The sequence below is a fragment of the Pseudomonas sp. H3_D04 genome, from assembly GCF_054669175.1.
Genome location: NZ_CP162801.1, coordinates 5,955,358 through 6,069,465, shown reverse-complemented (window position 1 = coordinate 6,069,465; position 114,108 = coordinate 5,955,358). Strand labels below are relative to the sequence as shown.

Here is a 114,108-nt window from a genome sequence, read left to right as displayed (position 1 = left end):
TGCGACATGCGCAAAGGCAAGCTCGACGAGCAGAAGGATCGCCTGCACAAACTCAGCCGTTACTACGCCAGCAGCCTGGTGGAATCGGCAACCTTGTATGGCCAGCCGCTGCTGGAAGCGCAGGTGCCGGTGATGGAAGAAATCATCACCCGCAACAAGCAGCTGCAAGAACTCAAACCCTATTTGCGCACCCACTGGGCCAATCAGAAGACCTTCCTGCAAAAGCAGAAGATCGACACCGATGCCTGGCTGACCAGTTGCAAAACCGTCACTCAATAACTTACTCAACAACAACAGCCAACACCGTCACCAAGGAGTTTCACCATGTCGCGCAGCCTCTGGACTCGCTTCAAGCTACAGATCGCTTTTGTCATCACTGGCAGCCTGTTGCTGACAGGTTGTGCCAACACCGGCAGCTCGATGCTCGGTGGCAGCGAGGGGGCCGACCCGCGTCTGACCCAAGGCAATGACGCAGAGTTTTTCAGCAAATCCGGTTACCAGGCCTGTGCGGTCGGCGCCGGTGTCGGCATCCTCGGTTGCGCACTGTCCAATAGCAGCAACAAGGCGGTCTGCGCCATCGCCGCCGGTATTACCGCGTGTGGCGTGGCCATGGGCGCGAACTATTACCTGGATCAACGTCGCAGCGAATACTCCGACACCACCACCCGCCTGGCGAAGATGAACAGCGACGTCGAGCAAGACACCCAGAACGTGATCGCCCGTACCGCGACCGCTCAGCAAGTCATCAATGATGACCAGGCGCAAATCGCCCAGATCAAAAAGGACATCGCCAACAAGAAAGTCGACAAGGCCAAGGCCCAAGTGCAAATCGCCGAGATCGATTCGAACATCGCGCGCCTGCGTAAAGACCTCGGCAACATGCGCACCAAGGTCACCGAGTACACCAAAGTGGCGGATGCCGAGCGTGCACAAGGCGCCGGTGCCGAGATCAAGCAGGTGGACATGAACATTTTGAAAATGAACCAGAAAGTCGCCGCCCTGCAAAAGGAAGTCGACGGTCTGTACAACCAGCGTTCCGCGATCACCCTGGGCTAAGCACATGACTCTACGACAGCTGGCGGTCCTCACCGCCGTCCTGGCCCTGAGCGGTTGCGCGACGAAGCCGGGCGAATGCGATGCGACCAATCGCGACAGCAGCATGCTGACCAAGATGAACTGCGACTACTCTGGTGGTTATAGCGACCAGGTCAAACAGAAGGAACTGGCCCTGACCGCGTCCCGCCAGGAAAACGCGATGTTCCGCCAGGTGTACGAGAACATTCAGGCCCAGCAGCTCAGCACCAAGACCGACCTGGCCAGCCAGCAGAAGTCCCAGGCGGCGCTGAACCAGTCGCTGGGCCAGTTGCTGACCTCGCTCAAGGCCCGGCATGGCAACCAAAGCCAGGTGCAGAAGCAGATTGCCGGGCTCGAGCAGCAGCTCAAGGCCTCCCAGGCAGCGCCCGTGACCAAGACCTCACCCGCGACGCTGGCTGCCAAGCAGGAACAACTGAAGGCCTTGCAGAAGAAAGTGAATCAGCTGCAATTCAGCCTCGGTTACGAAGAGTAACTTTTCACCCCGCAGGCCTGCCGATGGCGGCCTGCACCCTTTTCAGGAATCGTCGTCATGCAGCGGGTCATCAGGGATGCGCAAGCCACACCAGAGGGGATGAGTGCGCTGCAAGCCAAAGTCGCCCTCATCCAGAAACACTTTCCGCCGACCGTCGCCAGCCTCTTCGCCATCCCGCGAATGGGCAGCGGTGACGTGCTGGAATGGTGGACTGAACTGGGTGGCCAACCCACGCCCTATGCCGACCTCAACGAGGACGCGCAACGACGTTTGCTGGAAACCTATGAAGTGCGTCAGACGTCCCTTGGACAGTTGGCGGACGAACTGCAAAAACGCGGCCAGCCCACCGTAGCGGATGACCTGCGCAGCCTGCTCGGCACGCCCGAGCTGGATAAACTCTACAGCCTCAACGGCGAGCCGCTGGTGGTGCGCTGGAACCAGCGCCCGCCCAAACCGATCGTGCCGCCGGTTGTTCCAGTGGTGCCGGTAGTGCCGCCGTCGCGTCGCGGCTGGTGGATCGCGGCGGCCTTGCTGGCGCTGCTGTTGCTGCTTCTGGCGCTGTGGCTTTGGTGGTTCTTGCACCGTGAACCCGTTGTCGTGGCTCCACCTGTAGCGCCAGTGGTGACGCCGGTCGAGAAACCGGTTGAGAAACCGGTTGAGCCTGTTCCCGAGCCTGTCGTGGAACCCGAGCCGGTTCCAGAACCGGAACCCGTGCCAGAACCTGTGCCGGTGCCGGTGCCGGAACCCAAGCCCGTCCCGCCACCAAAACCGGTCGTGGCCGCCCCGCCACCGGCCCCGACGCTGGACAACTTCGCCTGCCGCAAAAAAGCGCCCAACGCAGAGATCCCGCAATTTGTGGTGGTGCTCGACACTTCGGGTTCGATGGATTTGAACATCAAGTCTGTGAAAGCCGACGAGGACTGGTTCTTCGGCAACGAGCTCAACAAGTACCTGGATGTGAACCGCACCACGCAGATCTTCGCCAAACCGAGCCGCATGGACGTCGCCAAGGACTCGCTGGCCGGCATGATCAACGGGCTGGACCCGAAGATCGACACGCGCCTGATCACCTTCGCCGGCTGCGAAAGAACGCCGGACCAGGGCGTGTTCAAGTTTGGCGACCGTCAGCGGCTGATCAACGGGATTCGAGGCCTGGTGCCCAACGACGGCACACCACTGGCCGACAGCCTGGCCCACGCGGCAAGCACCGTCGACGGGCGCAATAACGACGCCGTGATCGTGATGTTCGTCGACGGTGAGGACGGTTGCCAGAAAGACGTGTGCGCCGTGTCCCGCCAAATCGCCAGGGATCAACCGCGGCTGCGGGTCAACGTAGTGAAAATCGGTGCCGGCGGCCCGTCACGTTGCATCGCTGAAAACACCGGCGGCCGGGTTTACAGCAGCACCAATGCGGCGGAGCTGGGCAAGCAGTTGAAACTGGCGAGCAAGGAAGTGTCGAGCAATGCCAAGTGTGATTGATCGTCTGATCTGAACATTGAGGTGAGCCCTTCGCGGGCAAGCCTCGCTCCCACAGGTGATATGTCGTTCACAAAAGAGTGGAACGCCACATGCCCCTGTAGGAGCGAGGCTTGCCCGCGAAGACTATTTCAGCGACGACTCAACGAAACCGGTCAACCTCTTGGCGCAAGTCCGCCGCCAGCTTCTCCAGCTCTTTGGCGGTCACGGCCAGGTTCGACACCACTTCGCGCTGCTCGCTGTTTGCCAGCGCAATGCTTTGCAGGTTGCTGCTGAGCAAGGTCGCGGTGCTGCTCTGCTCCTGAGTCGCGGTGGTGATCGCCGCAAATTGCTGGCCCGCCGAGCGGCTTTGCTCATCGATCCGCGCCAGGGCCGAGGCCACGTTGGCGTTGCGTGACAAACCTTCCTGCATCAGCACATTGCCTTGTTCCATGGTGCTGATCGCATTGCCGGTTTCCTGCTGGATGCTTTGAATCATCCCGGAAATTTCGTCAGTGGCCTGACGTGTACGCGAAGCCAGGTTACGCACCTCGTCGGCCACCACCGCAAAACCACGACCTTGCTCACCGGCGCGGGCCGCTTCGATGGCCGCGTTCAGCGCCAGCAGGTTGGTTTGATCGGCGATCGAGGTAATCACTCCGACGATGCCGCCGATTTCCTGGGAGCGCTGCCCCAAGGTATTGATCACGATGGCGGTGCTGTTCAACGCGCCAGCGATTTGCTCCAGCGACGAGGACGCCTCGTCCATCGAGGTACGACCGATCTGGGTTTGCTGTGCGTTTTCCTGCGCCAGACGCTGGGTGCTGCCCATGTTGTCGGCAATGTTCAGCGAGGTTGCGCTGAACTCTTCCACGGCACCGGCCATGCTGGTGATTTCGCCCGACTGCTGCTCCATCCCTTCATAGGCACCGCCGGACAGACCGGACAACGCCTGGGCACGGCTGTTGACCTCGACCGAGGCCTTGCGAATGTGCTCGACCATGGTCGACAAGGCTTGGCTCATCTGGTTGAAGGCACGGGCCAGCTGACCGATTTCGTCGTTGCTCGACACGCTCAGGCGCACGCTCAAATCACCGGCGCCCAAGGCTTCTGCCTGACGCACCAGATCACCCAGCGGCGCGAGTTTGCTGCGCAGCAGCCAGACCGCCGAGCCGACGGCGATCAACGTCGCCAGCAGACTGCCGATCGCCAGTTGAATGCCGACGCTCCAGGTCACGGCGCTGATTTCGGCTTTCGGCATGCTTGCCACCACCGACCATGGGCCGCCTTCAAACGGCACGGCCACGCTGTAGAAGTCTTCGGACTTGTCGCTCCAGAAATCACCCTTGCCCGGGGTTTTCGCCAGATCGACGATGGCCGGGACTGCTTGATCCAGCGCTTGCACACCCGCAATCGGCACCAACCACTTCTTCTGCTCATCGAGCAGCGCCAGCGAGCCGGTCTGGCCGATGCGGAAGCGTTTGAGGTTCTCAAACTGTGCGTTCTGCGCGTCGGTGTAATCGAATCCTACGAACAGCACGGCAATCACCTTACCGCTGCTGTCGCGTACAGGCGTGTACTGCGTCATGTAGGAACGGTCGAACAGCAAGGCGCGGCCGACATAACTCTGCCCCGCCATCAAGCGTGCATAGGCCGGGTGAGCGTGGTCCAGCAGGGTGCCGATGGCCCGGTTGCCGTCCTGCTTGGTCAAGGACGTGCTGACGCGGATGAAATCTTCACCGCTGCGCACAAACACCGTCGCAACGCCCGCGGTCATCTGCTTGAACTCGTCGACTTCCTTGAAGTTGTTGTTCAACACTTCGCTGCCCAGGTGCAGGCCCGGGGTCTGCGTACCCGCCACGGCCACCGGTTCGTCCGGGTGCACGCTCAGGCCGGCGCTGAAGCGCTTCTCGAACAGACCGGCCAGACGCTGAGTGCTTTCACGCAACGTGCCGTGAAAGGTACTCAACTGATCGGCCAGCAACCGGGCTTCACTGGCCAGGTGCTCTTCGCGGGTGGCGAGGTTGGCGGAGTCCAGCGAACGCAGGGCGAACACGGTACTGCCAGTGATGACGATCGCCAGTATCACGGCAAGCGCAAGACCAAGCTGTGAGGCGATCCGAGCACGAGGTTGAGACATGACAGCTCCTGGCCAAGTGACCGGATCATCCTGATCACGATGCACACTCAGCAAAATTCTAATTAGAGGAATTACAGGGGACCTGCACGAAGGTCCCACCTGCAGATTTTCGGCGGCAAACCTGAATACTTGAGTAAATAGCCGGGATATGGCTCAAGGCCTCTATTGCTGGGGCTTCATCGATTCAGCTCAAGCGCTCGACATCCGGTAAATCCATGGCCCGGACCTCGCCTTGCAGAAAGTCGCTGAGGCGGCGCAAACGTTCACCTCCCGGGCGGGTTTTCGGCCAGACGAGGTAGTAATGCTCACCGCTGGCGACAGCCGTCGGCCACGGCAAACTCAGACGACCCTGCGCGACATCTTCCGCCACCATCAGCAAATCCCCCATGGACACGCCATAGCCTCGGGCCGCCGCGATCATGCCCAACTCCAGCGTGTCGAAAACTTGCCCGCCCTTGAGCGAGACCTGATCTGACAGCCCCATGCGCTCCAGCCAACTGCGCCAGTCGCGACGATCTGGCGTTGGGTGCAGCAACTCTGCGCTGGCCAGGCGTGCGACGTCCCACGGCTGGTCCTTCAGCAGGTTCGGCGCGCCGACCGGGATCAGTTCTTCCGGGAACAGCAACGTCGCCTCCCAGTCCGGAGGGAAACGCCCGTTACTGAGGATGACGGCGCAGTCGAAGGGTTCGTGGTTGAAGTCCACGGTGTCGATGTCCATCCAGGCACTGGTCAATTGCACTTCGTTGCCCGGTTGCAGGTGCCGGAAGCGACTCAGGCGCGCCAGCAGCCAACGCATGGTCAACGTCGACGGGGCTTTCATGCGCAAGATGTCGTCTTCGGCGCGCAAGGTATTGCAGGCGCGTTCGAGCGCGGTGAAACCTTCACGGATGCCAGGCAGGATCAACCGCGCCGACTCGGTCAGTTGCAGGTTGCGCCCGCTGCGGTGAAACAGCCGGCAGGCGAAATGATCTTCGAGGGTACGAATGTGTCGACTGACCGCACTTTGGGTGATCGACAATTCTTCAGCGGCGCGGGTAAACGAGCTATGCCGCGCCGCCGCTTCGAATGCGCGCAGGGCATACAAGGGAGGAAGACGACGGGACATTGGGAAAGCTCCTATAGCACGGTTGCGCCACGTTAGCAGAAACTTGCCAGCATGAGTCTGACTCATGCCACCCATCCTTTTTATCCCTTTGTGAAAACCCCGCAGAGCGCCGAGAATCGGCTCTCTCCTGTTTACTCCGATAACCGAGGCGTGATGACCATGCAGCATCCAGCACGTACCGAACTCCGGGCCATCCTGCGGCTGGCGGGGCCGTTGATTGCCTCGCAGTTGGCGCACATGCTGATGGTCCTCACCGACACCTTGATGATGGCGCGCCTGAGTCCCGAAGCGCTGGCCGGTGGCGGCCTGGGCGCGGCAACGTATTCGTTCGTGTCGATCTTCTGCATCGGCGTGATCGCAGCGGTCGGCACCCTGGTAGCGATCCGTCAGGGCGCAGGCGATATCGTCGGTGCCGCGCGCCTGACCCAGGCCGGCTTGTGGCTGGCGTGGTTGATGGCGCTGGTGGCCGGCCTGCTGCTGTGGAATCTTAAACCGGTGCTGCTGCTGTTTGGCCAGACCGAAACCAACGTCCAGGCTGCCGGGCAGTTCCTGCTGATCCTGCCGTTCGCCCTGCCCGGCTACCTGAGCTTCATGGCCCTGCGCGGTTTCACCAGCGCCATCGGCCGGGCGACCCCGGTGATGGTCATCAGCCTCGGCGGCACCGTGGCCAACTTCCTGCTCAACTACGCGTTGATCACCGGGATGTTCGGCTTGCCGAAAATGGGCCTGGTGGGCATCGGGCTGGTCACGGCGATCGTCGCCAACCTGATGGCCGTGGCGCTGGCGCTGCACATCCGTCGGCATCCGGCTTACGACGCGTATCCGCTGCGCCAGGGTCTGTCGCGGCCTAACCGCCAGTACCTGAAAGAGCTGTGGCGTCTCGGCCTGCCCATCGGCGGCACCTACGCGGTGGAAGTCGGGTTGTTTGCATTCGCTGCGCTGTGCATGGGCACCATGGGCAGTACGCAACTGGCGGCGCACCAGATCGCCCTGCAGATTGTTTCGGTGGCGTTCATGATTCCGGCGGGGCTTTCTTACGCGATCACCATGCGCATCGGCCAGCACTACGGTGCCGGGCAGTTGCTGGACGCGCGACTGGCCGGCCGGGTGGGGATCGCCTTTGGCGCGGCGGCGATGCTGGGTTTTGCCATGGTTTTCTGGTTCCTGCCGAATCAGTTGATCGGCTTGTTCCTGGACCACAACGACCCGGCCTTTCGAGACGTCTTCAACCTGGCTGTGAGCCTGCTGGCGGTGGCGGCATGGTTCGAGCTGTTCGACGGCACCCAAACCATCGCCATGGGCTGCATCCGCGGGCTCAAGGATGCCAAGACCACGTTCCTGGTCGGACTGGGTTGCTATTGGCTGATCGGTGCGCCGGCGGCGTGGTGGATGGCGTTCAACTTGAACTGGGGGCCGACAGGCGTCTGGTGGGGATTGGCGCTGGGCCTGGCGTGCGCGGCGGTGAGCCTGACGCTGGCGTTTGAGTGGAAGATGAAAGGGATGATTCGGCGCGAGCCGTCAGTACAGCGTTTCGAAGTCCCTCAGACAGACTGAGATCCCCTGTAGGAGCGAGGCTTGCCCGCGAAGGCGTCACATCAGTCGACATCTTTGTTAACTGACACGACGCCTTCGCGGGCAAGCCTCGCTCCTACAGGTTCGGGGTTAGCTCACGATTTCGAGGGCAGGCTGCTGGCTGCTGCCAAACGTCAGATACTCAACCAACTCCGCCAACGGCAGCGGCTTGCTGATCAGATACCCCTGCACCTGATCGCAACCAAACCCGCGCAACAACTCCAGCTGCTCCGCCGTCTCCACGCCTTCGGCCACCACTTCAAGGTTGAGGTTGTGCGCCAGGTTGATCATCGCGTGGACCAGTTTGCGATTCTCTTCCCGCTCTTCCATGCCGCCGACAAAGCTCTTGTCGACCTTGAGCAAGGCAATCGGCAGGCTGTTGAGGTGCACGAAGGACGAGAACCCGGTGCCGAAATCATCCAGCGAGAAGCGCACGCCCAGGCGCCCGAGGGCGTCCATGGTCTGTTTCACCAGGTCGCTGCGGCGCATGACCGCAGTTTCGGTCAGTTCGAATTCCAGCCATTGCGCCTCGACGCCGCGCTCGGCGATCAGCCGGCTCAGGGTCGACAACAACTGGCTGTCCTGAAACTGCCGGAACGACAGGTTGATTGCCATGTGCAGCGCCGGCAAACCACGCTCGCGCAATGCCTGCATGTCCCGCAGGGCCCGGGAAATCACCCAGTAACCGAGCGGTACGATCAAACCGCTTTGCTCGGCCAGCGGCACGAACTCGCTGGGCGCCAGCAAACCGCGCTCGGCATGCCGCCAGCGCACCAGGGCTTCGAGGCCGACGATCTGGCCGTCCTCAAGGTTCAGGCGCGGCTGGTAATGCAACTCCAGTTCGTCACGGCGCAACGCCCTACGCAGCTCGCTTTCGAGGTCGGCCATGCTGCGGGCATTGCGGTTGATGCGTTCGTTGAAGATATGAAAGGTACAGCCCTGAGTGCTCTTGGCTTGCTGCATGGCGATGTGCGCGTGCCACATCAGCGGGTCGGCGCCGGCCTGGGCCCGGGCGTGGGCGATGCCCAGGCTGGAACCGATCAACAGGCTTTCGCCGTCGACCCAGTAAGGTTCGGCCAGGGCTTCGGTGATGCGCTCGGCCATCCATTCGGCGCGCTGAGGCGCGCGGCGGGTGTCGATCAGCAAGGCGAATTCATCGCTGCCCAGGCGCGCCAGTTGATCGCCGGCCTCAAGCTGGCTTTTCAGCCGCGCAACCACTTGCAGGATCAACCGGTCGCCGGCCTGGTGGCCGAGGGCATCGTTGGCGTGACGGAAGTTGTCGAGATCAAGGTGACCGAGGGCCAGGCCACGGCCGTCGTTTTCCGCCAGACGCGCGGCCAGCAAGGTCTGGAAGCCCTGACGGTTGGCGATGCCAGTCAGCGGGTCTTGCTCGGCCAGGCGTTGCAGGGTGTTTTCCAGCAAGCCACGTTCGCGCACATGCCGCAGGCACCGGCGCAGCATGCCGGCATCGAGATGGTCGCGCACCAGCCAGTCGCTCACACCATCGGGCGACGTCAGGGGCTCGTGCTCGAGCAGCAACACTGTCGGCAAGCTGCATCGGCCTGGCAGAGGCTGAAGTGCTGGAATGGTCAACAACACCGCGTTGCGGTTGTCATCGAACAGACTGCTGACCGACTCCCAGCTCGGCGCGCTGATAAGCACGGCCGAGCTCCCCATCGGAGCCAGACACTCGCGCAACAACGCTGCCCACACCGGCTCTTCGGCCAGTAGCAGCAAACGCAAGGGTTCGACAGGCGTAGACAAGCTAGCTCCCTAGACTCTGCAAAGATGTAGGCGACGGGCATTATGCCGCGCCTGTAACCAATGACCAAATGACATCAGTTATCAAACGTGAGTTTGTGTCTGGAATACGAACATTAGCCGCTAATTCACCGCGCATCCTGCTTGAAAGTATCAAAACCGGCAAATAGAGATAGCGTGGTGCGTCACAAGTCGGAGAGAGCAGCACAATTCGCTGAGCCTGTTAAAATGCCGGCCCATTTCACTAACGACTCCCTGATTTCGTATGTCCCGACTCAATCCCCGGCAGCAAGAAGCCGTGAGCTACGTCGGCGGCCCTCTTTTGGTGCTCGCCGGCGCCGGCTCCGGCAAGACCAGCGTGATCACCCGCAAAATTGCGCATCTGATCCAGAACTGCGGCATCCGCGCCCAGTACATCGTCGCCATGACCTTCACCAACAAGGCCGCGCGCGAGATGAAGGAACGGGTCGGCACCCTGCTCAAGGGCGGCGAAGGCCGTGGCCTGACGGTGTGCACCTTCCACAACCTGGGCTTGAACATCATCCGCAAGGAACATGTTCGCCTGGGCTACAAGCCGGGCTTCTCGATCTTTGACGAAACCGACGTCAAAGCCTTGATGACCGACATCATGCAGAAGGAATACTCGGGCGACGACGGCGTCGACGAGATCAAGAACATGATCGGCTCGTGGAAAAACGACCTGATCCTGCCGCCCGAAGCCCTGGAAAACGCGCGCAATCCCAAGGAACAGACCGCCGCCATCGTCTACACCCACTATCAGCGCACGCTCAAGGCGTTCAACGCGGTGGACTTCGACGACTTGATCCTGCTGCCGGTGAAGCTGTTCCAGGAACACGCCGACATCCTCGAAAAATGGCAGAACAAAGTCCGCTACCTGCTGGTGGACGAATACCAGGACACCAACGCCAGCCAGTATTTGCTGGTGAAACTGCTGATCGGCACGCGCAACCAGTTCACCGTGGTCGGCGACGATGACCAGTCGATCTACGCCTGGCGCGGTGCCCGCCCGGAAAACCTGATGCTGCTCAAGGACGATTACCCGTCCCTGAAAGTCGTCATGCTCGAGCAAAACTACCGCTCCACCAGCCGCATCCTGCGCTGCGCCAACGTGCTGATCTCGAACAACCCGCACGAATTCGAAAAGCAGCTGTGGAGCGAGATGGGCCACGGCGACGAAATCCGCGTGATCCGCTGCCGCAACGAAGACGCCGAAGCCGAGCGCGTGGCCGTGGAACTGCTGACCCTGCACCTGCGCACGGACCGGCCTTACAGCGATTTCGCGATCCTGTATCGCGGTAACTACCAGGCCAAGCTGATCGAACTGAAGCTGCAGCACCACCAGATTCCGTATCGTTTGTCCGGCGGCAACAGCTTCTTCGGTCGCCAGGAAGTGAAAGACCTGATGGCCTACTTCCGCCTGATCGTGAACCCGGACGACGACAACGCCTTCCTGCGGGTGATCAACGTCCCGCGCCGGGAGATCGGTTCGACCACGCTGGAGAAGCTGGGCAACTACGCCACCGAGCGCAAAATCTCGATGTATGCCGCCACCGACGAAATCGGCCTGGGCGAGCACCTGGATGCGCGTTTCACCGATCGTCTGTCACGCTTTAAGCGCTTCATGGACAAGGTCCGCGAGCAATGCGCCGGCGAAGACCCGATCTCGGCGCTGCGCAGCATGGTCATGGACATCGACTACGAGAACTGGCTGCGCACTAACAGCTCCAGCGACAAGGCCGCCGATTACCGCATGGGTAACGTCTGGTTCCTGATCGAGGCGTTGAAAAACACCTTGGAGAAAGACGAAGAAGGCGAGATGACCGTCGAAGACGCCATCGGCAAACTCGTCCTGCGCGACATGCTGGAACGTCAGCAGGAAGAGGAAGACGGCGCTGAAGGTGTGCAGATGATGACCTTGCACGCTTCCAAGGGCCTGGAATTCCCTTACGTGTTCATCATGGGCATGGAAGAGGAAATCCTCCCGCACCGCTCCAGCATCGAAGCCGACACCATCGAAGAAGAACGCCGCCTGGCCTACGTTGGCATTACCCGCGCGCGTCAGACCCTGGCCTTCACCTTCGCCGCCAAGCGCAAGCAATACGGCGAGATCATCGACTGCGCGCCGAGCCGCTTCCTGGATGAGCTGCCGCCGGACGACCTGGCGTGGGAAGGCAACGACGACACACCTGTTGAAGTCAAAGCCGTTCGCGGCAATACCGCATTGGCGGATATACGGGCAATGTTAAAGCGCTAGAATTGAGCACTTTTTAACCGAACACTTTTTAACCAGGCATTTTTGACAAGCTAGGCGCACATGGCGCCAGTAGAGGAACGCTTCATGGAAGCACTGCACCAGAAAATCCGCGAACAAGGCATCGTGCTTTCCGATCAGGTCTTGAAGGTCGACGCCTTTTTGAACCACCAGATCGACCCGGCCCTGATGAAGCTGATCGGCGATGAATTCGCTGCGCTGTTCAAGGACTCGGGCATCACCAAGATCGTCACGATCGAAGCTTCGGGCATCGCCCCGGCGATCATGACCGGCCTGAACCTCGGCGTGCCGGTGATTTTTGCCCGCAAGCATCAGTCACTGACCCTGACTGAAAACCTTCTGTCGGCGACCGTTTACTCGTTCACCAAGCAGACCGAAAGCACCGTGGCCATCTCCCCGCGCCACCTGACCAGCAGCGACCGCGTGCTGATCATCGATGACTTCCTGGCCAACGGTAAGGCGTCCCAGGCGCTGATCTCGATCATCAAACAGGCCGGCGCCACCGTCGCCGGCTTGGGGATCGTGATCGAGAAGTCGTTCCAGGGTGGGCGTGCGGAACTGGATGCCCAAGGTTATCGCGTTGAGTCGCTGGCTCGGGTGCAGTCGCTGAAAGATGGCGTGGTTACCTTCATCGAATAAAGCCACACCGCATATCCCTTGTGGGAGCGAGCCTGCTCGCAAAAGCGCTGGATCAGTCAACGATGATGTCGACTGATACTCAGCATTCGCGAGCAGGCTAGCTCCCACAGTGGTTTTGGAGTGGCTGTTATGGCGCGGTGGCCTTGAGGCCGGTGAGCAGTAGCCGCTGAAACAGGTCCTCTTTCAGCCCTTCCGGGTTGGTCAGCTGCATCCGCTCCAGATGCTCGGGAAACGCCGCAGGCTCCGGCGCGTCCAGCGCAGCCTTGCCCAACTCCAGAATCTCCGAGAGCTTGAACTTGCTCTTCAACCAGTTCAGCGACCGCAACAAATCCCTCTCCACCGCAGTGAAATCACACCCCAGCGGATATTCCGGAAACAAATTCGGATGCAACGCCTGAATCGCCTGTAAACGCTCCGGGCTGTTGTCGGCAAAACGCGGATCGATGCGGAAATTCTTCGGCAATTTGCCAACGTTCTGCGCCTGCTCGATCAACCCCGGCTGGAAGCGAGAGTCGCTGATATTCAGCAATGCCTCGATCACCGCCGCATCGGTCTTGCCGCGCAGATCGGCGATGCCGTACTCGGTGACCACGATGTCCCGTAGATGCCGTGGGATCGTGCAGTGGCCGTATTCCCAGACGATGTTCGAACTGACCTCACCGCCCGCCTCGCGCCAGCTGCGCAACAGCAGCACCGACCGCGCGCCCTCCAGCGCATGGCCCTGAGCAACAAAGTTGTATTGCCCGCCAACGCCGCTCAGCACTCGCCCGCTTTCGAGCTGATCGGCCACGCCCGCGCCGAGCAGGGTCATGGTGAACACGGTGTTGATGAAGCGCGCGTCCAGGCGCTGCAAGCGTTTGAGTTCTTCCTGACCGTAGAGCTCGTTGATGTAGCTGATGCGGGTCATGTTGAATTCGAGTCGCTTGCTTTGCGGAAGCTCGCGCAGGCGCTCGTAAAAACTGCGCGGCCCGAGGAAGAACCCGCCATGCACCGAGATGCCATCGGTTTGCGCGGCTTCGTCGAGAGTGCCGGCATTGGCTTGTTGCTGGGTCGGCACGTCCGGGTAGACCTTGCGCCGTACGATTCCGGCATCGGCCAGTACCAGCAAGCCGTTGACGAACATTTCGCTGCAACCGTAAAGGCCCTTCGCGAACGGATCGATGCCGCCTTCGCGGTCGATCAACTGCGCCCACTGGCTGAGATTGATATCCGCCAGCAACGCCTTGTAACCGGCATTGTCGGCCTGACGCGCCAGCAACGCTGCGGTCAGGGCATCGCCCATGGCACCGATGCCGATCTGCAAGGTGCCGCCATCGCGCACCAGCGTACTGGCGTGCAAGCCGATGAAGTGATCCTGGAAACCCACGGGCATGTTCGGCGTGGAGAACAGTGTGGTGTTGTCCTTCTCGTCGATCAGCAGGTCGAAGGTGTCGATACCTATTTCGGCGTCACCGGGCATGTAGGGCAAATCGTTGTGCACCTGGCCCACCAGCAGGATCGTCTCTCCCGCCGCCCGGCGTTTGGCGATCATCGGAAACAGGTCGAGGGTGATGTCAGGGTTGCAGCTCAGGCTCAGACGATCCGGGTGTTCGGCGTGGCTGGCCACCAGTTGCGCCACGAGGTTCAAACCGGCGGCGTTGATGTCCCGCGCGGCGTGGCTGTAGTTGCTGCTGACGTAGTCCTGCTGGGCCGATTCGCTATGCAGCAGGCTGCCGGGCTGCATAAAGAATTGATGGACGTGAATGTTGGCCGGCAGGCTGTCTTTGTGAAGTCCGGCGAGAAAATCCAGCTCCGGATAATCGCCAAACACTCGCTCGATGAAGGGTTCGAGGAAGCGCTTTTGCAAACCGTCGCCCAAGGCCGGGCGGCCCAGGCACAGGGCAGTGTAGATCGTCAGCTGCCGGTCGGGCAGTTGCGCGACGCGCTGGAACAACGCGTTGACGAAGTGGTTGGGTTTGCCCAGGCCCAGGGGCAGGCCCATGTGGATATGCGCTGGCAACCGCGCCAATACGTCATCGACCGCCTGCTCGATAGAACACAGCTGCACCATCTGATCCTCCCTTACATTCCGTGAATTGGGGTTGGACCGAGCTTGCCGGGCCTTTACTGCAAAGAATAGTCCCCAAGGAAAATCGCAGGCACAAAAAAGCCGCTCGTAAGCGGCTTTTTCGCTGAAGATGCTGGCGTGTTACAGGCCGGACATTTCTTTGATGGCGCCCTTCAGCTCGTCGTCGGAGCAGTCGGCGCAGGTGCCTTTAGGCGGCATCGCATTGATACCGGTAATGGCTTTGGCCAGGATGCCGTCTAGGCCGCCCTGGTGATCGGCGCGCTCTTTCCAGGCAGCCTTGTCGCCGATTTTCGGCGCACCCAGCAGGCCGGTTCCGTGGCAAGCATTGCAATGTTTTGCAATCACATCTTTAGGCGTCTTGGCACCGCCACCGCCAGTAGCAGCAGCAACTTCCATCCCCTTGCACTCTTGACCCTGGACGCAAACCTGGCCGACTGGCTCAAGGCGTTTAGCAATATCGTCGTTGGTCGCTGCTTGTGCGCTGACTGCCCATAGGGCCAATACGGTTGCTGGTACGGCCAGCATTTTCATAATTAGATTCACGCGTTCACCCTCAATGGTGGCTAGTCACGCCTACGGCCACGGTTCGCAGGCGGGCGCAAGTATAACGGTAACCCCGTCACACTGAAACAACCCCAAAGTCGAAGGGGTCTTGTTGCGCAATGGAAAAACGGTTTGGGTGCCTCCGCCATGCTGGCAGGACGCCTCTTCTCTTAGAAATTCGCGGGCGTGGCTGCGCTGATTAGTCGCGCCGGCGCATCGAACGGATTACGGAAACGGTGTGGCTTGGTACTTTCAAAGTAGTAGCTATCCCCCGCTTCGAGCACAAAAGTTTCGAGGCCTACCACCAGTTCCAGTCGGCCTTCCACCAAAATGCCGGTTTCCTCGCCCTCATGGGTGAGCATCTCGTCACCGGTGTCGGCGCCAGGCGGGTAGATTTCATTGAGGAAGGCGATAGCCCGGCTCGGATGCGCCCGACCGACCAGTTTCATGGTCACTGCACCATCGGAAATATCGATCAGCTCGTTGGCCTTGTAGACGATCTGCGTCGGTTTTTCCTGCAGGATTTCTTCGGAAAAGAACTCGACCATGGACATGGGAATCCCGCCCAGTACCTTCCTCAGCGAACTGATCGAGGGGCTGACGCTGTTCTTCTCGATCATGGAAATCGTGCTGTTGGTGACGCCCGCGCGCTTGGCGAGCTCACGCTGGGAAAGACCTTTGAGCTTACGGATGGATTGCAGTCGTTCACCGACGTCCAAGCTTGCGCCTCCAAGATTCAGGTTGTAGAAATATTGAGCGTTATCATGGCGACAGCGTTCAGTATTTACAACACTTTGGCCTGAATCCTGTTCAGCGAAGCGACTTCCGGTACGGACTGCTGACCGCTAACCCTCGGAATAGAGCTTTGGCACCCGGCGCAGGTTGCAGAAGATCTGATAGGGAATCGTGTCAGCGGCGGCGGCCACGTCGCTGGCGAGGATGTTTTTACCCCACAACTCAACGGCCGAACCCAGGCCGGCCTGCGGTACATCGGTCAGATCGATGCAGAGCATGTCCATCGACACCCGGCCAATCAACTGGCTGCGCTGCCCGGCGACCAATACTGGCGTGCCGGTCGGTGCCTGACGCGGGTAACCATCGGCATAACCCATGGCCACCACCCCGACGCGCATGGGCTTGGGGGTGATGAATTTGGCGCCATAACCGATCGGCTCGCCGGCCGGCAGTTCACGCACGCAGATCACTTTCGATTCCAGGGTCATCACCGGCTGCAAACGGGAGGCCACGGCGTTGGCTTCTTCAAACGGCGTGGCGCCGTAGAGCATGATGCCCGGGCGAACCCAATCGCTCGGAATCTGCGGCCAACCGAGTACCGCCGGCGAGTTGCGCAAGCTGATCTCGGCCGACAAACCTTTACGTGCCGCTTCAAACACAGCGACCTGCTCGGCGCTGGCCTGCTGGTGCAGCTCATCGGCGCGGGCGAAGTGGCTCATCAAGACAATCTTCGCCACCTTGCCGCTGGCCAGCAGCCGTTGATACGCCGCGTGATAATCCTTTGGATGCAAGCCAACCCGGTGCATACCGGAATCGAGCTTGAGCCAGACCGTGATGGGCTTGCTCAACGCGGCGTTCTCGATGGCTTCGAGCTGCCACAACGAATGCACCACGCACCAGAAATCATGCTCGACGATCAGCGACAGCTCATCGGCTTCGAAAAAACCTTCCAGCAACAACACCGGCGCCCGAATGCCAGCCGCGCGCAGCTCCAACGCTTCTTCGATACAAGCCACGGCAAATCCGTCCGCCTCGGCTTCCAGCGCCTGGGCGCAACGCACCGCGCCATGGCCGTAGGCATCCGCCTTGATCACGGCGAGGGCCTTGGCCCCCGTGGTTTCACGGGCGATCCGGTAGTTGTGACGCAGGGCTTGAAGGTCGATCAGGGCACGGGCTGGACGCATGGCGGCAGACTTCTAGGCGGTCATGGGAATAAAAACCGGCGCTGGCTGACGGCGTGAACCGCCAACAGCACCGGAAGAGGGATCTTTCTAACGTCCTGACAGGCTTACGGCAGAGCGGCGACCACCGACAGCTCGATCAGGATTTGCGGTTCACACAGCTTCGACTCAACGGTCGCACGGGCCGGGGCGACGCCTTTTGGCAGCCACTTGTCCCACACCGCGTTCATGCCTTCGAAATGCGCGTCGATATCTTTCAGGTAAATCGTGACCGAGAGCAAACGGCTCTTGTCGGTGCCTGCCAGATCGAGCAAACGCTCGATATTGGCGAGGGTTTCACGGGTCTGCTGTTCAATCCCGGCACTCATGTCGTCGCCGACCTGCCCTGCCAGATAGACGGTGCCGCTGTGGACAACGATCTGGCTCATGCGCTCATTGGTGAGCTGGCGCTGGATTGACATGTTTTGCGGACTCCTGAAGTTTTGTGCCGTAACGGGAAATATCGAGGCCTTCGGCGCTGATCTGCGGCGTTTTTTTCGCCATCAGGTCAGCCAGCAAACGGCCGGAGCCGCACGCCATGGTCCAGCCGAGCGTGCCGTGACCGGTGTTCAGGAACAGGTTGCTGAACGGGGTGGCACCAACGATGGGCGTGCCGTCCGGGGTGGTCGGACGCAGACCGGTCCAGAAGCTCGCCTGGGCCAGATCGCCGCCCTGAGGATAAAGGTCGTTGACGATCATCTCCAGGGTTTCGCGCCGACGCGGGTTCAGCGACAGGTCAAAACCGGCTATTTCAGCCATGCCGCCGACACGGATGCGGTTGTCGAAACGGGTGATCGCGACCTTGTAGGTCTCGTCGAGAATGGTCGAGGTCGGAGCCATCGCCGGGTTGGTGATCGGCACGGTCAGGGAGTAACCCTTGAGCGGATACACAGGGGCCTTGATGCCCAGTGGCTTGAGCAGTTGCGGCGAGTAGCTGCCGAGTGCCAGCACGTAGCGATCCGCAGTTTCCAGCTTGCCGTCGATCCATACGCCGTTGATGCGATCACCGGCGAAGTCGAGCTTCTGAATGTCCTGGCCGAAACGGAATTCCACGCCCAATTTGACGGCCATTTCGGCCAGGCGAGTGGTGAACATCTGGCAGTCGCCAGTCTGGTCGTTCGGCAGGCGCAAGGCACCGGCGAGGATATCAGTGACGCTGGCCAGGGCCGGCTCAACGCGGGCAATGCCAGCGCGGTCGAGCAGTTCGAACGGCACGCCGGACTCTTTCAGAACAGCGATGTCTTTCGCTGCGCCGTCCAGTTGAGCCTGGGTGCGGAACAGTTGGGTCGTCCCGAGGCTGCGGCCTTCGTAGGCAATGCCGGTTTCAGCGCGCAGTTCGTCGAGGCAGTCACGGCTGTACTCGGACAGACGCACCATGCGTTCCTTGTTCACCGCATAACGGCTGGCGGTGCAGTTGCGCAGCATCTGCGCCATCCACAGGTATTGGTCGATGTCGGCGGTGGCCTTGATCGCCAGCGGTGCGTGGCGCTGCAACAGCCACTTGATGGCCTTGAGCGGCACGCCCGGCGCGGCCCACGGCGAGGCATAACCCGGCGATACCTGCCCGGCGTTGGCGAAACTGGTCTCCATGGCAGCGGCCGGCTGACGGTCCACCACCACCACTTCGAACCCGGCACGCGCCAGATAATAAGCACTGGTGGTACCGATGACGCCGCTACCCAAGACCATAACGCGCATTTTCATATCCCTCATCGCGGCTTGCCGCTGACGTTCGTAGTTGTAGAGCATTGATGTGCGCAGTGTAAAAAAGATTAGGCAGTGCTTTTCACTATATAACTGCCTATATTTGGCGAGAATTCTCGGCAAAAACCCTTTTCACGGAGGCGCATCCCCTATGCGTACCAACACTCAGACCAAACGTGAGCTGGACAAGATCGACCGCAACATCCTGCGGATCCTGCAAGCGGACGGACGCATCTCCTTCACCGAGCTTGGGGAAAAGGTCGGGCTCTCGACCACACCGTGTACCGAGCGGGTCCGGCGCCTGGAGCGCGAAGGGATCATCATGGGCTACAACGCCCGGCTCAATCCGCAGCACCTCAAGGGTAGTCTTCTGGTGTTCGTCGAGATCAGCCTCGACTACAAATCCGGCGACACTTTCGAAGAGTTCCGACGTGCGGTGCTGAAACTGCCCCATGTGCTGGAATGCCATTTGGTGTCGGGGGATTTCGACTACCTGGTGAAGGCGCGGATTTCCGAGATGGCTTCCTACCGCAAGCTGCTGGGCGACATCCTGCTCAAGCTGCCGCATGTGCGCGAATCCAAGAGCTATATCGTGATGGAAGAGGTGAAAGAGAGTTTGTGCCTGCCGATTCCGGATTGAGACTTTGTGGTGTCTGTTCAGACCCCATCGCTAGCAGGCTCGCTCCCACCATCTTCAGCGTGCACACAGTCTGTGCATGACGCAGATCCAGTGTGGGAGCTAGCCTGCTAGCGATACAGGCGACTCGGTCTTCCCTCAGACGAGGACCTGCCGGGTCGACGCCATGTACTCATGAATCTGCTTCTCCACCCGCGGATGAATCAGCTCCACTGGCCCCCGCCCATTCGGGCACGGCAAGGTCTTGGTGGTCCCAAACAACCGGCAGATCAGCGGCCGCTCGTCATACACCGTGCAGCCATTGGGGCCCAGGTGCACGCAGTTGAGCTCATCCATCGCCGCATCCTGCTCGGCCCGGGTCTTGCGCGGCAGGCGGGACATTTCTTCCGGCGAGGTGGTCACCGGTCCACAGCAGTCATGGCAGCCGGGCACGCACTCGAACGAGGGGATCTGCTGGCGAAGCGTGCGGATTTTCTGGCTGTTGCAGCTCATCGAAGCGGTGACCCAAAGCGGAATAGACCGGGATTCTGACGCAAAAGCCGCGATCCAGACAGCACGAACCGACCAATGTTGCCCGCGCCGGAACGTCCGGCTTATGCTCCGTCAAATTTTATAGACACACGAATCAGGGACGCTCACATGAATGCCCGTGCCCAGCACACTGCCTCTTACTACGCCGCCAGCAGCCTGCCGCAGCCCGATCATCCGGTGCTGCAAGGCGATCTGGTGGCGGACGTGTGCGTGGTCGGCGGCGGGTTTTCCGGGCTGAACACGGCGCTTGAGCTGGCCGAACGCGGCCTCAGCGTGATCTTGCTGGAAGCGCACAAGATCGGCTGGGGTGCCAGCGGACGCAATGGCGGGCAATTGATTCGCGGCGTCGGTCATGGCCTCGATCAGTTCACCGACGTGATCGGTGCGCAAGGCGTGCGCCAGATGAAACTCATGGGCCTGGAAGCGGTGGAAATCGTCCGCCAGCGTGTCGAGCGTTTCCAGATTCCGTGCGACCTGACCTGGGGTTACTGCGACCTGGCGAACAAACCCCGCGACCTCGAGGGTTTCGCCGAAGATGCCGAAGAGCTGCGCAGCCTCGGCTACCGCTATGAAACCCGGCTGCTGCAAGCCAATGAAATGCACTCGGTGGTGGGTTCGGACCGCTACGTCGGCGGCTTGATCGACATGGGTTCGGGCCATCTTCACCCGCTTAACCTGGCACTGGGCGAAGCGGCCGCCGCGCAGCAGCTGGGCGCAAAGCTGTTCGAACACTCGGCGGTGACCCGCATCGATTACGGCCCCGAAGTAAAGGTCCATACCGCCCAAGGCTCGGTTCGCGCCAAGACGCTGGTGCTGGGCTGCAACGCCTACCTCAACCAACTCAACCCGCATCTTAGCGGTAAGGTGCTGCCCGCGGGCAGCTACATCATTGCCACCGAGCCGTTGAGTGAAGAGCTGGCGCACTCGCTCCTGCCGCAGAACATGGCGGTCTGCGATCAACGGGTGGCGCTGGATTACTACCGGCTTTCGGCGGATCGACGCCTGCTGTTTGGCGGTGCCTGCCATTATTCGGGCCGCGACCCGAAGGACATTGGCGCGTACATGCGGCCGAAGATGCTGGAAGTCTTCCCGCAACTGGGCGGGGTGAAGATCGACTATCAATGGGGCGGGATGATCGGCATCGGCGCCAACCGACTGCCGCAGATTGGCCAGCTCAAGGATCAGCCGAATGTGTATTACGCCCAGGCGTATTCCGGACATGGGGTGAATGCCACGCACCTGGCGGGCAAGTTGTTGGCCGAGGCGATCAGTGGGCAGCAAGGGGGCGGGTTTGATCTGTTCGCTCGCGTCCCGCATATCACCTTCCCCGGCGGGAAGCATTTACGCTCGCCGCTGTTGGCGCTGGGGATGTTGTGGCATCGGCTTAAAGAGTTGGTCTGAGGAAGTTGTAGCGCTCTGGCGGGCGCCTTCGCGGGCAAGCCTCGCTCCTACAGAGTTAGTGTCGATCTTCCGACCGACGCATAACCTGTAGGAGCGAGGCTTGCCCGCGAAGAGGCCCTCCAGAACACCGCAAAACTCAGATCCGCCAGAAAGGCTTAAGCCCCTCCTCCCGCGCCTGCTCCCGACTCAACCCCACATCCCTGAGTTGCTCGGGCGTGAGCGTCAGCAACGCCTTGCGCGTGTGCAGACGATGCCAGAACAGTCCCCAGCGACTCAGGCCGGACGGCGCATTGCGCATGACTGCCTCGCGCGCACCGTTTTTCTGCCCTGCCGCCAGTTCCTGACTGTGTAACGTCAGCCGCACATCGCTCAAGCCGTTCATTTTGATTGCTCCTGTTTACTTGGGTAGCCAGAGCTTTCATGATGCGCGGACGGCAAAAAGCATTACAGATTCAACGAGACTGTATTAACCCCATACAGATTCTTCGATTCAGCGTCTGAATCCGATAATTTAGCCCCATCTGTACTGGTTAACCGAATTACCCGCATCGAGACTGCGCCATGACCCTTTACGTCAACCTCGCCGAATTGCTCGGTACCCGTATCGAACAGGGCTTCTATCGCCCCGGTGACCGGCTGCCGTCGGTGCGGGCGTTGAGTGTCGAGCACGGGGTCAGCCTGAGCACTGTGCAGCAGGCCTATCGCGTGCTGGAAGACAGCGGGCTGGCGACCCCCAAACCCAAGTCCGGCTACTTCGTACCGGTGGGCCGCGAATTGCCGGAGCTGCCGGCCATCGGCCGTCCGGCCCAGCGTCCGGTGGATATTTCGCAGTGGGATCAGGTGCTGGAATTGATCCGCGCCGTCCCGCGCAAGGACGTCGTGCAACTGGGCCGCGGCATGCCGGACATCACCACGCCGACCATGAAACCGTTGCTGCGCAACCTGGCGCGCATCAGCCGTCGCCAGGACATGCCCGGTCTGTATTACGACAACATCTACGGCACCCTCGAACTGCGCGAACAGATTGCTCGCCTGATGCTCGATTCCGGGTGCCAATTGACCGCCCACGACCTGGTGGTGACCACCGGCTGCCATGAAGCACTGTCCACCAGCATTCGTGCGATTTGCGAGCCGGGGGACATTGTGGCGGTGGACTCGCCCAGCTTTCACGGCGCCATGCAGACCCTCAAGGGCCTGGGCATGAAAGCCCTGGAAATCCCCACCGACCCGATCACCGGGATCAGCCTCGATGCGCTCGAACTGGCGTTGGAGCAATGGCCGATCAAGGCCATACAGTTGACGCCCAACTGCAACAACCCGCTGGGCTACATCATGCCGGAATCGCGCAAACGCGCCTTGTTGACGCTCGCACAGCGTTTCGACGTAGCGATTATCGAAGACGATGTGTATGGCGAACTTTCCTACAGCTACCCGCGTCCACGCACGATCAAATCCTTCGACGAAGACGGCCGCGTGTTGCTGTGCAGTTCCTTTTCCAAAACCCTGGCACCCGGGCTGCGCATTGGCTGGGTCGCGCCCGGACGCTATCTGGAACGGGTGCTGCACATGAAATACATCAGCACCGGCTCTACCGCGCCGCAACCGCAGATTGCGATTGCCGAATTTCTCAAGGCCGGGCATTTCGAACCGCATTTGCGGCGGATGCGCACGCAATACCAACGCAGTCGCGACCTGATGATCGACTGGGTCACGCGCTATTTCCCCGCCGGCACCCGCGCCAGTCGCCCGCAAGGCAGCTTCATGTTGTGGGTTGAGCTGCCGGACGGCTTTGACACCCTGAAACTGAATCGCGCCCTGCATGATCAAGGCGTACAGATTGCCGTCGGCAGCATCTTTTCCGCCTCGGGCAAGTACCGCAACTGCCTGCGGATGAACTACGCTGCCAAGCCAACACCGCTGATCGAAGAAGCCGTGCGCAAGGTCGGCGCCGCAGCGATCAAACTGCTGGCAGAAACGGACCACATCACCGACTGACCTTTCTCAGGAATCCAGCGTCCATATACCGACCTTTGCCGCCAATCGGAACGTTCCTACGTGAGAGTCAGACAGCCCCTACTTGCTCTTCTGCTACTCGCCTCGTTTCTGGGCGGTTGCGCCAGCTTCGACGTTCAACGCGAACCGAGCCAGGCTTTACCCGCCAGCGATTCGGCGTTCGGCCGCTCGATCCAGGCCCAGGCCGCGCCCCACGAGGGCAGGTCCGGCTTTCGCTTGCTGTCCAACAGCAGCGAAGCCTTCATGGCCCGTGCCGAGCTGATCCGCAATGCCCAAAGCAGCCTCGACTTGCAGTACTACATCGTGCATGACGGCATCAGCACGCGGATGCTGGCGGACGAATTACTCAAGGCTGCGGATCGCGGCGTGCGGGTGAGAATCCTGCTCGATGACACCACCAGCGACGGCCTGGACTGGATCATCGCGACCCTCGCTGCGCACCCGCAGATCCAGATCCGCCTGTTCAACCCGCTGCACCTGGGCCGCGCCACGGGCGTGACACGCACCATGGGCCGCTTGTTCAACCTGTCGCTGCAACATCGGCGCATGCACAACAAGTTGTGGCTGGCGGACAACAGTGCGGCCATCGTCGGCGGCCGTAACCTGGGAGACGAATACTTCGATGCCGAGCCCAACCTGAATTTCACCGACATCGACATGCTCGGCGTCGGGCCGGTGGCGGAACAGCTTGGCCACAGCTTCGACCAGTACTGGAACAGCGCGCTGAGCAAACCGATCGACGAGTTCCTGTCGAGCAGACCGACGCAAAAGGACCTGCAAAATACCCGCACGCGCCTGGAAGAATCCCTGGAAGAGACCCGCAAGCAGAATCATGCGCTCTATCAGCAGTTGATGACTTACACCACAAAGCCACGCATGGACATCTGGCGCCGGGAGCTGATCTGGGCCTGGAACCAGGCGCTGTGGGATGCACCGAGCAAGGTCTTGTCGGACGGCGAGCCTGACCCCCATTTGTTGCTGACCACGCAACTGGCGCCGGAGCTTACGGGCGTCAGCAAAGAACTGATCATGATCTCGGCTTACTTCGTACCGGGGCAGCCGGGGTTGGTCTACCTCACCGGCCGGGCCGACGCCGGGGTGTCGGTGAGTTTGTTGACCAACTCGCTTGAAGCCACGGACGTGCCGGCCGTGCACGGCGGTTACGCGCCTTATCGCCGGGCGCTGCTGGAACATGGCGTGAAGCTGTACGAACTGCGCCGCCAGCCCGGCGAAGGCGGCGGCAGCGGGCCGCATATTTTCTACAGCAAGTCCTTCCGGGGTTCCGATTCCAGCCTGCACAGCAAGGCGATGATCTTCGACCAGCAGAAATCCTTCATCGGCTCATTCAACTTCGATCCACGCTCGGTGCTGTGGAACACCGAAGTCGGCGTGCTGGTGGACAGCCCCGAACTCGCCGCGCATGTGCGTAGAGCGGCCATGGAGGGTATGGCGCCGCCCTTGAGCTATCAGGTGAAACTGGAGAATGACCGGATCGTCTGGGTGACGGAGGATGACGGCAAAATGCACACGCTGACCAAGGAGCCGGGGAGTCTATGGCGCCGCTTCAATTCCTGGTTCAGCACGGCGGTCGGCCTTGAGCGGATGTTGTAGCGTTGCTTCCATCAATCAAATGTGGCGAGGGAGCTTGCTCCCGCTGGGTCGCGAAGCGGCCCTAAACCAGAAGCCCCCGTTCATTCAGACTGAACGAGGGCTCCGATCGGCGACTGCTGCGCAGTCGAGCGGGAGCAAGCTCCCTCGCCACACGCTTGTGCAGGGTTTCAGGCCGGTTCGGCAACTCCACCGAACGCGCCTTGGCGTGACAGTAAGATCACCAACCCGAACGCCCCCGCGGCCATGAACAGCGGCAACGCATGCCCGCTGATCCACTGGCTGCCGGCACCGGCCGCCAAAGGCCCGATCAGGCAACCGATGCCCCACAGCTGCGCAATGTGCGCGTTGGCTCGCACCAGTGCATCGTCGCGATAGCGTTCGCCGATCAGGATCAGCGACAAGGTGAACAATCCCCCGGCACTGGCGCCAAACAGCACCCACAACGGCCAGATCAACAACGTATCGATGAGCAACGGGATCGCCAGACTCGAAAGTAGCAACACCACCGCGCAACCGGTGAACAAAGTGCGGCGTGACAAGCGATCCGCCAGCGCGCCGATCGGCAATTGCAGCAGGGCATCACCCACCACCACGGTGCTGACCATCGCCAAGGCGATTTCCGTGGTGAAACCCTGACGCAGGCAATACACCGGCAACAAGGTCAGGATCATCGCTTCAAACGCCGCGAACAGCGACACCGCCCAGGCAATCGCCGGCAAGCCACGGCAGAAGCCCCACAAGTCGCCAAACGTCACGCTGGCAGCCTCACTGGACGGTGCGCCGCTGCGGCCCAGCAACAGGAGCGGCGCCGCTATGAGCAAGCCGACGCCGACCCAGAAGCCGTAATCGTGTTCGGTGCCCAGAACGCCCAGCAGCAACGGCCCGGCCAGCTGACTCAGCGCGTAGCTGCTGCCGTACAGCGCCACCAATCGTCCGCGCCATTGTTCGATCACCAGTTGGTTGATCCAGCTTTCGCCAAGGATGAAGACCAGGGTCAGGATCACCCCGATCATCAGGCGCATCACCAGCCAGACCGGATAGCTCGGCAACAGCGCCAGCAAGCCGATGGACACTGCCCCGGCCCACAGGCACAGACGCATCAGATTGGCCGTGCCCAGACGCGAGGCCAGATGGCTGGAAATCTTCGCCCCCAGCAGCACGCCAATGGCCGGCATCGCCGCCATCACACCGATGGCGAACGAGCCGTAGCCCCAGCTTTCCAGGCGAAACGACACCAGCGGCATGCTGACCCCCAGGGCCAGGCCAACACTCAAGACAGACGCCAACACGGCGAAATAAGTCGCCCAACGCATGTTCCACGCTCCTGTGGATATTTTTGGCACCGCACAAAACAATGTGGGAGCGAGCCTGCTCGCGATAACGGAACAACATTCAACACTGGATGTTGACTGTCACACCGCCATCGCGAGCAGGCTCGCCCCCACAGGGGATCTTCGTTGCGTGGTGCTTACAACTTGATCCAGGTCGCCTTCAGCTCGGTGTATTTGTCGAACGCGTGCAGCGACTTGTCGCGGCCATTGCCCGATTGCTTGAAGCCGCCAAACGGTGCGGTCATGTCGCCGCCGTCGTATTGGTTGACCCACACGCTACCGGCACGCAGCGCACGAGCGGTCAGGTGCGCCTTGGAAATGTCCTTGGTCCACACCGCAGCAGCCAGGCCGTAAGGCGTGTCGTTGGCAATCGCGATGGCTTCCTCGGCGGTGTCGAACGCGATCACCGACAACACCGGGCCAAAGATTTCTTCCTGAGCGATTTTCATCGCATTGTTTACGCCGTCGAAAATCGTCGGTTCAACGTAAGTGCCACCGCTTTCCTGAAGCGTGCGCTTGCCGCCAGCCACCAGTTTGGCGCCGTCGGCGTGGCCGGATTCGATGTAGGACAGCACGGTATTCATCTGCTGGGTGTCCACCAGCGCGCCGACGTTGGTCGCCGGGTCCAGTGGGTTGCCCGGCTTCCAGGTTTTCAGTGCTTCGATCACCAGCGGCAGGAAGGTGTCCTTGATCGAGCGTTCGACCAGCAGACGCGAACCAGCAGTGCAGACTTCGCCCTGGTTGAAGGCAATGGCACCGGCCGCCGCTTCAGCTGCGGCTTGCAGGTCCGGGGCATCGGCAAACACGATGTTCGGGCTCTTGCCGCCCGCTTCGAGCCAGACGCGCTTCATGTTCGATTCGCCGGAGTAGATCAGCAATTGCTTGGCGATCTTGGTCGAACCGGTGAACACCAGCGTATCGACATCGTTGTGCAGGGCCAAGGCCTTGCCGACGGTGTGACCGTAACCCGGCAAAACGTTAAGCACGCCTTTCGGAATGCCGGCTTCGACGGCCAGCGCAGCAATGCGAATGGCGGTCAGCGGGGATTTTTCCGATGGCTTGAGGATCACCGAGTTACCGGTGGACAGCGCCGGCCCGAGTTTCCAGCAGGCCATCATCAACGGGAAGTTCCACGGCACGATGGCGCCAACCACGCCGACCGGTTCGCGAGTCACCAGACCCAGCTGATCGTGCGGGGTGGCGGCGACTTCGTCGTAGATCTTGTCGATGGCTTCACCGCTCCAGCTCAGGGCTTGCGCCGCGCCGGGAACGTCGATGTACAGGGAATCGCTGATCGGCTTGCCCATGTCCAGGGTTTCAAGCAGCGCCAGCTCTTCGGCGTGCTGTTTGAGCAGGCCGGCGAAACGGATCATGGTGGCTTTGCGCTTGGTCGGTGCCAGGCGCGACCAGACGCCGGAATTGAAGGTGGCGCGGGCGTTTTCAACGGCGCGCTGGGCGTCGGCGGCGTCACAGCTGGCAATCTTGCCCAGCAGACGGCCATCGACCGGGCTGATGCACTCGAAGGTCTCGCTGGAGACGGCATCGGTGTATTCGCCATTGATGTAGGCACGGCCTTCGATCTTCAGATCGCGAGCCCGTTGTTCCCAATCGGCACGAGTCAGGGTGGTCATACGAGTGTCCTCCTCTTGTTGAATACGAGCGCCCAACGATCGTCGCGGACGCTGTCAGGAATTCTGCCCAGCCAGCCTGATTTTTCGGCCCAAGGCAACCGCCACCCTAAACCAGCGACAGGTGAAGTTTCAATATATTTGACATAAGGCCGGCAAACGGCCTTGCGATGTTCATTTTAATAAACATAGACTTTGGGCTTTCCAACCAACCGCGCCGCAATCACGGGGGATAACAACAATGAGCATCCAGGACATCGTCGACTTCAGCCAGGCCACCACCCAACCCGATCGCTATCGGCCGGACCCGGCAAAAGTCCTCAAGGGCGACCCCGAGCAAGCGGTCTACAACCACTACAACAGCCCTTGCGGCCAGTTGAATGCGGGCGTGTGGGAAGGCGCTGTTGGCCAGTGGCATGTGAACTTCACCGAGCATGAGTACTGCGAAATCATTCAGGGCGTTTCAGTGCTGCGTGACAACGACGGCAACAGCAAGACCGTGCGTGCGGGTGATCGCTTCGTGATCCCGGCCGGGTTCAGGGGCACCTGGGAAGTGCTGGAGCCGTGCCGCAAGATTTATGTGGCGTTTGAACAGAAGGCCTGAGGATTTGTATTAGCCGGGCCGGCCTCTTCGCAGGCAAGCCTCGCTCCTACATCGGACGCGACTCACCGCAGGCGAAGGGGCACTAACAGGCAACCCATAACCTGCAGGCAACAAAAAAGGCCCGTATCTCGCGATACGGGCCTTTTTTGTAAGAGGGAAAAATCAATTACTTGATTTTGCCTTCTTTGTACATCACGTGCTTGCGAACGCGCGGATCGAACATGCGCTTTTCGAGCTTGTCCGGAGTAGTACGCTTGTTCTTGTCGGTAGTGTAGAAGTGACCAGTACCGGCGCTAGAAATCATTCGAATCAATTCACGCATGATTAGCTCCCTTAGATCTTGCCAGCTTTGCGGATTTCGGCCAGCACGACAGTGATGCCACGCTTGTCGATAATACGCATGCCTTTGGCAGATACGCGCAGACGCACGAAACGTTTCTCTTCTTCAACCCAGAAGCGGTGATGCTGCAGGTTCGGCAGGAAACGACGACGGGTTTTGTTGTTTGCGTGGGAAATGTTATTCCCAGTCACCGGACCCTTACCGGTAACTTGACATACTCTCGACATGCCTCAGCCCTCTAAAACCACATGCCCAACCCGGCATGGGTTGGCCGCTTAATCTCTCAGTCATTTGGCGCCAGGCGCCGCGTTTCTTTAGAGGTCTTACCGGCTACACCTACAGTGAAGGAACCGGGCCCCTAGAAAAGAGCGCTGCTTTATACCAGAAAGACTGGAGAGCAACAACATTCCGTGTGCGCGGACTTTATAAATTCCCCATTTTTCGGGCGCCGAGCGCCTTGGATAAAGGCTGTGGCCGATTAAGACCGCTCGTCGCAGAGAATCGGTCAACCGACCGATTTCGGGTTTTCCTCGGCCCGCATCACCGAAAACAAGCGCACATACTCTCCTTAAAATGAAAAAGGAGATAGTCATTTGCAAAAGAGCCCACTAGGGTAAGCCTTTTCCAGACTGCACTTGCAGATGGGCCTTCGATCTGTAAAGGAATCCGACCATGCGCCTCGCTGCCCTACCGCTGTTGTTCGCCCCGCTCCTGCTGAGCCCGCTGGCCCATGCCGCCGCCCTGAGCGTCTGCACCGAGGCGAGTCCGGAAGGGTTCGACGTGGTGCAATACAACTCGCTGACCACCACCAACGCGTCCGCCGATGTGCTGATGAACCGTCTGGTGGACTTCGACACCGCCAGCGGTAAAGTGGTCGCCAGCCTCGCGGACAGCTGGGAAGTCAGCCCCGACGGCCTGACCTACGTGTTCAAGTTGCACCCACAGGTGAAATTCCACCGCACCGAGTACTTCAGCCCGACACGCGAGCTGACCGCCGAAGACGTCAAATTCAGCTTCGACCGCATGCTCGACCCGGCGCACCCTTGGCACAAGGTCGCCCAGAGCGGCTTCCCGCACGCCCAATCGATGCAGTTGCCGGCGCTGATCAAGAAGATCGATGCACTGGACCCGCTGACCGTACGCTTCACCCTCGATCACCCGGACTCAACCTTCCTCGCTACCCTGAGTATGGGCTTCGCCTCGATCTATTCCGCGGAATACGCCGACAAACTGCTGAAGGCCGGCACGCCCGAGAAGCTCAACAGCCAGCCGATCGGCAGCGGCCCATTCGTGTTCACCCGCTTCCAAAAAGATGCCTCGATTCGCTACAAGGCCAACCCGGACTACTTCCGTGGCAAGCCTTCGGTGGACCCGCTGATCTTCGCCATCACCCCGGACGCCAATGTGCGTTTGCAGAAATTGCGTCGCAACGAGTGCCAGATCGCCCTGTCGCCCAAGCCTCTGGACGTACAGGCCGCGCTGAAAGAACCGACACTGAAAGTGGAAAAGACTGACGCCTTCATGACTGCGTTCGTCGGCATCAACAGCCAACATCCGCCGCTGGACAAACCTGAAGTGCGCCAGGCGATCAACCTCGCCTTCGACAAGGCCAACTATGTCAAAGCCGTGTTCGAAGACACTGCCGAGCCTGCCAACGGCCCGTACCCGCCGAACACCTGGAGCTACGCCAAAGGCCTGCCCGGTTATCCGCATGACGTCGAGAAGGCCAAGACATTGATGGCCAAGGCCGGACTCAAGGACGGCTTCCAGACCACCATCTGGACCCGACCTTCCGGCAGTCTGCTGAACCCGAACCCGAGCCTGAGCGCTCAAATGCTGCAATCGGACCTTGCGGAAATCGGCATCCAGGCCGAAATACGGGTGATCGAATGGGGCGAGCTGATTCGCCGCGCCAAAGCCGGCGAGCACGACCTGCTGTTCATGGGTTGGGCTGGCGACAACGGTGACCCGGACAACTTCCTCACGCCGCAGTTTTCCTGCGCCGCGGTCAAATCCGGCACTAACTTCGCCCGCTACTGCAACCAGGACCTGGACAAGCTGATCAGCGCCGGCAAGACCACCGGCGAGCAAGGTGTGCGTACCAAGCTTTACGAACAGGCCCAGGCGCAGATCCAGCAGCAGGCGCTTTGGCTGCCGTTGGCCCACCCGACGGCGTTCGCGTTGACGCGCAAGAACGTCGAGGGTTACTCAGTCAGCCCGTTTGGTCGCCAGGATTACTCCAAGGTCAACCTCAAGTAACGCTTGGAAACGCTGCGCGAATGCTTCTCTGTGGCGAGGGAGCTTGCTCCCGCCGGGCTGCGCAGCGGCCCTGAAGATCCTGTGAGCGCTGCGCACTCAAGCGGGAGCAAGCTCCCTCGCCACAGAAGCCCGTCCCCAAGCCCTACATCCACCCATACTCGGCCATTGAAAGCGGCTCGCCGTCACCAATGATGAAATGGTCAAGCACTCGCACATCAATCAATTCCAGCGCCTCTTGCAAGCGTTTGGTCAGCGTGCGGTCGGCCTGGCTGGGATCGGAATTGCCCGACGGATGGTTGTGGCAAAGGATCAATGCGGCGGCGTTATGAGCCAATGCGCGCTTGACCACCTGTCGCGGGTACACGCTGGTGTTGTCGATGGAGCCGCGAAACAGCACCTCAAACGCCAGCACCCGGTGTTTTGAATCCAGGAACAGGCTACCGAAGACCTCATGCGGCTCGTGGCGCAGCATCGACTTGAGGTAGTCGCGCACCGCCAGGGGGCTTTCCATCACTGAATCACGTCGTAACCGCTCTGCCAGATGCCGGCGGGCCATTTCCAGCACCGCCTGCAACTGCGCAAACTTTGCCGGCCCAAGGCCGAGCTCACCACTGAAGGTCCGAAGGTCGGCTTCGAGCAAAGTGCGCAGGCTGCCAAATTGCTGCAACAGGTGTCGCGCCAAATCCACCGCGCTTTTGCCGGACACACCGGTCCGTAAAAAAATCGCCAGCAGCTCTGCGTCCGAGAGACTCGCCGATCCCTGCTCCAGTAACTTCTCCCGCGGCCGCTCCGCCGCCGGCCAATCACGAATACTCATAGCACCTTCCCTGTCTGTGGGCGCCGCTGTTCCATAGCGGTCGCTGTGATATCGTAGCCCATCTTTTTTGCTGGCGATTTCATCCCTGGGGAGGGGGTCTCGCCATGCTGTCATCAACGAAATAAAAGGCAGACCTATGCAGCGGCTGTATCGGAAACGCATCGTTCTGGGCGTCGGCGGCGGTATTGCTGCCTACAAGAGCGCCGACCTGGTTCGCCGCCTGATCGACCAGGGTGCCGAAGTGCGCGTGGTCATGACCCGTGGCGGCAGCGAGTTCATCACTCCGCTGACCATGCAGGCCTTGTCCGGGCACCCGGTTCATCTCGACTTGCTGGACCCCGCAGCAGAAGCTGCCATGGGCCACATCGAGCTGGCCAAGTGGGCCGATATGGTGCTGATCGCCCCTGCTACGGCGGACCTGATTGCCCGTCTGGCCCAAGGCATTGCCGACGATCTGCTGACCACGCTGGTGCTGGCCACCGATGCGGTGGTCGCCATCGCCCCGGCGATGAACCAGGCCATGTGGCGCGACCCGGCAACCCAGGCCAACCTGCAAACCCTCGAAAGCCGCGACATCAAAGCCTTCGGGCCGGCCTCCGGTAGCCAGGCGTGCGGCGACGTCGGCCTGGGCCGCATGCTCGAAGCCGTCGAGCTCGCCCAGTGCGCGGCGGACTGCTTCAAGCGCCAGGCATTGACCGGCAAACACGTGCTGATCACCGCCGGCCCGACTCAGGAAAACATCGATCCGGTGCGCTACATCACCAACCACAGCTCCGGAAAAATGGGCTTTGCCCTGGCCGAAGCCGCGGTGGAAGCCGGCGCCCGCGTCACGCTGATCACCGGCCCGGTGCACCTGCCGACTCCGGATCGTGTCACCCGCATCGACGTGGTCAGCGCTCGCGACATGCTCGCCGCCTGCGAAGCCGCGATCCCTTGCGACCTGTTTATCGCCTCGGCAGCGGTCGCGGACTACCGCCCTGAAGTCGTCGCCCCACAGAAACTCAAGAAAGACCCTACGAACGGCGACGGCTTGTTGCTACAGATGGTGCGCAACCCGGACATCCTGGCCACCATCGCCACCCGCCCCGACCGTCCGTTCAGTGTCGGCTTCGCTGCCGAAACCGAACACCTGCTCGATTACGCTGCCCGCAAGTTGAAAGACAAGAACCTCGATCTGATCGTCGCCAACGACGTCGCCAACCCGAGCATTGGCTTCAACAGCGAAGAAAACGCCTGCAGCGTGATCGATCGTGAACTGCACGCCACACTTTTCGCCCAGACCAGCAAGAGCAAAATTGCTCGCCAGCTGATCACTTTTATCGCCGAACGTCTGAACCAGGTTTAATTTACATGCACGCTTTGCAAGCCAAGATCCTCGACCCCCGCATCGGTACCGAATTCCCGCTGCCGCAGTACGCCACGCCTGGCTCCGCCGGCCTCGACCTGCGCGCCATGCTGGAAAAAGACACCGTCATCAAGCCGGGCGAAACCCTGCTGATCCCGACCGGCCTGTCCGTCTACATTGGCGATCCGGGTTTGGCCGCGCTGATTCTGCCGCGCTCCGGCCTGGGCCATAAACATGGCATCGTGCTGGGCAATCTGGTCGGTTTGATCGACTCCGATTACCAGGGCCCGCTGATGGTTTCGTGCTGGAACCGTGGCCAGACCGACTTCAACATGGTGGTCGGTGAACGCCTGGCTCAATTGGTTCTGGTGCCGGTGGTTCAAGCGCACTTCGAGATGGTCGAAGAGTTTGTTGAAACCGAGCGTGGTGCCGGTGGTTTCGGGCATTCCGGCAGCCATTGATCCGATAAAGCATCCTGTGGCGAGGGAGCTTGCTCCCGCTGGGCTGCGAAGCGGCCCCAAGATTTTGTGAGTGCCGCGCACCCAAGCGCAAGCAAGCCTCCTCGCCACAATTCGCACAACGTTCATCTGGAAGGTTTACCGCCCAAAATCAAGGCATTGACCGATCATTACCCCGCAAACGCAGGTGGCATGGCCTTTTCGCACCACGAACTCTCAGTGGAAAACGCCGTCATACCCTTCAGTTTGAGCCCGCCGACGAGATTTTCGCGGACAGGTCCAGTCACTTTCGAGATGGAGCATTCCCACAGATGAGCACCCCAGCCACAGTCGCACCCAAGTTCCCGGACAGCATCTTCCGCGCCTACGACATTCGCGGCACGGTCCCGGAATTCCTGAACGCTGAGACCGCTTACTGGCTCGGCCGCGCCATCGGTGCCCAGAGCCTGGCCCAGGACGAACCGAACGTTTCCGTTGGCCGCGACGGCCGCCTGTCCGGCCCGGAACTGGTCGAACAATTGATCAAAGGCCTGGCCGACAGCGGTTGCCACGTCAGCGACGTGGGCCTGGTGCCAACCCCGGCGCTGTACTACGCCGCCAACGTACTGGCCGGCAAATCCGGCGTCATGCTCACCGGCAGCCACAACCCGTCGAACTACAACGGCTTCAAAATCGTCATCGCGGGTGACACCCTGGCCAACGAACAGATCCAGGCCCTGCACGACCGCCTCAAGACCAACAACTTGAGCAGCGGCAAGGGCAGCGTCACCCAGGTCGAGATCCTCGACCGCTACAACACCGAAATCGTCCAGGACATCAAACTGGCTCGTCGCCTGAAAGTCGTGGTCGACTGCGGCAACGGCGCGGCCGGCGTGATCGCTCCGCAATTGATCGAGGCGTTGAACTGCGAAGTCATCCCGCTGTTCTGCGAGGTCGACGGTAACTTCCCGAACCACCATCCGGACCCGGGCAAGCCTGAAAACCTCGTTGACCTGATCGCCAAGGTCAAGGAAACCAACGCCGATATCGGCCTGGCTTTCGACGGCGATGGCGACCGCGTCGGTGTGGTGACCAACACCGGCAGTATCGTTTACCCGGACCGCCTGCTGATGCTGTTCGCCCGCGACGTACTGGCGCGCAACGCGGACGCGGAGATCATCTTCGACGTCAAATGCACCCGCCGCCTGACACCGCTGATCAAGGAATACGGTGGCCGTCCGCTCATGTGGAAGACCGGTCACTCGTTGATCAAAAAGAAAATGAAACAAACCGGCGCCCTGTTGGCCGGCGAGATGAGCGGGCATATCTTCTTCAAGGAGCGCTGGTTCGGTTTTGACGACGGCATTTACAGCGCCGCGCGTCTGCTGGAGATCCTCAGCAAGGAAAAATCCACCGCGGAAGAGCTGTTTGCGACCTTCCCGAACGATATTTCTACGCCGGAAATCAATATCCATGTGACCGAAGAGAGCAAATTCAGCATCATTGATGCATTGCACGACGCGAAGTGGGGCGAAGGCGCCGACCTGACCACCATTGACGGCGTGCGAGTCGACTACGCCAAAGGCTGGGGCCTGGTGCGCGCGTCCAACACCACACCGGTGCTGGTGCTGCGCTTCGAGGCCGATGACGAGGCTGAATTGCAGCGCATCAAGGACGTGTTCAAAGTCCAGCTGAAGCGTGTAGCACCTGATCTCCAATTACCGTTTTGATCTTCTGAAGCACCCGGAGCCCTGAATGACCCTCGAACGCGAAGCCGCCGCCAACACCGCCAAGGTCCTGTCCGAAGCGTTGCCTTACATTCGCCGCTATGTCGGCAAGACGCTTGTGATCAAATACGGCGGCAACGCGATGGAAAGCGAGGAGCTGAAAACCGGCTTCGCCCGCGACATCGTGCTGATGAAAGCCGTCGGTATCAACCCGGTGGTGGTTCACGGCGGCGGCCCGCAAATCGGCGACCTGCTCAAGCGCCTGTCGATCGAGAGCCACTTCATCGATGGCATGCGCGTGACTGACGCGCAGACCATGGACGTGGTGGAAATGGTCCTCGGCGGCCAGGTCAACAAGGACATCGTCAACCTGATCAACCGTCATGGCGGCAGCGCCATCGGCCTGACCGGTAAAGACGCCGAGCTGATTCGTGCGAAGAAGCTCACCGTGACCCGCCAGACGCCGGAGATGACCCAGCCGGAAATCATCGACATCGGCCAGGTAGGCGAAGTGGTCGGGATCAACACCGACTTGCTGAACCTGCTGGTCAAAGGTGATTTCATCCCGGTCATCGCGCCAATCGGCGTCGGTGCCAACGGCGAGTCGTACAACATCAACGCTGACCTGGTGGCCGGCAAAGTCGCCGAAGCGCTGAAAGCTGAAAAGCTGATGCTGCTGACCAACATCGCCGGCTTGATGGACAAGTCGGGCACGGTCCTCACCGGCCTGACCACCCAGCAAGTCGACGAGCTGATCGCCGACGGCACGATCTACGGCGGCATGCTGCCGAAGATCCGTTGCGCGCTGGAAGCGGTTCAGGGCGGCGTGGGCAGCTCACTGATCATCGATGGCCGGGTGCCGAATGCGATTCTGCTTGAGATCTTCACCGATACCGGTGTGGGTACGTTGATCAGCAATCGCAAGCGTCACTAAGCAACACAAACAAAAAGACCCCGCTCAGCTTGGCTGAGCGGGGTCTTTTTTTGCCTGCGCACTCCCTTGTAGGACCGAGGCTTGCCCGCGAAAGCGATCTGACAGTCCCATCATTGCTGAATGTGACGACGCCTTCGCGGGCAAGCCTCGCTCCTACAGGTCAGCGTTAGACGCCGTACTGGGCGCGGTACGCTTCTACGGCTGGCAGGTGCTGCTTGAGCTGCGGATCATCCGCCAGGAATTCCAGCACCTGGTTCAGCGACACAATGCTGATCACCGGAATGCCGAAATCACGCTCCACTTCCTGGATCGCCGACAACTCGCCGTTGCCACGCTCCTGACGGTTCAGGGCGATGAGCACGCCCTTGGCCTTGGCGCCGTCCTGCGAAGCGATGATCTGCATCACTTCGCGGATCGCGGTGCCGGCGGTGATCACGTCATCGATGATCAGCACGTCACCGGTCAACGGCGCGCCAACGAGACTGCCGCCTTCACCGTGGGCCTTGGCCTCTTTGCGGTTGAAGCACCACGGCAAATCACGGCCATGATGTTCGGCCAGCGCCACCGCAGTGGTCGCCGCCAGCGGGATGCCTTTGTACGCCGGGCCAAACAATACATCGAACGAAATACCGCTCTCGACGATGGCTGCCGCGTAGAAACGACCCAGCTGCGCAAGGGCCGAACCGGTATTGAACAGGCCGGCATTGAAGAAGTAAGGACTGGTGCGCCCGGACTTCAGGGTGAACTCGCCGAAGCGCAAAACGCCGCGATCGATGGCAAAACGAATGAAATCGCGCTGATACGCTTGCATGAAAAAAACCCCAAATACCACGGATTTAGCTAATTAGGTTGACGCCGTGTATCATACACGCACGCGATTTTTGGGGCCATTTATGCGGATCATCAGTGTGAACGTCAATGGTATTCAGGCTGCAGTGGAGCGAGGGTTGCTCAGTTGGCTGCAAGCACAGAATGCCGACGTCATCTGCCTGCAGGACACCCGCGCCTCCGCCTTTGAACTGGACGATCCAGCCTTCCAACTGGATGGCTACTTCCTTTATGCCTGCGAAGCCGAAGTTCCCGCCCAGGGTGGCGTGGCTTTGTATTCGCGGTTGCAACCGAAGGCAGTCATCAGCGGTCTCGGTTTCGAGACAGCCGACCGCTACGGGCGCTACCTGCAAGCCGATTTCGACAAGGTCAGCATCGCGACCTTGCTGCTCCCTTCGGGGCAGAACGGCGATGAAGACTTGAACCAGAAGTTCAAGCTAATGGACGATTTCGCCCGTTATCTGGATAAACAGCGACGCAAACGTCGCGAGTACATTTATTGTGGCTCGCTGTACGTGGCGCAACAGAAGCTGGATATCAAGAACTGGCGCGACAGCCAGCAATCCCCGGGCTTCCTGGCACCTGAACGTGCCTGGATGGACGAGATTGTCGGCAACATGGGCTATGTTGATGCCCTGCGTGAAGTCAGCCGTGAAGGCGACCAGTACAGCTGGTGGCCGGACAACGAACAGGCGGAAATGCTCAACCTCGGTTGGCGTTTCGACTACCAGTTGCTGACCCCTGGCCTGCGCCGCTTTGTTCGCAGCGCACGCCTGCCACGCCAGCCACGGTTCTCGCAACACGCACCACTGATCGTGGACTACGACTGGACGCTGACCATTTAAGCGTCTTTTCGCAGACACAAAAAAGCCGACATCGCCGTCGGCTTTTTTGTGCGCCTCATTCCTGTAGGAGCGAGGCTTGCCCGCAAAGAACGATAACGCGTTGTTCCTGACAGACCGAGGCGCCTCAATTCGCGGGCAATCCTCGCTCCTACGGGACAGCGGTGGCTACTTGATCAACCGCCAGGTGAACGGATACCGATACGGCACCCCTTCATTGGCTTTCACTCCACCGATGATCGTCAGTACCAACGCACCAATCGCTACCAGACCGAACAGGAAGAACCCGATGATCACCACCATCAGCAGGAAGCAGATGGCAGAAGCAATGGCGACGGTGATCTGAAAGTTCAGCGCCTCCTTGCCCTGTGCATCGACAAACGGGTCCATCTCGCGCTTCATCTGCCAGAGGATCAGCGGGCCGATCAGCGTACCGAACGGAATCCAGATTCCCAGCAACGCGGACAAGTGACAAAACATCGCCCACTGCCGAACCTCTTTGCTCGGGATGGGAAGTAGCTGCTGCTCGTCACTCATGGTGTCCTCCTTGCGTGGAACATCCGATCAGTCGGCCAGTGCGGCCTTTTGCAGTTCGAAGATCTCGGTCATGCCTTTCTTCGCCAGTTCAAGCATAGCGTTCAGCTCTTCCGGCTGGAACGGCGCGCCTTCGGCAGTGCCCTGGACTTCGATGAAGCCGCCAGTGCTGGTCATCACCACGTTCAGGTCAGTCTCGGCAGCCGAGTCTTCCAGGTAGTCGAGGTCGAGCACAGGCTCGCCCTGGTACATGCCCACCGAAACGGCCGCGATCATTTGCTTGAGCGGGTCGCCGCCTTTCAGGCCGCCGCGCTTCTTGATCACTTTCAAGGCATCGACCAGCGCAACCATGGCGCCGGTGATGGATGCGGTGCGGGTGCCACCGTCGGCCTGGATCACGTCGCAGTCGACGTACAGGGTGACGTCGCCCAGCTTGGACATGTCCAGCGAAGCACGCAGGGAGCGACCGATCAGACGCTGGATTTCCAGGGTGCGGCCGCCTTGCTTGCCACGGCTCGCTTCACGCTGGTTACGCTCGCCAGTGGCGCGCGGCAGCATGCCGTATTCCGCGGTCAACCAGCCTTGGCCCTGGCCCTTGAGGAAACGCGGTACGCCGTTCTCGACGCTGACCGTGCAGATGACTTTGGTATCACCGAATTCGACCAGTACAGATCCCTCGGCGTGTTTGGTGTAGTTGCGGGTAATGCGGATCGAGCGGAGCTGATCGGCAGCGCGACCACTTGGACGTTTCATAGGGAATACCTGTACGGAGGACGGAAAACTGCCGAGCATTATAGAGCCGCGCGCCAAGACTGGGCACTTCTAAAAAATCCGTCCGACGATTGAAGGCGCTGACTAGAGCTTAGAACAGCGCTTTACCGACGGCCTGCAGCCCTTTGTCACACCGTGTGTTTGGGCGCATCCGCCCCACTGCGCTACAATCCTGCGCCTTTGCTGCCTGTCGGCTTTAATTCACAGATATCGGGTCTCGCGAAACCTTTGGTAACGCAAACCTGAATTGCGAGGTACCTCCATGGTGCACAGCATGACCGCCTTCGCCCGCGTTGAAAAAGCCGGCGCCCAAGGCACCCTGAGCTGGGAATTGCGCTCGGTCAACAGCCGCTACCTGGAACCCCATTTGCGCCTGCCGGAGTCGTTTCGCGACCTCGAAGGTGCGGTCCGCGAAGCGCTGCGCCAGGGGATATCCCGGGGCAAGCTCGAATGCACTCTGCGCTTCACCGAAGAAAACACCGACAAACCCCTGCAAGTGGACCGCGAGCGCGCCGCGCAATTGGTCGCTGCCGCCGAGACCATCGCCGGCCTGATCAAGAATCCCGCCGCATTGAATCCGCTGGAAGTCCTGGCCTGGCCTGGCGTTCTGGTGGGCGACGCCGCTGACCCGCAAGCATTGAATGCCGAAGCACTGGCGCTGTTCAATGAAGGTCTGAAAGAACTCAAGGCCGGCCGCGAGCGCGAAGGCGCGGAGCTGGCCCGGTTGATCAACGATCGCCTCACCTCCATCGAAGAAGATGTGGTGACCCTGCGCGAACTGGTCCCGCAGATGCTCGCCACCCAACGCCAGAAAGTCCTCGACCGCTTTGCCGACATGAAAGCCGAGATGGACCCGCAGCGACTCGAGCAGGAAATGGTCATGCTCGCGCAAAAGAGCGACGTCGCCGAAGAACTGGATCGCTTGAGCACTCACATCATTGAAGTTCGCCGGGTACTCAAATCCGGCGGCGCTGCCGGTCGGCGCCTGGACTTCCTGATGCAGGAGCTCAACCGCGAAGCCAACACACTGGGCTCCAAAGCCTTCGACCCGCGCAGCACCCAAGCGGCGGTCAACCTCAAAGTGTTGATCGAGCAGATGCGCGAACAAGTGCAGAATATTGAGTAAGGCAACCCCGACATGACCCACAGCACCGGCACCCTGTACATCATTTCCGCCCCTTCGGGCGCGGGCAAGAGCAGCCTGGTCAAGGCCCTGACCGACGCTGACCAGGAGATCCGCGTCTCGGTCTCCCACACCACCCGCGCCATGCGCCCCGGTGAAGTGAACGGCGTGAACTATCACTTCGTCGAACGCGGCGAGTTCGTGAAGATGATCGAGCACGGGGATTTCCTCGAGCGCGCCGAAGTGTTCGGCAACCTCTACGGCACTTCGCAAAGCCACCTGCAGCAGACCCTGGACGAAGGCCACGACCTGATTCTGGAAATCGACTGGCAAGGTGCCGAGCAAGTGCGCAAATTGATGCCTCAGGCCCGCTCTATCTTCATTCTGCCGCCGTCCCTGCAAGCCCTGCATCAGCGTCTGAACAATCGCGGCCAGGACAGTGACGAGGTCATTGAAGGCCGGATGCGCGAAGCCGTCAGCGAAATGAGCCACTACGTCGACTACGACTACCTGATCATCAATGACGATTTCGCCCATGCGCTGAAGGATTTGCAGGCGATTTTCCGTGCCAATCAGCTGCATCAGAAGCGTCAGCAGCAGCGCAACGGAAAACTTTTGGCTGAATTGCTCGGCTAAACAGCCCTTCCCAAAACCGCTGCAAGGGCTTTACATTGGCACTTGCAGCGCGTTGAAGGGCTTGGTCAAAAAATCAGCGCTTCCCTAATCGCTGGTGATTTTTTAAACTGTTCAGTCCGCTCGCCCACCCGGGCAGCGCGCATATTGCATTCGCTCCGAGGAATACCATGGCCCGCGTAACCGTTGAAGACTGCCTGAACCACGTGGAAAACCGTTTTGAACTGGTCATGCTGTCCACCAAGCGTGCCCGTCAACTGGCCACCGGCGGCAAAGAGCCACTGGTCCAGTGGGAAAACGACAAGCCTACCGTTGTAGCCTTGCGTGAAATCGCCGAAGGCCTGATGAGCTACGAGTTCATCGCCAATGCTGAAATCGTCGAAGACGAACCGCTGTTCGCAGCGTTCGAGGACGAGTCCAACGAGGCAGTCTAAGCCTATGCCTGGTCGACGTAGCACGGCGCGGGGTCACAGCGAACGGCAGGAGTCATCATGCCGAGCATAGACGCCCTCGCCGATCGCTTATCGACCTACCTCGGCAAGGACCAGGTCAACCTGGTCCGCCGAGCGTACTTCTACGCCGAACAAGCCCACGACGGCCAACGCCGCCGCAGCGGTGAGGCGTACGTCACGCATCCTCTTGCGGTGGCGAATATTCTTGCCGACATGCACATGGACCATCAGAGCCTGATGGCGGCGATGCTGCATGACGTGATCGAAGACACCGGTATTGCCAAGGAAGCGCTGCAAGCGCAGTTCGGCGAAACCGTGGCCGAACTGGTAGACGGGGTCAGCAAACTGACCCAGATGAACTTCGAGACCAAGGCCGAAGCACAAGCCGAAAACTTCCAGAAAATGGCCATGGCCATGGCGCGCGACATTCGCGTGATCCTGGTCAAGCTCGCCGACCGCCTGCACAACATGCGCACGCTTGAAGTCCTGTCCGGTGAAAAGCGTCGGCGGATCGCCAAGGAAACCCTGGAAATCTATGCGCCCATCGCCAACCGGCTGGGCATGCACGCCATCCGCATAGAATTCGAAGACCTCGGCTTCAAGGCCATGCACCCGATGCGTTCCGCACGGATCAACCAGGCCGTCAAACGCGCCCGGGGCAACCGCAAGGAAATCGTCAACAAGATCGAAGAATCCCTCAGCCACTGCCTGGCCATCGATGGCATCCAGGGCGAGGTCAGCGGTCGTCAGAAACACCTCTACGGCATCTACAAGAAAATGCGCGGCAAGCGTCGGGCCTTCAACGAGATCATGGACGTCTATGCGTTCCGGATCATCGTCGACAAGGTCGACACCTGCTACCGCGTGCTAGGCGCTGTGCATAATTTGTACAAACCGTTGCCGGGACGCTTCAAGGATTACATCGCGATCCCCAAGGCCAACGGCTACCAGTCGCTGCACACCACGCTGTTCGGCATGCACGGTGTTCCGATCGAGATCCAGATCCGCACCCGTGAAATGGAAGAGATGGCCAACAACGGCATCGCCGCCCATTGGCTGTACAAATCCAGCGGCGACGAGCAGCCAAAAGGCACTCACGCCCGCGCTCGCCAGTGGGTCAAAGGCGTGCTGGAAATGCAGCAACGGGCCGGCAACTCGCTGGAATTCATCGAGAGCGTGAAGATCGACCTGTTCCCGGACGAGGTCTACGTCTTCACGCCCAAAGGCCGGATCATGGAGCTGCCCAAAGGCTCCACGGCGGTCGACTTCGCTTACGCGGTGCACACCGACGTGGGCAACAGCTGCATCGCCTGCCGGATCAATCGTCGTCTCGCACCGCTGTCCGAACCGCTGCAAAGCGGCTCCACGGTCGAGATCGTCAGTGCTCCCGGTGCCCGGCCGAACCCGGCGTGGCTCAACTTCGTGGTCACGGGCAAGGCACGGACCCACATCCGCCATGCGCTGAAACTGCAACGCCGTTCCGAGTCCATCAGCCTGGGCGAGCGCCTGCTGAACAAAGTGCTCAATGGTTTCGACAGCTCGCTGGAAAAAGTACCGGCCGACCGCGTCAAGGCGATGCTCGCCGAATACCGTCTCGAACTGATCGAAGACTTGCTGGAAGACATCGGCCTGGGCAATCGAATGGCCTATGTAGTCGCCCGCCGCCTGCTTGGCGAAGGCGAACAGCTGCCAAGTCCGGAAGGCCCGCTGGCGATTCGCGGCACCGAAGGCCTGGTGCTCAGCTACGCCAAGTGCTGCACACCAATCCCGGGCGACCCGATTGTTGGTCACTTGTCCGCCGGCAAAGGCATGGTCGTGCACCTGGACAACTGCCGCAACATCAGCGAAATCCGTCACAACCCGGAAAAATGCATCCAGCTCTCGTGGGCCAAGGATGTCACCGGCGAATTCAACGTCGAGCTGCGCGTCGAACTGGAACATCAGCGCGGCCTGATCGCCCTGCTGGCCAGCAGCGTCAACGCGGCCGACGGCAATATCGAGAAAATCAGCATGGACGAACGCGATGGTCGCATCAGCGTGGTCCAACTGGTGGTCAGCGTGCACGACCGCGTACACCTGGCCCGCGTGATCAAGAAACTGCGTGCGTTGACCGGGGTGATCCGCATCACCCGCATGCGCGCCTAAGCCCACTATTACAAGGAGTCATTCATGACCAAGACTGTTATCACCAGCGACAAGGCCCCGGCCGCCATCGGTACTTACTCCCAGGCGATCAAGGCTGGCAACACCGTCTACATGTCGGGCCAGATTCCTCTGGACCCAAAAACCATGGAACTGGTTGAAGGCTTCGAAGCCCAGACCGTCCAGGTGTTCGAGAACCTCAAAGCCGTGGCCGAAGCCGCTGGCGGTTCGTTCAAGGACATCGTCAAACTGAACATCTTCCTCACCGACCTGAGCCACTTCGCCAAGGTCAACGAGATCATGGGCAAGTACTTTGACCAGCCATACCCTGCCCGCGCCGCCATCGGCGTAGCCGCCCTGCCAAAGGGTTCGCAGGTTGAAATGGATGCCATTCTGGTCATCGAGTAATACATCCGGCGCAGCCTTTTCAAGGTTGCGTCGACTTCGTTTCTGAAAGGATTCCACCATGCGCCATGCGCTAGCTCTCTCGCTGGTCGCCCTACTCTTGGGCGGTTGTGCCAGCAACCCTGCCGATCGTGACATCAGCGGCACCTGGATCAATCAGGTGGCGATCGACGCTGCGTCCAAAGGTGGCCCCCTGCGTGAAGCGCTCCAGGCTTATGGCCCGAACCTGGAATGGGACGTCAACACCAAGGCCGCTCAAGCCCGCTACACCAATGGTTTTGAAAACGTCGACGGCAAGCTGCTGGGCGAAGAGTCCGGCGCCTGGAAAGTCGACTTTTATGGCAGCTCCGCCAGCGAACTGAAGCGTGACGGCAAGCAACTGAGCCAGGCCGCCAGCGAAAACGAGCCGGAGCAGGTCTTTGACCGCGCGTTGATTCCGGTCCCGGATGGCGCACCGATTGGCGCGAGCTTCGAACGCGCGCTGTACACCGCCTACATGGGCGGCAGCTGGAAAATCGTCAACGGTCCGGGCGAAGGCAATACCGTGCAATTCCAGGCCGATGGCCAGGTTGCCGGACTGCCGGGTGCCGATCGATATGCCCTTTGCCTGGCGGGCGATTGCGCGTCGATGAGCGGCGGCAATGACAACATGTGGCTGCAAGTGAACGGCCAGGGCAATACCTGGATCTTTGCGCGCAAGGGCAAGGAACTGGAGATTCTGCAGGCAGTGAACACGGCTCAGGCGGATGAAATGCCTCAGTTCACGCCGGGTGATCGCAAGTGGTTGCTGGAAAAGCAGTAACCCGGCCCTGAAGCCAACGCAAAACCAATGTGAGAGCGAGCCTGCTCGCGATGAGGCCATAACAGCCAACGATGATGTTGAATGTTATGCCACCATCGCGAGCAGGCTCGCTCCCACATTTGGTTTGTGGTGATGGGAAGTCAGCAGCGGCCTTCGAGAATGGCGGCGTAGCCTTCTCGATAGCTTGGGTACTTCGGCGTCCAGCCTAGGGCCTTCGCCCTGGCATTGCTGCATTGCTTGCTGCCCGTGCGCCGTACGCTCGCGTCGTCAGCCCACTCGGTCACGCCCAGATACTCACGCAACCAGCCCACCACTTCGGCCAGCGGCGCTGGCGCGTCGTCGACACCGATGTAGACGTCATCCAACGCCACCCCGCGTCGATCCGCTTCAAGCAGAAACGCCATCAAGCCCGCCGCGTCATCGGCGTGGATGCGGTTGCCATACAGCGGCGGGTCAACCGCCACGCGATAGCCACGACGCACTTGAGTCAGCAGCCATTCGCGGCCCGGGCCGTAGATGCCAGTCAAGCGCACGATGCTTGCCGGGATGCCGCTCTGGAGCGCCACTTTCTCGGCCTCCAGCATCAATCGACCCGAGTAGCCTGATGCAAGGGTCGGCGAAGTCTCGTCGACCCACTCGCCCTCCTGCTGGCCATACACACTGCTGCTGGAAACAAACAGCAGGCGATTCGGTACCTGCCCGTAGTCGTCGAGCCACTCCAGCACATGCTCCAACCCCTCGACATACGCGGCGCGATAACCGGCTTCATCGTGATTGGTCGCGGCCGCACAATAAACGAGGTAATCCACGGCACCGATGGGCCACGTCTCAGGACAGTCCTTATCGAACAAGTCGCCGGCAACGCCAATGACCCCCTCGGGCAGGCGCGAGACGTCCCGCCTCAGGCCATGAACCTCCCACCCGGAAGCCATCAATTGCGTGGCCAAACGACCGCCGACATCACCACAGCCGGCGATCAAAACAGAAGGCGCAGACATCAGAAAACTCCCATCAGAAAGGCAAAGACTAGCGCCGACAATGGACGAGCGGCTAGCAATGAAGGAAAAAAAGATACTCTATTACTTTTGTTAACAAGAATTACTTGCAATAATGCACGCCACTTTTGTTCTCGGCCTTACGAGGCCTGGAAGAGCATTTACCGTTTTTCTATTTCAGGTCCGGCCAGCATGACACGCAATCAATTCCCCGCTTCGCCAACCAAACGACCTCGCGCCTGGAGCGCAGTGGCCGCCCTGCTGCTCAGCCTGATGCTGGCACCGACCGCCGCTTTCGCTGACGTACAAGCTCCGGCCACTACGGCCGCCGCCGCTGCTCCAGCCCCGGCTGATCATGCCGCCCCCGCCGTTGCACCCGCCGCAACCGACCCGGCTCAGGCAGTAGATGCCGAAGACGTCCCTGAAGTTCTCGAAGCCGACAACACCCTGGGCATGGCCCACGACCTGTCGCCTTGGGGCATGTACCAGAACGCCGACATTATCGTGAAAATCGTGATGATCGGTCTGGCCATCGCCTCGATCATCACCTGGACCATCTGGATCGCCAAGGGCTTCGAGCTGATGGGCGCCAAGCGGCGTCTGCGCACTGAAATCGTCCACCTGAAAAAAGCCACCACCCTTAAAGAAGCCAGCGCCACCGCCACGAAGCAAGGCACCCTCGCCAACCTGCTGGTGCATGACGCCTTGGAAGAGATGCGATTGTCTGTCAACAGCCGCGAGAAAGAAGGCATCAAGGAACGTGTTGCCTTCCGTCTCGAGCGTCTGGTTGCAGCCTGCGGTCGCAACATGAGCAGCGGCACCGGCGTGCTCGCCACCATCGGTTCCACCGCGCCATTCGTGGGCCTGTTCGGCACCGTGTGGGGCATCATGAACAGCTTCATCGGCATCGCCAAAACCCAGACCACCAACCTCGCCGTCGTCGCCCCCGGCATCGCCGAAGCCCTGCTGGCCACCGCGCTGGGTCTGGTTGCGGCGATTCCTGCTGTTGTGATCTACAACGTCTTCGCCCGCTCCATCGCTGGCTACAAGGCGCAAGTGTCCGATGCCTCGGCTGAAGTCCTGCTGCTGGTCAGCCGCGACCTCGATCACCTGCCGACCGCCGAGCGCTCCGCGCAACCCCACATGGTCAAAGTAGGGTAATCAGCCATGGGCTTGCATTTGAAAGAAGGCGCAGACGACGATCTGGCCGAGAACCATGAAATCAACGTCACGCCGTTCATCGACGTGATGCTGGTGCTGTTGATCATCTTCATGGTGGCCGCTCCGTTGGCCACCGTGGACATCAAGGTCGACCTGCCCGCCTCCAGTGCCAAACCGGCGCCGCGGCCAGAGAAGCCGGTGTTCCTCAGCGTCAAGGCTGACCAGCGCCTGTTCCTCGGTGAAGACGAAGTGAAGGCCGAAGCACTTGGCGCCACCCTCGACGCCAGGACCCAAGGCAAGAAAGACACGACGATCTTCTTCCAGGCCGATAAAGGCGTGGATTATGGCGACCTGATGAGCGTGATGGACAACCTGCGCTCCGCCGGTTACCTGAAGGTAGGTCTGGTCGGGCTCGAGACGGCAGTCAAGAAATGATCACGACGCGCCATAAGCTGACGCGTTACAGCGCGAGCCTGGCCGTGGTGCTGGGCGTCCATGCACTGGCTATTGCGCTGGCGCTGAACTGGACGTCGCGCCCACCCATCGAGCTGCCTCCGCAGGCGATGATGGTCGAGTTGGCGCCGGTTCCGGCCCCACCACCGCCGGCACCGCCGAAGGTGATAACGCCGCCACAGCCACCGGCCCCGGTAGAAGAACTGCCGATCCCGAAACTGGCTGAAGTGCCGAAGGCCGAGATCGTTGTGCCGAAGCCGGTCAAACCCAAGCCGAAGCCGAAGCCGCAACCACCCAAGCCTGTGGAGAAAAAGCCGGAGCCGCCGAAGGAGAAACCGTCCGAGGAGAAACCTAGCGACGCGCAACCGACCCAGGCACCGACGGAGAAATCCGCGCAACCAGCACCGGGCCCATCGCCTGCACAACAGGCTGCCAAGGCCAGCTGGGAAGGCACTTTGCTCGCGCACTTGGGCAAGTACAAAAAGTACCCGGTGAGTGCACAGAATCGGGGCAAGCAAGGCACCAACCGTCTGCGCTTCATCGTTGATGGCGAAGGTAATGTGTTGTCGTACGAACTGGTGAGCCGTTCAGGCACCGCCGATCTGGACCGCGCTACCCTGGAAATGATCCGCCTCGCCCAACCGCTGCCCAAGCCACCGGCGGACATGCTGACCAATGGCACCATCGAAATCACGGCGCCGTTCCTCTACTCACTGGAAAAACGCCGCCGCTAATCGCAACACAAAACCATTGCAGGAGTGAGCCTGCTCGCGATCAGGCCACCACATTCAACCTTTTCGGTGAATGTAATACCGCTATCGCGAGCAGGCTCACTCCTACAGGGGTCTCCTCCAGCAGGAAAGTCCATGATCATGCAGAGAAGGCACCCAAAGGTGCCTTTTGTGTATCTGCCAGCGGCAAACCGGCATTACCCAGTGTCACTCTGCACACTCACTCTGATAACGTGCGTCTATCGATTGCAGCCGTTATGCTTGGCGCGCAACTTCATGGACGCTTGCTATGACTCTCACAGAATTACGCTACATCGTTACCCTCGCCCAAGAGCAGCATTTCGGCCACGCGGCCGAGCGTTGCCACGTCAGTCAGCCGACCCTGTCGGTGGGCGTGAAAAAGCTTGAAGACGAACTCGGTGTGCTGATTTTCGAGCGCAGCAAGAGTGCCGTGCGCCTGACCCCGGTCGGTGAAGGCATCGTTGCCCAGGCGCAGAAAGTCCTGGAACAGGCCCAAGGCATTCGCGAACTGGCCCAGGCTGGCAAAAACCAGCTGACCGCTCCGCTGAAAGTCGGCGCGATCTACACCGTCGGCCCGTACCTGTTTCCGCACCTGATTCCACAACTGCACCGGGTCGCCCCGCAGATGCCGTTGTACATCGAAGAAAACTTCACTCACGTACTGCGCGACAAACTGCGCAACGGCGAGCTCGACGCAATCATCATCGCCCTGCCGTTCAACGAAGCCGACGTGCTGACCCTGCAGCTCTACGACGAGCCGTTCTACGTGCTGATGCCGGCCCAGCACCCGTGGACGCAAAAAGAATCCATCGACGCCAGCCTGCTCAACGACAAGAGCCTGCTGCTGCTCGGCGAAGGCCACTGCTTCCGCGATCAAGTGCTGGAAGCCTGCCCGACCCTGGCCAAAGGCAACGACGGCGCCAAACACACCACGGTGGAATCCAGCTCTCTGGAAACCATCCGCCACATGGTCGCGTCCGGCCTGGGCATTTCGATCCTGCCGCTGTCGGCCGTCGACAGCCATCACTACGCCCCTGGCGTGATCGAAGTGCGCCCACTGACGCCTCCGGTGCCGTTCCGCACCGTGGCCATTGCGTGGCGCGCGAGCTTCCCGCGTCCGAAAGCCATCGAGATCCTCGCTGACTCCATTCGCCTGTGCTCGGTTGCCAAGCCGCAAGCACCGGTGGTTGCGGCCTAAGTCGCTGCCATGACCGAGTTGTCGCAAGTGTCGGTCACGACACTCAAGGGTGTCGGCGAGGCCATGGCCGAGAAACTGGCCAAGGTCGGCCTGGAGAATCTCCAGGACGTGCTGTTCCACCTGCCGCTGCGTTATCAGGACCGCACCCGTGTAGTCCCGATCGGCCATTTGCGACCCGGCCAGGACGCCGTGATCGAAGGCACCGTCAGCGGCGCCGACGTGGTCATGGGCCGTCGCCGCAGCCTCGTCGTGCGTCTGCAGGACGGCACCGGCGGGCTCAGTCTGCGCTTCTACCATTTCAGCAACGCCCAGAAAGAAGGCCTCAAACGCGGCACGCGGATTCGCTGCTACGGCGAAGCCCGGCCCGGTGCGTCGGGGTTGGAAATCTACCACCCGGAATACCGCGCCATCACCGGCGACGAGCCACCGCCGGTGGATGAAACCCTGACCCCGGTCTACCCGCTCACCGAAGGCCTGACCCAGCAGCGCTTGCGTCAACTGTGCATGCAAACCCTGACCATGCTCGGCCCGACCAGCCTGCCCGACTGGCTGCCGACCGAACTGGCCCGGGACTATCAACTCGCGCCGCTGGCCGATGCGATCCGCTACCTGCATCACCCGCCCGCCGATGCCGATGTCGACGAACTTGCCCTCGGCCATCACTGGGCTCAGCACCGTCTGGCCTTTGAAGAACTGCTGACCCATCAGCTATCCCAGCAACGTCTGCGCGAAAGCATGCGCTCCCTGCGCGCGCCGGCGATGCCGAAAGCCACCAAACTGCCGGCGCAATACCTGGCCAATCTGGGCTTTACGCCAACCGGCGCACAGCAACGAGTCGGCAACGAAATCGCCTACGACCTGAGCCAGCACGAACCGATGCTTCGGCTGATTCAGGGCGACGTCGGCGCGGGCAAAACCGTGGTCGCGGCCCTCGCCGCGCTTCAGGCGTTGGAGGCTGGTTATCAGGTCGCATTGATGGCGCCCACGGAAATTCTCGCCGAGCAGCACTTCATCACCTTCAAGCGCTGGCTCGAACCGCTGGGCATTGAAGTCGCGTGGCTGGCCGGCAAGCTCAAGGGCAAAAACCGCGTGGCCGCGCTGGAGCAGATCGCCAATGGCGCACCCATGGTGGTCGGCACTCACGCGTTGTTCCAGGAGGAAGTGCAGTTCAAGAACCTTGCACTGGCAATCATCGACGAACAGCACCGCTTCGGCGTGCAGCAGCGCTTGGCATTGCGGCAGAAAGGCGTCGGCGGGCGGATGTGCCCCCATCAGCTGATCATGACCGCCACGCCGATTCCACGAACGCTGGCCATGAGCGCCTACGCCGACCTCGACACCTCGATCCTCGACGAACTGCCGCCCGGCCGAACCCCGGTCAACACGGTATTGGTCACCGATACCCGGCGCGTCGAAGTCATTGAACGCGTGCGCGGCGCCTGTGCCGAAGGGCGTCAGGCCTATTGGGTGTGCACGCTGATTGAAGAATCGGAAGAGCTGACCTGTCAGGCCGCCGAAACCACTTACGAAGACCTCACCGCCGCGCTCGGCGAGCTGAAGGTCGGCCTGATCCACGGCCGCATGAAGCCCGCGGAAAAAGCCGCCGTCATGGCCGAATTCAAGGCCGGCAATTTGCAGCTGCTGGTTGCGACCACCGTGATCGAAGTCGGCGTCGATGTGCCGAACGCCAGCCTGATGATCATTGAAAACCCCGAGCGCCTCGGCCTCGCGCAGTTGCACCAATTGCGCGGCCGCGTCGGTCGAGGCAGCGCCGCCAGCCATTGCGTGCTGCTCTACCATCCGCCGCTGTCACAGATCGGCCGTCAGCGCCTGGGCATCATGCGTGAAACCAACGACGGTTTTGTCATCGCCGAAAAGGACCTCGAGCTGCGCGGCCCCGGTGAAATGCTCGGCACGCGCCAGACCGGCCTGCTGCAATTCAAGGTCGCCGACCTGATGCGCGACGCCGATCTATTGCCCGCCGTGCGCGACGCCGCCCAGGCATTGCTGGAGCGCTGGCCGGATCACGTCAGCCCGCTGCTCGACCGCTGGCTGCGCCATGGGCAGCAATACGGCCAAGTGTGAGCACCGTCGCAGTTTGTGGACGATGCTTTTAAACAAGCTGGTTATACTCCTGCAATTGTTTGAATACGGATACAGACCATGACTGAAGCTGCCCTCGCCCCGGAACCCCTGCACGCTCCGTCTGTTATTCGGTTGCTGCTGGGCAAATTGGGCATTGCCTACGAAGAAGTCCTCGATCATCACGGCCTCAACGCCTCGCGCAAAGTGCAGGCGGTATTGGTGGACGACGCCGTCGGTGCCTTGATGGTGCTGTTCCCGCAAAGCCAGTTGCTTGACCTCAATCGCCTCGCCGAATTGACCGGTCGCCGCCTCACCGCTGTGCCCACCGAACGCCTGGTGAAAATGCTCGGCAAGCACAACCTGAGCCTGCTGCCTGGCCTGCCGGCGCTGACGAGTTCGCCGTGCCTGTACGAAGAAAGCCTGCTGCGCGAACCGAAGTTGCTGATCAACTCGGGCGAGCCGGGCCTGCTGCTGGAAATCACCAGCGAAGATTTCAAAAGCATGCTGACCAAGGCCAGCGCCGCCAACTTCGGCGAGAACCTGACCAGCATCCGCCCCAACCTCGACCGCCCCGACGATGACCGCGAGGAAATCACCCAGGCCGTCCAGGCGTTCACCGCACGACGCATCCAGCAACGCCTGGAAGCCACCATCGAGATTCCGCCGCTGGCCGAGACCGCGCAGAAAATCATCAAGCTGCGTGTCGACCCCAACGCCACCATCGACGACATCACCGGCGTGGTCGAAACCGACCCGGCGCTGGCCGCCCAAGTCGTCAGCTGGGCCGCGTCGCCGTACTACGCCTCGCCGGGCAAAATTCGTTCAGTGGAAGACGCGATCGTGCGCGTGCTGGGTTTCGACCTGGTGATCAACCTGGCGCTGGGCCTGGCCCTGGGCAAAACCCTGAGCCTGCCCAAAGACCACCCGCAACACACCACGCCGTACTGGCAGCAATCGATCTACACCGCCGCCGTCATCGAAGGCCTGACCCGCGCCATGCCCCGCGCCCAGCGCCCGGAAGCCGGCCTGACCTACCTCGCCGGCCTGCTGCACAACTTCGGCTACCTGCTGCTGGCCCACGTGTTCCCTCCGCACTTCTCGCTGATCTGCCGTCACCTGGAAGTTAACCCGCACCTGTGCCACAGCTACGTCGAGCAACACCTGCTCGGCATCAGCCGCGAACAAATTGGTTCGTGGCTGATGCGCTACTGGGACATGCCCGACGAACTGGCCACTGCGTTGCGCTTCCAGCACGACCCAAGCTACGACGGTGCCTACGCTGAATACCCGAACCTCGTCTGCCTGGCCGTACGCCTGCTGCGCAGCCGCGGCATCGGCTCCGGTCCGGACGAAGACATCCCCGACGCATTGCTGGAACGCGTAGGCCTGACTCGCGACAAAGCCAACGACGTCGTCAGCAAAGTCCTCGAAGCCGAAGTCCTGCTGCGCGAACTCGCTTCGCAATTCAGCCAAGCCTAAAAGCACCACGGGCAAGCCCACTCCCACAGGATTCACGCAATCCCTGTAGGAGCGAGGCTTGCCCGCGAAGAATCCAACTCGGTCTATCTGAGCTTCTCAAACCAAGTAGCGCGCAACAAACCCGCCAAAACGCTTATGCCATGGGGTGGAGTCGCGCCAGAGGTGGCCACACAGTACGATTCGGCCATCCGCCATGATCGCCATGTCCTTTACGGATTCATAAACATACTCAAGGTCGAAAACGACCCAGCCCCGAAGATTAAACGTCGGATCCAGGGTGCCGTCAGAGAGATACCGCGCAGTCACCCCTACCAATTGCTCCCCGACAAAGCCATCACCGCGGCTGCCGGCGACTACAATCGCTCCGTTTGCCTGCCAGGAACATCGCTTCCAAGCCAGACCTTCAGGCAGCATGTCCGAATATAACGGCATTCCCCTGTTAAAGACCCGATTGAAAGATCCGCTGGAGTTCAGGACGACGATCATCCCGTATCGCAAACTGCCACGCCGCACATCACCAACCGCAACGATCCCGCCATCACTTTCTCTAACAGAGATTGCATTCATAAAAAACAATCGATAAGCGGGATCAGAAATGGTTACCGGAACACCTTCATTAAAGCTGGCATCCACCTGACCCTCGGCGTCGAACCGCATGACATACCCGCCTCTGGAGTTATCCGAATCATTGGTGTAATAACCAGAGACCAATACTTTTCCATCTACCTGCACGGCAATAGCGTCGACCTGATTCCGATTATGCACCACGCCTGGAAGCTCAACGATTGCAGAGCCAACACCATTAAAAGTTTTATCGGTAGTGCCGTCTGAATTAAGTCTTAGTACAAGCCCTTTCGAAATACCGGGGCCAGGCGAAATGCTAGCAGTAAAGAAGATTTTACCGTTTGACTGTGCAACTGCGGAGTAGCCGGAATTGCCCGCCCGCTCAGGTTCCACTTCGGCCCCCTTCTCGCCATCCCGATGCAAAATATCCGCCTTCACCCTCAACTGCTCGGGATTGCCAATTTCATTGTAGGGAATGAAACGCCCACCGCGAACACCGAACGACTCTTCCAGAGTGCCATCCTGGCGCTGCCGTACAAACGCCAATCCGTCAGAATTTTTTGAGGTGTATTGGCCGTAAGTCACCCATCCCCCATCAGATAAAGGAATGAGCCCGAATATGGGATACACATAGGTATCCTCGAAGATCACGCGCACCACGCCGTTTTGTTCAACGCCAAATGTAGTGTCAAGCGCTCCATTCTCATTTAGACGCGCTACTGTAAACGAGCGCTCTCCCACGTATGGTTCGACGGCAATAAGCAACTTGCCCTCAGGTAGTGCGAGAATGGCCGACGAAATGGCCCCGGTAGTGCCAATCGGCACAGTTATTGAACCTTGATCACCAAACTCCGGGTCTAGACTCCCCGCGCTTTTCTTTACTTGTCGCTGATTCATGATTTTGCCCTACCAATATTTGAGTGAAGGTCCTTAATGGACTTCTCACATCAGTAGAGCAGTCAGTGGCACCCTCAAACACCTGTCATAAATAACAGTATTGCTGTCTTTGAGAGACACTCTTATGACGCACGGAGCCAATGTTTCGCAATTCAGCCAAGCCTAAAAGCATCGCGGGCAAGCCCACTCCCACAGGATTCACGCAATCCCTGTAGGAGCGAGGCTTGCCCGCGAAGAATCCAACTCGGTCTATCTGAGTGAATCAAGCCAGATAGCGCAACATCCATCCGCCCTTGAAGCTCGGCAAAGGTTCACCGTCTCCCCACAAGCTTCCGCAAATAACAATGCGTCCATCAGCCATTAATGCCATGTCCAAAGCGTGCTCAAATCCTTTCTCACCGTCAAAAACAGCAAAGCCTTTACCGGCATTGAATGTCATGTCCAATGAGCCGTCAGAAAGATAACGCGCCGTCACCACTGCCATCTCCTCAGAGACGAAGCCTTGCCCGGTGCTTCCGGTGACACTGATTGATCCATTGGCGTGCAACGCACAGCGCGCCCAATCCTGCCCCTGCGGCACCAACTCAGAAAAAAGGGCCCGTCCGTTGTTAAAAGGAAGATTGTAGGACCCACTCTTGTTTAAAACGACGATCACCCCGTTTTGAACGTCCTTCTCTCGCGAATTCCCCACCGCAACAATCCTGCCGTCACTTTCTCTAACCGTGATGGCGCTCAACATCATCCAGCGAGGACTCGGAATGGTCACCGCAAGGCCGCCATTAAACGTGCGGTCTACTTGTCCCAGTGAGTTGAAGCAAGTTACGAAGGCTCCCATGGATTCGTCCTGTTTCACGTACATGCCAGTCACCAATATCTGGCCGTCCGCCTGAACCGCAACACCTTCGGCACCGCTCCATTCATGCTCGACACCTGGGAGTTCGACAATCGCGAAGCCAGTCCCGGCAAACGTCAGATCGGGCGAGCCGTCTGAATTACGCCGCAGCACAATTCCCTTCGGTTTTCCGGAAGTGTTGATAACGGAACTGACCAGCACGATCTTGCCATCCGACTGCTCAACCACAGAGACTCCGCTGTTGCCAGAGACCCGGGAGCGTCCTGCCGACGTCTTTTCGCCATGGCGGCCAGCAACCTCCAGCGTCACCCCACTGTGCTGGGGACTACCCAAATCATCATAAGGAATGAAGAGTTTTCCATCGCCATTCAAGGACGTATCCAGTCGGCCATCCTGAAACTGCCGCACGATGAGCAAACCGCCACCGCTGAACGATATGTATTGGCCAACGATCAGCCACCCACCATTAGCCAGAGGCGTGAGCCCGAATACATAGATGTCACTATCTTCGAAAGGCACTTCAACAAAGCCACGCTGCGCAGTGCCAAATGAGCGATCCAGCGTCCCGTCTTCATTCAGCCGCGCAACTATGACCGGAACGTTGAACGCTGTAGGCCTCATGACAACAAGCGTTTTGTTGTCATCCAATGGGAGAACCGCATCGGGGAATCCGTACACTTCAGAGAGCGGAAAGTCCAAAACACCAGAACCGTTAAATGTCGGATCGAGGCTTCCTGAGTTGGCTGGTTTCAGCTGGATCATGATCTTGCTCCATCAAGGTGAGTGGAATCCGCTATGGACCTCCCTCCCCCAAGTAGAGCATTCACAGTCACCCTATCGCGCCTGTAAAAACTGACAGTTCTATTGTCCTCTTGAGCCTAAATGATGACAGCGTGAGCCAGCACTGGATTTATCAACGAACAGCAGCAGGCTTCTTCTTCGGCTTCAAATACTTGGTCAACCCCTGAAACCAGATCACCAACGCCGGATTGCCCTTGATCTGAATCGACTTGTCCTGAATCCCCGTCATAAACGCCAACTGCTTGTTCTTCGCCTGCATCGTGGCAAAGCCATACGTTGCGTCTTTAAAGGCAATCGCAAACGCCGGCTCGGCATACACGCCCGACTTGCTGGTAATGCGCTGATCCTTCACAAAGAAATGCCGCGCCACCTTCCCGTCCAGGGTCTGTAGCTGGAACACCAATTCCTTGTCACCCAACTGCTGCTGAAACGCAGGATTAGTCCGACTGGCCTTACCCATCAACAAACCCAGCATCCACAGAAGAAAACGAAATTTCATGCGCACAGCCTCAAGAGAAAAGTGAACGGCCGGCGCAGTGTAGCGGCTTCAAGCGAGAACGCCACTGTTGTGCAGCGATAGAAGAAGATGCCGTGGTTTTTGACGCTGATGACTACCAAGTCATTGACGAAACGAGGGTGTTTAAAAGCGTGGAAATTTTGAGCTTTCTACGCTCGACTCCCTCGGATATTTCCTTCAACACGTGGTGTTGTTCGTGAACTAGGCAGTCTTGGGCTTCGTCGATAGGCTTTGTTCGTCGCCGCAAAATCGGTGACACGGACGTGCAAGTCCGTGATCGGCACACAATCGGTTATGGCTATTCACCGAGCGTTTTCTTATGCTCGCGAATTGTTATGGCGGCTGTGTGTGGGAGGCCTTCGGGTCTGCCGGTTTGCCGATTCCGGTCTTGCACACCTATACACAGCTGCCACCTCATTCGAAGCGCAAGCGAAAAGGTGTTTAGCTCCTAATATCGGTACTACTCATATGATCAAGCCAACACCCAATCCACCACAAAACGAAGCCACCTCCCCCTACGAATCCCTCGATTCGAAGAAACTCCACGAAGCCGCCGAACGCGCGCTCAACCACCATTTCGCCCCACCACCCGGCGATAAACCCAAGCCTCGCAAAGGCAACCTCTTCACCGTCTCCCCCGACATCGACACCGAAGCCCTCCTGGCCAACGCCTCGGAAGACCTGCTATCCATCAGCGCCATCGCCGCCAACCTGGCCGACGACGTGGACGGAGCACGGCGCTCCTTAGCCTTGGCGCTAAGCAGATTGGCGGATGGGGTCCGGTTGTTGGTGGAGCGAGCACTGGATCATATTGATTCGCCCAATCCGGCGGAGCATCGGGCGAAGCTGTAGCAGAACCACGGATAGAAAAAGGGGACTTAAGTCCCCTTTCTTGATTATCCCTGACTCACCACTGACAGCCTGTCTGGGGAGGTGGGTTCATATCGCTATCGCTCTCGAATACGTACCTTTTTCCGGATTTGTAGTTCGTATAGATCATTGCGTAAATCAGAGCACCTTGACTGACCATTGCATAATCTCCCGTCACCAGACCTTCGGACACTTCAATCCATCTTGTCGTGAATTGAGAGGGCCGATTCGGATCGAGTACCTCTTCCTCCGAATCCTTAAAGACGAGAGAAATGGCCTCCTTGGATTTACTGTACTGAACGCTTGCACCGCTCCATTTGGAAACCGAGTCGTAATAGCTTCTGAACTCAAAATTGATGTCCTTGCCTTCCTGCGAGCGGAAGCAAGAGACCTCCGTCGTGACTTCGCTGTGAGCCGTCATCGGACAGAGGAGTAGCAGGGCCAAAAAAACCGAAGAAAAATATTTCAAACCGATCATTCCTTTAGCGGTTCATAGGTAACTGAAAGCGCATTCGCACAGCGCAATAAGCGAGGTCTTCACGAAACAGACGGAAACTCATCTCGCACTGCCCATCCGCATATTGCTTCCAAACCGGATCGTCGAAGTCTCCCCCTCCGAGCAGATTGATCGAGGCCTTCAGACCGCTTTCGCGATCCTGCCCTGCCATCAACGAAGCAGCTTTGTAAAAACCATCATTAGGCATACCTGTCTGTAGATAAATGAGCTCGCCCAACCGGGCGGTGGTTGTCTGCGCCAAGCACGTAATCTTATCGATGGGCGCCTCCGCTCCCGGCAAAACCGCTTGATACAGATCCTCGCAATACGCTTCCTTGAAGCGCACCCATCTTCTTTGCACATCGGTGAGTTGCTTCCTGTCTGCGGGAGACAAGCTGGCCAGGGTTTTCTTGTATTGCTCATTCAACACAGCGTCGACTTTTTCGAAGCTTTGCTGGCCGCAAATGATCAAATCGGGATTGGTAAAGCTGTCAGGGTTGCAGGTTTCCTTAGCGTTAAGGGATGCAGCTGAAACACTTTTCACCGATGTCTCAGTTTTTTCCGGCCCGATGGGTAAGCAATTGGACAGACAAACCATCGTCGACAGATCCGGCTCCTCGCTTTTAGCAAAAGCATATGTAGCAGCACCGACACGAGTTCGGGCGCTATACACCGGAACACTGACGGCCAAGGATTTTGAGGGTTTGGATATAGATGAATCTTCCGGCACCAACATCACCACACCTTCGACGTCGCCGCACAGCGACTGCATTGCTGACTCGCTGAAAGAATCACCGCTTGGAGGACTGAATGGTTTGGAGCCGGGCCGGCAGTCGTAACCATGCCAGTGAGGCCCTGAATGTTCAGATGTGTCTAACGAGAAAATATAAATCCTCTCCAGAACAATCCTCCCACCGTCATAGCCAAACACCACCCAGCGGTGCGACTGAGCCCTTGAGAAGTTTTCATTGGCCAGTATGTATCGATCGCCATCCCGGTAGAGCTGAAACGAATTCAACGCTCCAGTCGACTCAGCTGTGTCGGATAGCTTCTTGCCGGAATGGGCATCCACCAAATAGCTATTACTGTCCATGACCACCGAGCAATTACTCGTGGCACTGTCTTGCTTGCATAACTGCAGAGACTGAAAGATCGGTTCAGCGGCTACTGCCAAAGGACACAAGAGCATCACCGATAAAAATAACTTCCTCAATACCGTTCCCTTGTTTTGATTCAGAAATGCGAAAGCGTCGTATCGAAATTTCCATATAGAGCTGACAGATTTATTTGTCGACGACCAACCCGCAAAATGGCAAGTTCAATCAAATAAATCCGCCCCCTTCCCTCACTTATCCTGTGCAGTCAGATATTTTTTTATACTGCCAGCATCTTTATAAGCGCAGACTGCATTTTTTCCTGTCGCTAACTCACGCCCTTCCCTGCAATTCTGCAGTATGGAATCAGATGAATCGCCTGGAAAAAAGGAAACGGATAACCTGTCACCATCCTTTATTAGAGGCAACTCCAAAGTTGAATACGTAACACCGTCGAATTCGCTATTGGACAGTTTGCTTTTTGTCAAAACATACATTGTTTTTCCCGATCTATCTGGCGACTTCCATTCGTAGAAAAATACGGATGTAATTTGTTCACCCTCGATCTTCCAGACATAATTTAAGGTAGCTTTATCGGAATTTATCGAAGAATAGAATATTTCCGCGTCTGCCACATGCACGTCTTTAATTTTATTCTTTAAATTATTCTTCAGAAAATACACTACAATTTTTTGTTGACCTACAGCAGCGACAACTGGAGGGTGCAACTCCCCAATAGACGGCGCTTCAGCGGCCCAAGCATTTGAAATCATAAAGCCGACAGCAAATGCACAAGTTTTGAACGTTTTAAATACCTTCGAATATTTTTTCAACTTTGTATATCCTTTCAAAATTGTTCCATCGTTTAAGATAACTGTCGGTATCTCTATTGATGATTTTAGTTACAGCATCGACATTTTCTCTAGTATCTCCTTTGTCTGCTTCTGCAAAGATACTGTTTTTAAGCCAAAAGTAGACGCCAGATCTTACCGAATACTGATATTTTGTATGTAGTAAGTCCGGGCTTCCAACAAAATCAACCTCTTCCCCCCAAAACGTTTTGTGATATGTTTTGAAAGCTTCATAGTTAGCCTTGCCTGTTAGATGCTTTAGACCTCTACCGCGGTACTTCCATCCCATACCAGAGGCGACATTTCCATTACCAAGCCTACTGGCATAAGCTCGATTCGCAATAGCGATCTGATTTTGAGGGGACACATATTTCGTAGGGCCTGGATAGCCATAGGTTGTAGCCTCGCCGGGGTGGCTCGCGAAGTAACCAAAAGTAGACTTAAGCCCTTCCACACCATACGTGAAATCTTCTTCAACCGTACATTTCGATCCGATTTCCTGCCTGACTTGAGCGAAAAAGTGACTCAACCTCAGAACAGTATCTAGTTTGTACTTTTCACTATTCTCATTTATTTGAGATGCAACCTCAGCTAATAAATCATCCTTCTCAGCAGTTTTTTTTAAACCTTCAAAAACTTTTTTCAGCATCGCAACGGTTATCTTTATTTTCCCACGTGAACTAATTGCATTACCTACAAATGCGACTGGATGAAAATGCCAAATAAGTCCGCTGCCAAGCTGTTTCGTCTGCAAAGCGGGATCGTCCCAAAAAACCAAACTATTGATTCTAGCCTGTTCATGTTCAAGTACCTCTGGGCTTCCTTCGAGCAGCTGTGCCAAACGAGCCCACTTCGGTGTATCAGCTTTATCTTTCCATTCAGTTGGGTGATAGGCGATGAGTTTTGACCAGTGATCTCTGAGTTCTACATTTTTCAGCGCTTTAGGAAAGTCTTGAGGTGTCACTTTTCCGTCACCATCACCTAATTCATCGAGCTCACTGTATAAATCCTTGAAAAAATCTGGCATGTCTTCGGGATCTAAAAAGCCGTCGGAGCTCGGATTAGACTCTTTGATGACGCGGAAGCCTAGTTTTTCCCAATCATGTTGCGTGAGTAGCGTAACTTCACTTTTTTTGAGTAAACCATTCTTGGTTTCACCGTTGTCTACGACTGTTAGCTCATACCACTCAAAAGTGTCCGTAAATGGAACAGCTTTACCAAGTTCAACAACATGCTCTTTGACCAGCTCAAAAGTTCCGATCTCAGGAGGTTTTTTGCTTAGTACAGTTGCAGCGGGTAAGTGAATGTACTGCTTGCCTTGCTTAATCCCTGCCGTATTCTTTAGAAAATCTTCAATCCTCGGATCGGCAGAAAAAACCTCCAAATGAACCTGATATTTACCCGCAACCCCGCCAGTTGGACTTTGAAGCGTTTCATTCATACCCAAATATCCAATTGGGTCGCCAGCCTTGATGGCCGTACCCAAAGGCACGACCTTATCAAAAGCGGTCGGCGTCAATTCACGCCAATCGACGAAGCGGTTTGGAGCGATATCCTCGACACAAGCCCAGAAATTTGGTGGTACTGAGAGCGTTTGATTTTTAAGCCCAGTGGCTGGACCCGAAGTGCTCGGAATGAATGTGCATTCTGCCATCCGCAGTGTTTGACTGCCCACTTTCAGATTGAATACTTTTCCACTATCGAACTCGATTGTGCTGTTAGTGCAAAGAACTAACCCCGTCCCCATTGGGTCACCGGCTGGGGCGCCGTGAGCAAGAGTCGCTGGTGGCTTACGAAGTGTTAACCCCGTTCCTGTCACCACTGCTTTGACTTTGCCTTGCCAGTAACCAGGTTTCGTACGTTCAGGAAGCAGGACAGTAATCCAACTGGCACCTCCGCCTGTTTTGGGGTAAGCGACGCCATCTTTTTTATAGGCAAACCAAAACTCCTGGCCATCAACCCGGCCGACAACAGTACCTTTAAGAAGTTTGCCTTTAGCGTGTATGCCGTCCACGTGTTCTTCAAGGATCTCTATCTCGGTTCCCGAAGAAATCCCGCCGTACTCAATACAGCCAACTGCATCTTTTATATAGCTACGCGCTTTGAAGCCACCTGCAACCATCTTAATTCTCGGTGTAGGTATTTCCTCTGGCGGTGCCGGGTATCGGTCAAACGGTAACAGATGCATATAAAGACTATAGAGCGTCAGCTCATTGTGCGTATTTGGCGTTACTTCGGTATTTGCTGGAGACTTGTATTCATGGCGAACAAGGCAAAAGGAATTGGAGTATTTCAGGGCTTCTGAGTCGCTCGCGCCTTCGAATGTCGACGTCAGATAATCCTTATTCAACCTATACGCCACCACTACCCCATCGCCTATGCAACGGACAGGTTCATCACGTACGCATTGTGGAGCACTCTTATTGCTAATGTGAATTCCGCCGTGCCAAAACTTGTGGTTCCCCAAGAGATAGTGACCTGAAGTTTCTAGCTCAAGAGCAGCGAACAGTTCATCGGCGTCTTTAAACTGAGTCCCGCCTGTCTTGCGAATCGGGAATTGGAAAGCTGATGTACTAGCCACTCCAGGCTCTGACACCGGCGGAGCACTAGCGGGAGCCGTCGTCTGCTGGTTCCACCATGTCTCGGGGCTGATTAAAGTGCCAGTGGGTCCCTTCATTTGATAATGCACGTGACGAGGATACTGTGCAGCGCCATTTGGCCCTTGCCCACCCATCGCACCAATTTCATCACCCGCTGCAACAGTCGCGCCCACGCTTACGATGTGGCTGCTTGTATGCAGAATTTCGTGGCTATTACCCTCCGCATCTTTGATCTTAATCGTGCCGTATGATCCGCCTGTAAATGTGACTACACCGGCTATCGGCGCATATACCTTTGGGTATTGCAAATTTATACCGTTCTGCCCGCCGATATAATTAAAGTCTGTACCACCATGGGGACCACTAGGTCGTTGTTCGCCATAATGACCCGTAATATGTGGTTGCTGACCATTCACGGGCGGTAAAACACGAAGCATCACTTCAGCGAAAGACATAAAACTTCCTTTTCAAATGGCAATCAAAGTGAATAATCTTTGACTTCGTCTAAAAACCAACACGAGCTAAACTTAAATACGTAAATAACTTGGTAGTCTGTATCAGGCTTTTCTAATTTTACTGCGGCCTCTTCACTTGTACTATCTAGAACTTGCAACTTAAGACCTGTCTCCTCCCGACGTTTCTTGTCAGGTATTACAGGAAATACCATTTTCATCTTTTCAATTAGTATGGCTTCTTGTTTGGGCTCTGGCTCCGCATCTACTGTGATAATTTTCTTAAGCGGCAAATTAGTAAACTCCTCCTGAACAGAAGAGCTTTCAGTAAATGCAACTAAAAACTTTGTGAATTCCTTCGAGGGGCATAAAGTTGCACTACTGCTGGCAGCCTGAACACTGATGGAGAACAAACCAAGCATCGTGGCCAACATAAAAAAACAGAAACGTTGCTGAGCTTTCATTTCTTAACCCTTTTTTTCTTACTCAGAAAACACAAAAAAAGCCTTCGGTTTAACCTTCTCAGGCACAGCATTCCCCAACGCCTGATCCATCAAACTCCCCGCCTTATCCTTATCCGCAGCCCCCGGCAACACCGGCGGCTTAATTCCAATCCCTGTCCCGCTCCCTGCCGAACCACCCGCATTAATCTTCACCACCGGCCCAACAACGGTCACACCACCGGCATCCAGCTTGATAAAGCTCCCTCCCCCCAAAATGGTGAGTTCGCTACCAGCCTCGATAACAATCTTCGCCCCAGCCTTCAGATGAATCTCTTTCCCGACACTCGTCAGCTGCGCAGTCCCGAGCTTCACGTGCTGGTTCTGCCCAATCGTCAGGTGATCATCCAGCCGCGCTTCAACCTTGCGGTCGGCGATGGTGGTGCGGTGTTCTTCGGCTTTCAGCTCGGTGTAGGTGTTCTTCACCACCGTGTCGTGGCGTTCGTTGCCGACGCGGATTTTCTGATCATGCTCGATGTTTTCATCCCAATCCCGCTGGGCATGGATGAAGATCTGTTCGGCGCCTTTCTTGTCTTCAATCCGCAGTTCATTGAACCCACCGCCCCCCGGGGAGCTGAGGGTTTTGAAGACGGTGCGAGTCTTGTTCGCCGGCAATTCGTAGGGGACCTGGTTTTCCTTGTGGTACAGGCACCCGGTCACCAACGGCTGATCGGGGTCGCCTTCGAGGAAGGTGACGAGTACTTCCATGCCGATGCGCGGAATGACGATGGCACCGTAGCGATCCCCGGCCCAACTCGAAGACACGCGCATCCAGCAGCTGGTTTTGTCGTCGGCCTGTCCTTCGCGGTCCCAGTGGAATTGCACTTTGATGCGGCCGTACTGATCGCAGTGGATTTCTTCGCCCTTGGGCCCGGTGACCATGGCGGTCTGGCTGCCGAGGACGCGGGGTTTCGGGTGTTCCAGCACGGGGCGGTAGAAGACGTTCCATGGGGTGGCGAGGAAGCGGTTGCGGTAGCCCTGGTGGAAGTCGTCTTTGTTGTCGGTGGTGTCGCTGGTCACGGACTCTTCGAGGACTTGCGGTTGTTTGCCTTCGTGGACGATTTCGGTGAGTAGCCAGAGGTCGTTCCACTCGGTGCGCGGGTGGTCGGACATTTCCAGGAAGTGGCCGCTGATCAGCCTGGTCTGGTCGCCGTGGCCTTCGGCTTGCTGGTAGTCGGCGCGGTGGCGTTCGAGGGCGCGTTGGCTGAGAAATTTGCCGCGCGCGCGGTCGAGGAAGCGGCCAGGGTAGTCGTAATCTTCCAGATCCGGTTCGGTGCTTTCGCCGTCGGGTTTGTAGGCGGCTTCGAGTTGCAGGCGCGGTTTTTCGAAATCGTAGTCGCGGCGCGTGACGCGGCCGGTGCGGGTTTCGAGGCGCAGTTTGAAGCCTTTGATGACGGGCTCGTCGGCGACCATGCCGCTGCCTTGCACATACGCGGTTGGCTGGCCGAGCTTCGGAAATACGGTCTGGTCGTCGCCGAAGACCAGCAGATGGCCTTTGTCGCTGTGCTGGAAGTGGTAGTGAATACCTTCCTCTTCGCACAGGCGCTGGACGAAGTGCAGGTCGGTTTCGTCGTACTGCACGCAGTAGTCGCGATCCGGGCACGGCTGGCTGAGCTGGAAGCGGTAGGCGTTGCCCTTGATGCCGTGCTCGTCGAGGATCAGCGCGATGATTTTCGGCGCGGACATCTGCTGGTAGATGCGCTGGTTGGTGCGGTGATGCAGGTATTGCAGTTGTGGCACCAGGGAGATTTTGTAGCGGGTCAGGCGCTTGCCGGCATCGCCCTGGGCGACGCGGTAGATCTGGCCATGGATGCCGGAACCCTGTGGATCGAACGCCAGGAACGCCTGTTTGTGCAGGAGTTTTTCCAGGTCCAGATCGGGGTTTTCGCTGACCAGTTCGAGGTCGAAGCGATACGGCTGGCTGATGCCTTCGGTGCCGGTGAACGACAGCACTTGCAGGTCGCCCACGTAGTCTTCGACGGTGAGGCTGAAGTGGGTTTCGTTAGCTGAGTTGAACATTGCTTGCTCCCTGTTCGGTAGTCATCCGTTACGCCCGCAGTCGCAGGCGTTGCAGCAAAGACGAAGTGGCGCCCAGGGCGTCACGCAGTTGGGCGGCGGTGATGGTGCGCTTGGCCGCATCGAAAGCCAGCGCCGTTCGCAGGGCTGGCCAGCAGTGTTTCGGTAGATTCCGTGGAGCGTGCAGCTCGCGTTCGAGGTGGCCGTCGCGGGCTTCGGTCGACGGCAAGCGGCGGAACGGGTGTTTGCCGCCCGCCAGTTCGTAGAGCACGCAGGCCACGCCGTAGACATCTGCACTGGCCGACAGCGGTTGACCTTCAAGCAGTTCGGGGGCGGCGTAGCCCGGGGTCCAGGCGTTGAAGCGGTCGCGGCTCAGGTGTGGCAAGCCAGGCAGGATGCCCTCTTCAGCCTGGCCGAGGCCGAAGTCGAACAGGCGCACGCCTTCTTCGCTGAGCATCACGTTGCTCGGTTTCATGTCACCGTGCAGCACGCCGCGAGCGTGGGCGTAGGCCAGCGCGTCGAGCAGCGGCAGCGCGATGTCGCGCAGTTCTTTCCACGGCAGGCCCAAGGGGCGCTCGCAGAGCAGTTTGTCCAGGGTCAGCCCACGCATGAGTTCCATGGTGATGAAGGCGCGCTGGCAATCGGTGTCCACTTCAAAGCTGTGCAAGCGCAGCACGTTGTCGTGGCGCAGGCGCCGGATCAGGGCGAACTCGCTGTAGAGCAAGGCGCTGGCGTCCGGCGATTCGGCAAATTCTTCGCTGAGGATCTTCAGCGCTATGTAAGGGTCGGGATCGCCGAACTGTTCGCTCAGCAAGTCCCGTGCGCGGTAAACCGCGCCCATGCCGCCGGCACCGAGCAGACGCTCGATGCGGTAACGGCCTGCGAGCACGTCGGGCATTTCGCCGATGCTGGCCTTGGTTGGCGCCAGCGCGGGCTCAGCTTTATGCGACTTGGCGAACGCGAAGTAAGTCAGGTTATTGGCTTCCTCGTCGGTCACCAGCAGGTCGTCGAGCGGCGGCATGAGTTGGGTCATTGTCGGATCACCACGGCAGTCAGGTTGTCCCGGGCCGAGCCACGCAAGGCGCCGTCGAACAGACGCTCCAGCGCAACGTGCGGCGCGGTCAGGCTCAGGGCGTTGCCCAAGGCATCGCTGCTGAGTCCTTGGTACAAACCGTCGCTGCACAACAGAAACGTATCGCCGGGGTAAACCTCGAGTTCGAGCACGTCCAGCGTCAGCACATCAGCCGCCCCGACCGCACGGGTCAGGGCATGGGCCGATGGATGCGCACGGGCGTCCTCGACGCTCATGTTTTGCTCGTCGATCAGTTGCTGTTGCAGCGAATGGTCCTTGGACAGCTGATACAAACGCTGGCCGCGCCACAGGTAGCAACGGCTGTCGCCGGCCCAGATACAGGCCGCTCGATTGCCTTCCACCAGCAGCGCCACCACGGTGCTGCCCATGATGCTGTCATGGTGCCCGGCGGTGACGGTCAACTCCTGACCCAAGCGGCGATTCAACCAGTGCAGGCACTGGCGAATGCCTTTGAGTCGTTCGTCGAAGTCGTCCTGCACCGGCAATTCCGCCAGGCTGGCGACGATCAACTGGCTGGCGATGTCGCCACCCTGATGACCGCCCATGCCGTCCGCGACCACCCACAGCCCCTGCTGTGGACAGTCGAGGAAAGCATCTTCGTTGCGCGCCCGAACCTTGCCCGGATCGGTACGCGCAGCGCTGCGCCAGGGACTGGCAACCAGCATCAGAGCTGCACCGGCATACGGAAGGTGCGCAGCACGCCCATGTCGAACGGGTTCGGCGTGCGCTGGCTGCTGAGCAGGTAATTGGCGCGCAGGCCACCCACGTCAGCTTTCAGGACCATCACGTCGCGACCGTTCAGGTACTCGGTCTGCATCAGGTCGAACAGACGGAACAGCGACCACGGGCCGGTGTTCTTCTCGATGCCGATCGGGCGGCCGGCCATTTTGTCGAGGACCAGGCTGGTGCGACCGTCTTCAGCGTCGGTCGGCCATTTGAAGGACACCGGCACGATCGGGCCGTGACGGTATTCGATGGTCTTGTCGCCAAACTTGAACTCGGAACGGCTGACGGCCGGGTCGAGGGTGTACGGCTCCAGTTTGAACTGCACTTGCGGCTCGGCCGGGTTGACCGAGAAGAAGCTCTGGCGGATCACTTGGGCCGCGGCCATCTGGTCGAGGTAGACCTTGGAGATCGGCATGCTGTGACCGTCGATGGAACGCAGACGGTAATTGCCTGGATCGCCACTGACGAACGGACGCATGTAGGTCTCGAAGAAGCGATCGTTGATGCCCTGCGCCTTGAAGAACTCGCGGAAGTCGCTGATCGCGACGTCGCTGGTGCTGTGGGCGCTGAACGGGTAACGCTTGTTGATCGCCTTGCCGTAGAAGCTGTACAGCTCGCTCTGATAACGCTGGTTCAGGTACTGGTAGGAATCGTTCAGCACCAGACGCCAGGTGTCTTCAGCCAGGACGTTGAACCACACGCTGACCGGACGCGGCAGACGGTTCGAGGCATTGCGCAAGTTGCTCAGCGCATCACGCTGGCCGCTCATGCGAGTCTTGGCCATTTCGAACGCGGCCTGATCCGGGGAACTGGCACGCGCCAGGCTCGCCAGTTGCAGTTGCAGGTCGTTGAGCGCCGTCAGTGCCGGGGTCAAATCAGCGGCCGGGCCGTTGTTGTCATCCAGCAGACGGTGCAACGGTTCGAAGCGGCGTTGCAGGGATTTCTTCGCGGTATCCGGCAGGTTTTTGATCGCCGCCATCTCCGAAGCCTGGTCCGCTGCGGCAGACGCCAGTTTGCCCAGCTTGCCCAATTTGCCTTTCTGATCGGCCAGTGCTCCAGCGGCTTCAGCCGCTTGCTCAGCCGGTTCGGCTTCTGCCGGGAACCGGGTGTTCTCGCGCACTTCCACCAGCAGTTGCAGCACCGGGGAATTGGCCGACGTCAGGCCCGCCAGTTGCTCGGCGCCCTCGCCCGCATCATTGATCGGTGGCAGGGCAACCTGGCCGACCGCCTCACTCCAGAAGTTGGCGTAGTCGCGGAAGTACAATTGCTCCAGTTCAACCATCAGGCGGCGCAAGTCCATGCCGCTGATGCCCGCGCCTTCGCCCAGTACCCAGTTGTCACGCAGGATATCGGTGACCAGCGCGCTGCCCTGGACCGAGAAATACTGCTGATAACCCTGCTGGGTGTAGAACCCCGGGATCACGTAATCGGTGCCGACAAACAGCGCAGCCTGCGGACCGATGTGTTGGCTCAAACGGTATTCCGGCAGGTTGCGGGCCTGCTCTCGCAGCATCCGGTAAACCACGTTGGCCAGCGACTCGCTGCGCAATACCTGACGCGCTTGGGCCACCAGTTGATCGTTCAGCGGGTAGATAAACGGCTGCTTGAGCAGACGCTCGAAGTGCGTGTTCAAACCGTTCTGCACCGCGGTGTTGCCGGCGTAACGCTGGGACCAGTCAGTGGCGACCCAATCCTTGAGCCATGCCGCATCGCGACGATCCTTCATGTTCAGCATCAGGTACGCGCGCAGGCTGTTGAGCAAGCGTTCGCGGTCCTTCATGTTGGCGCGGATCTGCCCTTCCAGCAGCGTCGCAACCTTCGGCAGCAACTGCGCTTCGAGCTCACGCTCGTAGGCGTCCTTGACCACCGGGTTGACCTCTTCACCTTGGTACAGGCCGCCACGCTCGTGGTACGACACGTCACCTTTTTTCGGGAAGACCTGGGTCGCCGCATAGCTGGTGTCGAGGGTCTTGAGCACGGCCATGGAATCATCACGCGCGGTCAGGGCCGAGCGCTGCTGAGTCCAGTTGGTCGCCAGGTTGCGCAGGTTTTCCAGACGCTCGTAGTTGGAGGAGAAACCGCCGGCCCAGAGCATGCCGAACAGCGCCAGTGCCGCCAGTGCGCCCACGTAAAGGGCACGTTGCCCCCAATGGATGCGGCTGCGTTCGCGCTTGTCCAGACCCGCCAGATCGGCCTCGGGGAAAATCACCCGGCTGAGCAAATGGTGAATGAACCGCGAGCGGCCACTGCGCAAGGTCGGCAGCATGCCGGCGCTCATGCCCAGACTGGCGCCGATGCCGGCGGTGGTCTGGTCCATCTCTTGAGTCAGGTGCGGTGCGCTGGTCAGGTAGAAACCACGTAACTGGCTGACACGCTGGTAGCGGTTGCCGGTGAACGCCATGTCGACGAACAGGCACAGGCGCTCGCCGATCTGCCCCAGTTGATGCGGGAAGTCGAGGATGCGGCCACGGCGCTGGGTGTCGCGCTCCTGGTGCATGCGCATGATCACTTGGCTGTTGAGGCGACGCAGCAGCTCTTCGAACTCGGCGCGCAGAACGGCAACGTCGGTGCCGCTCTGCTCTTTGCGAAAGCTGGTGCCGAGCACCTGATCGCTTTCTTCACGGGTCAGTTGATCGAAGAACTCGTCGAAACCGAGCAGCTTGTCCGCCTTGCTCAGCACCAGATAAACCGGCACATCGACATGCAGTTTTTGATGCACGTCTTGCAGACGCGCACGCACCTGGCGAGCCAGGGTGTCGAGGTCCTGCTCGGTGTTGCCCAGCAGCAATTCAACCGGGATGGTCACCAGCACGCCGTTCAACGGACGGTTGCGGCGACGCTTGCGCAGCAGGTCGAGCAAGGTGCTCCAGGCACTGCCATCGACTTCGGCATCCGGCTGGGTCAGGTAACGCCCGGCGGTGTCGATCAGCACACCATGGTCGGCGAAGTACCAGTCGCAATGACGGGTGCCGAGGGTGTCGCGGGTCAGCTTGCGGTCGATCTTGTTGATCGGAAACTCAAGGCCCGAGAAGTCCAGCAGGCTGGTCTTGCCACTGCCCTGCGGGCCGATCAGCAAGTACCACGGCAAGTCACTGCGCCAGCGTTCGCTGCGACCGCGATACAGACTCGAGGTCTTCAGGGTTTTCAACGCATCCTTGAAGCGCACGCGAAGTTCTTTCTGCTCTTCGTCGATCAGCTCTTCACGGCGGATACGATCCTGGCCGTCTTCGGTGTCTTCGATAGCCTTTTTGCGTACGCCAGCGCGCCAGCTGACGAAGACCATGGTCAGGCCCCAGATCAGGAACAGCACACTGATGGTCAGCAGGCGGGAGGTCGAACCTTCCCAGAACTTGTAGTCATCAACGGCCAGCAGCGGCCCGACAAACCACACCAGCAGCGCGACAAACAGCACCACCAGCAAGGTCCAGACCCAGGTCTTGCGCAAGAATGCGCCGACTTTCTTGAAAAACTTTTTCATCACACGTCCCTGTTTACGGCTGCGACTGCGGCTGGACCGCGGCCGGATCTAGCTGCTGAAAAGGTTGCAGAACGGTTTCGCGTTGCTCGCCCAATACCCAGGCGAAACCCGAATACATCACCACCAGGCAGACCACGGTGAACAGCACCACCATCCACGCCGGCACGATGCGCACCAGGCTGCGGCGCTGATCGTTCAAGCCTTCCCAATGCGGCGACAACTCACGAGGCACGTCGCCGCGCAACTGACGGATCTGGCGATACAAGGCGTCGCGGATGCCTTCGAGTTCGAGCATGCCGCGGGCTTGCACCCGGTATTTGCCTTCGAAACCGAGGGACAGGCACAGGTACATCAGCTCCAGCATCGGCAGGTGCTTGACCGGGTTTTTCGACAGGCGATCCAGCAGCTGGAAGAACTTCTCGCCACCGAAGGTTTCGTTGTGGAAGCTGCTGAGCAGGCTCATCTGCGACCATTCGCTTTCGTTGCCCCACGGCGTGGTCACGACGGCTTCGTCGACCACGGTGCAGAGCACGTAACGCGCGGCCATCACCTGGCTGCTTTCGGCGCCGTTGTGCAGGGCGCGCACTTCAAACAGTTTCAGCCCGGCAGTCAGGCGCTCGTTGAGCGCGTACATGTCTTCGCGGGTATCGCTGTGCTTGAGGCGCACCACTTCCGACAACAGATCGGACGCCGCGGCCACCAGCGAATTGAGGCTGATGTTGAAGGATTCCGCCGGGCGCAGGCGCGCGGCATAAATCATCCGTTCTTCAAGCTGTTCGAAGCGCGGCGGTGCAGCGAAGTCTGTCAGCGGACTCGAAGCAGGGCCGTGGCCCTGGCGGTCGAGCAGGACGGTTTTATCGTCCTGGTTATGTTCCATGTCCTTGATCATGTCGGTCAGTTCCTGATGGCCCAGAATTTCAGTTCAAGCTCGGCAAATTCGCCGGACACGTGGAACGCGAAGCCGCCGGAGCGCTCGAGTTGTGCCAGGTCTTCGGAACTGAGTTCGAGAATGAAATAGGTTTTGTTGGAGTGGAACGCGATCTGCCGTGGTGCAACCGGCAACGGTTTGACCTTGATCCCCGGCAGGTGCAGGTTGACCAGCTGGCGGATGCGCTCCACCGGGCCGACCTTGAGGTGCGCCGGCAAGCGGTGGCGCAATTCTTCGGAGTCGCAGTTGGCACTGGCGGCGAGCACGAACGAGGCCGAGCCCAGCAGTTTATGGTCGTGCAACGGCGAGACGATGATCCCGTACTGACGCGCTTGCAGCACCAGTTCGATGGCGTGCTGTTCGAGCACCATCGACAGCACCTGACGAATCGCTTCCATCAGTTTGCGGAAGCTCGCGCCCTGGTCGCTGTGCTGGTAACGGCTGTCCAGACGCGGGCGTTTGCTGTCGCTGGAGAAGGTTGCCAAGTCGCCGAGCATGGTCAGCAGCGTGCGGTACAACTCTTCCGGGTGAACCTGCTCCAGGCCGAGGTAGTGACGCAGCAGCAGTTCGGTGCGGTTGATCAGTTGCAGCATCATGAAGTCGCCGACTTCCGCGCCACCGACCTTGCCGTTGGAACGGATGCGCTCGGCGATGGTGTCGCCACGGTGACCGAGCATGCTGATCACTTCTTTCAGGCACGACAGCAAGTAGCTGGAGGCATGCGCCTGAATGTAGGTCGGCACGAAATCCGGGTCGAGGCTGATCACGCCGTCGGGCGTGGTGTCGAGCACGTCGCAGATTTTCAGCTTCACGTAAGCCTGGTCGCTCTGTTGCTCACCGAGCAACAGTTTGAAGTCCGGGCGGCCACAGCTGACCTGGCTGGCGGAGTCATCGCCGGCGTTGGAGTCGGCCACTTCCGCTTCATACGCGGTATAGCGCGCCAGCACGTCGGATTGCTCCGGGCGGCGGGACTCGATGTGATTGCCGGTGACCAGTGGCAGTGCCAGGTAGATCGGCGTGTTGCCGGTGTTCGGCGGCACGTCGAGGGCCAACGGCTCGGTGTTGCCGCCGAGTTCGAACAGACTGCCGTCCGGCAGAATCCCCGAGGCCTGGCTGATCACCAGTTTGCCCATGTTGAGGAACTGCAAATCGATTTCCAGATTGAGGAAGCCCCAGGTGTAGCTGCCCAGCAACTGGGTGCGGGTCTTCATCTGGTGCTCGTAATAACGGTCGTTATGCTGGAAGTGCTGCGGACGCAGCAGCATGCCTTCCTGCCAAATGACTTTATGGGAATTCATGTTCAGTCATCCGCCTTGGCGAGCGTTTCGTTGCTGTTGCGAATACCGGCCTGATCGAGGGTCAGGTCTGCGTCGGTGACTTCCACCGGGGTGATTTGCACCGTATAGCGCCATTTGGTTTCCGGCAGGTCGCGGTAGGCTGCGAGGATGCCGACGTAGCGGCTGCCCTCCTCCACGCTGAGCTTGAGTTCGACGGTTTCGCCCGGGCGCAGTTCGAGTTCTTCGCTGGCCACCAGGTCCGGGGCCAGGGATTCCTTGGCGCGCTCGTACAGGCTGAAGAAGTCAGCGTTCTCGAAGGTCACCGGGTGCTTGAGCTCGAACAGGCGCACGACGATCGGCGACGGACGCCCGTTGAGGTCCGGGTTCAGCTGATCGCTGGCGGTGAGCTTCAAGTTGAGCTTGGTGACGTGGGAATACGGCGACAGCGACGAGCAGCCAGCCAGCAGCACCAGGGCCGCGAACGCCGTCAGCGTCTTGAAAAAAGCGGTCGAGCAGCGAGACATGCGCATCATCCTTGGTGGTCGGTGTGAAGGGTGGAAATCAGACGGATCTGTTCTTCGTAGGCCTGGGCAAAATCTCGGGCCAACAGGCGCTCGCTCCAGTCATCGTCCTGGCGCAGGGCCTGGTGATAACGACCGTAGGCTCTCCAGCGGCTGCCGGACGTGGCCAACAACGGCTTGTTGTCGCGCTCGAAACGCAGGGTCAGTTGCTGCGGCGAGAAGTGTTCCAGCGTGCCCCGAACGGCGGCGCGGCTGGCGGTCAGCAATGCCACCTGATGCGCCTGCAAATCACGGAACGCACGGGAGATCGCTTGCTCGGGCGGCATCTGGCCCGGCTTGTTCGGCTGCAACAAAATGCCCAGCGCTTCGCCGGCATCGACGGCGAATTTCAGCGGGTTCTTGTGAGTGCCTTGCACCGTGGTCTGGGCCAGGCGCAGTTCGTTTTTCAGTTCGCTGCGGGTGCGCAGGCTCTGCTGCAACCCGCCGACGCTCTGCTTGAGCAAGCGCGCAGCGTTCAGCGCCATGGCTTCGCGGGCGTCGTGGTCGAGGCCTTTGAGGTCCACACCCAGCGCCGCGCCGAAGTGCTCCCAGAAACCTTCGCTCTGACGCTCGACCGCTTTGGGCGGTGGAGCAGGGGCTGGCTCTGCCGGGGCGTTGATCAGCTCCGGGACCATCAGGCTTTCCATGTCGATGCGGGCGTAGTCGGCGCGCTGACGGGTGTCCTCAATGGTCGTGCTCGGGGAGATCAGTTCGTCGATTTCCGAATACACGCGCTCTTGCTGATCGAGAGCGTTCAGCGGGTCGAGGTCGAGGAACGCATCGTCCGGAATGATGCTGCCGGCCGCTTGCGGACGGCCGACTTCGACGTCGAAGGTCGCCGGATCGCGGACCAGTCGCGCACGGATCTCGAAATCACCCAGCACGTACACGCTGCCGTGCTCGATGCGCATCGCTTCGCCCTTGCGCAGGCGCGCGCCGCTCTCGCTGTCCTGGATACCGTTGCTGCTGGTATCGGTCAGGAAAAACGTGCCTTCGCGGTAGCTGATCAACGCGTGGTGGTTGGACAGGTGACGCTTGCGGTCAGGGATGATCCAGTCGCAGTCCTCGCCCCGGCCAATCACGCCACCAGCCTGTTTGAAGGTCTTCTGGCACAAATCCGTGGGCACGAATTGCTTGGTGTTCAGCATTTCGAAAACCAGTTCCATGGTGATACTCCTTGCGGTCACTTGCCGCGATTGACCGCCTGCGGATCACCCAATGGGCGATAGGTGTTGTCGTTGTATTTGTAATTGCCGCTACAGCCGCCGAGGCCGCATAGAACGACGAGGGTCAGCAGGACGGCTTGCCAGTGACGAACAGGCATCAGAGGGTCTCCATGGGTAGACAAAGCACAAAGCGCCGACCCGGTTGGGCGGCGCTATCGAAAGCAGATGAAATGGGTTGTGGGGCTCTAATCCGGTGGTTAGAGCCGATCCCCTGTGGCGAGGGAGCTTGCTCCCGCTCGGCGGCGCAGCAGTCGTAAATCAACGAATGCCGTTTGACTGAGACACCGCGGCGCATGGTTTTGGGGCTGCTGCGCAGCCCAGCGGGAGCAAGCTCCCTCGCCATAGGGAATGTGCTCGCCAAAGCAAGCATTCCAGCCAGAGTTATTGGTGGGTAGAAAATGGGGTTAACCATCGAAATCACCCAAATTGATATTCAGGCGCCCAAGGCGATAAAGCAGCGTGCGGCGTGGCAGGCCGAGTTCGCGGGCGGCGAGAGTCTGGTTGCCGTCGTTTTTGCGCAGGCAATCGAGCAACAGGCTGCGTTCGACCTGCTCCAGGCGTTCGCGCAGATTCAGGCTGTTGTCTTCGGGCATGGCCTCCATGCGCAGGGAGAAATGCTCGGCCAGCAACTCACCGCCCTCGCACAGCAACACCGCGCGTTCGACCAGGCCTTTGAGTTCGCGCACGTTGCCGGGGAACGCATAGCCGGACAGGTGATCCAGCGCCGCATCGGACCAACGCACCGCATCGCGCTGCAAGAACGAGCACGCCTTGTCGGCGAAATGCCGGGCCAGGTCGAGGATGTCGCCTTCGCGCTGGCGCAGGGCCGGGAGCTCGATCGGGAATTGCGCGAGGCGGTAGTACAAGTCCTCGCGGAATTTGCCTTCGCTGACCAGCACCGACAAATCCCGGTGCGTCGCGGCAATGATGCGCACGTCAATCTTATGGGTGTCGTTGGAACCCAGCGGACGAATCTCGCCTTCCTGCAAAACCCGCAGCAGCTTGGCTTGTAGGGACAACGGCATGTCGCCGATTTCATCGAGCAGCAAGGTGCCGCCATTGGCCGCGTCGAACAGCCCGGCACGGTCGCGGTCCGCGCCGGTGAACGCGCCTTTGCGGTAGCCGAACAGTTCGCTTTCCAGCAGGTTCTCGGGGAACGCCGCGCAGTTCTGCACGATGAACGCCTGGGAACGGCGCGGGCCACAGTCGTGGATGGCGCGTGCGACCACTTCCTTGCCAGTACCGGTTTCGCCGCGCAGCAGCACGGTGTACGGGCTGTGCAGGACTTTGCTGATCAGCGAATACGTCTCGCGCATGGCCTTGCTCTTGCCGATCAGGCCATAACCGCTGGCGCTCGGAATGCTGGCCTTCAACGGTCTCGCCTCACCCGCCGGCTGGCGCAAACGCTGTAACAGATGCAGTTGGCCCAGCACGAACGAACCCAGTTGAGCGAGGGAATCGGCAAAGCCTTGCAGGTCGACGTGCCGGCGACTGGCGCACAGCAGCAAGCCTTCGACAGCTTTCTGCTGATTGACCAGCGGCACGCACAACAGCGACTGCCAAGGCGTGGCCTGTGGCGGCAAAAAGCTGGTTTCGTGCAGGCTGCCGCTCAACTCGCTGAGGCTCACTACGCGGTTCTGGCACAGGGCGAATTGCAGCAGTTGTTCACCGTTGTAATCCGCCGGCAGGCTCGCCGCTTCCCGGGGTTGCAGGATGCCGTTGAGGCACTCGGCGTTCATCCCCAGGCACGTGTGAGTCGCGTCCAGCAAGTACAGCTGCGTCAATTCGCAACCACTGAGCTCGGCCAGCCCGCGCACGAAGTCACCCAGCAGCGCAGCACCGTCCGCCGCGCGCGACAGGCTGGCGAACTGCGCCAGCAAGGCTTCGGCATAGATCAGCGGTTGCGGTACTTGAGTGAACATCACACCCACCTCAGGCGAACTCGCACGTCACGCTGGCGTTGCCGTCGAGCGTCGCGTGGACACGCTTGAGGCTTTCACCGGTGGCCATCGCGTCGAGCAGGCGGTCGGCCACCAACGGCAGCACGTGCAGGTCGAGCAAGTGGTCGATCAGGCGCGCGCCGCTGTCGCTTTGGGTGCAGCGTTCGGCCAGGTGATCGACGAGGTCTTGCGAGTAGGTGAAATCCAGCTGACGACGGTTCAGGCGCTCGCCCAGACGATCGAGTTTGATCTCGATCAGCTCGCGCAGCACCGGGCCGCCCACAGGGTAGTAAGGCACCACGCGCATCCGCGCCAGCAGCGCCGGTTTGAAGTGCTTGCTGAGCACCGGGCGGATGGTTTCTTCGAGGACTTCGGCCGATGGCCGTGCGCCGTTTTCGCAGAGTTCGCTGATGCGGTCGCTGCCCAGGTTCGAGGTCATCAGGATCAACGTGTTGCGGAAGTCGATCTCGCGTCCTTCGCCGTCGTTGGCCACGCCTTTGTCGAAGATTTGGTAGAACAGGTTCAGCACGTCCGGATCAGCCTTCTCGACTTCATCGAGCAACACGACCGAGTACGGCTTCTGGCGCACGGCTTCGGTGAGCATGCCGCCCTCGCCATAACCGACGTAGCCCGGCGGTGCGCCGATCAGGCGCGAGACGGTGTGTTTCTCCTGGAACTCGGACATGTTGATGGTGGTGATGAAACGATCACCGCCGTACAGCAAGTCGGCCAGGGCCAGCGCGGTTTCGGTCTTGCCGACGCCGCTCGGGCCGACCAGCAGGAACACGCCAACCGGCGCATCCGGTTTGTTCAGGCCGGCAGCGGTGGCGCGCATCGAGCGGTCCAGCGCGTGAACGGCTTGTTCCTGACCACGAATACGGGTGCGCAAATCGGTGGCGAAGCTCGCGACTTTGGCGTTGTGCTCGCGGGCCAGTTGCGCCAATGGCACGCCGGTCCAGGCGCTGATCACTTCGGCGACCAGACGCGGGCACACTTCGAAGCTCACCAGACGTTCTTTGACTTGAAGCTCGGTCAGCGCTTTGTGCGTTTCATTGAGTGCGGCTTCCAGGGTTTCAACGCTGTGCGCCTCGTCCACCGGCAGCGTTTCGATCACGGTGCCTTCGGCGTCTTCTTCAACCGTGACGGTTGGCTCGACGGCTGCTGCTTCACGGGCCTTGGCCAGTTGCTGACGCAGATCCAGCAAGCGTTCGGCCAATTCTTTCTGTTCGGTCCACAGGGTTTCCAGTGTGACCATTTCCTCTTCGGCGGTGGCCAGGCGATCTTCCAACGCGTCCAGCGCTTCGTGATCGATCAGCAAACCGGCCTCGGCATCACGGCGCAGGGCCTGACGCTGACGGCCACCTTCAGCCAGTTCACCACGCAGGCGTTCGAGGCTTTCCGGGGCGGCGGCGAGGCTGATGCGCACACGGGCGCAAGCGGTGTCGAGGACGTCGACGGCTTTATCCGGCAGCTGACGGCCCGCGAGGTAACGTGCCGACAACTCCGCCGCCGCCACCACCGCGTCATCGCGCAGGTAGATGCCGTGGCTCTTCTCGTACACCTGAGCCAGGCCACGGAGGATGGTCACCGCTTCGCTGACGGTCGGTTCGTGCAGTTGCACCGGCTGGAAGCGACGGGCCAGGGCCGGGTCTTTTTCGAAGTATTTTTTGTACTCCGCCCAGGTGGTGGCGGCGATGGTGCGCAACTCGCCTCGGGCCAGGGCTGGCTTGAGCAGGTTGGCTGCGTCGGAACCGCCGGCATTGCCGCCCGCGCCGATCAGCGTGTGCGCTTCGTCGATGAACAGAATGATCGGTTTCGGCGAGGCTTTGACTTCGTCGATCACGCCTTTGAGGCGACGTTCAAATTCACCTTTGACGCTGGCGCCGGCCTGCAACAGGCCCATGTCCAACGACAGCAACTCGACACCTTTGAGCACTTGCGGGACTTCACCGGCAGCAATGCGCGAGGCCAGGCCTTCGACGATGGCGGTTTTACCGACACCGGCTTCACCGACCACGATCGGGTTGTTTTTGCGACGGCGGGCGAGGATGTCGACCATTTGGCGAATCGCGCCATCGCGGCACAGCACCGGGTCGAGTTTGCCGTCGCGGGCTTGTTGAGTGAGGTTGTGCGTGAAGCGCTCCAGCAGCGATTCGCCCGGCACGGCAGGCTTGCCGGTGGCCGGTTGTTCTTTCTGCGACAGGGCGAATTCTTTCAGGCGCTCGATGTTCAGCTTGGCCAGCAACGACTGGTAGCGGCTGCCGGCGTAGCGCATCGGGTTGCGCAGCAGCGCGAGGATCAACGCGGCTTGCTCGACCTGGCTCTGGCCCAGTTCAAGGTTGGCCACCAGCAACGCATCTTGCAGCCACTGCACCAGTTCCGGGGCGAACACCGGGTTGCGCGAGGCGCTGTGCTCGACCCGCGATTGCAACGCGGCGCTCAGTTCGCCGGCATCCACTTCGGCGTCTTGCAGCGCGCGTGCGAGCAGGCCTTGCGGGCGCTCCAGCAGGCCGAGCAGCAAGTCTTCGACGAGGATTTTGCTGCCGCCACGGGCGACGCAACGTTCGGCCGAACTTTCCAGGTCACGACGGGTTTCGGCGTCCAGCGCCTGGATAAGTTGTTGCAGGTCTACGTTGATCATGGGTCATCTGTCCTTAATGAATTTTGCTGCCCAGGGTAACCACGCCGTCCGCTTTTTCGCGGCCCAGCCAACTGGTCCATCCCAGGCGACAGGCGTTTTGCTCACCGATGCGCAGTTCGCGGATTTCTTCCTGGCGCAGCACCAGGCGAATGTCGTAATCGAGCGGGTCACGCAGGGTGAACCGCACCAGCGCGCACAGCGGCTGGTAGCCGAAACCGATCGGCAGGAATTCGTGGAAGCGCTGCCAGTCGAGCTCGCGGATGTGGATGCGGAATTTTCCGCTGCGGTCGCGCACGTGCTCGCCCAGCACCAGGTCTTCGCCGAGCAGGCTGTTGGCGCGGCCCAGACGATTGCGCTGCTCGTCGAGAATTTCCACGCGACGCTCGATGCACTGCTCGATGGTCAGTTCAGCGTGCTTGAAGTAGTAACGCAGCACCGCTTCGATCAGCGCCGCCGAGTGCGCCCGCAAACTGAGCAAACCGAGGTACGGCAGCAGACGTTTCCAGTTCAGTTCCTGGGCCTTGCGGATCTCTTCGCCGCCAAGGCCGATCAGGGCAAAAAGCTGGGAAGAAAACGGATCAAGCGCGCCGCTCTCGAAACTGGCGCGGTAGCGGTACTTGCGCCAGATCGGCAGCATCAGCCGTTGCAGGCGATGGTGGAACAGGTCGAGGAAGTTGCGGGTCGGGTTGCCGTCTTCGCTGTCGCCCAGGGCCTGTTCACCGTAGAACGCCGGCAGTGGCGAGCCGGAACCGACCAGGCCGATCAGGTTGAAACGCAGGCGCGCGCGCATCTGCCCGTGCTCGTGGAAAAACTCCACGCGATCGACGTCGCTGCCAGGGAAACCCAGGCTCGGGTTGGCCTGAAATTCGAGCTGATCGTACAGATCGTCCTGGCTCAGGTGCGGGTGGGCCTCGCGCAGCCGGTCAACCACCAGCAGCACGGCCTGAAACAGCGAGTACTCGCGTATTCCTCGGGTCAGACCGCTTAAAGAAGCGGCTGAAGGCCCATACGTGGTGTCCATTGGTACACCTCTCCCTGTGTGCTTTTTACTCGCAGCTCGTGGTACGAATTGAGACTGGCGTAAAGCGCGAAAAACTCGTTAAGAACCGAGGCGAAAACGAACAGGTCGCCCTCGCCGATATACCCTTCCGGGTCGATGGTCAGTTCGGTGCGCAACCCGCGAACCGGTAACCCTCGGTGCAACCGGTCGACGTGTTTGTGCTTGATCGACTTGAGCCCGCCGAGCAGGCGTTTGCTGACTTTTTCAGCGTGTTGGTCGTAGTAGCGCGGCAGGTCGTAGGTTTCCAGAATCACCTTCAACGCGTTGACGTCGGCCAGCGACAGGTAGTTGAGCGACATGTTGCTGATCAGCTTCCAGAGAAAGTCGCGGTTCAGCGGCGGCGCGTAACTGGGTGTGGCCGGGGTGATGTTGCGGAAGCTCAGGAACTCCGGCGTGTCTTCGCAGGCCATGCTGATGTCGCCGAGCTTGAGCTTTTTGGGCAGATTCTGGTTGGTGCACATCAGCTCGATCGACAGGGTTTCGTGGGCTTCGGTGTGGCGGATGCCGAAGCTCAGGTAGGTGTCGAGGCCGTCGTGCAACAGCGACGAACGCTGGCGGATGCTGTAATGCGGACGGCTGTTGGGCACGTCGAAGCTCGGGTCGTGCTCGAACGATTCGAACGGCACGTATTCCTGATAACCGAGGCCGCCGGGCTTCCATCCCGTGACCGTTTCCACCGAGAACACGCCGCAGTTCTGCAAATCGAATTCGGCGGGCAGCAGCAGGTATTCGTCTTGCTTGCCGTCGAGGCGGATCGGCAGCGCGTCGTGCTTGAACAGGTTGACGATCGGCGTGCAGTAGAGCTTCACGTTGTCCAGCGTCGGGCGCATGCGCATGATGCCGCTCTTGCGAATGTCGAAGCGCAACTCGAGGCCGCGCATTTGCTTCAACGTGTCTTCCGGCAATGCCTTGAGCATGTCCAGACCGTTGACGTCGACGAACAGGAACTTGTCCTGGAAAGCGAAGTATTCCTGCAAGTAGCGATAGCCACGGAAGGTATTCAGCGGATACGGGATCAACGCTTCTTCTTCGGCGAAACCCACCGGCTGCACGCGGTCGCCGGGCATCTTGAACGCCATCGGCATGCCGTTGACGCCGTTGATGGGCTTGCCGGCGCCGTCCAGCGGGATCAGCTCGATGCCTTCCAGATTGCGCAGCAGGCTGAGGTAGAGCATCTGGCTGATGTAACGCTCGCCGGCGAAGTGCAGGCGCAGGCGGCTCAGCTCCAATTCACCGAGATGACCGTCAGCGCTCATCTCCAGACGCAGGCTCAACAGCGAGCCGTCGCCCTTCACCGAGTAATTCAGCGCAGCCAGATCCAGCGGCAAGACTTCGGTCGGGTAGCACGTGCGGAAACGGCAACGCACGTCGTCGATTGGCACACTCTCGACTGGCGTGTCGCGCTCGACCATCAACGCAGGACCCGAACGCTTCAACGGATCGAACTGCAAAATGCTGAACGCCGGCAACGGCCGCATGTAGTTCGGCCACAGCAAGTGCATCAGCGAATGGCTCAGCTCCGGCAACTCGTCATCGAGCTTCTGCCGCAGGCGACCGGTCAGGAAAGCGAAGCCCTCAAGCAACCGCTCCACGTCCGGATCTCGCCCGGCCTGGCCAAGGAAAGGCGCCAACGCCGGGCTACGCTCGGCGAATCGACGACCTAACTGGCGAAGTGCGGTGAGTTCGCTTTGGTAGTAGTGGTTAAAGGACACGGGGTACCTTCCTGGTGGTGGATCTCATGAAAAAACTGTCCTGTAGAGCGCGACTGTCAGACCGGAAACCACGTAGCCCGCAATGAGGAGGTACGGTAAAAAAGCCAGCCAGCCAAACATCATCGGGAACCCGGCAAGGCTCCCCAAAAGCACATGGGCCAACCCATAAATCACCCACGGGACAGCGTAAAAAGGGATGAAGGTCAGTGGTGCGCGCCACACGCTTTTCAAAATCTGCTGTTCGGTTTTTCCGTTCAGTGCTCGCATTGCCCACAGGGCAAATGCGATGTAGGCCGGGATTCCGAATGAGAGAACGTAGATCAACAGCATTTGTTGCCAGTCCAGAACCGCCGCGTATTCGTCGCCCTGCTCGACCAGTGTCAAAGCCAACATCACCAGGAGCGGAGACCAGAGCGCTACTCTGAAAAAATTTGGATTAGCGCAGCATTCGCTTTTTCGAATGTTCTGCGCCGAATCGTTAGTAAATTTCACTGAACACCCAGTGATTGAAACTGTAAAGAGCAACAACACCTACAACGGAGGAAACCAAGAACGAAAAGCCATCGTGCGAGCGTTTATATTTGAAGAAATCCATTAGCGCTCTTACAAAATAGTAAAAAGAAAACACCATCATCGGAATATAAAAAAACATACAAAAAACAAATAAGCCTCCGTAGACATCAACCCCAGCTATTGACCACTTAGTTTTCGGATCAGTGCACGACATCAACAGAAAAACCGCGGAGGTCAAAAAATAAAAATAGTTGATCATTTTAAGAATTTTCGACACGACCAAATCTTTCGAATGCAGCAGCTCAAGCGCAATCTTTGGAATGGGGTTAGTTTCATAACTAATCACGACATCGGCCCATCTGAAAAAAACTTCGGAAGCACGAACAACACCAGCAAACCGATTATCCAAAGCACGAGCAAATAATAGTTACTGGGCATTCTGCAGGCCATCCACCCTTTAACCACTCCATAACCAATAGCGAACTGTAATAGCAAGAACGAGATAATTCCCAGCGGAACGGAAAGCAAATAACTATAAGGCTCCGCAAACCCGAACCGGATAACCGCATAAATTTCGAACAATGCAAACGGTGCGATCAAAGCGTTGGCGATGATGATCATTGCTCTGACTGTTTTTGCGCTACCCATCAACGCAAGCCCTGTGCATAGAGGAACTTTGCCAGCTCTAGTCGGCGCTGCTCACCTGAAGGACCGTCAATACCGTAGTAAAAATGTCCCACACCTTCTTTACGCTCGCTGGACTCGGTCATCTGCGAGCCGAGCAAAGGAGCATGCTCAGCCAAGTCAAAAAATGACATGCCTGCATGAATAGGGTCGCCATGCTCCTTCAAGTCAAGAATGACTACATGCTCGATCAGGGATTGCTGCCTAACTTCCCCAAGCATTTCTTCAGAAATTGGAGAACCTATCAGTACAAGATAATCAACGGCCTGCCCTTTATCTGCGTAATAAAGAGCAGATTGGGCGGCTACCAGCGATCCAAAGGAATAACCAATAAGATTAAATTGCCCTCCGGTTGGAAAAGATCGGCTAACGCCTAACGACTTCAGACTCCAGTCCGCCTCAACGCTATACGGTCCAGTGTCCGACATGCCGTTAATTTTCTTAAGCCTGTAACGGTGCTTATTGACGCCAGCAACAGCATCAGCATATTGACCCTCAGTATTACGCCCTACTACTGCGCCACTAATACCCACCATACGCAGTGACTTAATCTGGTCATCAATATACCCACCGGTCATCCCAGCACCACCGAGATAAACAGTCAGACCTTCTTCCAGAACGATATGTTTCGGTGTCCTGTCCGCAGTAGCAGTACTGCTGGTCGAAGCAACCTTTTTAAATATCCCTGTTGATGTTTCCAACACGTCTGTCGTCATTTGCATCAATCCTCTGATGCAACGTAAATATCGACTTTTTCCGCACTCGCGTGCCGCGTCACTCGATGAGTCAAACCTGTATCACTAGTAACGCCTTCTTCTTGAAGACCATTTTCTCGGACCAAGAGATATCGACGGTTTGCCATAGGCGCTCCGCTTTTGTCAGTCAGGACAAATTGCTCATCAAAACCAGGCAGAATCAAAGGCAACGGCGCCACAAACGGCACCGGCGAATGCGAATTCCCGATAATCACCGTCCCGGACCCAGCTGTAACCTTGTTGCCATGGGTCCCGACGGAATCCACCGTCGCAGCCGGTTTGCCGTTGATCAAAACCGTCGTCGCCAATCCGCCCGACATCGCACCACCACACGCCGAGGCATCGCCTTGGCGGGCGGCCGCGAGGCCGTCGAAGAAGACGTCGCCGGAACCGGCGGCGATCGGGTTGGTGCCGTGGCCGGGGAGCGGGCAAGCGGTGGGGTCGGTGACACGTGCTGCGGGTTTGCCGGACATACGAATCTCCTTAGTTGACCTTGACTTGACCGCTGCCATCCAGGCGCGCGGCGAAACTGACCTGACGCTTGAAACCATCAACTTCCAGCAGGCCTTCGATGCTGAAGGACAGGCGAAGCTGATCGTGATCACGCGGCAGGGAGATGACACGCACATTGCTCAAGCGTGGCTCGTAGGCTTCGATGAAATTTTCGATGGCCAGACGGGCCTGACTCAGGGAGTCGTGCAGGCTCAGACGCATGTCATTGAGATCGGGTAGCCCGTAATCGGACAGCGTTTGCACGCTGCCCGCACGGGTGCTGAGCATCTTGGCCAGATGGGCAGCCACGGACGCCATGGCGGAGACCTCGCGGCTCCAGCCGACGCGTTTGTCCGCGTCGCCACCCAGGCGTTCGAAAAGGCTGCCGTATCCAGTCATGACTCAGGCTCCTCTTACTCTTTGTCCAGCTTGCCAACCAGCGACAGGGTGAAATCGGCACCCATGTACTTGAAGTGCGGGCGCACGTTCAGGCTGACGCGGTACCAGCCAGGCTCGCCTTCGACATCGCTGACGATGATCTGGGCAGCGCGCAGTGGACGACGGCCACGGACTTCGGCGCTCGGGTTTTCCTGGTCGGCCACGTACTGGCGGATCCACTTGTTCAGTTCCAGCTCGAGGTCGGTACGTTCTTTCCACGAACCGAGTTGCTCGCGCTGCAGCACTTTCAAGTAGTGAGCCAGGCGGTTGACGATCATCATGTACGGCAGTTGGGTGCCGAGCTTGTAGTTCAGCTCTGCCGCCTTGCCTTCTGCGCTGATGCCGAAGAACTTCGGCTTCTGCACCGAGCTCGCGGAGAAGAACGCCGCGTTGTCGGAGCCTTTGCGCATGGTCAGGGAAATGAAGCCTTCCTCGGCCAGTTCGTATTCACGACGGTCGCTAACCAGAACTTCCGTAGGAATCTTGGTTTCGATTTCGCCCATGCTTTCGAAATGGTGCAACGGCAGGTCTTCAACCGCGCCACCGCTCTGCGGGCCGATGATGTTCGGGCACCAGCGGAATTTGGCGAAGCTGTCGGTCAGCTTGGTGCCGAACGCGTAGGCAGTGTTGCCCCACAGGTAGTGTTCGTGGCTGTTGGCGACGGTTTCTTTGTACACGAACGATTTGACCGGGTTTTCTTCCGGGTCGTACGGGTTACGCAGCAGGAAACGCGGCACGGTCAGGCCAACGTAACGGGAGTCTTCCGACTGGCGGAAGCTCTGCCATTTGGCGAATTGCGGGCCTTCGAAGTGATCTTTCAGATCCTTGAGGTCCGGCAGGCCGGTGAAGCTTTCCAGACCGAAGAATTTCGGGCCGGCAGCCGCAATGAACGGCGCGTGGGACATGCAGGCAACGCTGGACACGTACTGCATCAGTTTCACGTCCGGCGAGCTTGGGGACATGAAGTAGTTGGCGATGATCGCGCCCACAGGCTGACCACCGAACTGACCGTATTCAGCGGTGTAGATGTGCTTGTACAGGCCCGACTGCATCACTTCCGGCGAATCGTCGAAATCGTCCAGCAGGTCTTCTTTGGAGACGTTGAGGATTTCAATCTTGATGTTTTCGCGGAAGTTGGTGCGGTCGACCAGCAACTGCAGGCCACGCCACGACGATTCCAGGGACTGGAAGTCAGGGTGGTGCAGGATTTCGTCCATCTGACGGCTGAGCTTGGCATCGATCTCGGCGATCATGCGGTCAACCATGGCTTTCTTGACCGGCTCACCGTTGTTCTGCGGCTTGAGCAGCTCTTCGATGAAGGCCGACACACCGCGCTTGGCGATGTCGTAGGCTTCGTCGTCCGGCGTCAGGCGGGTTTCGGCGATGATGCTGTCGAGAATGCTGTATTCGCCACTCTCTTTGTTCTTTTGCTGTGCTGCGCTAGTGCTCATGGTGTTGGCTTCCTTAGGCTGATGGAGACTCAGGCGTCCTGGGCTGCGGCGTTCAGGCCCAGCTCACCCAGTACGCGACCGCGGGATTCGTCGTCGGCGAGAACGCCTTCGATGGCTTTGCGGAACGCAGGCGCGTTACCCAGTGGGCCTTTGAGGGCCACCAGCGCGTCGCGCAGTTCCATCAGTTTTTTCAGCTCAGGCACTTGCTCGACCAGCGAGGCCGGGTTGAAGTCCTTCATCGAATTGACGCGCAGTTTCACGGCCAGTTCTTCAGTGTCACCTTCTTCCTGAAGACGGTTCGGTACGCTCAGTGTCAGGCTCAGCTCTTGCTTGGCCAGCACTTCGTCAAACGTCATTTTGTCGATGCTGATCGGCTTGCGATCTTCGACTTTGCGTTCGTCCTTGCGGTGGGTGTAGTCACCGATTGCCAGTAGTTTCAACGGCAGTTCGATCTCTTCCTGTGCACCACCGGTGGCAGGTTTGAAGGTGACGTTGATGCGTTCCTTGGGGGCTACCGAGCCTTCTTTGGCCATGGCTTTTCTCCTTGCGGTTGTGGCCCTGGGGCCTATTCGAGTACCACTTCGAGATCGAGGTGGCACAGCCTGCGATAAATCTCTTCCTTGCGTTCACGTACGGCATGGTTCTGCGGCAACAACTCGCAGCAGCTATGCAGTAAATGCAGCACTTCCAGCGCAAGATCGGGCTCCCAGGCGTTCAGGCCTGAGTCCTGTAATGTTTGGTCGAGTGTTTCGAGTTGGGTCTTGGCCAGTTCGTATTTCTTGGCCATGAAGCACAGCCGCGCGAGGGCGAACTGCCAGAAGAACCGCACGCGTCCGCCGTGGGCGCTTTGCAGGCCCTGCTTGAGGATCTGCACGGCGGCCTTGAGGCCGTCCTTGCGCAGGATCGGCAGGACTTCTTCGAGGGCCACTTCCCAGGCTGGCTGGCTGTCGGCGACTTCAACCTTGCGCGGCGCACTGGCGCTTTGCAGGTGCGGCATGACGTTGGCGCTGATCCAGGCGCGGGTGGCCGGATCGGCGAACGGCGCGCCGTCGTGGAAACGCAATTCGATGATGCCGGGCAGGCGCTGAATCAAAAGCGCGAAGTGGATTTCCACTTCGCGCATTGCCATCTCGGCGTTCAGGCCCTGGAGGCACTCCCAGACCATTCGCTGGCCATCGAACCAGAACGGCGCCTTCGCCAGGCTCGCCTCCAGTTCCACCAGCAAGTCGGCGTATTTGGCTTGATCGTAGCGGTCCTGATAGGCCTTGAGCTTGTCGGCGGGCAAGCCGCGCAACACGGTGATTTGCTCGGCGTTACGCTCGGGCACCGCGTCGATGGGCAGCCACAGCAGCGTGCGATTGAGGCGCAGGGCGCGCAGATCAGTGGCTTTCTGCTTGAGCCACCAGGCACACAACGGACGGGCACTTTCCTGCTGGGCGCGCAGGGCCTTGTGGGCTTCTTTTTCGTTGTCGATCGGTGCGCCGGGGGCGAACAGCTGCGTCGCGGCCTGTTTGACCTGCGCCACCGCGGCGCCCACCACGCCGGGTTCCGGCTGGTTGTCGGCGGCGCGTTGCACCATGTTTTTCAGACGGCGGGAAATCGGCAGCAGCAGTGGCGCATCGTCACCCAAATGCTCGGTGCAAGCGGCATCGAGGCCTTCCAGATGTTCGACCAGCCGCCGGAACATCGGCAACTGCTCTTTGATCGCGACGTTTTCGGTCAGCACCTGCTCAAGGCGCGGCACCAGCCAACTGATTGCAGCGGAGCGAGTGCGGGCCTTGTTCGGGTGAAGGTCAGCCCAGTGGTTCTCGCACAGGTGGTGCAGCAACCCGAGGCCAGCCAGCAAGCCCTGGAACGATTCGCGCTGGTACAAGGCCCACGTCAGCCAGGCGCCGACCCGCAAATCCTTGGACTGGGTGCGCAGCAGGTTTTCGCTGTTTTCGCGGATTTTCAGCCAGTCGATCTGACCGCTTTCGTGCATGGACGAGGCTTTCGCCAGCTCACTTTCCAGTGCCTCATATTCGCTCGAAAAGCGAACGTCCTCGCCCGCGAAATTCTCTTTGGAAACAGAGGCTTTTGCGAGTTCGAGGTAATGAGCGGAAAGTTTGCTTGAGTAGGACATCCATGGCCTTTAATTAGGATTACGGTCGAACGCCAATTGCAGTTGCAGCGGCGCGGGACAGTATCAAAGAGCTGCGATGAGTCTCATCCAATTGAGTTCGTGCTCTTTCAAGTGGGCGCATCGTAATCACAATGATGGCCACTAGCAAGCATCTGATTAAACAACAAGACGAAGTGTTGTTTATTACGTGTAGGAGATATCCCTATATGTGTAAGGGGATTCCCTGATGTCGATTTAATATTCCCCCCTCCAGCCAACAGCCCTGAAACCGTTGAGGCAGAGCGGCGGATGAAACCATCATCAAGTCGTGGCCGGCACCTCCCCAATGGAGGACGTGAAGCATGCCAACAATAAAGCAGGATGAATGTAGGAACGATCCGAAAGATTAGTGTCATCTGTGAACAAAACGAATCTGGACAACGGAGGATTAAGAAAGTGCCACCAAAATGATGGCACTTTATATTAAGCGGTATTTTTGTAAGGTCATCGCAAACAATGGGATCTGTGGACGGTTATTTTCCAATCTGTATTAATCAGTCCACGAAACATATACAGAACTAAACGTTGCCCATAAAAAATGGGCACCCGATTCAATCGGTGTGCCCATTTTTCAATACGGTTCTCCCCGTTATTCAGGGAGTTCGCCGCAATTACGGATTAACGCTGTCTTTCAACGATTTGCCTGGCTTGAACGCGACAGTATTGCTGGCCTTGATTTTGACAGGTTCACCGGTTTGCGGGTTTTTGCCGGTGCGGGCACCGCGGTGGCGTTGCAGGAAGGTACCGAAGCCCACCAGCGTGACGCTGTCTTTGCGGTGCAGAGCGCCGGTGATTTCTTCGAGAACGGCGTTGAGAACGCGGTTGGCCTGCTCTTTGGTGAGATCTGCTTTTTCAGCGATTGCAGCGGCGAGTTCTGGTTTACGCATTAGTGAAGCCCCTTTGACGGTTTTTTGTTGTTATGTCCGTGCTGTTCTCGTTGGAACAGCGCCCAAAGCGCCGCAGGTGCTCTACTCTGCGGCAGACGGGAGTGAGAATGGCACGCACGGAAGAGCCGCGCCAGTCTCGGCGCGACCTTTGTAGGGGCAAAAGAGGGGTGATTCCGACAGAACGACCGGTATTTACGCCAGCAGTGCCGGAAGCTCTTTGTTCAGGGCCAGTTTTTCCATCACCGCCGCGCCTGTCAGGGCATAACCGAGCAGTTTTCCGCTGGCATCGCGGCATAAAGCTTTGATGTCCGCGCCCTGCCCTTCAACGGTCCAGACACCCTCGGCACCCCGTGGTGGTGGCGAAACCACCAACGGACAGACCGGGGTTTTCACGGTGATTGGCATCGGGCCATAACTCACGGCGGTGGGGTTGCCGGCGAGGGTTTGCGCCAGCGCTCTCGCACAGCTCATCAGGGGCATGACGTACAACAGATTCAGCCCATCGACCTCGGCGCAGTCGCCCAAGGCGTAGATATTGGCGTGGGAGGTTTTCAGGTGGCGATCGACCATCACGCCTCGGTTGACCTGCACACCAGCCGCAGCCGCCAGATCGATACGCGGACGCAGGCCGATGGCCGAGACCACCACGTCGCAAGCAATCACCTGACCATCGGACAGATGCGCTTCCACGCCGTCTGCGACGTGCTGCAAGCGGTTGAGCACCGGCCCCAGGTGGAAACGCGCCCCCAAGCTTTCCAGCCCGGCCTGCACCGCAGCCGCCGCCGCCGGGTGCAGCAGGGTCGGCATGACTTGCTCGCACGGTGCAACCAGTTGCACCTCGTAGCCGCCGAGGATCAGGTCATTGGCAAACTCGCAACCGATCAGGCCGACACCTAGCAGCAACACCCGATGTTTGCCTGCCGCTGCGGCGCGAAAGCGGGCGTAATCTTCCAGGTCGTTGATCGGGAACACCACATCCGCCGCATCGCCTTCGATGGGCACCCGCACGGTTTCCGCGCCCCAGGCCAGGATCAAGTCGCGATAAATGACCGCTTCCTCACCGATCCACAGGCGCTTGTGGCCCGGATCGATGCCGCTGATGCGCGTGTGGGTGCGCACTTCGGCCCTCAATTGCTCGGCCATGGCACCCGGCTCGGCCATGCTCAGGCCGTCAGCGTCTTTGTTTTTGCCAAAACCGGTGGAGAGCATCGGTTTGGAGTAGGAGCGTCCGTCATCGGCGGTAATCAGCAGCAACGGGGTTTCGCTATCGAGTTTGCGAAACTCCCGGGCCAGGTTGTAACCAGCCAGCCCGGTGCCGACGATCACGACAGGTGCGTTCATTCCTTACTCCTCTGGTGTTTTGTTAGTTGATTTCGATCATTTCGAAATCCATCTTGCCGACGCCGCAGTCCGGGCACAGCCAGTCTTCCGGCACGTCCTGCCACAGCGTGCCCGCCGCAATGCCGTCGTCCGGCCAGCCCTCGGCCTCGTTATAGATCAGGCCGCAGACCACACATTGCCACTTTTTCATTCAGGTACTTCCTCAGGATTCAGGCTTATTGCCGGCGCGAACGGTCGATGGTTGGAGCGCTGCCGTCCGGCTCAGGGGCGTTTTGTACTGATCGGGCCCGGCAGATGCAAGCGCGTTCCGCGCAACGGCGGCCCCGATCAATCAAAATCGCTGGCTGACATGGTAAGCTCGCCGCCTCATTTGCTGCCAATAATGACTCACTGTGCCGCACTCAAAACTCCCCTCCGCTATCCCGCTGTGGCTCCCTCAAAGCCAACTGACGCCCCTCCCCGACACGTCTACCCTCGACTGGCTGTTCGACGAAGGCTCCCTGACCCGACGCCTGATCCGCTTGTCGAATGACGGCTTCAGCGTCACGCCGTTGTTTGAAGGCTGGCAAACGCTGCGCGCCGACGAATGTGCTGCGCTGGAGTTGGAGGAAGGCAGTGAAGGCTGGGTGCGCGAGGTGTATTTGCGGGGGCACGGCGAAGCCTGGGTGTTTGCCCGTAGCGTGGCGGCGCGCAGCGCCTTGCAGGGCGACGGCTTGCACATGGATGAACTGGGTAGCCGCTCGTTGGGTGAGTTGCTGTTTTGCGATCAGGCGTTCCAGCGTCGCGCCATCGAGGTTTGTCACTATCCTCAGGAATGGCTGCCGCTGGCGTCCCGGGCCCCCGAACTGTGGGGCCGTCGCTCGCGGTTCGACCGTGGCGCCTTGAGCGTGCTGGTGGCTGAAATCTTCCTGCCGACCTTGTGGCTCGCCGCCCGCGCCCACCCGGAGAACTGCTGATGTACCAGAGCCTGCTCAAGTCCCTGAACCGCTTGAACCCTCGGGCCTGGGACTTCATTCAGCTGACGCGCATGGACAAGCCGATCGGCATCTATCTGCTGCTGTGGCCGACCCTGTGGGCGCTGTGGATTGCCGGCAAAGGCTCGCCCTCCCTGGCCAACATTGTGATTTTCGTCCTCGGCGTGGTCCTGACCCGTGCGGGCGGTTGCGTGATCAACGACTGGGCGGATCGCAAGGTCGACGGTCACGTGAAGCGCACCGAGCAGCGCCCTTTGGTCAGCGGCAAGATCAGCTCCAAAGAAGCCCTGGTGTTCTTCGCGGTGCTGATGGGCGTGAGTTTCCTGCTGGTGCTGTGCACCAATGCGGCCACGGTCTGGTTGTCGTTCGGCGGTTTGGCGCTGGCCTTCAGCTACCCGTTCATGAAGCGCTACACCTATTACCCGCAAGTGGTACTGGGCGCGGCGTTCTCTTGGGGCATGCCGATGGCGTTCACCGCCGAAACCGGCGAGCTGCCGGCAGCGGCATGGTTGCTGTGGATCGCCAACCTGCTGTGGACCGTGGGCTACGACACTTACTACGCGATGACCGACCGCGACGACGACTTGAAGATTGGCGTGAAATCCACCGCCATTCTGTTCGGCGATGCGGATCGGGTGATCATTCTGACGTTGCAAGGCTTGGCGCTGGGGTGTCTGTTGCTGGCAGGATCGAAATTCGAGCTCGGGGGCTGGTTCCACTTGGGATTGCTGGCGGCGGCGGGCTGTTTCGCGTGGGAATTCTGGTACACCCGCGGCAAGGACCGGATGCGTTGCTTCAAGGCGTTTTTGCACAACCACTGGGCCGGGTTGGCGATTTTTGTCGGGATTGTGCTGGACTACGCCACTCGCTGACCGCCCAAGCCGTTGCCGACGCTATGTGTCGGCAACGGCTACAGGCGTTGAGTCGTCTATTTTTGCGACTCGTGAACAACGTGCCAGACGTCTTTCATTTTGTCGCCCACCATGTCGCCGGGTTTTTTGTCCTTCACGAATGTGTAAAGAGGTTTACCGTCGTAGGCATATTGGCTCGTGCCGTCATCGCGCTTGATGACGCTCCACTTGCCAGCGGCCGTGGCACCCGCCGGTGCCATCATGGGTGGCCAGTTTTTGGCGCAATCGTCATTACACATCGACTTGCCGCCGCTGTCCTTGTCAAACGTGTACAAGGTCATGCCCTTGTGGTCGACCATCATCCCGTCCTTCATCATCGCCGGGTCGGCGGCGAAGGCCATGGTTGGCAGCGTTAGAGCTGCAGTCACTAAAAATGCCTTCCAGGATTGAGCAATGTGATTCATGGAAACCTTCCTTTTGTGGTTGTCAGGATTCGGACTTAGAGCTTAGTTCAGGATCATGACCACCGCCGACCTGCTAAATTGCTGTCACACGACTGCAATAATTCCGTTATCTAATGCGGCGCAAGACAGTTAAATGACAAGAGGATTAAGGCATGGTTGGCAGGAGCATTCTGATCGTCGACGACGAAGCGCCCATTCGCGAAATGATCGCCGTTGCGTTGGAAATGGCCGGCTATGACTGCCTGGAGGCCGAGAACTCCCAACAGGCCCATGCCATCATCGTCGACCGCAAACCGGACCTGATCCTGCTCGACTGGATGCTGCCCGGCACGTCCGGTATCGAGCTGGCTCGCCGTCTCAAGCGCGATGAGCTGACCGGGGACATCCCGATCATCATGCTCACCGCCAAGGGCGAAGAGGACAACAAGATCCAGGGGTTGGAAGTCGGCGCTGATGATTACATCACCAAACCGTTTTCCCCCCGTGAACTGGTGGCGCGCCTCAAAGCCGTGCTGCGCCGTGCCGGTCCTACCGATGGCGAGACACCGATCGAAGTCGGCGGCCTGCTGCTGGACCCGATCAGCCACCGTGTGACCATCGACGGCAAACCCGCCGAGATGGGCCCGACCGAATATCGTCTGCTGCAGTTTTTCATGACTCACCAGGAACGGGCCTACACCCGTGGCCAGTTGCTGGATCAGGTCTGGGGCGGCAACGTGTATGTCGAAGAGCGCACCGTCGACGTGCACATCCGCCGTCTGCGCAAAGCCCTCGGTGATGCCTATGAGAATCTGGTACAAACCGTGCGTGGCACCGGTTACCGCTTTTCTACCAAAGCCTGACCAAGAGCTTTCCCGCCCGACAAGCTGACAAGGACGCGTGTTCAATTGAACCAAAACTGGCATGGCACCCTGATCCGCCACATGCTGTTGCTGGTGACCGGGTGTCTGGTGATCGGCCTGATTACCGGCTACTACGGCTGGAGTCTCGCCGCGGGCCTGGGCCTTTACTTGGCCTGGACCCTCAAGCAATTGCTGCGGCTGCACGAATGGCTGCGGCTGCACAAACCCGACGAGGCACCACCCGACGGCTATGGCCTGTGGGGCGAAGTGTTCGACAGCATCTACCACTTGCAACGTCGCGACCAACGCGTGCGCGGACGCCTGCAAGCGGTGATCGATCGGGTCCAGGAATCCACTGCCGCGCTGAAAGACGCCGTCATCATGCTCGACAGCGAGGGCAACCTTGAGTGGTGGAACCGCGCCGCCGAAACACTGCTTGGCCTGAAGACGCCGCAAGACAGCGGCCAGCCGGTCACCAACCTGGTGCGCCATCCGCGCTTCAAGGAATATTTCGAGCAGGACAGCTACGCCGAACCGCTGGAAATCCCTTCGCCGATCAACGATCGCCTGCGCATTCAGCTGTACATCACCCGCTACGGCAACAACGAACACTTGATGCTGGTGCGCGACGTGACGCGTATCCATCAGCTGGAACAGATGCGCAAAGACTTCATCGCCAACGTCTCCCATGAACTGCGCACACCGTTGACGGTCATCTGCGGTTACCTGGAAACCTTGCTGGATAACGCCGAGGAAGTGAACCCGCGCTGGACCCGTGCCTTGCAGCAAATGCAGCAGCAAGGCGGGCGCATGCAGACCTTGCTCAACGACTTGTTGCTGCTGGCCAAACTGGAAGCCACCGATTACCCCTCGGACAACCAGCCCGTGGCCATCGACGGCTTGCTGCAATCGATCACGAGCGACGCCCAGCAGTTGTCCGGCCAGAAAAACCAGCACATCACTCTGGAAGCTGATCCAACGATCCTGCTCAAGGGCAGCGAAGCCGAGTTGCGTAGCGCGTTTTCCAACCTGGTGTTCAACGCAGTGAAATATACGCCGGCCGAAGGCAATATCCGCATTCGCTGGTGGGGCGATGAGCAAGGCGCGCACCTGAGCGTGCAGGATTCCGGGATCGGCATCGACAGCAAACACCTGCCGCGCCTGACTGAACGTTTCTACCGCGTCGACTCCAGCCGCAATTCCAACACCGGCGGCACCGGCCTCGGCCTGGCAATCGTCAAACACGTGCTGCTGCGCCACCGCGCACGGATGGAAATCAGCAGCGTGCCGGGCCACGGCAGCACCTTTACCTGCCATTTCGCGCCCGCTCAGGTCACAAAAACCCGGGTCATCAGCACCGCCGACTGATACCGGCCAGCACTCGCCACTAGGCAATCGCCCGGTCAGCCGCTACATTGGCTGACTTGTGCCTGCCCTTCAGGCACCGCATTGACCCCCTATTCGAATACACGGAACCCGCAAAACTCCATCATGGACCCTTCCCCAGGCTTGACCCTCGCGACACTCTTCGCCGATTTCGGCATGATTCTTTTTGCTCTGATCCTGGTTTTGCTCAACGGCTTTTTCGTTGCGGCGGAATTCGCCATGGTCAAATTGCGCTCGACCCGGGTCGAGGCCATCGCTGAGAAAAACGGCTGGCGCGGACACATCCTGCGCACCGTTCACAGTCAGCTCGATGCGTACCTCTCAGCGTGCCAATTGGGTATCACCCTCGCCTCCCTGGGCCTGGGCTGGGTCGGTGAACCGGCGTTCGCACACATTCTGGAGCCGCTGCTTGAAGCCGTCGGCGTGCAGTCGCCCGAAGTGGTCAAAGGCGTATCGTTCTTCGCTGCGTTCTTCGTCATCTCGTACCTGCACATTGTGGTCGGTGAGCTGGCCCCGAAATCCTGGGCCATTCGCAAACCCGAGTTGCTGTCGCTCTGGACCGCAGTGCCGCTGTACCTGTTCTACTGGGCCATGTACCCGGCGATCTACCTGCTCAACGCCAGCGCCAACACCATCCTGCGGATCGCCGGCCAGGGTGAACCCGGCCCGCATCACGAACACCATTACAGCCGTGAAGAACTGAAACTGATCCTGCACTCCAGCCGTGGCCAGGACCCGAGCGACCAAGGCATGCGTGTGTTGGCTTCCGCCGTGGAAATGGGCGAGCTGGAGGTGGTCGACTGGGCCAACTCCCGTGAAGACCTGGTGACGCTGGAGTTCAACGCGCCGCTCAAGGAAATCCTGGCGATGTTCCGTCGCCACAAGTTCAGCCGCTATCCGGTGTACGACAGCGATCGCCAAGAGTTCGTCGGCTTGCTGCACATCAAGGATCTGCTGCTGGAACTGGCGGCTCTGGACCACATTCCCGAGTCATTCAACCTCGCCGAACTGACCCGGCCGCTGGAACGCGTGTCGCGGCACATGCCGCTGTCGCAGTTGCTGGAGCAGTTCCGCAAGGGTGGCTCGCACTTCGCCCTGGTCGAAGAAGCCGATGGCAACATCATCGGCTACCTGACCATGGAAGACGTGCTTGAGGTGCTGGTCGGCGACATTCAGGACGAACACCGCAAGGCTGAGCGCGGCATTCTCGCGTACCAGCCGGGCAAGCTGCTGGTGCGCGGTGATACGCCGTTGTTCAAGGTCGAACGCCTGCTGGGCATCGACCTGGACCACATCGAAGCCGAAACCCTCGCCGGGCTGATCTACGAAACCCTGAAACGGGTGCCGGAAGAGGAAGAAGTGCTGGAAGTCGAAGGCTTGCGAATCATCATCAAGAAGATGAAAGGGCCGAAGATCATTCTGGCCAAGGTGTTGATGCTCGATTAAGCGCGACACCGGCGGCGAGCGAGCTTTTGTGGCGAGAGAGCTTGCTCGCGCCGGCCGATCCGCGCCAGGGCGTAGCAGTCGTAAACCGATGAATGCGGTGTGCGGTTGCAGGCGTTGGGGCCGCTTCGCAGCCCAGCGGGAGCAAGCTCCCTCGCCACAGTAATCGTGCTGATCCGGCTATTGCTTGCCCAACGCAAAGTTGGGCAACGCACCCACTGGCTGATTGAACTGATACGGAATCGACACCAACCCAAGCCCCGTATTGCGCTGCACCACGAAGTGCAAATGCGGCCCGCTGCTGTTGCCGGTGTTGCCCGACAGGGCCAGCGCACTCCCCACCGCTACCCGTTGCCCCTCGCGAACGCCCACCGAACCTTGCTTGAGGTGCAGGTACACGCCCATCGTCCCGTCATCGTGCAGCACCCGCACGAAATTGCCTGAAGGATCGGTGCCACGTCCGGTCTGGGCATTTTCGGTTTTCACCACCACCCCGCCCCGCGCCGCAATGATCGGCGTGCCTTCGGGCATGGCGATGTCCATGGCGTAACGGTTTTTGGCGCCGAAATGGCTGTATTGGCCGTTGGCACCCTGACTCAAGCGAAACGGCCCACCACGCCAGGGCAGCGGATACCGATAGGCCATGGCAGCCCCTGAAGGGTCGCCCAGGGAATATTCGAACCTTGGGGTGTACGTCAGCGGCCTTCCGGCCTTAGTCGCCGTGAGCAGCGCCAGACGGATGTTGCTGCGGGCCGGCATCACCCGGCGGATCGGTCGGCTCGGCGCGCCGCTGACATTGCTCAACCCGGCAAAACTCAGCTCGATCTCGACCGGCGCATACAGGTCGTTGCGCACGTACACGTTGTCCACGCCCTTCTGCTTCTTGATCTCCAGGTACACCTGGCGCTCAAGGTGCTCGACCATGCGATCACGAAAAACGAACACCTGGGAGCCTTTCGTGGGGCGGTCGCTGTAGGAGACCACGCCATTGGCGTCTTTGGACTTGTAGATCGTCATGGCCACAGCCGAGGTGGAGGCCATGAAAAGACCACAGAAAAACAGCAGGCGCGCGAGCATGGGCAAGAGTCTGTCGAGTGAGGCCTGGGAAGGAGCCTAGCAGCTGCAATGGACCCGGGTAGTCGGCAGATGTTTCAAAATGGGCAGCAAAGGGGATGTGCGGTGAGTTTGATGGCCCCTTCGCGGGCAAGCCTCGCTCCTACAGGTCGGTGTGATCTGTCGAGGCTTGCCCGCGAAGACGGACTCTCAGGCGATGAAGATTACGCGCCTGGGACGAAATGCTTCTGCGCCGTGCCACGTGCGATCAATCGGGAGATGTAGTCGAGCTTCTGCGCATCCTGATCCACAAAGCGGAAGGTCAGTTGCAGCCAGTCGCTGTCAGGTTTCGGCTCAAACGCGACAATGGCGTGCAAGTAGCCATTGAGGCGGGCGACTTCAGCGTTGTCGCCCTGCTCCAGGTCCAGCACGGCGCTGTCGAGGACTTGCGGCAGCGTGTCGGTACGCTTTACCACCAGCAGCGCTTCCTTGATGCTCAAGGCTTTGATCACGCACTGCTGAATGCCGCTTGGCAAACGCAGCTGACCTTGACCCCGACCGCTGGCGGGAGCGGAAGCAGCGCCCGGTGCCTTGACCGGCGGGCTATTGAGCAAACCGCGAGACGCAGCCGGGGCAGGGGTCGGCGCGGCGGCAGCAGGTTTGGCGAACGGGTTGACCGGCGCCGCTGCAGGTGCGACCACGGCCGCCTTGCCGCCGGTCAATGCGCTCAGGGAATCGTTGCCGAAAGCCGAGTTCATTTTGGTCGGCGCACCGTTCATCAAGGCGTCGAGCTTGCCGACCTTGTTCAGCGCTTGCTTGACCTTGGTCAGCAGTTGTTCGTTGGTGAAGGGCTTGCTGACGTAGCCGGAAACGCCGGCCTGAATCGCCTGGACCACGTTCTCTTTATCGCCACGGCTGGTCACCATCACGAAGGGCATGGTCTTGAGATTGTCCTGCTCGCGGCACCAGGTCAGCAGTTCCAGGCCAGACATTTCCGGCATTTCCCAGTCGCACAGCACCAGGTCGAACGCTTCCTTGGCCAGCATGGCCTGAGCTTTTTTGCCGTTGATGGCATCTTCGGTCCGGATACCCGGGAAGTAGTTACGCAGGCACTTCTTTACCAGGTCACGAATGAACGCTGCATCGTCCACCACCAACACACTGATCTTGCTCATCCATCACCCCTCGAAAAAATCCCGGCAAGCATACCGTTTTGCTGATGGCACATTGCCAAAAACCTTCAGTCACGCCGGGACTTTTCGTTCGCGGGTGCTGCTTTTGAAGTCGAAAGCCACACACAAAAACGCCCGGCCAAAGGACCGGGCGTTTTTCTTGGGCAGTCTTACTTATCGTCAGCTTTGCCCGGAACATTAGCGGTTTCGCCACTTGTGCCTTCAACTTCTTCTTTCATGCGCTTGAGGCCCAGGTGACGCACGTCCGTGCCGCGCACCAGGTAAATCACCAGTTCCGAGATATTGCGCGCGTGGTCGCCGATCCGCTCCAGCGAACGCAGCACCCAGATAATGCTCAAGACCCGCGAGATAGAGCGCGGGTCTTCCATCATGTAGGTCGCCAGCTCACGCAGTGCGGTCTTGTATTCGCGGTCGATGATCTTGTCGTACTGGGCCACCGACAACGCCAGGTCGGCGTCGAAGCGGGCAAAGGCGTCCAGCGCGTCACGCACCATGTTGCGCACCTGGTCGCCGATGTGGCGAACCTCGACGTAGCCGCGCGGGGCCTCGCCTTCTTCGCACAACTGAATGGCGCGGCGGGCGATCTTGGTCGCTTCGTCACCGATGCGCTCCAGGTCGATCACCGATTTGGAGATGCTGATGATCAGACGCAAGTCGGATGCTGCCGGCTGACGACGGGCCAGAATGCGCAGGCATTCTTCGTCGATGTTGCGTTCCATCTGGTTGATCTGGTCGTCGATCTCGCGAACCTGCTGGGCCAGGCCGGAGTCGGCCTCGATCAGCGCGGTCACCGCGTCATTGACCTGCTTTTCCACCAGACCGCCCATGGCCAGGAGGTGGCTGCGAACTTCCTCCAGCTCAGCGTTGAACTGCGCGGAGATGTGATGGGTAAGGCCTTCTTTACTAATCATTCGGTTCGCTCCGCGAAAGTTGCCAGCTTCAAGCTGCAAGCTTCAAGCAGTTATGTATAAGTCCTGATATCGCACCGCTTCCTACTTGCCGCTTGAAACTTGCGGCTTGCAGCTGTACGGCTAGCCGTAGCGACCAGTGATGTAGTCTTCGGTCTGCTTCTTCGCCGGATTGGTGAACAGCGTATCGGTGTCGCCGAATTCCACCAGTTTGCCCATGTACATGAACGCCGTGTAGTCGGAAACCCGCGCGGCCTGTTGCATGTTGTGGGTCACGATGACAATGGTGAATTTCGATTTCAATTCGTAGATCAGTTCTTCGACTTTCAGCGTGGAGATCGGGTCGAGTGCCGAGCATGGTTCGTCGAGCAGCAGCACTTCCGGCTCTACAGCGATGGTGCGCGCGATGACCAGACGTTGCTGCTGACCACCGGACAGGCCGAGTGCCGATTCATGCAGACGGTCTTTGACTTCGTCCCACAGCGCCGCGCCTTTCAACGCCCACTCGACCGCTTCGTCGAGAACGCGCTTTTTGTTGATGCCCTGGATGCGCAGGCCGTACACCACGTTTTCGTAGATGGTTTTCGGGAACGGGTTCGGCTTCTGGAACACCATGCCGACGCGACGACGCAGTTCGGCCACGTCTTCGCCCTTACGGTAGATGTTGTGGCCGTACAGGTTGATTTCACCTTCTACGCGGCAACCGTCGACCAGGTCGTTCATGCGGTTGAAGGTACGCAGTAGCGTGGACTTGCCGCAGCCGGACGGGCCGATGAAGGCGGTCACACGCTGTTTCGGAATGTTCAGGCTGACGTCGTACAGCGCTTGTTTGTCGCCGTAGAACAGGTTCAGGCCCGGCACTTCGATGGCCACGGTTTCCTGTTCAAGGCTCAAGCTCTGTTTGTCGCGGCCCAAGGCAGACATGTTGATGCCGTGGGTATGTGCTTCGTGCTGCATGGGGTCTCACTCCGTTCGTAGCTGCAAGCTTCTAGCTGCAAGCTGCAAGTTTTGAGCAAAAGCGGCTTATAACTTGCCGCTTGTGGCTAATGGCTTTAGCTGTCTAGAGCTTTGTATTTTTCGCGCAGATGGTTACGGATATAAACGGCCGACAGGTTCAACGTGGCAATCACCAGCACCAGCAGCAGCGCCGTGGCATACACCAGCGGCCGCGCGGCCTCGACGTTCGGGCTTTGGAAGCCGACGTCATAGATATGGAAGCCCAAGTGCATGATCTTCTGGTCCAGGTGGAGGTACGGGTAGTTGCCGTCCAGTGGCAGCGACGGCGCCAGTTTCACCACACCCACCAGCATCAGCGGCGCCACTTCACCGGCGGCGCGCGCCACGGCGAGGATCATGCCGGTCATCATTGCCGGGCTGGCCATTGGCAGCACGATCTTCCACAAGGTTTCAGCCTTGGTCGCGCCGAGGGCCAACGAGCCTTCACGCACGGTGCGAGGAATCCGCGCCAGGCCTTCTTCCGTGGCCACGATCACCACCGGAACCGCCAGCAGCGCCAGGGTCAGGGACGCCCAAAGCAAACCCGGTGTACCGAAGGTCGGCGCCGGCAACGCTTCCGGGAAGAACAACCGGTCAACCGAACCGCCAAGTACGTAGACGAAGAAGCCCAGGCCGAACACGCCGTAGACAATCGCCGGAACGCCCGCCAGGTTGTTCACCGCGATGCGGATAATCCGGGTCAACGCGTTCTGCTTGGCGTATTCACGCAGGTAAACCGCCGCCAACACGCCGAACGGCGTCACGATCATCGCCATGATCAAGGTCATCATGACGGTGCCGAAAATGGCCGGGAAGATCCCGCCCTCGGTGTTCGCTTCACGCGGGTCATCGCTGAGGAATTCCCAGACCTTGCTAACGTAGAAGCCGATCTTGGTGAAGGTGCCCATGGCGTTCGGCTGATAGGCGCGGACCACTTTGCCGATGCCGATCTCGATCTCTTTGCCGTTGGCATCGCGGGCGGTCAGGCTGTCGCGGTTGAACTGGGCGTGCAGGTCATTCAGGCGGGCTTCGATGTCCTGATAACGAGCATTGAGCTCAGCGCGCTCGGATTCCATGTCCGCTTGCGCGGCGGCGTCGAGCTGGCCGGCCAGTTCCAGTTTGCGACCGTGCAGACGCACACGTTCCAGACCGGCGTTGATCGCGCCAATGTCGACTTTCTCCAGGGTCTTGAGCTGTGCTGCAAGCTTGTTCACGCGATCGACACGGGCCTGCAACTCGGGCCATGCGGCTTCGCCCTCAGCAATGACTTTGCCGTCCTGCTTGACGTTGACCAGGTAGCCGTAGAAGTTGCCCCACTCGCGACGCTCGACGGCCATCAGCTCCGGCGGCGTCTTCTGGTTGGTCAGCCACTCGCCGACGATCCAGGTGAAGTCGTTGCCGTTCAGGTCGCGGTTGCCGACCTTGATCAGCTCACGGGTCATGAACTCCGGGCCCTGATCGGGCACCGGCAGACCAGCGCTTTTCAGGCGCTCGCGCGGCACTTCTTCTTTCTGCACCACTTCGCCGATGACGAGGTGGTTGGCCTGGCCCGGCACGTCATAACTGGCGTGCACCAGGTCTGCCGGCCAGAAGTGGCCCAGACCGCGCACGGCAATCACCGCCAGCAAGCCAATGGTCATGATGACCGCGATGGACACCGCGCCACCGCTGATCCAGACGCCTGGGGCGCCGCTCTTGAACCATCCTTTCAGGGAGTTCTGTTTCACAGACTTCTACCTTTCTTAAAGCGACGAGTATTTCTTGCGCAGACGCTGACGAATCAGTTCCGCGAGGGTGTTCATGACGAAGGTGAACAACAGCAGCACCAGTGCCGAGAGGAACAGCACGCGATAGTGGCTGCCGCCGACTTCCGACTCGGGCATTTCCACCGCGACGTTGGCGGCCAGCGTTCGCAGACCTTCGAACAGGTTCATTTCCATGACCGGGGTGTTACCGGTGGCCATCAGCACGATCATGGTTTCACCGACCGCACGGCCCATGCCGATCATCAGTGCCGAGAAGATGCCCGGGCTGGCGGTGAGGATCACCACACGGGTCATGGTCTGCCATGGCGTGGCACCGAGGGCCAGGGAACCGAGGGTCAGGCCGCGGGGCACGCTGAACACGGCGTCTTCGGCGATGGAGTAAATGTTCGGGATCACCGCGAAGCCCATGGCCAGACCGACTACCAGAGCGTTGCGCTGGTCGTAGGTAATGCCCAGGTCGTGGGAGATCCACATGCGCATGTCGCCGCCGAAGAACCAGGTTTCCATGTACGGGCTCATGTACAGCGACAACCAGCCCACAAACAGAATCACCGGGATCAGGATCGCGCTTTCCCAGCCGTCCGGCACTTTCAGGCGGATGGACTCAGGCAGGCGGCTGAAGACGAAACCGGCGACCAGGATGCCGATCGGCAGGAGCATCAGCAGGCTGAAGATGCCCGGCAAATGCCCTTCCACATAAGGCGCGAGGAACAGGCCGGCGAAGAAGCCGAGGATCACCGTCGGCATCGCTTCCATCAGCTCGATCACCGGCTTGACCTTGCGACGCATGCCCGGGGCCATGAAATACGCGGTGTAGATCGCGGCAGCGACGGCCAGAGGAGCGGCCAGCAGCATGGCGTAGAACGCGGCTTTCAGGGTGCCGAAGGTCAGTGGCGACAGGCTCAGCTTGGGTTCGAAGTCGGTGTTGGCGGCGGTCGATTGCCAGACGTATTTAGGCTCGTCGTAGTTCTCGTACCAGACCTTGCTCCACAACGCGCTCCACGACACTTCCGGGTGCGGGTTGTCGAGCAGCAGCGGCTGAATCTTGCCGCCCGCTTCGACGATCACACGGTTGGCCCGTGGCGACAGGCCGAAGACGCCTTGGCCGTCGACCACCTGGTCCACCAGCAAGGTGCGGTGGGCGGTGCTGTGGAACACGCCAAGCTTGCCGGAGGCGTCGAGGGCCACGAAGCCTTTGCGACGTTCTTCAGCGGTGATTTCAACGATCGGCGTAGTGCCCATCTGGAAAGTGCGGATCTGCTTCAGGCGCAACTCGCCATCCGGGTCACGGGCCATGAACCACTGGGCCAGGCCGCCTTTGGAGTCGCCGAGGATCAGCGAGATACCGCCCACCAATTGAGTACTGGCAGTGATTTCGGCGTCACCGTTTTCCAGCAACTTGTAGCGACCGTTGAGGCTCTTGTCGCGCAGGCTGAATACGTCGGCCTGGGCGCGACCGTTGATCACGTACAGCCATTGCTGACGCGGGTCGACAAAGATGTTCTTCACCGGCTCGGTCATCTGCGGCAGCTCGATACGCTTCTGCTCGTTGGTGACTTCGCCGGTCATCATGTTTTCTTCGCTGGTCAGCGAGAGCACATTGAGTTGTGAGCCGGTGGAACCGACCAGCATCAGGGTCGAATCCGTGGCGTTGAGGCTGACGTGCTCCAGTGCACCGCCCGCTTCGTTCAGCGCGATCGGCGTTTCGCCGTACGGGTATTCGATCGCCGGCGAGATGGTTTTCTTGCCATCTGGATAGCTGACTTTATAAGTGTGACGGAACACCAGCGCCTGACCGTTGGACAGACCTACTGCGACCAGCGGATGGCCGGGCTGGTCTTCGCCGATGGAGGTCACGGTGGTGCCGGCCGGGATCGACAGATCGACGCGCTTGAGTTCAGCGCCACTGTCGATGTCAAAAAACAGCGCCTGCCCTTTGTCGGAAACTCGCATGGCGACCTGGTTCTGCTCTTCCAGAGAGATCATCAACGGCTTGCCGGCGTCTTGCATCCAGGCGGGCGTGATGGATTCCTTGGCGGTCAGGTCGGCACCCTGAAACAGGGGGAAGACAACGTAGGCGAGGAAGAAAAAGATCAGCGTGATCGCGCCGAGAACGGCAAGGCCGCCCACGAGGACGTACCAGCGGGTCAGGCGATCCTTGAGCGCGCGGATGCGGCGCTTGCGTTGCAGCTCAGGCGTATTGAAATCAATTCGCTTGGGGGGATTAGTAGTCATGGTGGAATTGGCCAGATCATTCATGCGCACACCCTAGCGATCCTGTATGACAGAAAGATGACAATGCAGTGACGCAGCAAATCCGCCGCCAGCGGGAACTGGCAGTGGACCGGAAATTTGGGGGCCGGCGTACCGGCATTTGCAGGATCGAAGCTTGCTCGCGAAGGCGTCATTACATTCAACGTCACGTTGACTGAACCACCGCTTTCGCGGGCAAGCCTCGCTCCTGCAGAGCCCGGGATTACCCCGGGCTCAGGGTTTTACTTTTTTGCTACGTTGCCGCCTTCTTGCAGACCCAGGTCAGCCAGTGCTTTTGCAGCAACCTTGGCTGGCAGTGGGATGTAACCGTCTTTCACTACAACTTCCTGACCCTGTTTGGACAGAATCAGTTTCACGAACTCAGCTTCCAGCGGGGCCAGAGGCTTGTTCGGGGCTTTGTTGACGTAAACGTAGAGGAAACGCGACAGTGGGTACTTGCCGTTCAGGGCGTTTTCTTCGCTGTCTTCGATGAACTCGGTGCTGCCTTTCTTGGCCAGGGCCACCGTCTTCACGCTAGCGGTTTTGTAGCCGATGCCCGAGTAACCAACACCGTTCAGCGAAGAGCTGATCGACTGCACGACCGAAGCCGAACCTGGTTGTTCGTTGACGTTTGGCTTGTAGTCGCCTTTGCACAGGGCTTCTTCTTTGAAGTAGCCGTAGGTGCCGGATACCGAGTTACGACCGAACAGCTGAACCGGCTTGTTGGCCAGGTCGCCCGTCACGCCCAGATCACCCCAGGTTTTCACGTCGGTTTTAGCACCGCACAGACGAGTCGAGGAGAAGATCGCGTCGACTTGCTCCATGGTCATGTGCTGGATCGGGTTGTCTTTGTGTACGAAGACAGCCAGGGCGTCCACGGCAACCGGAATAGCGGTTGGCTTGTAGCCGTATTTGGTTTCGAAGGCTTGCAGCTCGTTGTCCTTCATCTTGCGGCTCATCGGGCCCAGGTTAGCGGTGCCTTCAGTCAGCGCAGGTGGCGCGGTAGAGGAACCAGCAGCCTGAATCTGGATGTTGACGTTCGGGTATTCTTTTTTGTAGTTCTCAGCCCACAGGGTCATGAGGTTGGCCAGGGTATCGGAGCCGACGCTGGACAGGTTGCCCGACACACCAGTGGTCTTGGCGTAGCTCGGGATAGCAGGGTCAACAGCGGCAACCGCGTTGGCAGTCGCAACGCCAGCAGCGACAAAAGTCATTGCCGCCATCAAACGCTTCAGTTTCATGCCTTACTCCTAGCAGATAGGGTGTGTTAGTCGGGGCCAAGTATCAGCAGGCCGTGTGAACACTCTATGGCTGAAATATGACAATTGGATGAAAGGCCAGCATTCGAGTTTTTACCGGATAATTCATGCGCCCCAAATCGCTAGCAGGCTAGCCCCACATTGGAATGCAATTCAATGTGGGCGCTAGCCTGCTTGCGATAGGGCCGGTACAGCTACAGACAGTTTCGGGGATCAGCGACCCTTCTTCCAAAGATACGCACCCACCAGAATCCCGACCCCGCAAATGATCGCCACGTAGTAGGCAGGTCCCATCGGGCTTTCCTTGAGCAGCAGCGTCACCACCATCGGCGTCAAACCACCGAAAATCGCATAGGCCAGGTTGTAGGAGAACGACAACCCGCTGAAGCGCACCACCGCTGGAAAGGCTTTGACCATCACGTAGGGCACTGCACCGATGGTCCCGACCAGGAAACCGGTCAAGGCGTACATCGGGAACAGCCAGTCCGGGTGGTTGAACAGGCTGTGATAGAACGTCCACGAGCTGATCAACAGCGCGGCGCTGCCAAACACAAACACTCGGCCAGCGCCGAAACGGTCAGCCAGGGCACCGGAAGCCACGCAACCTACACTCAGGAACACGATCGCCAGGCTGTTGGCCTGCAACGCGGTAGTTGGCGAGAAGTGGTAAACGGTCTGCAGCACGGTCGGCGTCATCAGAATGACCACGATGATGCCGGCGGACAGCAGCCAGGTCAGCAACATGGAAATCAGGATCGCACCGCGATGGTCACGCAGCACCGCGCGCAGCGGCACTTCTTCGGCCAGGGCCTTGCGCAGTTGCAGTTCGGCAAACACTGGGGTCTCGTGCAACCAGCGGCGCAGGTAGACCGAGAACAGACCGAACACGCCACCCAGCAGGAACGGGATCCGCCAGGCGTAATCGGACACTTCCAGCGGGGTGTAAATGCTGTTGATCGCCGTGGCGACCAATGAACCCAGGAGGATGCCAGCCGTCAGACCGCTCGTCAGGGTGCCGCAGGCATAACCGATATGTCGCTGCGGCACGTGTTCGGAAACGAATACCCACGCGCCCGGCACTTCACCGCCAATCGCCGCGCCTTGAATCACCCGCATCAACAGCAACAGGATCGGCGCCCACATGCCGATCTGCGCATAGGTCGGCAGCAGACCCATGATCAGGGTCGGCACCGCCATCATGAAAATGCTCAGGGTGAACATCTTTTTGCGGCCAAGCAGGTCGCCGAAATGGGCCATCACAATGCCGCCCAACGGACGAGCGAGGTAGCCGGCGGCGAAAATGCCGAACGTCTGCATCAGGCGCAGCCACTCGGGCATGTCCGCCGGGAAGAACAGTTTGCCCACCACCGTGGCGAAGAACACGAAGATGATGAAGTCGTAAAACTCCAGTGCGCCGCCCAGGGCAGACAGCGATAACGTCTTGTAGTCGCTACGGGTTAACGGGCGGGCGGGCTGGGTCGGCTGCGCGATGCTAGAGGGCGCTGTGGTCATGGCAAGGGCTTCTCTTATAGTCGGATCTGCAACCCCAACAACGCTGGCGAGGGCTTGGGCAGGTCCGGCACGATAGCAAATTGTTCGAAAAAGCACATAGAGGTGCGTATTTGACGGTCAAAATGAGAACCGGACGGTCGTCTCGGAGTCTACCGATCGATATACTCGCTGCGTTGCAGCATTTGTAAGGGGTTGCTGTGCGAAAACGCGCTGGATGACTGGCAAGGTCATTGCGTGGCTCAGTCGGTTTCGCAGAGTTTCCCTTTAGGCGCCTTTCGAAAAACGTGACGAACGTAGTATGTTCGGGGCTGAATCGTTTTTTCTTGAGACGGCTATTCACCTGAAGTACCAATGAAGAGTCACGGGTCAGAGGCACCCCCGGCATGATAGAGCTCGAACAAGAAGATCCAATTCCGCAAGGCGACCTTGCCCTGCAAATCACCGCGCTTCCGCGTGAAACCAACGGCTTTGGCGATATTTTCGGCGGCTGGCTGGTGGCACAGATGGATTTGGCCGGCACCGCAATGGCCAGCAAAGTTGCGGGTGGGCGCGTAGCAACCGTGGCGATTGATCGCATGGCGTTCCTGGTCCCGGTGGCGGTGGGCGCTCAGCTTTCCTTCTATACCCAGGCGCTGGAAATCGGCCGCAGCTCGATTCAGATGATGGTCGAAGTCTGGAGCGACGATCCGCTGTCCAGCGAGTGGCGTAAAGTGACTGAAGCCGTGTTTGTGTTTGTCGCGATCGATGGCAGCGGCCGTACTCGTTCGGTTCCTCCACGCGCGCGTTAAACACGGCGACCTTTCTGCGGTCCATTGCAGTCATTGTTCCTGATCGAGAGTTGCCCCATGAGCACGCCCAACGTTGAAGCCGTGAAACTGGATGAACTGAACTGCTGGCGCATCCGCCACGGTCAGGCCGAATTGCTGGTTGCCCAGCAAGGCGCGCACATCCTCAGTTATCAATTGGCCGGCCAACCGCCGCTGATCTGGCTTAACGATGAGGCCGTGTTCAAGACCGGCAAGAGCATCCGCGCCGGCGTGCCGGTGTGCTGGCCGTGGTTCGGCAATTTCAAGCGCAACCCGCAAAGCGTCCAGGCGATGCGCGTCAGCAACGAACCGCCGACTGCCCACGGCTTTGTCCGGGCGATGGATTGGGAATTGGGCGGCATAGAAACCGAGGGTGAGAGCCTGAAGGTGGAATTCGTCCTGCCCTACCCCGAAGGCGGCTTTCCAGGCTGGCCACATCAGGTGGATCTGAAGTTGAGCATCCGTCTGGATGAGCAACTGCACATCAGCTTGACCAGCCACAATCAGGGCACCGATACCGTCACCATCAGCCAGGCGTTGCACAGTTACTTCGCTGTCAGCGATGTGCGCACGGTGCATGTCGAAGGGCTGGATGGCTTGAGCTATATCGAAACGCTGGACGACTGGAAAACCGTGACCCAGACCGGCGATCTGCGCTTTACCGGCGAAACCGACCGTATCTACCTCAATACCCCGGCGAAGCTGAGCATTGTCGACCCGGCCTGGAAACGGCGCATTGAGCTGACCAGCAGTGGTTCGCGCTCGGCGGTGATCTGGAACCCGTGGATCGAACGCGCGGTGGCATTCAGCGACATGGCCGACGATGGCTGGCAGAAGATGCTGTGCATCGAGACGGCGAATGTGATGGATGATGTGGTGACGCTGAAACCCGGCGCCACCCACACTCTCGAAGTCAGCATCGCCAGCAACCCTTTATAAGCAACACCACAAAACCAATGTGGGAGCGAGCCTGCTCGCGATGACGTCATAACATCCAACATCAATATTGGCTGTTACACCGCTATCGCGAGCAGGCTCGCACACAGTGGATCTTTGCCAGTCTGGTTGGCGCTGTTACAAATCCGACTCCTGCACCACCCGCACCTTCGCCGCATCCAGCGCATACGCCGCGTCAGCTAGGTCGTTGTTGACCTTCTCGATCTTCAGCGTGCCGGTCACCCACAGCGGTGTGTAGATATCGTCCAGCTTCAAACCCTTCGGATAACGCACCAACACCAATTGGTTAGGTGGCGGTGGCGGCACGTGGATGCAGGCGCCCGGGTACGGGACAAGGAAGAACAGCGTGCTGTGGCCCTTGGCGTCGGACTCCAGCGGTACCGGATAACCGCCGATGCGGATGTTCTTGTCGTTCATCGACGGCACGGTTTTGGTCGAATACATCACCGCCGGCAAGCCCTTGCTCTGCTTCATGCCACCTTTTTCAGTAAAGGTGCCATCGCCTTCGGGGGAGTTGTGGTCGATTTCGGGCATGGCCTCGAGGGCTTTCTGGTCCGACTTGGGCATCAGTTCGAGCCAGTCGGTTTCCGGCAGTTCGCCGGCATGGGCAAGGCCCGTACCCAGTAAAAGAAAAGTCAGCAGAAAACGGCGCATGAAGGTGCTCGGCATAAGGAGAGGTCTGTGCAACGCCGAGCATTCTAGCCCTCCCCGCGTGCGGCGCGGAGAGGACTTCGTCGCTTGAATCAGTTCTTTCTGATCAAACCGTAGATCACCAGCAGCACCACCGCGCCGACCAGCGCACCGATGAAGCCTGCACCTTCGCCTGCGTGATAGATGCCCAGAGCCTGGCCGCCATAAGTGGCCGCCAGCGAACCGCCGATACCGAGCAGGATGGTCATGATCCAGCCCATGCTGTCATCACCCGGTTTCAGGAACCGAGCCAGCAGGCCGACGATCAAGCCGATAAAGATGGTTCCGATAATTCCCATGGCACTTCCCTCTGATTGAATGGCAATGCAGAAGCCTAGTCAGACTTTCGCATCCTGCCATGAGAGAACGGCGGACCTAGAATGGTTCCGCCGCTGCCACATGAAACTGTTTATTCGGCGATGAGCGCTTCGACCTTGAGGATCTGCGCGGCCAGTGTTTCGCGGTTTGCACAACGCAGGTTGGCGTGACCGACCTTGCGGCCAGCCTTGAACGCTTTGCCATAGTGATGCAGATGGCAATCGGCGATGGCCAGGACCTTTTCAGTCTCCGGGACTTTGCCGATGAAGTTGAGCATCGCGCTCTCGCCGACCTTCGCCGTCGAACCCAGCGGCAGGCCAGCAACGGCCCGCAGGTGGTTTTCGAACTGGCTGCACTCGGCGCCTTCAGTGGTCCAGTGACCCGAGTTATGCACGCGCGGGGCGATTTCGTTGGCCTTGAGGCCACCGTCGACTTCAAAGAACTCGAACGCCATCACGCCGACGTAATTCAGCTGCTTGAGCACGCGGCTGGAATAGTCTTCCGCCAAGGCTTGCAGCGGATGGTCGGTGCTGGCCACGGACAGTTTGAGGATGCCGCTGTCGTGGGTGTTGTGAACCAGCGGATAGAATCTGGTTTCACCATCGCGAGCACGCACAGCGATCAGCGAGACTTCGCCGGTGAACGGCACGAAGCCTTCCAGCAGGCAGGCCACGCTGCCCAGTTCGGCGAAGGTGCCGACCACGTCTTCCGGTTTGCGCAGGACTTTCTGGCCCTTGCCGTCGTAACCCAGGGTGCGGGTTTTCAGCACGGCCGGCAGACCGATCGACGCCACGGCAGCGTTCAGATCGGCTTGCGATTGAATGTCGGCGAACGCAGGGGTGGGAATCCCCAGGTCCTTGAACATGCTCTTCTCGAACCAGCGATCGCGGGCGATGCGCAGGGCTTCGGCGCTCGGGTAGACCGGGACGAATTGCGACAGGAAAGCCACGGTTTCAGCCGGGACACTTTCGAACTCGAAGGTCACCAGATCGACTTCATCAGCCAGCTGACGCAGGTGGTCCTGATCGCCATAATCGGCCCGCAGGTGTTCGCCCAACGCGGCTGCGCAAGCATCCGGTGCCGGGTCCAGGAAAGCGAAGTTCATGCCCAGCGGGGTGCCCGCCAACGCCAACATGCGGCCCAACTGGCCGCCACCGATTACACCGATCTTCATCGTCAACAACCTCAGGCGATGCGTGGGTCTGGATTTTCCAGGACGCTGTCTGTCTGCTCAGCGCGGAATTTTTTCAGCACCGCGTGGAACTGCGGGTGCTTGGCGCCGAGGATACTCGCCGACAGCAGGGCTGCGTTGATCGCGCCGGCCTTGCCGATGGCCAGGGTGGCAACCGGAATGCCCGCTGGCATCTGCACGATCGAGAGCAGCGAATCGACGCCCGAGAGCATCGACGACTGCACCGGCACACCCAGCACCGGCAGGTGGGTCTTGGCCGCACACATGCCAGGCAAGTGGGCCGCGCCGCCGGCACCGGCGATGATCACCTCGATGCCACGCGCCTCCGCCTCTTCGGCGTACTGGAACAGCAGGTCCGGGGTGCGGTGGGCAGAGACCACTTTCACCTCGTAAGGGATGCCGAGCTTTTCCAGCATATCGGCGGTGTGGCTAAGGGTGGACCAATCGGACTTGGAGCCCATGATCACGCCAACCAGTGCACTCATCGTCGTGCCTCTTCTCTCTGGGCGCCCGCAGGCGCGTCAAAAAACAACAAGCCACGCAAAATGCGTGGCTTGATTGTACGAATTATGGCCAGTCAAGCCGGCCGAAGGCCGCGCAGTATACCTCAATGAAGCAGATAAACAGCCCCTGAAACGACCATCTGTCATACGGCGCAAAGTGCCGGTTTTATTGACTTGAAGGTCAGCGAAAGAACACCACAAATCCCCTGTGGGAGCGAGCCTGCTCGCGAATGCAATGTGCCAGTCGCCGACACTGTTGACTGAACCACCGCATTCGCGAGCAGGCTCGCTCACTTTTGATCTTCAGTGGTTTCAGGAACCCGTCGTGCCTTGGGCGGCGCCGCCTTCCAGTTTGCGCCACAGCAAACGAACGTTCGCCTTGCGCACCAGCGCGCAGCGATACAGTCGGATCTCCAGCGGCACATGCCATTGCGGGCCGCCGCAGACCACCAGTTCACCGCGCGCCAGTTCGGCACGCACGCTCAATTGCGGCACCCAGGCAATCCCCAACCCCTCGAGCGCCATGCTTTTCAGGCTGTCGGCCATGGCGGTCTCATAGATGGTGGTGAAGCGCAGCGCACGCTGGCGCAGCAGCATATTGACCGAACGCCCGAGAAACGCACCGGCGCTGTAAGCGAGCAGCGGCACACTGGCCTCGCCTTCCAGATCGAACAAGGGTTTGCCGTCGGCATCCGCCGCGCACACCGGCAACATCTCCGTGTGACCAAGGTGCAGCGACGGGAAGATTTCCGGGTCCATCTGCAAGGCCGCGTCCGGGTCATAGAACGCCAGCATCAAGTCGCAACCGCCCTCGCGCAGCGCATGCACCGCGTCGCCGACGTTGGTCGCCACCAACCGCGTGGCAATGTTCAGGCCTTCATTGCGCAACTGCGCGATCCAGCGCGGAAAGAACCCCAAGGCCAATGAGTGAGCGGCAGCCACTTGCATCACTTCGCCCTGCCCGCCTTCCAGGTGATGAAGGTGGCGCAGCACTTCGCCGAGCTGTTCAACCACAGTCCGCGCAGTCACCAGGAACAACTGCCCCGCCGCCGTCAGTTCGACCGGCGTGCGCGAGCGGTTGACCAACGTCAGCCCCAGCGCGGCTTCCAGGCTGCGGATTCGGCGACTGAACGCGGGCTGAGTCACGAAGCGGCGTTCCGCAGCCTGGGAGAAGCTGCGGGTGGCGGCCAAGGCGCTGAAGTCCTCGAGCCATTTACTTTCCAGATTCATCACGTCCTCCCGGACACGCACCAATTTAGGTCACACGCTCGCCGCACACACGGCGTCACACCGGCATTATGCCGAATGTGCATAGGCCAGTGTTTAACAGCATTGGCCGAAAATTCTCTACAAGCCTAGCATTTGCAGCGTTCCGGCACAGACCGGGTCCTTATCGAGATGATTTCTATCATGTCCTCCGCTGCATCTTTCCGCACAGAAAAAGACCTGCTTGGCGTACTCGAAGTACCTGCTCAAGCGTATTACGGCATCCAGACCCTGCGAGCGGTGAACAACTTCCGTCTCTCCGGCGTTCCGATTTCGCATTACCCGAAGCTGGTTGTCGGCCTGGCGATGGTCAAACAGGCCGCCGCTGACGCCAACCGCGAGCTGGGTCACCTGAGCGAAGCCAAGCACGCGGCCATCAGCGAAGCCTGTGCCCGTCTGATCCGCGGCGATTTCCACGAAGAGTTCGTGGTGGACATGATTCAAGGCGGCGCTGGCACTTCGACCAACATGAATGCCAACGAAGTCATCGCCAACATCGCGCTGGAGGCCATGGGTCACCAGAAGGGCGA

104 protein-coding genes and 1 pseudogene (2 of these 105 cut by a window edge) are annotated in these 114,108 nt (G+C 59.4%); 39 read left to right on the top strand and 66 right to left on the bottom strand.

Features of this window, described 5'->3' with window-relative positions:
- The 4 genes in view from AB4N91_RS27845 to AB4N91_RS27830 are tightly spaced (at most 57 nt apart) and all read left to right on the top strand, a layout consistent with a single transcriptional unit that may run on beyond the window.
- Positions 1–279: the final stretch of an SUMF1/EgtB/PvdO family nonheme iron enzyme gene (locus AB4N91_RS27845; protein WP_077748589.1), read on the top strand. Its footprint begins 1,266 nt before the window's first position; the window shows 279 of its 1,545 coding nt (coding positions 1,267–1,545); its start codon lies beyond the left edge, outside the window; it ends in the stop codon at positions 277–279.
- 45 nt (positions 280–324) lie between these two features.
- Positions 325–1,056, top strand: a complete 732-nt coding sequence (locus AB4N91_RS27840) for a hypothetical protein (protein ID WP_010465143.1) — start codon at positions 325–327, stop codon at positions 1,054–1,056.
- A gap of 4 nt (positions 1,057–1,060) precedes the next feature.
- Entirely contained in the window at positions 1,061–1,567 is a 507-nt protein-coding gene (locus AB4N91_RS27835; protein WP_010465145.1) for a hypothetical protein, read from the top strand.
- Between the two features lie 57 nt (positions 1,568–1,624).
- Positions 1,625–3,046: a vWA domain-containing protein gene (locus AB4N91_RS27830; RefSeq protein ID WP_154912751.1), complete on the top strand. Its 1,422-nt coding sequence runs from the start codon at positions 1,625–1,627 to the stop codon at positions 3,044–3,046.
- 139 nt (positions 3,047–3,185) lie between these two features.
- Here the strand turns inward: AB4N91_RS27830 and AB4N91_RS27825 are convergent, their stop codons facing one another.
- The gene (locus AB4N91_RS27825) at positions 3,186–5,162 is read right to left on the bottom strand and encodes a methyl-accepting chemotaxis protein (RefSeq protein ID WP_010465150.1); all 1,977 of its coding nucleotides are present in this window, start codon (positions 5,160–5,162) and stop codon (positions 3,186–3,188) included.
- A 184-nt stretch (positions 5,163–5,346) separates the two neighbouring features.
- A complete protein-coding gene (locus tag AB4N91_RS27820) occupies positions 5,347–6,267 on the bottom strand; it encodes a LysR substrate-binding domain-containing protein (RefSeq protein WP_010465151.1) in 921 nt (306 codons plus the stop codon).
- 159 nt (positions 6,268–6,426) lie between these two features.
- On the opposite strand from AB4N91_RS27820, the gene AB4N91_RS27815 reads away from it, so the two are divergent.
- Positions 6,427–7,821, top strand: a complete 1,395-nt coding sequence (locus tag AB4N91_RS27815; RefSeq protein ID WP_042932982.1) for a NorM family multidrug efflux MATE transporter — start codon at positions 6,427–6,429, stop codon at positions 7,819–7,821.
- Positions 7,822–7,929: 108 nt separating this feature from the next.
- Here AB4N91_RS27815 and AB4N91_RS27810 read toward each other — a convergent pair whose 3' ends face one another.
- Complete coding sequence (locus tag AB4N91_RS27810) at positions 7,930–9,603, bottom strand: putative bifunctional diguanylate cyclase/phosphodiesterase (RefSeq protein ID WP_010465155.1); 1,674 nt, start codon at positions 9,601–9,603, stop codon at positions 7,930–7,932.
- Between the two features lie 262 nt (positions 9,604–9,865).
- On the opposite strand from AB4N91_RS27810, the gene rep reads away from it, so the two are divergent.
- Together rep and AB4N91_RS27800 are read left to right on the top strand one after the other, a co-directional pair.
- On the top strand, positions 9,866–11,875 hold the full coding sequence (gene rep, locus AB4N91_RS27805; RefSeq protein WP_010465157.1) for a DNA helicase Rep: 2,010 nt from the start codon (positions 9,866–9,868) through the stop codon (positions 11,873–11,875).
- Between the two features lie 84 nt (positions 11,876–11,959).
- A complete protein-coding gene (locus AB4N91_RS27800; protein ID WP_109626693.1) occupies positions 11,960–12,532 on the top strand; it encodes a xanthine phosphoribosyltransferase in 573 nt (190 codons plus the stop codon).
- Between the two features lie 127 nt (positions 12,533–12,659).
- On the opposite strand, the gene AB4N91_RS27795 is transcribed toward AB4N91_RS27800, so the two are convergent.
- From AB4N91_RS27795 to dadA, 6 genes are all read right to left on the bottom strand, one after another.
- Positions 12,660–14,582, bottom strand: a complete 1,923-nt coding sequence (locus tag AB4N91_RS27795; RefSeq protein WP_042932481.1) for an acetyl-CoA hydrolase/transferase C-terminal domain-containing protein — start codon at positions 14,580–14,582, stop codon at positions 12,660–12,662.
- 138 nt (positions 14,583–14,720) lie between these two features.
- On the bottom strand, positions 14,721–15,131 hold the full coding sequence (locus tag AB4N91_RS27790; protein ID WP_077748586.1) for a c-type cytochrome: 411 nt from the start codon (positions 15,129–15,131) through the stop codon (positions 14,721–14,723).
- A 182-nt stretch (positions 15,132–15,313) separates the two neighbouring features.
- Positions 15,314–15,862 (bottom strand): cupin domain-containing protein, encoded by a 549-nt coding sequence (locus AB4N91_RS27785; RefSeq protein ID WP_007947433.1) that lies wholly within the window; start codon positions 15,860–15,862, stop codon positions 15,314–15,316.
- 126 nt (positions 15,863–15,988) lie between these two features.
- A complete protein-coding gene (alr, locus tag AB4N91_RS27780; RefSeq protein WP_154912750.1) occupies positions 15,989–17,062 on the bottom strand; it encodes an alanine racemase in 1,074 nt (357 codons plus the stop codon).
- A gap of 104 nt (positions 17,063–17,166) precedes the next feature.
- Positions 17,167–17,520, bottom strand: a complete 354-nt coding sequence (locus AB4N91_RS27775; RefSeq protein ID WP_102594923.1) for a RidA family protein — start codon at positions 17,518–17,520, stop codon at positions 17,167–17,169.
- Entirely contained in the window at positions 17,492–18,796 is a 1,305-nt protein-coding gene (gene dadA / locus AB4N91_RS27770) for a D-amino acid dehydrogenase (protein ID WP_010465171.1), read from the bottom strand. The genes AB4N91_RS27775 and dadA overlap by 29 nt, the downstream gene beginning before the upstream one ends.
- Before the next feature lie 157 nt (positions 18,797–18,953).
- Between dadA and AB4N91_RS27765 the strand changes: the two genes are divergently transcribed.
- A complete protein-coding gene (locus AB4N91_RS27765) occupies positions 18,954–19,442 on the top strand; it encodes an Lrp/AsnC ligand binding domain-containing protein (RefSeq protein WP_010465173.1) in 489 nt (162 codons plus the stop codon).
- A gap of 135 nt (positions 19,443–19,577) precedes the next feature.
- Here AB4N91_RS27765 and AB4N91_RS27760 read toward each other — a convergent pair whose 3' ends face one another.
- Positions 19,578–19,931, bottom strand: coding sequence for a YkgJ family cysteine cluster protein (locus AB4N91_RS27760; protein ID WP_007947437.1), 354 nt, complete (start codon positions 19,929–19,931; stop codon positions 19,578–19,580).
- Positions 19,932–20,078: 147 nt separating this feature from the next.
- On the opposite strand from AB4N91_RS27760, the gene AB4N91_RS27755 reads away from it, so the two are divergent.
- Positions 20,079–21,371 (top strand): NAD(P)/FAD-dependent oxidoreductase, encoded by a 1,293-nt coding sequence (locus tag AB4N91_RS27755; RefSeq protein WP_221107767.1) that lies wholly within the window; start codon positions 20,079–20,081, stop codon positions 21,369–21,371.
- Between the two features lie 136 nt (positions 21,372–21,507).
- Here the strand turns inward: AB4N91_RS27755 and AB4N91_RS27750 are convergent, their stop codons facing one another.
- On the bottom strand, positions 21,508–21,753 hold the full coding sequence (locus tag AB4N91_RS27750) for a DUF1127 domain-containing protein (RefSeq protein ID WP_010465178.1): 246 nt from the start codon (positions 21,751–21,753) through the stop codon (positions 21,508–21,510).
- 179 nt (positions 21,754–21,932) lie between these two features.
- Between AB4N91_RS27750 and AB4N91_RS27745 the strand changes: the two genes are divergently transcribed.
- The gene (locus AB4N91_RS27745) at positions 21,933–23,366 is read left to right on the top strand and encodes an aminotransferase-like domain-containing protein (protein ID WP_010465180.1); all 1,434 of its coding nucleotides are present in this window, start codon (positions 21,933–21,935) and stop codon (positions 23,364–23,366) included.
- A gap of 60 nt (positions 23,367–23,426) precedes the next feature.
- Entirely contained in the window at positions 23,427–24,995 is a 1,569-nt protein-coding gene (locus AB4N91_RS27740) for a phospholipase D family protein (protein WP_042932478.1), read from the top strand.
- A gap of 167 nt (positions 24,996–25,162) precedes the next feature.
- Here the strand turns inward: AB4N91_RS27740 and AB4N91_RS27735 are convergent, their stop codons facing one another.
- Both AB4N91_RS27735 and AB4N91_RS27730 read right to left on the bottom strand, forming a co-directional pair.
- Positions 25,163–26,308: an MFS transporter gene (locus AB4N91_RS27735; RefSeq protein ID WP_010465183.1), complete on the bottom strand. Its 1,146-nt coding sequence runs from the start codon at positions 26,306–26,308 to the stop codon at positions 25,163–25,165.
- A gap of 155 nt (positions 26,309–26,463) precedes the next feature.
- The gene (locus AB4N91_RS27730) at positions 26,464–27,957 is read right to left on the bottom strand and encodes an aldehyde dehydrogenase (protein WP_077748583.1); all 1,494 of its coding nucleotides are present in this window, start codon (positions 27,955–27,957) and stop codon (positions 26,464–26,466) included.
- A 238-nt stretch (positions 27,958–28,195) separates the two neighbouring features.
- On the opposite strand from AB4N91_RS27730, the gene AB4N91_RS27725 reads away from it, so the two are divergent.
- Positions 28,196–28,558 carry a cupin domain-containing protein gene (locus tag AB4N91_RS27725; RefSeq protein ID WP_010465187.1) on the top strand — a complete coding sequence of 121 codons (363 nt, stop codon included), beginning with the start codon at positions 28,196–28,198 and terminating at the stop codon, positions 28,556–28,558.
- 166 nt (positions 28,559–28,724) lie between these two features.
- Here the strand turns inward: AB4N91_RS27725 and rpmG are convergent, their stop codons facing one another.
- Together rpmG and rpmB are read right to left on the bottom strand one after the other, a co-directional pair.
- Positions 28,725–28,880: a 50S ribosomal protein L33 gene (rpmG, locus tag AB4N91_RS27720; RefSeq protein ID WP_008150173.1), complete on the bottom strand. Its 156-nt coding sequence runs from the start codon at positions 28,878–28,880 to the stop codon at positions 28,725–28,727.
- An 11-nt stretch (positions 28,881–28,891) separates the two neighbouring features.
- On the bottom strand, positions 28,892–29,125 hold the full coding sequence (rpmB, locus tag AB4N91_RS27715) for a 50S ribosomal protein L28 (RefSeq protein WP_007894701.1): 234 nt from the start codon (positions 29,123–29,125) through the stop codon (positions 28,892–28,894).
- A gap of 445 nt (positions 29,126–29,570) precedes the next feature.
- Between rpmB and AB4N91_RS27710 the strand changes: the two genes are divergently transcribed.
- Positions 29,571–31,157: an ABC transporter substrate-binding protein gene (locus tag AB4N91_RS27710; RefSeq protein WP_077748582.1), complete on the top strand. Its 1,587-nt coding sequence runs from the start codon at positions 29,571–29,573 to the stop codon at positions 31,155–31,157.
- A 142-nt stretch (positions 31,158–31,299) separates the two neighbouring features.
- Here the strand turns inward: AB4N91_RS27710 and radC are convergent, their stop codons facing one another.
- Positions 31,300–31,974 (bottom strand): RadC family protein, encoded by a 675-nt coding sequence (gene radC, locus AB4N91_RS27705; RefSeq protein ID WP_010465196.1) that lies wholly within the window; start codon positions 31,972–31,974, stop codon positions 31,300–31,302.
- Positions 31,975–32,110: 136 nt separating this feature from the next.
- On the opposite strand from radC, the gene coaBC reads away from it, so the two are divergent.
- From coaBC to argB, 4 genes and pseudogenes are all read left to right on the top strand, one after another.
- A complete protein-coding gene (gene coaBC / locus AB4N91_RS27700) occupies positions 32,111–33,319 on the top strand; it encodes a bifunctional phosphopantothenoylcysteine decarboxylase/phosphopantothenate--cysteine ligase CoaBC (protein WP_010465198.1) in 1,209 nt (402 codons plus the stop codon).
- Positions 33,320–33,324: 5 nt separating this feature from the next.
- Positions 33,325–33,780 carry a dUTP diphosphatase gene (dut, locus tag AB4N91_RS27695; protein WP_010465200.1) on the top strand — a complete coding sequence of 152 codons (456 nt, stop codon included), beginning with the start codon at positions 33,325–33,327 and terminating at the stop codon, positions 33,778–33,780.
- Between the two features lie 302 nt (positions 33,781–34,082).
- A pseudogene (locus AB4N91_RS27690) lies at positions 34,083–35,486 on the top strand (phosphomannomutase/phosphoglucomutase); the annotation flags it as partial.
- A gap of 25 nt (positions 35,487–35,511) precedes the next feature.
- On the top strand, positions 35,512–36,417 hold the full coding sequence (gene argB / locus AB4N91_RS27685) for an acetylglutamate kinase (protein WP_010465204.1): 906 nt from the start codon (positions 35,512–35,514) through the stop codon (positions 36,415–36,417).
- Positions 36,418–36,583: 166 nt separating this feature from the next.
- Here argB and pyrE read toward each other — a convergent pair whose 3' ends face one another.
- Complete coding sequence (gene pyrE, locus AB4N91_RS27680; RefSeq protein ID WP_010465206.1) at positions 36,584–37,228, bottom strand: orotate phosphoribosyltransferase; 645 nt, start codon at positions 37,226–37,228, stop codon at positions 36,584–36,586.
- Between the two features lie 82 nt (positions 37,229–37,310).
- On the opposite strand from pyrE, the gene AB4N91_RS27675 reads away from it, so the two are divergent.
- Positions 37,311–38,090, top strand: coding sequence for an exodeoxyribonuclease III (locus tag AB4N91_RS27675; RefSeq protein WP_007934608.1), 780 nt, complete (start codon positions 37,311–37,313; stop codon positions 38,088–38,090).
- A 165-nt stretch (positions 38,091–38,255) separates the two neighbouring features.
- On the opposite strand, the gene AB4N91_RS27670 is transcribed toward AB4N91_RS27675, so the two are convergent.
- A complete protein-coding gene (locus AB4N91_RS27670) occupies positions 38,256–38,624 on the bottom strand; it encodes a DUF4870 domain-containing protein (protein WP_102594927.1) in 369 nt (122 codons plus the stop codon).
- A gap of 27 nt (positions 38,625–38,651) precedes the next feature.
- Entirely contained in the window at positions 38,652–39,374 is a 723-nt protein-coding gene (gene rph, locus AB4N91_RS27665; RefSeq protein WP_010465211.1) for a ribonuclease PH, read from the bottom strand.
- Between the two features lie 280 nt (positions 39,375–39,654).
- Between rph and AB4N91_RS27660 the strand changes: the two genes are divergently transcribed.
- The 6 genes from AB4N91_RS27660 to AB4N91_RS27635 all read left to right on the top strand — a co-directional run bounded on the left by AB4N91_RS27660 (position 39,655) and on the right by AB4N91_RS27635 (position 44,949).
- Positions 39,655–40,518 carry a YicC/YloC family endoribonuclease gene (locus tag AB4N91_RS27660; RefSeq protein WP_077748577.1) on the top strand — a complete coding sequence of 288 codons (864 nt, stop codon included), beginning with the start codon at positions 39,655–39,657 and terminating at the stop codon, positions 40,516–40,518.
- A gap of 12 nt (positions 40,519–40,530) precedes the next feature.
- Entirely contained in the window at positions 40,531–41,151 is a 621-nt protein-coding gene (gene gmk, locus AB4N91_RS27655) for a guanylate kinase (RefSeq protein WP_010465215.1), read from the top strand.
- A 167-nt stretch (positions 41,152–41,318) separates the two neighbouring features.
- Positions 41,319–41,582: a DNA-directed RNA polymerase subunit omega gene (gene rpoZ, locus AB4N91_RS27650; protein ID WP_007894670.1), complete on the top strand. Its 264-nt coding sequence runs from the start codon at positions 41,319–41,321 to the stop codon at positions 41,580–41,582.
- Positions 41,583–41,639: 57 nt separating this feature from the next.
- A complete protein-coding gene (gene spoT / locus AB4N91_RS27645; protein WP_010465218.1) occupies positions 41,640–43,745 on the top strand; it encodes a bifunctional GTP diphosphokinase/guanosine-3',5'-bis pyrophosphate 3'-pyrophosphohydrolase in 2,106 nt (701 codons plus the stop codon).
- 24 nt (positions 43,746–43,769) lie between these two features.
- A complete protein-coding gene (locus AB4N91_RS27640) occupies positions 43,770–44,150 on the top strand; it encodes a RidA family protein (RefSeq protein ID WP_003229509.1) in 381 nt (126 codons plus the stop codon).
- 58 nt (positions 44,151–44,208) lie between these two features.
- Positions 44,209–44,949 (top strand): hypothetical protein, encoded by a 741-nt coding sequence (locus AB4N91_RS27635; RefSeq protein WP_010465226.1) that lies wholly within the window; start codon positions 44,209–44,211, stop codon positions 44,947–44,949.
- A 140-nt stretch (positions 44,950–45,089) separates the two neighbouring features.
- Here AB4N91_RS27635 and AB4N91_RS27630 read toward each other — a convergent pair whose 3' ends face one another.
- Entirely contained in the window at positions 45,090–45,947 is an 858-nt protein-coding gene (locus AB4N91_RS27630) for an SDR family oxidoreductase (RefSeq protein ID WP_154912746.1), read from the bottom strand.
- Positions 45,948–46,136: 189 nt separating this feature from the next.
- On the opposite strand from AB4N91_RS27630, the gene exbB reads away from it, so the two are divergent.
- From exbB to AB4N91_RS27600, 6 genes are all read left to right on the top strand, one after another.
- The gene (gene exbB, locus AB4N91_RS27625; protein WP_102594929.1) at positions 46,137–47,105 is read left to right on the top strand and encodes a tonB-system energizer ExbB; all 969 of its coding nucleotides are present in this window, start codon (positions 46,137–46,139) and stop codon (positions 47,103–47,105) included.
- A gap of 6 nt (positions 47,106–47,111) precedes the next feature.
- Positions 47,112–47,540 (top strand): TonB system transport protein ExbD, encoded by a 429-nt coding sequence (gene exbD, locus AB4N91_RS27620; RefSeq protein ID WP_010465232.1) that lies wholly within the window; start codon positions 47,112–47,114, stop codon positions 47,538–47,540.
- The gene (locus AB4N91_RS27615; RefSeq protein WP_010465234.1) at positions 47,537–48,292 is read left to right on the top strand and encodes an energy transducer TonB family protein; all 756 of its coding nucleotides are present in this window, start codon (positions 47,537–47,539) and stop codon (positions 48,290–48,292) included. Before exbD ends, AB4N91_RS27615 begins: the two co-directional genes overlap by 4 nt.
- Positions 48,293–48,578: 286 nt before the next feature.
- A complete protein-coding gene (locus tag AB4N91_RS27610; protein ID WP_010465236.1) occupies positions 48,579–49,508 on the top strand; it encodes a hydrogen peroxide-inducible genes activator in 930 nt (309 codons plus the stop codon).
- A 9-nt stretch (positions 49,509–49,517) separates the two neighbouring features.
- Positions 49,518–51,593, top strand: a complete 2,076-nt coding sequence (gene recG, locus AB4N91_RS27605; RefSeq protein WP_460111946.1) for an ATP-dependent DNA helicase RecG — start codon at positions 49,518–49,520, stop codon at positions 51,591–51,593.
- A 78-nt stretch (positions 51,594–51,671) separates the two neighbouring features.
- Positions 51,672–53,072 carry an aminoacyl-tRNA deacylase and HDOD domain-containing protein gene (locus AB4N91_RS27600; RefSeq protein ID WP_077748573.1) on the top strand — a complete coding sequence of 467 codons (1,401 nt, stop codon included), beginning with the start codon at positions 51,672–51,674 and terminating at the stop codon, positions 53,070–53,072.
- Positions 53,073–53,168: 96 nt separating this feature from the next.
- On the opposite strand, the gene AB4N91_RS27595 is transcribed toward AB4N91_RS27600, so the two are convergent.
- From AB4N91_RS27595 to AB4N91_RS27585, 3 genes are all read right to left on the bottom strand, one after another.
- The gene (locus AB4N91_RS27595; protein ID WP_154912744.1) at positions 53,169–54,533 is read right to left on the bottom strand and encodes a hypothetical protein; all 1,365 of its coding nucleotides are present in this window, start codon (positions 54,531–54,533) and stop codon (positions 53,169–53,171) included.
- Positions 54,534–54,795: 262 nt separating this feature from the next.
- The gene (locus AB4N91_RS27590; protein ID WP_460111945.1) at positions 54,796–56,148 is read right to left on the bottom strand and encodes a hypothetical protein; all 1,353 of its coding nucleotides are present in this window, start codon (positions 56,146–56,148) and stop codon (positions 54,796–54,798) included.
- A 151-nt stretch (positions 56,149–56,299) separates the two neighbouring features.
- A complete protein-coding gene (locus AB4N91_RS27585) occupies positions 56,300–56,686 on the bottom strand; it encodes a helicase (protein WP_102594931.1) in 387 nt (128 codons plus the stop codon).
- A 486-nt stretch (positions 56,687–57,172) separates the two neighbouring features.
- On the opposite strand from AB4N91_RS27585, the gene AB4N91_RS27580 reads away from it, so the two are divergent.
- Positions 57,173–57,556, top strand: a complete 384-nt coding sequence (locus tag AB4N91_RS27580; protein ID WP_145306550.1) for a DUF6124 family protein — start codon at positions 57,173–57,175, stop codon at positions 57,554–57,556.
- 55 nt (positions 57,557–57,611) lie between these two features.
- On the opposite strand, the gene AB4N91_RS27575 is transcribed toward AB4N91_RS27580, so the two are convergent.
- From AB4N91_RS27575 to AB4N91_RS27435, 29 genes are all read right to left on the bottom strand, one after another.
- A complete protein-coding gene (locus AB4N91_RS27575; protein WP_154502243.1) occupies positions 57,612–58,052 on the bottom strand; it encodes a hypothetical protein in 441 nt (146 codons plus the stop codon).
- A 4-nt stretch (positions 58,053–58,056) separates the two neighbouring features.
- On the bottom strand, positions 58,057–59,163 hold the full coding sequence (locus AB4N91_RS27570; RefSeq protein ID WP_229801709.1) for a lysozyme inhibitor LprI family protein: 1,107 nt from the start codon (positions 59,161–59,163) through the stop codon (positions 58,057–58,059).
- Positions 59,164–59,415: 252 nt separating this feature from the next.
- Positions 59,416–59,997: a hypothetical protein gene (locus tag AB4N91_RS27565; RefSeq protein ID WP_145306546.1), complete on the bottom strand. Its 582-nt coding sequence runs from the start codon at positions 59,995–59,997 to the stop codon at positions 59,416–59,418.
- Entirely contained in the window at positions 59,972–63,070 is a 3,099-nt protein-coding gene (locus AB4N91_RS27560; RefSeq protein WP_460111944.1) for a peptidoglycan DD-metalloendopeptidase family protein, read from the bottom strand. Before AB4N91_RS27560 ends, AB4N91_RS27565 begins: the two co-directional genes overlap by 26 nt.
- A 23-nt stretch (positions 63,071–63,093) precedes the next feature.
- Positions 63,094–63,531 carry a hypothetical protein gene (locus tag AB4N91_RS27555; RefSeq protein ID WP_154502251.1) on the bottom strand — a complete coding sequence of 146 codons (438 nt, stop codon included), beginning with the start codon at positions 63,529–63,531 and terminating at the stop codon, positions 63,094–63,096.
- Between the two features lie 18 nt (positions 63,532–63,549).
- The gene (locus tag AB4N91_RS27550; RefSeq protein ID WP_460111943.1) at positions 63,550–65,586 is read right to left on the bottom strand and encodes a type VI secretion system Vgr family protein; all 2,037 of its coding nucleotides are present in this window, start codon (positions 65,584–65,586) and stop codon (positions 63,550–63,552) included.
- Positions 65,587–65,614: 28 nt separating this feature from the next.
- A complete protein-coding gene (locus AB4N91_RS27545; RefSeq protein ID WP_077748566.1) occupies positions 65,615–66,616 on the bottom strand; it encodes a serine/threonine-protein kinase in 1,002 nt (333 codons plus the stop codon).
- Entirely contained in the window at positions 66,613–67,341 is a 729-nt protein-coding gene (locus AB4N91_RS27540) for a PP2C family protein-serine/threonine phosphatase (RefSeq protein WP_077748565.1), read from the bottom strand. The genes AB4N91_RS27545 and AB4N91_RS27540 overlap by 4 nt, the downstream gene beginning before the upstream one ends.
- Entirely contained in the window at positions 67,341–70,880 is a 3,540-nt protein-coding gene (gene tssM / locus AB4N91_RS27535; protein WP_460111942.1) for a type VI secretion system membrane subunit TssM, read from the bottom strand. The genes AB4N91_RS27540 and tssM overlap by 1 nt, the downstream gene beginning before the upstream one ends.
- 13 nt (positions 70,881–70,893) lie before the next feature.
- Entirely contained in the window at positions 70,894–71,769 is an 876-nt protein-coding gene (icmH, locus tag AB4N91_RS27530) for a type IVB secretion system protein IcmH/DotU (RefSeq protein WP_010465262.1), read from the bottom strand.
- Between the two features lie 5 nt (positions 71,770–71,774).
- Entirely contained in the window at positions 71,775–73,106 is a 1,332-nt protein-coding gene (gene tssK, locus AB4N91_RS27525; protein ID WP_077748563.1) for a type VI secretion system baseplate subunit TssK, read from the bottom strand.
- A 2-nt stretch (positions 73,107–73,108) separates the two neighbouring features.
- Complete coding sequence (gene tssJ, locus AB4N91_RS27520) at positions 73,109–73,609, bottom strand: type VI secretion system lipoprotein TssJ (protein ID WP_010465266.1); 501 nt, start codon at positions 73,607–73,609, stop codon at positions 73,109–73,111.
- A 5-nt stretch (positions 73,610–73,614) separates the two neighbouring features.
- A complete protein-coding gene (gene tagH / locus AB4N91_RS27515) occupies positions 73,615–74,811 on the bottom strand; it encodes a type VI secretion system-associated FHA domain protein TagH (RefSeq protein WP_077748562.1) in 1,197 nt (398 codons plus the stop codon).
- Positions 74,812–74,828: 17 nt separating this feature from the next.
- The gene (locus tag AB4N91_RS27510) at positions 74,829–74,969 is read right to left on the bottom strand and encodes a hypothetical protein (RefSeq protein WP_007894589.1); all 141 of its coding nucleotides are present in this window, start codon (positions 74,967–74,969) and stop codon (positions 74,829–74,831) included.
- Between the two features lie 306 nt (positions 74,970–75,275).
- Entirely contained in the window at positions 75,276–76,793 is a 1,518-nt protein-coding gene (locus AB4N91_RS27505; protein WP_460111941.1) for a sigma-54 interaction domain-containing protein, read from the bottom strand.
- 10 nt (positions 76,794–76,803) lie between these two features.
- Positions 76,804–79,452, bottom strand: coding sequence for a type VI secretion system ATPase TssH (gene tssH / locus AB4N91_RS27500; RefSeq protein ID WP_460111940.1), 2,649 nt, complete (start codon positions 79,450–79,452; stop codon positions 76,804–76,806).
- A gap of 13 nt (positions 79,453–79,465) precedes the next feature.
- Entirely contained in the window at positions 79,466–80,473 is a 1,008-nt protein-coding gene (gene tssG / locus AB4N91_RS27495) for a type VI secretion system baseplate subunit TssG (RefSeq protein ID WP_010465275.1), read from the bottom strand.
- Positions 80,437–82,224: a type VI secretion system baseplate subunit TssF gene (tssF, locus tag AB4N91_RS27490; RefSeq protein ID WP_010465276.1), complete on the bottom strand. Its 1,788-nt coding sequence runs from the start codon at positions 82,222–82,224 to the stop codon at positions 80,437–80,439. The genes tssG and tssF overlap by 37 nt, the downstream gene beginning before the upstream one ends.
- A gap of 24 nt (positions 82,225–82,248) precedes the next feature.
- Positions 82,249–82,716: a hypothetical protein gene (locus AB4N91_RS27485; RefSeq protein ID WP_042932470.1), complete on the bottom strand. Its 468-nt coding sequence runs from the start codon at positions 82,714–82,716 to the stop codon at positions 82,249–82,251.
- Between the two features lie 363 nt (positions 82,717–83,079).
- Complete coding sequence (locus AB4N91_RS27480; RefSeq protein ID WP_224795533.1) at positions 83,080–83,358, bottom strand: hypothetical protein; 279 nt, start codon at positions 83,356–83,358, stop codon at positions 83,080–83,082.
- 26 nt (positions 83,359–83,384) lie between these two features.
- The gene (locus AB4N91_RS27475; RefSeq protein ID WP_010465285.1) at positions 83,385–84,137 is read right to left on the bottom strand and encodes a hypothetical protein; all 753 of its coding nucleotides are present in this window, start codon (positions 84,135–84,137) and stop codon (positions 83,385–83,387) included.
- A gap of 5 nt (positions 84,138–84,142) precedes the next feature.
- On the bottom strand, positions 84,143–84,649 hold the full coding sequence (locus tag AB4N91_RS27470; protein WP_077748559.1) for a PAAR domain-containing protein: 507 nt from the start codon (positions 84,647–84,649) through the stop codon (positions 84,143–84,145).
- A gap of 10 nt (positions 84,650–84,659) precedes the next feature.
- Positions 84,660–85,067 (bottom strand): type VI secretion system baseplate subunit TssE, encoded by a 408-nt coding sequence (gene tssE / locus AB4N91_RS27465; protein WP_008150080.1) that lies wholly within the window; start codon positions 85,065–85,067, stop codon positions 84,660–84,662.
- Positions 85,068–85,081: 14 nt separating this feature from the next.
- A complete protein-coding gene (tssC, locus tag AB4N91_RS27460) occupies positions 85,082–86,557 on the bottom strand; it encodes a type VI secretion system contractile sheath large subunit (protein WP_010465290.1) in 1,476 nt (491 codons plus the stop codon).
- A gap of 29 nt (positions 86,558–86,586) precedes the next feature.
- On the bottom strand, positions 86,587–87,090 hold the full coding sequence (tssB, locus tag AB4N91_RS27455) for a type VI secretion system contractile sheath small subunit (protein WP_010465292.1): 504 nt from the start codon (positions 87,088–87,090) through the stop codon (positions 86,587–86,589).
- A gap of 32 nt (positions 87,091–87,122) precedes the next feature.
- Positions 87,123–88,679: a type VI secretion system protein TssA gene (tssA, locus tag AB4N91_RS27450; protein ID WP_460111939.1), complete on the bottom strand. Its 1,557-nt coding sequence runs from the start codon at positions 88,677–88,679 to the stop codon at positions 87,123–87,125.
- Positions 88,680–89,329: 650 nt separating this feature from the next.
- Entirely contained in the window at positions 89,330–89,605 is a 276-nt protein-coding gene (locus AB4N91_RS27445; RefSeq protein WP_003213368.1) for an HU family DNA-binding protein, read from the bottom strand.
- Positions 89,606–89,797: 192 nt separating this feature from the next.
- Positions 89,798–90,946 (bottom strand): NAD(P)/FAD-dependent oxidoreductase, encoded by a 1,149-nt coding sequence (locus AB4N91_RS27440; protein WP_010465297.1) that lies wholly within the window; start codon positions 90,944–90,946, stop codon positions 89,798–89,800.
- A gap of 22 nt (positions 90,947–90,968) precedes the next feature.
- Positions 90,969–91,136 carry a rubredoxin gene (locus tag AB4N91_RS27435; RefSeq protein WP_010465298.1) on the bottom strand — a complete coding sequence of 56 codons (168 nt, stop codon included), beginning with the start codon at positions 91,134–91,136 and terminating at the stop codon, positions 90,969–90,971.
- A gap of 202 nt (positions 91,137–91,338) precedes the next feature.
- On the opposite strand from AB4N91_RS27435, the gene AB4N91_RS27430 reads away from it, so the two are divergent.
- Both AB4N91_RS27430 and ubiA read left to right on the top strand, forming a co-directional pair.
- Positions 91,339–91,902: a chorismate--pyruvate lyase family protein gene (locus tag AB4N91_RS27430; RefSeq protein WP_305648258.1), complete on the top strand. Its 564-nt coding sequence runs from the start codon at positions 91,339–91,341 to the stop codon at positions 91,900–91,902.
- Positions 91,902–92,792 carry a 4-hydroxybenzoate octaprenyltransferase gene (ubiA, locus tag AB4N91_RS27425; protein WP_010465303.1) on the top strand — a complete coding sequence of 297 codons (891 nt, stop codon included), beginning with the start codon at positions 91,902–91,904 and terminating at the stop codon, positions 92,790–92,792. The genes AB4N91_RS27430 and ubiA overlap by 1 nt, the downstream gene beginning before the upstream one ends.
- A gap of 56 nt (positions 92,793–92,848) precedes the next feature.
- On the opposite strand, the gene AB4N91_RS27420 is transcribed toward ubiA, so the two are convergent.
- Positions 92,849–93,235 (bottom strand): COG4315 family predicted lipoprotein, encoded by a 387-nt coding sequence (locus AB4N91_RS27420; RefSeq protein ID WP_010465305.1) that lies wholly within the window; start codon positions 93,233–93,235, stop codon positions 92,849–92,851.
- Positions 93,236–93,387: 152 nt separating this feature from the next.
- On the opposite strand from AB4N91_RS27420, the gene phoB reads away from it, so the two are divergent.
- The 3 genes from phoB (at position 93,388) to AB4N91_RS27405 (ending at position 96,909) form a co-directional block, all read left to right on the top strand.
- Positions 93,388–94,077 (top strand): phosphate regulon transcriptional regulator PhoB, encoded by a 690-nt coding sequence (gene phoB / locus AB4N91_RS27415; protein WP_008150066.1) that lies wholly within the window; start codon positions 93,388–93,390, stop codon positions 94,075–94,077.
- A gap of 81 nt (positions 94,078–94,158) precedes the next feature.
- On the top strand, positions 94,159–95,445 hold the full coding sequence (gene phoR / locus AB4N91_RS27410; protein ID WP_460112683.1) for a phosphate regulon sensor histidine kinase PhoR: 1,287 nt from the start codon (positions 94,159–94,161) through the stop codon (positions 95,443–95,445).
- 123 nt (positions 95,446–95,568) lie between these two features.
- Entirely contained in the window at positions 95,569–96,909 is a 1,341-nt protein-coding gene (locus tag AB4N91_RS27405) for a hemolysin family protein (protein WP_010465310.1), read from the top strand.
- Positions 96,910–97,086: 177 nt separating this feature from the next.
- Here AB4N91_RS27405 and AB4N91_RS27400 read toward each other — a convergent pair whose 3' ends face one another.
- The 8 genes from AB4N91_RS27400 to AB4N91_RS27365 form a co-directional block, all read right to left on the bottom strand.
- Positions 97,087–97,983: a peptidoglycan DD-metalloendopeptidase family protein gene (locus AB4N91_RS27400; protein WP_010465311.1), complete on the bottom strand. Its 897-nt coding sequence runs from the start codon at positions 97,981–97,983 to the stop codon at positions 97,087–97,089.
- 200 nt (positions 97,984–98,183) lie between these two features.
- Positions 98,184–99,134 carry a response regulator gene (locus AB4N91_RS27395; protein WP_010465313.1) on the bottom strand — a complete coding sequence of 317 codons (951 nt, stop codon included), beginning with the start codon at positions 99,132–99,134 and terminating at the stop codon, positions 98,184–98,186.
- Positions 99,135–99,301: 167 nt separating this feature from the next.
- The gene (gene phoU / locus AB4N91_RS27390; protein ID WP_008150055.1) at positions 99,302–100,063 is read right to left on the bottom strand and encodes a phosphate signaling complex protein PhoU; all 762 of its coding nucleotides are present in this window, start codon (positions 100,061–100,063) and stop codon (positions 99,302–99,304) included.
- A gap of 120 nt (positions 100,064–100,183) precedes the next feature.
- Complete coding sequence (gene pstB, locus AB4N91_RS27385; RefSeq protein ID WP_010465315.1) at positions 100,184–101,017, bottom strand: phosphate ABC transporter ATP-binding protein PstB; 834 nt, start codon at positions 101,015–101,017, stop codon at positions 100,184–100,186.
- 95 nt (positions 101,018–101,112) lie between these two features.
- Positions 101,113–102,783, bottom strand: coding sequence for a phosphate ABC transporter permease PstA (pstA, locus tag AB4N91_RS27380; protein WP_010465316.1), 1,671 nt, complete (start codon positions 102,781–102,783; stop codon positions 101,113–101,115).
- A gap of 15 nt (positions 102,784–102,798) precedes the next feature.
- Entirely contained in the window at positions 102,799–104,832 is a 2,034-nt protein-coding gene (locus tag AB4N91_RS27375) for an ABC transporter permease subunit (protein WP_311100609.1), read from the bottom strand.
- A 485-nt stretch (positions 104,833–105,317) separates the two neighbouring features.
- The gene (locus AB4N91_RS27370; protein ID WP_460111938.1) at positions 105,318–106,316 is read right to left on the bottom strand and encodes a phosphate ABC transporter substrate-binding protein PstS family protein; all 999 of its coding nucleotides are present in this window, start codon (positions 106,314–106,316) and stop codon (positions 105,318–105,320) included.
- 231 nt (positions 106,317–106,547) lie between these two features.
- Entirely contained in the window at positions 106,548–107,846 is a 1,299-nt protein-coding gene (locus AB4N91_RS27365; protein ID WP_010465323.1) for an MFS transporter, read from the bottom strand.
- Between the two features lie 383 nt (positions 107,847–108,229).
- Between AB4N91_RS27365 and AB4N91_RS27360 the strand changes: the two genes are divergently transcribed.
- Entirely contained in the window at positions 108,230–108,634 is a 405-nt protein-coding gene (locus AB4N91_RS27360) for an acyl-CoA thioesterase (RefSeq protein WP_007896491.1), read from the top strand.
- A 57-nt stretch (positions 108,635–108,691) separates the two neighbouring features.
- Positions 108,692–109,591, top strand: a complete 900-nt coding sequence (locus tag AB4N91_RS27355; protein ID WP_154912739.1) for a D-hexose-6-phosphate mutarotase — start codon at positions 108,692–108,694, stop codon at positions 109,589–109,591.
- Between the two features lie 135 nt (positions 109,592–109,726).
- Here the strand turns inward: AB4N91_RS27355 and AB4N91_RS27350 are convergent, their stop codons facing one another.
- From AB4N91_RS27350 to AB4N91_RS27330, 5 genes are all read right to left on the bottom strand, one after another.
- On the bottom strand, positions 109,727–110,263 hold the full coding sequence (locus AB4N91_RS27350) for a DUF3299 domain-containing protein (RefSeq protein ID WP_154912738.1): 537 nt from the start codon (positions 110,261–110,263) through the stop codon (positions 109,727–109,729).
- 89 nt (positions 110,264–110,352) lie between these two features.
- Positions 110,353–110,598, bottom strand: coding sequence for a GlsB/YeaQ/YmgE family stress response membrane protein (locus tag AB4N91_RS27345; protein ID WP_010465333.1), 246 nt, complete (start codon positions 110,596–110,598; stop codon positions 110,353–110,355).
- A 110-nt stretch (positions 110,599–110,708) separates the two neighbouring features.
- A complete protein-coding gene (locus tag AB4N91_RS27340; protein ID WP_200667306.1) occupies positions 110,709–111,791 on the bottom strand; it encodes a 5-(carboxyamino)imidazole ribonucleotide synthase in 1,083 nt (360 codons plus the stop codon).
- An 11-nt stretch (positions 111,792–111,802) separates the two neighbouring features.
- Entirely contained in the window at positions 111,803–112,294 is a 492-nt protein-coding gene (gene purE / locus AB4N91_RS27335) for a 5-(carboxyamino)imidazole ribonucleotide mutase (protein WP_008150032.1), read from the bottom strand.
- A 330-nt stretch (positions 112,295–112,624) separates the two neighbouring features.
- Positions 112,625–113,542 (bottom strand): LysR substrate-binding domain-containing protein, encoded by a 918-nt coding sequence (locus AB4N91_RS27330; RefSeq protein ID WP_145306508.1) that lies wholly within the window; start codon positions 113,540–113,542, stop codon positions 112,625–112,627.
- A 180-nt stretch (positions 113,543–113,722) separates the two neighbouring features.
- On the opposite strand from AB4N91_RS27330, the gene aspA reads away from it, so the two are divergent.
- Positions 113,723–114,108, top strand: the 5' end (the start) of a protein-coding gene (aspA, locus tag AB4N91_RS27325; RefSeq protein ID WP_010465341.1) for an aspartate ammonia-lyase. It continues 1,039 nt past the right edge of the window; the window shows 386 of its 1,425 coding nt (coding positions 1–386); the start codon lies at positions 113,723–113,725; its stop codon lies beyond the right edge, outside the window.

What these genes read in the sequence shown, in the direction of transcription:
- AB4N91_RS27840 (WP_010465143.1), top strand. Translation starts at nt 325, where the DNA reads ATGTCGCGCAGCCTCTGGACTCGCTTCAAGCTACAGATCGCTTTTGTC.
- AB4N91_RS27835 (WP_010465145.1), top strand. Translation starts at nt 1,061, where the DNA reads ATGACTCTACGACAGCTGGCGGTCCTCACCGCCGTCCTGGCCCTGAGC.
- AB4N91_RS27830 (WP_154912751.1), top strand. Translation starts at nt 1,625, where the DNA reads ATGCAGCGGGTCATCAGGGATGCGCAAGCCACACCAGAGGGGATGAGT.
- AB4N91_RS27825 (WP_010465150.1), bottom strand. Translation starts at nt 5,162, where the DNA reads ATGTCTCAACCTCGTGCTCGGATCGCCTCACAGCTTGGTCTTGCGCTT.
- AB4N91_RS27820 (WP_010465151.1), bottom strand. Translation starts at nt 6,267, where the DNA reads ATGTCCCGTCGTCTTCCTCCCTTGTATGCCCTGCGCGCATTCGAAGCG.
- AB4N91_RS27815 (WP_042932982.1), top strand. Translation starts at nt 6,427, where the DNA reads ATGCAGCATCCAGCACGTACCGAACTCCGGGCCATCCTGCGGCTGGCG.
- rep (WP_010465157.1), top strand. Translation starts at nt 9,866, where the DNA reads ATGTCCCGACTCAATCCCCGGCAGCAAGAAGCCGTGAGCTACGTCGGC.
- AB4N91_RS27800 (WP_109626693.1), top strand. Translation starts at nt 11,960, where the DNA reads ATGGAAGCACTGCACCAGAAAATCCGCGAACAAGGCATCGTGCTTTCC.
- AB4N91_RS27795 (WP_042932481.1), bottom strand. Translation starts at nt 14,582, where the DNA reads ATGGTGCAGCTGTGTTCTATCGAGCAGGCGGTCGATGACGTATTGGCG.
- AB4N91_RS27790 (WP_077748586.1), bottom strand. Translation starts at nt 15,131, where the DNA reads ATGAAAATGCTGGCCGTACCAGCAACCGTATTGGCCCTATGGGCAGTC.
- alr (WP_154912750.1), bottom strand. Translation starts at nt 17,062, where the DNA reads ATGCGTCCAGCCCGTGCCCTGATCGACCTTCAAGCCCTGCGTCACAAC.
- AB4N91_RS27775 (WP_102594923.1), bottom strand. Translation starts at nt 17,520, where the DNA reads ATGTCAATCCAGCGCCAGCTCACCAATGAGCGCATGAGCCAGATCGTT.
- dadA (WP_010465171.1), bottom strand. Translation starts at nt 18,796, where the DNA reads ATGCGCGTTATGGTCTTGGGTAGCGGCGTCATCGGTACCACCAGTGCT.
- AB4N91_RS27765 (WP_010465173.1), top strand. Translation starts at nt 18,954, where the DNA reads ATGCGTACCAACACTCAGACCAAACGTGAGCTGGACAAGATCGACCGC.
- AB4N91_RS27760 (WP_007947437.1), bottom strand. Translation starts at nt 19,931, where the DNA reads ATGAGCTGCAACAGCCAGAAAATCCGCACGCTTCGCCAGCAGATCCCC.
- AB4N91_RS27755 (WP_221107767.1), top strand. Translation starts at nt 20,079, where the DNA reads ATGAATGCCCGTGCCCAGCACACTGCCTCTTACTACGCCGCCAGCAGC.
- AB4N91_RS27750 (WP_010465178.1), bottom strand. Translation starts at nt 21,753, where the DNA reads ATGAACGGCTTGAGCGATGTGCGGCTGACGTTACACAGTCAGGAACTG.
- AB4N91_RS27745 (WP_010465180.1), top strand. Translation starts at nt 21,933, where the DNA reads ATGACCCTTTACGTCAACCTCGCCGAATTGCTCGGTACCCGTATCGAA.
- AB4N91_RS27735 (WP_010465183.1), bottom strand. Translation starts at nt 26,308, where the DNA reads ATGCGTTGGGCGACTTATTTCGCCGTGTTGGCGTCTGTCTTGAGTGTT.
- AB4N91_RS27730 (WP_077748583.1), bottom strand. Translation starts at nt 27,957, where the DNA reads ATGACCACCCTGACTCGTGCCGATTGGGAACAACGGGCTCGCGATCTG.
- AB4N91_RS27725 (WP_010465187.1), top strand. Translation starts at nt 28,196, where the DNA reads ATGAGCATCCAGGACATCGTCGACTTCAGCCAGGCCACCACCCAACCC.
- rpmG (WP_008150173.1), bottom strand. Translation starts at nt 28,880, where the DNA reads ATGCGTGAATTGATTCGAATGATTTCTAGCGCCGGTACTGGTCACTTC.
- rpmB (WP_007894701.1), bottom strand. Translation starts at nt 29,125, where the DNA reads ATGTCGAGAGTATGTCAAGTTACCGGTAAGGGTCCGGTGACTGGGAAT.
- AB4N91_RS27710 (WP_077748582.1), top strand. Translation starts at nt 29,571, where the DNA reads ATGCGCCTCGCTGCCCTACCGCTGTTGTTCGCCCCGCTCCTGCTGAGC.
- radC (WP_010465196.1), bottom strand. Translation starts at nt 31,974, where the DNA reads ATGAGTATTCGTGATTGGCCGGCGGCGGAGCGGCCGCGGGAGAAGTTA.
- coaBC (WP_010465198.1), top strand. Translation starts at nt 32,111, where the DNA reads ATGCAGCGGCTGTATCGGAAACGCATCGTTCTGGGCGTCGGCGGCGGT.
- dut (WP_010465200.1), top strand. Translation starts at nt 33,325, where the DNA reads ATGCACGCTTTGCAAGCCAAGATCCTCGACCCCCGCATCGGTACCGAA.
- argB (WP_010465204.1), top strand. Translation starts at nt 35,512, where the DNA reads ATGACCCTCGAACGCGAAGCCGCCGCCAACACCGCCAAGGTCCTGTCC.
- pyrE (WP_010465206.1), bottom strand. Translation starts at nt 37,228, where the DNA reads ATGCAAGCGTATCAGCGCGATTTCATTCGTTTTGCCATCGATCGCGGC.
- AB4N91_RS27675 (WP_007934608.1), top strand. Translation starts at nt 37,311, where the DNA reads ATGCGGATCATCAGTGTGAACGTCAATGGTATTCAGGCTGCAGTGGAG.
- AB4N91_RS27670 (WP_102594927.1), bottom strand. Translation starts at nt 38,624, where the DNA reads ATGAGTGACGAGCAGCAGCTACTTCCCATCCCGAGCAAAGAGGTTCGG.
- rph (WP_010465211.1), bottom strand. Translation starts at nt 39,374, where the DNA reads ATGAAACGTCCAAGTGGTCGCGCTGCCGATCAGCTCCGCTCGATCCGC.
- AB4N91_RS27660 (WP_077748577.1), top strand. Translation starts at nt 39,655, where the DNA reads ATGGTGCACAGCATGACCGCCTTCGCCCGCGTTGAAAAAGCCGGCGCC.
- gmk (WP_010465215.1), top strand. Translation starts at nt 40,531, where the DNA reads ATGACCCACAGCACCGGCACCCTGTACATCATTTCCGCCCCTTCGGGC.
- rpoZ (WP_007894670.1), top strand. Translation starts at nt 41,319, where the DNA reads ATGGCCCGCGTAACCGTTGAAGACTGCCTGAACCACGTGGAAAACCGT.
- spoT (WP_010465218.1), top strand. Translation starts at nt 41,640, where the DNA reads ATGCCGAGCATAGACGCCCTCGCCGATCGCTTATCGACCTACCTCGGC.
- AB4N91_RS27640 (WP_003229509.1), top strand. Translation starts at nt 43,770, where the DNA reads ATGACCAAGACTGTTATCACCAGCGACAAGGCCCCGGCCGCCATCGGT.
- AB4N91_RS27635 (WP_010465226.1), top strand. Translation starts at nt 44,209, where the DNA reads ATGCGCCATGCGCTAGCTCTCTCGCTGGTCGCCCTACTCTTGGGCGGT.
- AB4N91_RS27630 (WP_154912746.1), bottom strand. Translation starts at nt 45,947, where the DNA reads ATGTCTGCGCCTTCTGTTTTGATCGCCGGCTGTGGTGATGTCGGCGGT.
- exbB (WP_102594929.1), top strand. Translation starts at nt 46,137, where the DNA reads ATGACACGCAATCAATTCCCCGCTTCGCCAACCAAACGACCTCGCGCC.
- exbD (WP_010465232.1), top strand. Translation starts at nt 47,112, where the DNA reads ATGGGCTTGCATTTGAAAGAAGGCGCAGACGACGATCTGGCCGAGAAC.
- AB4N91_RS27615 (WP_010465234.1), top strand. Translation starts at nt 47,537, where the DNA reads ATGATCACGACGCGCCATAAGCTGACGCGTTACAGCGCGAGCCTGGCC.
- AB4N91_RS27610 (WP_010465236.1), top strand. Translation starts at nt 48,579, where the DNA reads ATGACTCTCACAGAATTACGCTACATCGTTACCCTCGCCCAAGAGCAG.
- recG (WP_460111946.1), top strand. Translation starts at nt 49,518, where the DNA reads ATGACCGAGTTGTCGCAAGTGTCGGTCACGACACTCAAGGGTGTCGGC.
- AB4N91_RS27600 (WP_077748573.1), top strand. Translation starts at nt 51,672, where the DNA reads ATGACTGAAGCTGCCCTCGCCCCGGAACCCCTGCACGCTCCGTCTGTT.
- AB4N91_RS27595 (WP_154912744.1), bottom strand. Translation starts at nt 54,533, where the DNA reads ATGAATCAGCGACAAGTAAAGAAAAGCGCGGGGAGTCTAGACCCGGAG.
- AB4N91_RS27590 (WP_460111945.1), bottom strand. Translation starts at nt 56,148, where the DNA reads ATGATCCAGCTGAAACCAGCCAACTCAGGAAGCCTCGATCCGACATTT.
- AB4N91_RS27585 (WP_102594931.1), bottom strand. Translation starts at nt 56,686, where the DNA reads ATGAAATTTCGTTTTCTTCTGTGGATGCTGGGTTTGTTGATGGGTAAG.
- AB4N91_RS27580 (WP_145306550.1), top strand. Translation starts at nt 57,173, where the DNA reads ATGATCAAGCCAACACCCAATCCACCACAAAACGAAGCCACCTCCCCC.
- AB4N91_RS27575 (WP_154502243.1), bottom strand. Translation starts at nt 58,052, where the DNA reads ATGATCGGTTTGAAATATTTTTCTTCGGTTTTTTTGGCCCTGCTACTC.
- AB4N91_RS27570 (WP_229801709.1), bottom strand. Translation starts at nt 59,163, where the DNA reads ATGGACAGTAATAGCTATTTGGTGGATGCCCATTCCGGCAAGAAGCTA.
- AB4N91_RS27560 (WP_460111944.1), bottom strand. Translation starts at nt 63,070, where the DNA reads ATGTCTTTCGCTGAAGTGATGCTTCGTGTTTTACCGCCCGTGAATGGT.
- AB4N91_RS27555 (WP_154502251.1), bottom strand. Translation starts at nt 63,531, where the DNA reads ATGAAAGCTCAGCAACGTTTCTGTTTTTTTATGTTGGCCACGATGCTT.
- AB4N91_RS27550 (WP_460111943.1), bottom strand. Translation starts at nt 65,586, where the DNA reads ATGTTCAACTCAGCTAACGAAACCCACTTCAGCCTCACCGTCGAAGAC.
- AB4N91_RS27545 (WP_077748566.1), bottom strand. Translation starts at nt 66,616, where the DNA reads ATGACCCAACTCATGCCGCCGCTCGACGACCTGCTGGTGACCGACGAG.
- AB4N91_RS27540 (WP_077748565.1), bottom strand. Translation starts at nt 67,341, where the DNA reads ATGCTGGTTGCCAGTCCCTGGCGCAGCGCTGCGCGTACCGATCCGGGC.
- tssM (WP_460111942.1), bottom strand. Translation starts at nt 70,880, where the DNA reads ATGAAAAAGTTTTTCAAGAAAGTCGGCGCATTCTTGCGCAAGACCTGG.
- icmH (WP_010465262.1), bottom strand. Translation starts at nt 71,769, where the DNA reads ATGATCAAGGACATGGAACATAACCAGGACGATAAAACCGTCCTGCTC.
- tssK (WP_077748563.1), bottom strand. Translation starts at nt 73,106, where the DNA reads ATGAATTCCCATAAAGTCATTTGGCAGGAAGGCATGCTGCTGCGTCCG.
- tssJ (WP_010465266.1), bottom strand. Translation starts at nt 73,609, where the DNA reads ATGTCTCGCTGCTCGACCGCTTTTTTCAAGACGCTGACGGCGTTCGCG.
- tagH (WP_077748562.1), bottom strand. Translation starts at nt 74,811, where the DNA reads ATGGAACTGGTTTTCGAAATGCTGAACACCAAGCAATTCGTGCCCACG.
- AB4N91_RS27510 (WP_007894589.1), bottom strand. Translation starts at nt 74,969, where the DNA reads ATGCCTGTTCGTCACTGGCAAGCCGTCCTGCTGACCCTCGTCGTTCTA.
- AB4N91_RS27505 (WP_460111941.1), bottom strand. Translation starts at nt 76,793, where the DNA reads ATGTTCACTCAAGTACCGCAACCGCTGATCTATGCCGAAGCCTTGCTG.
- tssH (WP_460111940.1), bottom strand. Translation starts at nt 79,452, where the DNA reads ATGATCAACGTAGACCTGCAACAACTTATCCAGGCGCTGGACGCCGAA.
- tssG (WP_010465275.1), bottom strand. Translation starts at nt 80,473, where the DNA reads ATGGACACCACGTATGGGCCTTCAGCCGCTTCTTTAAGCGGTCTGACC.
- AB4N91_RS27480 (WP_224795533.1), bottom strand. Translation starts at nt 83,358, where the DNA reads ATGATCATCATCGCCAACGCTTTGATCGCACCGTTTGCATTGTTCGAA.
- AB4N91_RS27475 (WP_010465285.1), bottom strand. Translation starts at nt 84,137, where the DNA reads ATGACGACAGACGTGTTGGAAACATCAACAGGGATATTTAAAAAGGTT.
- AB4N91_RS27470 (WP_077748559.1), bottom strand. Translation starts at nt 84,649, where the DNA reads ATGTCCGGCAAACCCGCAGCACGTGTCACCGACCCCACCGCTTGCCCG.
- tssE (WP_008150080.1), bottom strand. Translation starts at nt 85,067, where the DNA reads ATGACTGGATACGGCAGCCTTTTCGAACGCCTGGGTGGCGACGCGGAC.
- tssC (WP_010465290.1), bottom strand. Translation starts at nt 86,557, where the DNA reads ATGAGCACTAGCGCAGCACAGCAAAAGAACAAAGAGAGTGGCGAATAC.
- tssB (WP_010465292.1), bottom strand. Translation starts at nt 87,090, where the DNA reads ATGGCCAAAGAAGGCTCGGTAGCCCCCAAGGAACGCATCAACGTCACC.
- tssA (WP_460111939.1), bottom strand. Translation starts at nt 88,679, where the DNA reads ATGTCCTACTCAAGCAAACTTTCCGCTCATTACCTCGAACTCGCAAAA.
- AB4N91_RS27445 (WP_003213368.1), bottom strand. Translation starts at nt 89,605, where the DNA reads ATGCGTAAACCAGAACTCGCCGCTGCAATCGCTGAAAAAGCAGATCTC.
- AB4N91_RS27440 (WP_010465297.1), bottom strand. Translation starts at nt 90,946, where the DNA reads ATGAACGCACCTGTCGTGATCGTCGGCACCGGGCTGGCTGGTTACAAC.
- AB4N91_RS27435 (WP_010465298.1), bottom strand. Translation starts at nt 91,136, where the DNA reads ATGAAAAAGTGGCAATGTGTGGTCTGCGGCCTGATCTATAACGAGGCC.
- ubiA (WP_010465303.1), top strand. Translation starts at nt 91,902, where the DNA reads ATGTACCAGAGCCTGCTCAAGTCCCTGAACCGCTTGAACCCTCGGGCC.
- AB4N91_RS27420 (WP_010465305.1), bottom strand. Translation starts at nt 93,235, where the DNA reads ATGAATCACATTGCTCAATCCTGGAAGGCATTTTTAGTGACTGCAGCT.
- phoB (WP_008150066.1), top strand. Translation starts at nt 93,388, where the DNA reads ATGGTTGGCAGGAGCATTCTGATCGTCGACGACGAAGCGCCCATTCGC.
- phoR (WP_460112683.1), top strand. Translation starts at nt 94,159, where the DNA reads ATGCTGTTGCTGGTGACCGGGTGTCTGGTGATCGGCCTGATTACCGGC.
- AB4N91_RS27405 (WP_010465310.1), top strand. Translation starts at nt 95,569, where the DNA reads ATGGACCCTTCCCCAGGCTTGACCCTCGCGACACTCTTCGCCGATTTC.
- AB4N91_RS27400 (WP_010465311.1), bottom strand. Translation starts at nt 97,983, where the DNA reads ATGCTCGCGCGCCTGCTGTTTTTCTGTGGTCTTTTCATGGCCTCCACC.
- AB4N91_RS27395 (WP_010465313.1), bottom strand. Translation starts at nt 99,134, where the DNA reads ATGAGCAAGATCAGTGTGTTGGTGGTGGACGATGCAGCGTTCATTCGT.
- phoU (WP_008150055.1), bottom strand. Translation starts at nt 100,063, where the DNA reads ATGATTAGTAAAGAAGGCCTTACCCATCACATCTCCGCGCAGTTCAAC.
- pstB (WP_010465315.1), bottom strand. Translation starts at nt 101,017, where the DNA reads ATGCAGCACGAAGCACATACCCACGGCATCAACATGTCTGCCTTGGGC.
- AB4N91_RS27375 (WP_311100609.1), bottom strand. Translation starts at nt 104,832, where the DNA reads ATGCAAGACGCCGGCAAGCCGTTGATGATCTCTCTGGAAGAGCAGAAC.
- AB4N91_RS27370 (WP_460111938.1), bottom strand. Translation starts at nt 106,316, where the DNA reads ATGAAACTGAAGCGTTTGATGGCGGCAATGACTTTTGTCGCTGCTGGC.
- AB4N91_RS27365 (WP_010465323.1), bottom strand. Translation starts at nt 107,846, where the DNA reads ATGACCACAGCGCCCTCTAGCATCGCGCAGCCGACCCAGCCCGCCCGC.
- AB4N91_RS27360 (WP_007896491.1), top strand. Translation starts at nt 108,230, where the DNA reads ATGATAGAGCTCGAACAAGAAGATCCAATTCCGCAAGGCGACCTTGCC.
- AB4N91_RS27355 (WP_154912739.1), top strand. Translation starts at nt 108,692, where the DNA reads ATGAGCACGCCCAACGTTGAAGCCGTGAAACTGGATGAACTGAACTGC.
- AB4N91_RS27350 (WP_154912738.1), bottom strand. Translation starts at nt 110,263, where the DNA reads ATGCGCCGTTTTCTGCTGACTTTTCTTTTACTGGGTACGGGCCTTGCC.
- AB4N91_RS27345 (WP_010465333.1), bottom strand. Translation starts at nt 110,598, where the DNA reads ATGGGAATTATCGGAACCATCTTTATCGGCTTGATCGTCGGCCTGCTG.
- AB4N91_RS27340 (WP_200667306.1), bottom strand. Translation starts at nt 111,791, where the DNA reads ATGAAGATCGGTGTAATCGGTGGCGGCCAGTTGGGCCGCATGTTGGCG.
- purE (WP_008150032.1), bottom strand. Translation starts at nt 112,294, where the DNA reads ATGAGTGCACTGGTTGGCGTGATCATGGGCTCCAAGTCCGATTGGTCC.
- AB4N91_RS27330 (WP_145306508.1), bottom strand. Translation starts at nt 113,542, where the DNA reads ATGAATCTGGAAAGTAAATGGCTCGAGGACTTCAGCGCCTTGGCCGCC.